The organism is Aeromonas sp. Marseille-Q5825 (assembly GCF_946892685.1).
In the GTDB taxonomy this organism is placed as follows: domain Bacteria; phylum Pseudomonadota; class Gammaproteobacteria; order Enterobacterales; family Aeromonadaceae; genus Aeromonas; species Aeromonas rivipollensis.
In genome coordinates, this window is sequence record NZ_CAMPOU010000002.1 from 1 (window position 1) to 115,343 (window position 115,343).

Consider the following 115,343-nt stretch of genomic DNA (forward strand, 5'->3'; position numbering starts at 1 on the left):
GCCGAGCAATAGCACCTTGCGTCTTCGTCTCACCGCTGCGGTGCAACACCGAGCAATGAGGACAAATAGTTGGTTGCGGGGGCCAGATTTGAACTGACGACCTTCGGGTTATGAGCCCGACGAGCTACCGAGCTGCTCCACCCCGCGTCCGTATTTTTTCCGAAGTGGCCGAGCAGTAGCCAGTTCGAATCCTCTTCATCACTTCTCACCCTGTGGGTGTTGTCGATGTCGACACTCAGATGGTTGCGGGGGCCGGATTTGAACCGACGACCTTCGGGTTATGAGCCCGACGAGCTACCGAGCTGCTCCACCCCGCGTCTGAGGTGGCCAATAATAGGCTCCAACGCTGAGATTGCAAGTAATTATCCTAAAAAAAGTTTACCAGGGGATTAAACCATCAGATGCTGTGTTCTTTTGCAACAAACCGTAGTTTTTTCAGTCAACTAGGTGCTCCCCTTGCCGCTCAGGGCACTCCCCCGCCAGGTTGCGCTGCTGGATCCGGCGTGCCATTCCCCCCTCTCTATGTATGAAAAAGCCCGCGCCTATGGGACGGCGCGGGCTTCTCTATTCTTCATGACGCGTTGCGGCGGGCTCAGACTAGCTGATGCAACACGCTGGTCGCCGCTATCTGGGCGATGATGAGACCGCACAGGGTCACGGACAGCACCACGGGGGCCGTCTCCTGCTGCCGGTAGATCGGGCTGAACCAGAGCAGCAGGGCGGCGATGAGCAAGCCCGCCTGGGTCAGCACCCCGGGGATCAGGGCATCTAGCCCGGCGCCATTGTCCTGCCCGCTCACCAGCACCGCCAGCCAGATCAGGCTCAGCATGGCGGCCAGCAGCCCCGCCAACGGCAGCAGCAGGTTGAAGGCTTGCAGACGGTGGCGGGCACGCAGCAGCATCAGGTGTGCGAAGGCCGAGCCCAGCAGCACCATCTGCAGTGCCCCGTTCAGCCAGCCCTGGATCTGCAGCAGACCCAGACCATAGAGGGCGAACGGCATGGCAGGCAGCCACAGCAGGCTGGCGGGAATGGCGCGCTTGCCCTCGAGGCGGGACTGGGCCAGTGACAGCACTATCCCCAGGATAAGGGCGGCGCCCCCGCACCAAATCAGCCAGCCGGTTACCCCGGCTTCGATCCCCAGCATCAGGGAGAGGCCGGTGATCACCCAGATGGAGAAGAGCTGGTTGGTGATCCGCGAGCGCTGGCCCGGGCAGAGATCCCCGCGCCACAAGACGATCCCGAGCGCGATCAGGGCCCCCAGGGCCATCAGGCCGGTCAGGGAAAAGAGCCAAAAAGGAAGTTGGACGAACATAGGGTCTCCGGCAGCAAACAGAGGACAGGGCCCAAGGACCCCGGCAACAAAAAACGAGGGGCGAGTATACCCAAACCCGCCCCCATCCCCAACGCCTGCGAGACTAGCTCTGGCCTCGGGCCAGGGCGACCACTCGCGCGAACATCTGCTTGAGCATGGGGGGGATGTGTTCGCTGCCCAGGCGCTCCGCCTCCTCCACCACGGCCAGGGCCAGGCCGGGCTTGCTGCGATGGTGAATGGCCTTGGAGATGATGCGCCCGGCGTTGAGGGTGGATCGCCCCCCTACCCCGGCCTCGCGCCGAAACACCGCCTCGAATCCGTTGTGGTAGAGGTAGTGCTCTATGTCCGCCGAGGGCAACTGGGTGATCCTGTCCCGCTCCCGCTCCCCCTTGAGCAGGGAGCGGGCGGAGCTTGCGTACTTGGCACCCGCCTCGTCGCCGTCGGTGAGCAGGTGCCACTCTATGCCAAAGTCGCGGGCCACCTTGATGAGGGGGGCCTGGCCACACTGGGCGAACTCTATGATGCGCACCCCTTCCGCCCGCAGGCTGTAACCGCAGATCTGGGCGAGCTCGGAGAGCAGCCAGATCTCTGTCTCCCCCTCCACCAACAACCAGCAGCGGGCAAACATCGACATGGGCCTGTTGATCCGCACGTGGAAGGCAATTTTGCGCAAGTCGTCGCTGCTGTAGCGCTCCCCCCCCAGCTGATGGCAGAGGATGTCATGCTGGCGGCGCACCAGGCGGCGCACCTGGTTGAGCGGCAGGGAAGAGAGCAGATCCCCCGAGTTGGTGGTGAGCAACTTCTGGCCGGGCAACTGCTCGAGCAGGCCCCAGGCCAGCGCCAGCATGGTGGGGTGCAGGCGGCTCTCGGGATCTTCCAGCATCAGTATGGGCCTGGCCCCCTCCTCCAGCTCCCGGTTGCCGCGAGCATGGAGCAGCATGGCGGCCATGCCTGCCATGGCCAGTTGCAGGGCCCGGTTGTCGGCGCTGCGCAGCAGCACCTGCAAGTTGCCGGGGTTGCGCAGGGTCATGGGGCGATTGACTATCTCCCGCTGGCTCCGGGGCTTGTGCTTGATGGGGGCCAGGGCGCTGAAGTAGTGCTCCATCAACTGCTGCACCGCCTGCAGCGCCTCCTTGAGCTCGGGCTCGCCGATGCGCTGGGGCTCGTCGGTCAGCTTGCCGGCAAGCTCCCCGAGCCGCTGCTCGGAGAGATCGTCCCAGGGCAGCCGCTCTATGCCGTCGCGGGCGGTACGGGCATCCCGCAGCCGGAACACAGGGTTCATGGTGATGAGCAGACGCACCAGCTCCGCGTTGTTGTCGATGGCCAGGCTCTTGCCGATGCCGTCGAGAAAGTCATGGGTGCTCTGCACGCTGCCATCGTCCAGCAGCTCGGCGCTGGCGCGATAGTGGATACGGTGGAACTTGTCCCTGTGGGGGATCCAGGCCGCGCCAAGGCGCGCCAATCGGCGGGAGTGCTGGCACATCTGGGGGCGGTACTCGCTGAAGGTGAGCACCAGTTGCAGGGTGCGCGATGGGCTCAGCTCAGGGTCTTCGGGCTGATGGAAATCATCGCGACTGAATTGATAGGGTTCGGCATCCCCCAGCAGGCACCAGAGGGCACGCAGCAGGCTGGACTTGCCCCAGGCGTTCTCACCGATGAGAACAGTGGTGTGATCCAGCCCGAGCGAGAGCCGATTTATCCCGCGAAAACCTTTGACTTCAATGCGTTCCAGAAACATGCGGCCATATCCAGTCCATCCTGATGGCGCAATAGTGGCAAAGTTGCCGGGAAAATCCTATCGGGTCTTGGGGTTTTCAGCGGGAACTGTGAGGCACTACGGGTTCGGGAGGGGTGGGCAGGCAGGCGCGATCCTGAGGGGCATTCCAGTGGCTGAACCAGAGGTGGCGGGTGCGGGTCTGACGTTTGCGATGATTCAATGGGCATTCCTTTTTATGGGTAAGTGGTAGAGGGTACACCTCTTTCACCCAGAGTCTCAGCGTTATCTGTGACAGGAGAATGACAATTGGGCGCGCCACTGCCCCGGGCTCAGGCCGAAGGCCTCCCGAAAACGATTGCCAAAATGGGCCTGGGAGGAGAAGCCGCACTGGGCGGCGATGCTGGCCAGGGGATCGCTTCCCGCCAGCAACTGTTTGGCCCGCTGGAGCCTGAGCCCCTGCAGGTAGCGATGGGGCGGGCAACCCAGGCTCTGGCCGAACATGCGGGCGAAGTGATATTCGCTCAGGCCCGCCTCCCGGGCGAGTTCGCTCAAGGTGACGGGCTCGGCCAGGTGGGCCAGCAGATACTCCTGCACCCGCCGGATCACCGCGGGGGCCAGGCCCCCTCGCACCTCGGGGAGCCCAGGCGCTTCACGGGTATGGTGGCGATAGGCGTGTAACATCAGCATCCAGGCGCCGTGGGAGAGCGCCATGCGATCGACCCCGTGCTGCCAGTCCAGCTTCATCAGCTGTGCCTGCACCAGGGCTGCGGCCTGGGGATCCTCGATAAAGGTCTTGTCCTGCAACACCAGATGGCGCCCCTCCTTGTCGCACACCTGTTCGGCGATGCGGCAGAGGTGCTCGGGGGTGAAGTAGAGGTGGAAGAAGCGAAACTCCTCGCGCACCAGCCATTCGGATCTGTGGTGATCCGGCATGATGCACACCTTACCGGTGCCGCCGTGGCCGCCGGGACCGTCGAGGCGCTCGGTCTGCTCGCCCCCCTGCAGATAGACGCTGATGGTGTGGTGACCCGGCTTGTGGTAGCGGGTCTGATCGTAGCGGTTGCGCCAGCTGGCCACCCCGAGCCCGGGCTCCAGCCAGCAGGAGTCCTCCAGCCGCGCCCCCGTGCTGACCAGGGCATCGAACACCCCCGCCTGTCGTCTCTGCTGCACCTGTCTGCCTCATCCTTGTTCCCGTGCCGACATCTTATCGCGGCGGCTCGCCAAGCGCTGCTGCCCAGCCACAAAAAACCGCAAGATGGTGCAAGCCAGCTCACGCCATCAGGCCCATGCTGATCCCCATGTCACTCCCCTTTTGCTTGGATCCGCTTATGAACCTCCTGCTGTATGTTTCCACCGTCCTCATCTGGGGTAGTACCTGGATCGCCATCGCCTGGCAGCTCGGTCCCATTCCCATCGAGGTCTCTGTGCTCTACCGCTTCGCCCTGGCGGCGCTGGCGCTCTTTGCCCTGCTCACGTTAAGCGGCAAGTTCCCGCGCCTGCCCTGGGCGGGCCAGCGCTATGCGGCCCTGCTCGGCGCCCTGCTCTTCTCCACCAACTTTCTCTGCTTCTACCACGCCACCCTCTACATCCCGAGCGGCCTGTCGGCGGTGATCTTCGCCAGCGCCAGCATCTTCAACGGCCTCAACCTCTGGCTGTTCGAGGGCAAGCGCCCCGGCATGCGCTGGTTGCAGGGGTCGCTGCTGGGACTCATGGGCACACTGCTGCTGTTCTGGCCCGTGCTGGCGGATGCGCAACTGGGTGCAAACGGCTGGAAGGGGCTGCTGTTTGCCTGTGCGGGGACCCTCTGCTTCTCCCTCGGGAACCTTGTCTCGGCTCGCGGCCAGCGCCAGGGCTATCAGGTGTTGCAGATGGTGCCCTGGGGCATGGTGTACGGGGTAGCGCTGCTGCTGGGCTGGGTCATGGTGCTGGGTCAATCCCTGACCCTGCCGACCGAGCCCCGCTACCTCGCGGCCATGGTCTATCTGGCCATCTTCGGCTCCGTCATCGCCTTCACCGCCTACCTCACCCTGGTGGGGCTCATCGGTGCCAGCAAGGCGGCCTATGCCACAGTGCTGTTTCCCCTGGTGGCGCTGAGCCTCTCCACCCTCTATGAGGGCTTCGTCTGGCAGACGGTCTCCATCCTGGGTGTGGTGGTGAGCCTTATCGGCAACCTGGTGATCTTCGCCCCGCCCGTCAAGACGTGGCGCTGGCCGCTGTCACGGGTGACAGACGGTACTTGCCCCTGATGCCAGCAGCCCCTAAGGTAACCCCTCCCAACAGAGGTTGAACGGAGGAAGCATGTTACTGGAAGGGCTGGAGACACTCTGCCTGCTGGCGAGCGAGGGCACCATGGCCAAGGTCGCGAGCCGCCTCTATATCAGCCAGTCGGCGGTGAGCAAGCGCATCACCCAGCTGGAGCAGCGCCTTGGCAAGCGGCTCATCGAGCCAGATGGCCGCCAGACTCGCCTCACCCCCCAGGCCCGGGAGCTGCTCGCCCGGGTGGCCCCGAGCCTGGCGGAGATGAAGGGGGTGCTGGCGGACAGCCAGACCCTCACCGACCAGACCCCCCTGCCCGTCGCCTGCTCCGAGACCCTGCTGGCGGGCTACCTCGCCCGTTTCATGCACGACTACCTTGAGCAAGATCCTCACCTTGCCCTCTCCACTCACCACACCCCGGTGATCCTGACGCGGGTGCGCGGTGGCGATGCCCTGTTCGGCATCTGCGCCGGCCGGTTGCCCCCCGGCCACGGCCTCTGTGCCGAGCTGCTGCTGGAGGAGCCTTTCTATCTGGTGGGGGACGATCAGGAGACGGCGGCGCAGCCGGATCACAGGGTTGCCTCGCCAGACAGGGCGAGTGGCAAGCCGTTGACACAAAGAGACCTGGGTGAGGAAACCCTGGTGCAGGAGAAGGTGCGCAAGATCCTGACCATGGATCTGGAGAACCCCTCCAACCGCTATCTGCGGGATCCCCTGGCCGCGCTCGGGCTGGTGCCGGCCATGGAGCTCGACTCCTATCTGGCGCTGATCGAGCTGGCCAAGGCGGGCATAGGCCCGGTGCTGCTGCCGGCCGGTCTGCTGGCCCTGGTGGGGGATCAGGGGAAACGGGCGCGCGCCCTGCCTGGGCTGGCACGCCCGCTGCACCTGGTCTATCGCCCGAGCAGCCTCAAGCGGGCGCGGATCCAGCGCCTGGTCGAGGGGATCCGGGCCCACTTCGCCCGGGTGAGCCAAGGCTAGAAATGACTCAGACGAGCCAGCTGAACAGCTCGGGGTACTGACTCCACACCAGCTTGGCGGACATCACCAGGGAGACGGTCACCAGCAGCGGCTTGATGAGCTTCACCCCCTTCTTCAACACCAGTTTGGAACCGAAACGGGCCCCGATGAACTGGCCCAGTGCCATGCAGAAGCCCACGCTCCACACCACCTTGCCGCCGAGGGCAAAGAACAGCAGGGAGGCGATGTTGGAGGTGAAGTTGAGCAGCTTGGTGTGGGCAGTGGCTCTGGCCATGCCAAAGCCTGCCAGGGCCACGAAGCCGATGGCGAAGAAGGAGCCGGTGCCGGGGCCGAAGAAGCCGTCATAGAAACCGACCCCGCCCCCCACCAGCAAAGCGAACAGCATGGGGGTGAGACGGCGCTGGCTCTCCGCATCGCTCACCCTGGGGGAGAAATAGAAGTAGCAGGCGAACGCCATCAGCAGGAAGGGCAGGAGGCGCTCCAGGATGGCGGCGTCTATGGTCTGCACCGCCAGGGTGCCGATGGCCGCACCGATGAAGGTGCAGATGACCGCCGGCCAGATGATGGCCCACTCCAGGAGCCCCTTGCGGGCATAGAACCAGGTGGCGGAGAAGGAGCCGAAACTGCTCTGCAGCTTGTTGGTGCCGAGCACCAGGGCGGGCGGCATGCCGGTGGCAAGCAGGGCCGGCACCGTCAGCAGGCCGCCGCCTCCGGCGATGGCGTCGATAAAGCCGGCGATAAGGGCGACCCCGAACAGGGCAACCAGGGTGAGCAGTTCCAGTTCCATCCATAAACCTCGTGTGATGCGGCCACCCGCGGCAACCCCGGGTGTCCTGTTTGAGCACAATGCAGGTCGCTATCCTAACGGGGGCGGGCTCATGAGGCTAACGAAACGATGGCAGCCAATTGATTCCTGATTTTCATCAGTCTACCCCAGCGGCTCAGGCAGCGTCCGATCCCTGTAGGAGAGGGTCAGCCAGTCGAGCGCCCTCCCCCTTGATCGCCTCCAGGGCCTGCAACAGCGAGGTCTCGTCCTCGCCGGGCGCCCGGCTGACCCGGCCCGCCATGTAGCGACTGCTGAACAGGGTTAAGCCAGCGCTGCCTCGCCCTGCTCAGCGGCAGACTCGGCAACCTCCCCCTTGATCGCCTCCAGGGCCTGCAACAGCGAGGTCTCGTCCTCGCCGGGCGCCCGACTCACTCTGCCCGCCATATAGCGGCTGCTGAACAGATTGAACCAATGTTGCAACGCCTGGCCTGCCTGCAGCTCACCGGCCACCTCCAACACGCAGGCCGCCACCTCGGCGGTGCAGAGGTGTTCGTCACAATTGGCCACCCGCATGCCATAGGTGGAGAGCGCGTCCGGCCGCACCGACAGCACGGGGAAGCCATCCAGATAGGGGCTCATGTTGAACATCTTGCGCGCTTCGGGCCAGGTGCCGTCCAGCAGGATGAAGAGCGGCTTCTTGCCAGGGGCCAGGGCAACCCGCTCGGTCACCCGGGCCGGGTTCTTCTCGCAGGCGGGGAACACCACATAGGGCTGCCAGGCGGGATCCGCCAGCAGGGCCAGCAGCTCGGGATGGGGCTGGGTGCGCTTCCAGAGAAAGGCCCAGGTCGTCTGGGGCAAGACGTCGGCAATGAGACGGCCGGTGTTGGACGGCTTCATGGGTTCGCTGTCATACATCAAGAGGCAAAAGCCCGCCTCGGCCTTGAGCTCGGGGCGCCACTCGCAGGCACACCAGGCATGACGCAGCTGGCAGGCCTCGCAGCGGGGCACGCTGCCACCACGGGCGAGAAAGGGACGGGTAGAGATGCTCTTGCGCCAGATGCGCAGGCGATTGACGGCATGATCGGGAATGGGCTTCATGGGGCGCGGCTCGGCGACAGGGTCTGCGGGAAAAAGGGGGCAGATTGTAGCGGGCGCGCCATGGGGCTGCAAGGCTCCCGAGGGGGAGCACTGGGAGGCCAGGGTACACCCGGGGCAGCTCGCCGGATAAGCGCGGCGACCCCTATGACAGAGGGGCCTGCAGGCCCCTCTTTATCATCTTCTGCATGGGGCCGCGACTCAGGCCTCTTTGCGCAGGATCTGCTCGAGGAAGCGAGCGAAGCTGTGACCGTGATGCTCCAGCAATTTCGGGAACATGGAGATGGAGGTCATGCCCGGGAAGGTGTTGATCTCGTTGAGCAGTATTTCCCCATCCTCGGTCAGGAAGAAGTCGATACGCGACAGATGGGTCAACTTCAGCTGACGGAAGGCCTTGAGGGAGTAGGCATGGATGGCGTCAGACTGGGCCTGGGTCAAGCCTTCTGCCTTGAGCGCCGTCTCGGTGTGGCTGGCACTGCTGTACTTCTCCTCATAGGTGTAGAACTTGTCCTGGGGCACGCAAATCTCCCCGGGATAGGTGGCCACCAGCTCGTCGCCATACTGGTAAACCGCCACTTCCAGCTCGCGGGGCTTGACCGCTTTTTCGATCAGCACCTGCTCGGAGTAACCGAAGGCGTCCTTGATCCCCTGCAGCAGCTCCGCTTCGTTGCTGGCGGAGTAGCAGCCCACGGATGACCCTTGCGAGGCGGCCTTGATAAACACCTTGCCCCACTTGGCCAGCGCGGCTTTCGCCTCGGCGAGTGCCTCGTCGCCCTGCTCGGTCAAAAACAGATAGGGGGTATTGGGAATGCCGATGGCGGAGAGCCACAGCTTGGTGCTGATCTTGTTGAAGCAGATCTTGCTCGCCTCGGCATCGCACCCCAGATAGGGCAGGCCCGCCAGTTCGAGGAAGGATTGCAGATCGCCGGTCTCACCCGGATAGCCGTGGATGCAGGGCACCACGTAGTCCACCGGACGGGCCACGCTGTCAAAGGAGAGCAGCTTGTCCAGCCCCAGCTTGCACTCGCGGCCGTCGGCACTGAGCCAGCGGTCGGCGAACATCTCGACCCGGGTCACTTCGACCCCAGGCAGGAGACCAAGCTGTTGTTCGAGGAAATTGGCACTGCGCAGAGAGACTTCGTGCTCGGCGCCACCGCCGCCGCACAGCAGCAAGACATGCATGTTCTTCATTAGATGTGATCCCTTGGGAGAAGCGGCTTCGTCATGGCCGGGGAAAATCCGGCTGCGCGACCTGCGCACCAAACAACGGGCGAAGCCAGATACGAACATAAGTGCGGCCAGTGTAGCAAGGGAGAGGAAGCCTTGTCAGCCGATGGGGCCGCCATCCCCCCATCCTGGCCCGTAAAAAGAGGCGCCTGTGTCAAAAACGGGACGAAACGGACTCAGCGAGGGGGATCTACCCGCCCGGCGCCATTGCCATTGACCCTAAACCAGCCGGCGATGCTGTAACGCTCCCGATTGGCGGGCAGCACCTCGTGGGGAAACTCCTCCGACAGGAACAATACCAGCCGCCCCCCCTTGGGAGAGACATCCATCAGCAGCTGCTCGTCGTTGTCGTAGACCCTGAGCACGCCGCCCGCCTCCGGTTGCCAGTCGTTGTTGAGATAGAAGACAGAGGTGAGACGGCGGTTGGAGCGCCCGGCAAAGGCGTCGCGGTGAGTCGCATAGAAGTCGCCGCTGCGGTAGCGGGCGAAGTGGGCCTCGTAGTCGAACAGCCCCAGCATCAGGTTGCGATTGGCCGCCAGACGCAGGGACTCCATGCGGGCCAGATAGTCGGCCACGGGGGCGCCCAGGGAGGGATCCAGCCAGTGGATCTGATCACGGCGGATCGCCGGATTACCCTGATGCAACCCCTCCCGCCCTATCCCCGCAGGTTGCCACTCCCCCGGCAGGCAGGCTCGCAAGGCATCCACCTCGGAGGCGGTTAAGAAATCATCCACAATCACCCATCCCCGGGTGTAAATGGCATCCATGACGGCTTGATAGTCCAAGATTGACTCGCAGCGAGTGGAGAGAGTGCGCTTTGTAGCGACTTCCCCCCCTGGGCACAAACCGGATTGCTTCTCTTGAGAAGTCCCGCCATCAATAAGGGCCCGGCCCCGGGCGCCGATTTCCCCTTGCCCCGCAGCCCCTGGCCCGCTAACGTGAAAACAAGGCCCGAATCGGGTCTCCCTCTGCATCCATGACCCAGGAGAGCGCCATGCCCTTGCCCACTATCCCCCTGCAACGACTCGATGGCAGCGAGTTTCCCGGTGACGCCCTGCAAGGGAAGGTCCTGCTGGTGGTCAACGTGGCCAGCCGCTGCGGCTTCACCCCCCAATACACCGGGCTGGAGGCGCTTCATCGCCAGTTTGGTGAGCAGGGACTGGTGATCCTTGGCTTCCCCTGCGATCAGTTCGGCCACCAGGAGCCCGGGGATGCCGAGGAGATAGCCCGCTTCTGCTCGCTGGATTACCCGGTGAGCTTCCCCCTGATGGCCAAGTGCGAGGTCAACGGCGAGCAGGCCCACCCCTTCTATCGCTGGCTCAAGCAGCAAAAACCCGGGCTGCTCGGGAGCGAGGCCATCAAATGGAACTTCACCAAGTTCCTGCTCGATCGGGAGGGCCGGGTGGTGGACCGCTTCGCCCCCCAGACCAAACCCGAGGATCTGGCGGGGGCCATCCAGGGGCTGCTGTGAGCCAGGCACCTTGGGCGACAGACAGCCATGGCCCCTCTCCCATCGGACTCGGCGCACCCCCTTTGTGCCCCGGGTCCTCATTCGTGACGCCGTTACTGCGTGCCTGCGTCACTTCTGCTATATTACGCGCCCATTATCTTTTTCGTGTCGTAGCGCCCGCGGGACGGGCCTGAAGGGATCGGGCCCTGCCCTGACCCGCTACCCACCTTCTTCCATGTCGTGACGGGCCCAGGCTGTCGTCACCCGTTGAGCCCAAGGCTCGGAGTTTCTCTCGAACATGTCATTCAATGAACTGGGTCTGTCACCGCACATCTTGCGGGCCGTCAAGGAGCTGGGTTACGAACAACCCACCCCCATACAGCAGCAAGCCATCCCGGCCATTCTGGCCGGTCAGGACGTGCTGGGCGGCGCCCAGACAGGCACAGGCAAGACCGCCGGTTTCACCCTGCCCATGTTGCACCGTCTGCTGGCCAACCACGGCCGTGGCGGCCGCCGCCAGGTCCGCGCCCTGGTGCTGACCCCGACCCGGGAGCTCGCAGCCCAGGTGGGCGAGAGCATCATCAAATACGCCCACCATCTGCCGTTCCGCACCCTGATCGCCTATGGCGGCGTCAGCATCAAGCCGAACCTGGACGCCATCAAGCTCGGGGTCGACATCCTGGTCGCCACCCCGGGCCGCCTGCTGGATCTGCTGACCCAGGGGGCTCTCACCCTGAGCTCCCTGGAAGTGCTGGTGCTGGATGAAGCGGACAGAATGCTCGACATGGGCTTCATCGTCGACATTCGCCGCATCATGAAGGCGCTGCCGGACGAGCGACAGACCCTGCTCTTCTCCGCCACCTTCTCGAATGACATCAAGGCGCTGGCAGATGATCTGCTCAATGACCCCACCCTGATCGAGGTGGATCCCAGCAACACTGCCGCCGATCAGGTGACCCAACGCGTCATCCAGGTCGACCGGGAACGCCGCCGCGAGATGCTCTCCCACATGATCGGCCGTGGCAACTGGCAGCGGGTGCTGGTGTTCGTGCGTACCAAACAGATCGCCGACCGCCTCGCCCAGCAGATGCAAAAAGATGGCCTCAATACCGTCGCCATTCACGGCGACAAGAGCCAGGGTGCCCGCAACCGGGCGCTGGCCGATTTCCGTGAAGGCAAGGTGCGGGTGCTGGTGGCGACCGACATCGCCGCTCGCGGCCTGGACATCGATCAGCTGCCCCACGTGATCAACTTCGAGCTGCCCCAGATGGCGGAGGATTACATCCACCGCATCGGCCGCACCGGTCGCGCCGGCCGTGGCGGCGAGGCCATCTCCCTGGTGAGCCAGGACGAGCTGGGCCAGCTCAAGGAGATCGAGGCCCTGATCGGCCAATCCCTGACAGTGGAGATCCTGGAAGGCTACGAGCCGAGCGGCAAGCCGAGCCGCCAGACCCTGCCAGGCAGCAAGCCGGTGCAAAACCCGCCCCGTGACCGCGGCCATGCCAACGCCAAGAGCAACAATGCCAAAGGCAAGCCTGACGGGGCCAAAGGCAAGGGCAAGGCCAAAGGGGACGGCTCCAAGAAGCCGGCTCCGGCCCGCAAGCGCGAGGTCGTGGGGGAAGACATCGGCTTCACCCCCATGCGCCGCCTGCCCAAGGCCCAGCGCGATGACTATCAGGACAACTCCAGCGAGGAGTAAGGCCAGCTGTTGCCGACCTGACACAAAAAACCGCCCCCTTCACGAGGGCGGTTTTTTTTATGCTCTGTCGCCCCTACTCGGCGGCCAGGGCCATGTGCAGCAGGGGATAGGGCTTGCCCTGGCCATCCAGGGGAGAGCGCCCCGTCACCCCGAAACCCAGGTGCTGATAGAAGCCGAGGGCCTGGGCATTCTGCTCGTTGACGTCTACTCTTCTCGCCCCTTGCCGCTGGATGGCGTGGGCCACCAGCAGGCGGCCGACCCCGCTTCCTCTCGCCTCGGGGGCGATGAAGAGCATCTCGATGTTGCCATCGTGCACGCCGCAGAAACCGGCTATCTCCTCCTCTCCCCTGGCGCAGACCAGATCCACGGCCGCAAAATAGTGCTCCAGGATCAGGGGTTTGAGGGTGGTGATATCCGCCTCTTGCAGGAAGTGATGGGTGGCGCGCACCGAGGCTTCCCAGAGGGCGATCAGAGCCTGGTAGTCCCCGGCGTCCGCTTGTTCAATCTTCATGGTGCGTTGATTCCATCTGTGGTGAAAGGGCCAATGCCGGGTCCAGGGGCCGGGCGCCGTCAGGGGGTTGCCCTGGCCTCGGCCTGCTTGATGACAAAGCCCTTCTCGATGCCGGCCTTGAAGCCCAGCTTTTCGTACAGGCGATGGGCCCCTTCGCGCCCCTCCCCCGACAGCAGCATCACCTTGTAGCAATCCAGCTCCCAGGCCAGGGTCAGGGCCTGCGCCAATAGCTGCTGGCTCACCCCCTGTCGCCGAAACGCAGAGGCCGTCACCACGTGCTCTATGATGGCAAAGGGCCTGCCGCCGTTGGTCAGGGTCGGGATCACCCCGAGCTGGCAGGTGGCGGCCAGCTGGCCCTCCACCTCGGCCACCAGGAGTCGTACTCCGGGCTCGGCCTGCAGTCGCCTCAGCGCCTCCCTGGCCACCGACGGCGCCAGCACGGGATCATTGGGCCTGAGCTCGGCGTAAAGACTGAGCAGGCCCGCCAGATCCTCTTCCTTGCACTCTCTGATCACCACAATGGCAACCCTCCTGATCTTCTGTGCTCCCCGGCGCCCTATGCGGATCTGGGGGCAAACATGATGATGGCCATGCCCGTCAGGGCGACCCCTGAACCGACCCAGTCCCACACAGTGGGTCTGATGCCATCCACCGCCCAGAGCCAGAGGATGGCCACGAAGATATAGACGCCCCCATAGGCGGCATAGACACGGCCGGCGGCGGTCGGATGCAGGGAGAGCAGCCAGGCAAAGAGGGCGAGACTCAGGCCCGCCGGCAGCAGCAACCAGGCGCTCCGCCCCTGGGTCAGCCACAGGTAGGGCAGATAGCAGCCGACGATCTCGGCCAGCGCGGTGATCAGAAACAGCCCGATCGTTTTGAACTCCAGCATCATGGGTCTCTAGCTAGGGTGTGACAGTGGCTGAATGTTAAAACAACCCATTGGGTTATGTAAGCACGGCGGCGCAGCAGGCCTGGAGGAAGGGAGGGCAAACCTTCCCCCACGGGCGTGGGGGAAGGAAGGGGTCAACGGACCCTGACTGCCTGGAGCAAGGCAGAGACATCCGGGCCAAAGGTTCGGCTGCGGATCGCCTCGCGAATATCCGCTTCGCCGTAACGGCTGGCCGGGTAGACCACCACGCAGGAGGTGTCGCCGGGCGCGAGGAAGTGAGTCTCGCCGAAGGGGGTATAGCGGGTGGCGCCTATGCTGATGAGGGCGTGGGCCGGACGCCCCGCCTGGGCCAGCAGCCCCTGGATATGCTCGGCCGGGCCCTCATCCTGCTGATGGTTGAACTTGCCGATGGCCCAGTCGAGCAGTTGCTGATGGAAGTAGCTGTAATCCACAGCCGCGCTGTCAACCCCATAGGGGTGCAGCTCGCCATCGCGCTCCAGATAGCAGGCGATGCGATAGTCGTCGAGCTCGCAACCCGGGGCAAAATGGCCGAGGGGCAGCAGAGTGGCCGCCAGCCCCTTGCTCTCCTCCCCCCAGTTCTTCTTCTCGCTGATTTTTTTGGCATTGGGACGGCGGATGGAGCAGTCGTTGTAGGCGCCAAACGCCTTGGGATGTATGGCCACCACCTGCTCCCCCGCGTACTCCAGCTCGCACCAGAGCGCCACCTCGGGTTCGATTTGCACCTTCTCGTCGCCGCTCACCGCCGCCTCTGGCAGGAAGATGGCCTCACCGCTCAATGGGAAGACGCCGAGCTGGCCCGGATGGCCTGGCACATAGAAGGGGAACAGCGCCTTGGGGGCAACCTTGTCCGCGACCTTGACGGCGACGAAGTCCGCCGCCTCGCCGGCCTGCTCCAGATGGCCGGCGAAGTTGCCCGCCACCCCCAATCCGATGAAGTTGCTCAATTCAGTGATCTGCATCTGTGGCTCCATTGGCGCGGCCCGGGCCGCCGCCTCGTTGTCTATGTTCAGGGCGGCAGGGCTACCGCCAAAGAGGGAGCTTATTAGAGCACAGCCCCCTGACGGCGCCCAGTCGCCCCGCCGCAAGCTGTGCACCAGGGCGGATTTTCCCTCACCATATGGTCATAAAGAGAGCAGTCAGCGCCAAGCTGTGATCCCGGTGCTTGGGCGAGCCCCACGCTTTTGCTAGTCTGCCCTATTCATTTTCCGTTTGGGTGCCGGTGCCGAGCCATGACCACACATTTTCAGGGTCGCTTCGAGGTGGAGTTCAAATACCGCCTGGCGGATAGCGCGGCCTTCCTGCGTGCCCTCGAGGCACTCGGCCCCGAGCTGATGGTGGCGGACAATCATGAGCAGGACTGCTACTTCGACACGGCGGACCGCGCCCTGGCGAGGGAGCAGAAGAGCCTGGTGATCCGCACCATGGCGCCCTCCGGCATCCGGCTCTGGATAGTCAAGGGACCGGGGCCCGATCGCTGCGAGGCGGTCAACATCACGGATGCGGACAAGGCCATCAGCATGGTGCGCACCCTGGGCTACCAGCCGGTGCTGACCATCGACAAGCGGCGCAGCATCTACTTTCTTGGCCCCTTCCACCTGACCCTGGACAGCCTGGTCGGGATAGGGGATTTTGCCGAGCTCGCCATCATGACCGACGAGGAGGCCGCGCTGCCCGCTTACCGGGAGCAGCTGCTGGCGCTGGCCGCCCGGCTGGGGCTCTGCCCCGAGATGCGGGAGACCCGCTCCTATCGCACCCTGTGCGAGCAGTCAGCTCACCTTCGACTAGAGGAATCAGCCCCATGATCGACAAACTCGCCTGGCTCACCTTCAAGGAGGGGCAACTGCTCTGTGCCCGCTCCCACGGCAAGGCCCTCTACTACATACCCGGCGGCAAGCGTGAGCCTGGCGAGAGCGACGAGGCCGCCCTGGTGCGGGAGATAGCGGAAGAGCTGGCGGTCAGCCTCAAACCCGAGACCCTGCGCCTCGCCTGCGAGTTCAGCGCCCAGGCCGACGGCAAGCCGCAAGGGGTGCAAGTCAGGCTGCGCTGCTACACAGGGGAGGCTGACGGCAGCCCCACCGCCTCGGCGGAGATCGCCGAGCTGCGCTGGCTGGACAGCCGGCATCTGGATGACATCTCTCCGGTCTCCCGCCTGCTGTTCCAGTGGCTGGCTGAGCAGGGGCTGATCCGCTAGAAAGCTGACTCGTGAACAGCCTCCCAGCTCCGCCCCAGGAACACCGGCTGACAGAGATGGCTCGTGGGCAGGCTTCCAGCCCCGCCGCAGTGAGACTGGCTGACAGAGCGAGATTGAACCGTTAATCCCGAATGGATTGGCAATTGGATACAAGAAGAGGAGTTTCAATGGAGATCCTTGAGGTCGATAGCACCAGAGGCATCAAGCCTGCGTTGATCACACTGCTGCAAGATTGCGTGGCCAGCGGCGCCTCGGTGGGCTTCCTGCCTCCCCTGCAGGAAGAGCGGGGATTGGAGTACTGGCAAGGCATAGAAGGGGAGCTGGCCGACGGGGTGCGCAGGCTCTGGGTGGCCTTCGATCAGCACCATCTGGTGGGCGCCCTGCAACTGTCGCTCTGCACCAAGGCCAACGGCGGTCACAGGGCCGAGGTGGAGAAGCTGATGGTACACAGCCAGGCCCGCGGCAAGGGGGTGGGTCGCGCCCTCATGCAGGCCATGGAGCAAGGGGCCCGCGAGGCCGGGCGCACCCTGCTGGTGCTGGACACCCGGGTCGGCGACATCGCCTCCACCCTCTACCGCCAGCTGGGCTACCAGGAGGCCGGCCAGATCCCGGACTTCGCCCGCAACGCGGACGGCACCCTGGCGGCGACCCAGTTCTTCTACAAGCAGCTCTGAGGGGCGAGAGCCCAAAGGTCCAACGCAACAAGGCCAGCCCCCAGGCTGGCCTTGTTTATTGGCGCGTTCACTGCTCAAATGGCCCCTTCATCCAGAGACGGCAAGGAGCCATCATGATATTGGAAGTCGCCCCGCTGCAGATCATCCCGGGCCAGGCTGCCGCCTTCGAGCAGGCATTCGAGCAGGCCCAGCGCATCATCAGCACCCTGCCCGGTTACGCCGGCCACCAGTTGCAACGTTCACTGACCGACCCACACCGCTACCTGCTGCTGGTCAACTGGCAACGGCTAGAGGATCACACCCAGGGCTTTCGCGGCTCCCCCCAGTACCAGGAGTGGAAGGCGCTGCTCCATCACTTCTACGACCCCTTCCCCACTGTGGAGCATTTTCAGGCCGTACAACCTTGATCAGCCCAGGATGAACTTGGCCGATCAGGGTTGAGGCATCACGCCACCTCGCCTGCCAGGCGCTCGGCCCTGTGTGCGATCCGCGGCTCGGCGAAGTCGGCCTGGGCCGCGATCAGCTGCAACTCGTAGGCATCCGCCTGCCAGGTCTGGCGCAGCACTTCATCGACAGCGGCGTTGGTGCGCTCGAAGGCGGCCACCGCATCAAATCCGGCCTGCAGGTTGGCCAGCATCAGGGCGCTGATGAGATCCCCCACCCCCACCGGCTGACGGGCAAACTGGTAGAGCGGCCGGGCGATGAGATAATCCCCCTGCGGGGTGGCCAGCAGCATCTCGAAACGGCCGGGATCACTGGCGGCGCGCCCCAGGTGCTTGACCAGCACCATCTTGACGCCGCTTTCCAGCAGCTGGTGAGCGGCGGCGCGAGTCTGGGCCAGGGTCGTCAGGTGGACGCCGCACAGGGTCTCCAGCTCCAGCAGGTTGGGGGCCATGATGTCCGCCACCGGCAGCGCCTGCTCGGTGAGGAAGCGGGTGACGCCGGGGGCGACTATGCACCCCTTCTCCGGATGGCCCATGACGGGATCGCAAAAGTAGATGGCCGCCGGATTGGCCGCCTTGACGGCCGCGACCACCGCCAGGATCTCGTTCCCCTGCTCCGCCGATCCCAGGTAGCCGCTCAGCACCGCATCGCACCGCCCCAGCACCTCGATATCCATCAGCCCCTGACAGAGGGCACTGATATGACCGGCAGGCATCGCCATCCCCTGCCATCCCGCCGCGTACTGGGTGTGATTGGAAAACTGCACCGTATTGACGGGCCAGACCTCCATGCCGAGACGGCGCATGGGGAAGACGGCGGCGCTGTTGCCGGCACAGCCAAATACCACGTGGGACTGGATAGAGAGAATGCGTTTCATCGACACCACCACTGAAGAAGCATGAGGAAAGCGGGCAATATATCGGATGCAGAGCGGGCTCTGCCAGCGATTCCCGGCAACCCTCGCCATTTATGCGGCAAAAAGCCCATTCAATGGAGTGTTACACCAACTTCCCCCCACGCCTGCTCAACCTGGCGAATCAAGACCGCCTCGGTCCCGTCGGCGTGATATGGGCTCTCCACACTCTTGCTTGATGGCATATGAGAGCATTTTTAATACAAGGTGGCGGATGGCGGGAGAAAGCGTCGAGGCAGAGCAACGAGGCGCGGCGGCAGGTAAGCCGGGGCCGACGCCCCGGGCTTTGTACTTAAGGCTTAAGGCCTGACGAAGTGATAGACCCAGCCTTCGTCCAGGGGAAAATCGGAGGGCGCAGAGACAAGTGCCGGCAGGGCGGCGACGGCCTCCCCGGCGGCGTATTGCAGCGCCATCAGGGCGCAGAGGGCGGCGTCGTAACGATCCGTCCCGGCCACCACATCAGGTGGCAAGGAGGCGGCTATCTCCGCCCTGGCCGGTGAGGCCTTGCCTGCTACCTTGGCAAGAGCCGGATAGACCTCCAGCACGGCGCGATCGGCGTGGGGCTGCTGCCTGGGCACAAGCTGCAGATCCCCGAGGCGCGGCAACATGGAGAGCGCCAGGGTGGCGTTGTTGCCGAGCCTGTCGAAGGTGGCCGACAGCGGCTTCTTGCCGTATTGCTGATGCAGCCAGCGCTCGCAGTCCCGATAGGCATAGGGGTTGTCTATCTCCCGCTGGGGCACGGCGCACTCGACTCCCCTCCCCGCCAGCAGATCGCCGAGGGCTCGGGGAAAGGCCAGGGGGGCATCGATGCCGAGCGCCAGTCGCGGGCAGGCCAGCACCTGCATCAGCGCCATCTCGTCTTGCAGCGCCGGGCGCAGCAAGGCGTCCAGATCCGGCGCCACCCGGGAGCTCAACCTGAACAGGGGGGAGACCCCGAGCCAGTGCAACTGCTGCGTGCGGGCCTGCCAGCCCACCACGGCCACCGCCTGGGCATTGCCCTGCCAGCCCCTTACATCCCAACCGATGCCGATGGCATCCAAGTGTTCCGTTGTCATGCCCCTGTCACCTCTGCGCACTATTGATGGAGCACAGGGTAATGGCTGCGCCCCCTAAAGCAAGGCCGGGCGCCCTTCCTAGAAGGATTTCTTGAAGTTGATCAGCGGCAAGATGGGGAAGATGCCGTTCTCGGCGTAGTTGGCGAGGCCTATCTGCAGGCCATCGAGGTGCTTGGTGGCATTGATGAAGCCAAGCTGGAAGGTGGTGCGCTCGGCATAGTTGACGAAGCCGAGGTTGGCCAGGGCGTTGCCCTGGGCGATGTTGACCGCCCCCCAGTTAAGCCCCTGCACGTTGTTGGTCAGGTTGACGAAACCCAGGTTGACCCCGGTGTCCTGCCCCTCATGCCAGTTGACGGCGTTGATGGCGACCCCGCCGAACTGATGGCGCACCCGGGCGGCGCCGAAGAAGATGCCCAGCTGCAAGCCGGTGAACTGATCCACGTCGGAGAGGGCGAACACCGGCAGATCTATGCCCTTCACCTGACCGGTGCGGCCATACAGGAAGGAGGCGCGCGCCCCTTCCACCTGGTGGGAAGAGGGCAGGTTGATGCCGGGCAGGGAGATCTGGACCGGGGTGCTGGCCTGGGCGGTGCCGGCGAGGGCCAGCACGGAGCAACCGAGCAGCAGGGCGAGAGGTTTCATCGGGATTCCTTGGCAGTCTGAATGACGTGCCAGCCTATCAGCGCGGCGCCGGTGCGGCGAGGGCGCGCCGGACCCAGTGCGTCACCTCTCGTCTGACCCGCTCCCCCGACGGGCGCCGCTGACAAAAAAATTCAAACAGAAATTAACATTTATGTCATTTACACCAAACCGCATTTGGTTGCAGAATGCTCAAACGTGTGTTTGAACAGAGCAAGCAACACGTAAACAGGGATGACATGCAGTACCCGTAAGAAGGGCCAACTGGCCCACAACAACACTGTTCTGCCGAACTGGAGACCGATGATGAATATGGACGTGATCAAGAGCTTTACCGAGCAGATGCAAGGCTTCGCCGCCCCCCTCACCCGCTACAACCAGCTGCTGGCCAGCAACATCGAACAGCTGACCCGGTTGCAGCTGGCCTCCGCCAACGCCTACGCCGAACTGGGCCTCAACCAGTTGCAGGCCGTGAGCAAGGTGCAGGACACCCAGAGCCTGGCGGCCCTAGGCACTGTGCAGCTGGAGACCGCCAGCCAGCTCTCCCGCCAGATGCTGGATGACATCCAGAAGCTGAGCGCCCTCGGCCAGCAGTTCAAGGAAGAGCTGGATGTCCTGACCGCAGACGGCATCAAGAAGAGCACGGGCAAGGCCTGATAACCCCTGGCTGCCCGTTCGGGCAGCCACATCTCCCCACGACTCGACGGTACGGGCTAGTTCCCGCCTCGGGTGTGGGTGAAGGAGAGCACATGAGCCAACCATCTTATGGCCCGCTGTTCGAGGCCCTGGCCCACTACAATGACAAGCTGCTGGCCATGGCCAAGGCCCAGACAGAGCGCACCGCCCAGGCGCTGCTGCAGACCAATCTGGACGATCTGGGCCAGGTGCTGGAGCAAGGCAGCCAGCAACCCTGGCAACTGATCCAGGCCCAGATGAACTGGTGGCAGGATCAGCTCAAGCTGATGCAGCACACCCTGCTCAAAAGCGCAGGCCAGCCGAGCGAGCCGGTGATCACCCCGGAGCGCGGCGATCGCCGCTTCAAGGCCGAGGCCTGGAGCGAACAACCCATCTATGACTACCTCAAGCAGTCCTACCTGCTCACCGCCAGGCACCTGCTGGCCTCAGTGGATGCCCTGGAGGGCGTCCCCCAGAAGAGCCGGGAGCGGCTGCGTTTCTTCACCCGCCAGTACGTCAACGCCATGGCCCCCAGCAACTTCCTGGCGACCAACCCCGAGCTGCTCAAGCTGACCCTGGAGTCCGACGGCCAGAACCTGGTGCGCGGACTGGCCCTCTTGGCCGAGGATCTGGAGCGCAGCGCCGATCAGCTCAACATCCGCCTGACCGACGAGTCCGCCTTCGAGCTCGGCCGGGATCTGGCCCTGACCCCGGGCCGGGTGGTGCAGCGCACCGAGCTCTATGAGCTGATCCAGTACAGCCCGACTACCGAGTCGGTAGGCAAGACACCTGTGCTGATAGTGCCCCCCTTCATCAACAAGTACTACATCATGGACATGCGGCCCCAGAACTCCCTGGTCGCCTGGCTGGTCGCCCAGGGCCAGACGGTGTTCATGATCTCCTGGCGCAACCCGGGCGTGGCCCAGGCGCAAATCGATCTCGACGACTACGTGGTGGATGGCGTCATCGCCGCCCTGGACGGCGTGGAGGCGGCCACCGGCGAGCGGGAGGTGCACGGCATCGGCTACTGCATCGGCGGCACTGCACTGTCACTCGCCATGGGCTGGCTGGCGGCGCGGCGCCAGAAGCAGCGGGTGCGCACTGCCACCCTGTTCACTACACTGCTGGACTTCTCCCAGCCAGGGGAGCTTGGCATCTTCATCCACGAGCCCATCATAGCGGCGCTCGAGGCGCAAAATGAGGCCAAGGGCATCATGGACGGGCGCCAGCTGGCTGTCTCCTTCAGCCTGCTGCGGGAGAACAGCCTCTACTGGAACTACTACATCGACAGCTACCTCAAGGGCCAGAGCCCGGTGGCCTTCGATCTGCTGCACTGGAACAGCGACAGCACCAATGTGGCGGGCAAGACCCACAACAGCCTGCTGCGCCGTCTCTACCTGGAGAACCAGCTGGTGAAGGGGGAGCTCAAGATCCGCAACACCCGCATCGATCTCGGCAAGGTGAAGACCCCTGTGCTGCTGGTGTCGGCGGTGGACGATCACATCGCCCTCTGGCAGGGCACCTGGCAGGGCATGAAGCTGTTTGGCGGGGAGCAGCGCTTCATCCTGGCTGAATCGGGCCACATCGCCGGCATCATCAACCCGCCGGCCGCCAACAAGTACGGCTTCTGGCACAACGGGGCCGAGGCCGAGAGCCCGGAGAGCTGGCTGGCAGGGGCGACGCACCAGGGCGGCTCCTGGTGGCCCGAGATGATGGGCTTTATCCAGAGCCGTGACGAAGGGTCGGATCCCGTCCCCGCGCGGGTGCCCGAGGAGGGGCTGGCCCCCGCCCCCGGCCACTATGTCAAGGTGCGGCTCAACCCCGTGTTTGCCAGCGCCACAGAGGAGGACGCCGCATGAGTGCACTGCCTCTTGAAGTGGGCCACAAGGCCCGTCTCAGCAAGCGGTTCGGGGCGGCGGAGGTGGCCGCCTTCGCCGCGCTCTCGGAGGACTTCAACCCCCTGCACCTGGACCCGGCCTTCGCCGCCACCACGGCGTTTGAGCGGCCCATAGTCCACGGCATGTTGCTCGCCAGCCTCTTCTCCGGGCTGCTGGGCCAGCAGTTGCCGGGCAAGGGGAGCATCTATCTGGGTCAAAGCCTCAGCTTCAAGCTGCCGGTCTTTGTCGGGGATGAGGTGACGGCCGAGGTGGAGGTGACCGCCCTTCGCGAGGACAAACCCATCGCCACCCTGACCACCCGCATCTTCACCCAGGACGGCGCCCTCGCCGTAACCGGGGAAGCCGTGGTCAAGCTGCCTTAAGCACCGGCGGCACGCAGGCACAATCAGCCCGGCCCCTGCCGGGCTGATTGTTCTCCCCCGCTCCGCTTGCCCCCTTTTTCAGGGCAATTCGGCCCAGGCCCTTTCCCTGCCCCGCCTAACTGCCTAAAATGGCCGCCCTGCCGTGTAGGCATTCATCCAGCTAGAGGATTTCCCATGGAGACGTTTCTGCTCGAAGGTCACCCCTTCGTTGCCTTGTGTGACCTGATCAAGCATCAGGGTTGGGCCGATTGTGGCGGTGCCGCCAAGGCGCTGGTCGCCGAGGGCCTGGTGGAAGTGGACGGTCAGGTCGAGACCCGCAAACGCTGCAAGATAGTCGCCGAGCAAGTGGTCAACTTCAACGGCATGAAGGTGGTGGTGAAGGAAGGCGTCAGCCCCGAGATCCTCTAAGCCCGAGGTCTGCCCCCGCAAGCGCTACCCAGCACAGTCGCCGAGCAGGTGGTCAACTTCAACGGCATGAAGGTGGTGGTGAAAGAAGGCGTCAGCCCCGAGATCCTCTGATCCTCTCCCCTGGCAGCCTTTTCGCCGGGCCACCGCGCGACGGCATCAAGGCCGTGGTGAAGGAAGGGGTCAGGGCCAAGATCCGCTGATCCCGGCCCGGCCAGCACGTTGTGGCGGGCTAGCTGGCCTTGATCGACAGGGTCAGCACGAAGCGCGCCATCGCCTCATCTCCGTTGAGCGACGGGCAGGTGGCCACCACCTGGATGGGACGGTTGATGCGCTGCCCGGTCGCCAGGGACTCGTCTATCATGGCGTCGATGGCCTCCCCGGCCGCGCAGTCAAACTGCACGTCCCCCTCGGGGCGCTTCAGAAACTCCCCCTGCACATCCTTGAAGGCGAAGTGCACCTTCTTGCGCCGCGCCCGCCCCTTCTCCATCACCAGCAAGCCCCCCACCAGATCGGCGCCGGTGGCCAGCGCCCCGAAGTACATGCTGCCCAGGTGGTTGCGGGTACGCCAGCCGAGGGGAATGCGGATGCGCAGCGCCTTGGCATTCATCTCTTCGATGACGGGGGCACAGAATCCGATGACGGGAATATAGCGCCAGGCGAACAGGCGCAGTGCCAGATTGGCTTTGAAGCGTTGCAGGTCCATTGCAAACTGATCCGATGAGTGATTGTGACCGAAATGTTGCCAGCCCCCACCCCAATAGACAAGCCTCCATTGCCGTCGTTGTGAGGACGATCGACTCCCGAGTGCATTTGAAAATCAAATGATGGGCGCCGCTGCATTCGATAGATAAATGATGAGCCCAGGTATTCGCCGCCACAGCGACGCCATTTCCTCCTGATGGCGGAGTTTTTTTCAAGAAAGAACTCATATGGCACTTTCATGGCGACCCTAGCCGGCTGAAAGCTAACGATAAACGGAGTTGCCCCGGCGCTAGTCCACTCATCCGCCAGCGCCACTGGGATTAGTCACAGTAACGAAATGCCTCCCCCCTCGCTAGGCTCTGCTGGCTCGTGAATGGCCAGCTGGCACCGAGTCATCCTGTGACACCAATCTCAGCATAAGGATAGAGAGATGAGTAACGTTCAACAGCTGTTCAACGGGGGCGAGAGCGCCGGTACCTTCCTGCTCAACTTCAACAACAACCGTGCCTTTGAGCTGTTTGGCCGGGAGTACCTCAAGTGCTACGCCAACCTGGCGGTCAAGGGCAAGATGAGCAAGCCCCTGCCCACAGGGCCGCTCAGCTACGCCGTCGACTTCGCCATGGATTGCGGCTGCAGCTCTGTGCTGTTCGACTTCAACCTCGCCTACAAGAAGACCTTTGGCAACCAGGCCCAGGCGCCCCTGTGGCGCGAGTCGGACTACGAGGCCGAGATAGTGATCTGCCAGCTGGTGCGTGAGGCCCCCGCCAGCCGCCTGAGCAACCGGGATCAGTTCGCCGAGGCCGAGGCCTTCTTCAATGACGTCAACCTGCCCACCACAGCCAAGAATGTGGGGAGCGATCCCTATGCCGACAAGGACGGCCTGGTGGAGTTCATCGTGGCCAACGAGCTGCTGGACGATCCCGCCGTCATGGCCAAGCTGGCGGAGCAGAAGGCCTACCTCATCGCCATCACCTCTGTGGTCACCGCCTACATCAACCGCTACGCCGAGGCCTATGGCGAGCAGTACAAGACGGACGCGGATCTCTGGGCCCGGGCCCTCTCCAAGATCCCCCTGATGGGGCCGAGCAAGATCGATCAGCAGAGCTACAGCCGCCACATCAAGGGGCTCAGCATCGCCACCGACTTCATCAACTTCATCATGGACGTGGTGGTGAGCCAGGGCACCACGGCGCTGGCGAGCTTCAACAAGTTCCTGCAAAAACAGGGGGATGCCATCCGCTTCGGGGTGGAGAACAACAAGGACTTCTACAAGACCATCACGGTGGGCATCACGGTCGAGGTGTTCAAGGTGGGCAGCGAGCTGGTCTATGTGCCCAAGATCAAGCAGTACCGCGTCAACTTCGACCGCCAGAACAGCAAGTTCACCTCCGCCTGTGCCAGCGCCGAATTCGTCGACATCCACTTCAACTACCTCTATGCCGCCAACGTGTTCGACTACGAGGCCTTGAAGGATCCCGAGATCAAGCGCGACTTCGACAGCTTCATCCAGAAGCAGCGCAAGGCCCAGATCGAGGAAGCCGACACCTTCTTCAACGACGACTTCCCGCCTCTGCAACCCAAGCAGATCGCACGGAGCAAGGCGACGGTCTGATCTTCCCCCATCTTGGAAACAACACAGCCGGCATCTGCCGGCTGTTTTTTATGAAGGGCTTCAGGCCCGTTTCTCTTCGAGCCAGGCGCCCTGGCTCTGCATCTCGAACAGCTGGGCGTAGTGGCCCCCTAGCGCCATCAGTTCCCCATGGGTGCCGCGCTCGCTCACCTGGCCGCGGGAGAGCAGCAGTATCTCGTCCGCATCCACTATGGTGGAGAGCCGGTGGGCGATGGCGATGGTGGTGCGGCCACGGCGCGCCGCCGAGAGCGCCTGGGAGAGCGCGAGCTCGGTCTGGGAGTCCACGCTCGCGGTCGCCTCGTCCAGGATGAGGATGCGCGGATCCCCCACCAGGGCGCGGGCAAATGAGAGCAGCTGGCGCTGGCCGGCGGAGAGGTTCTTGCCCCCCTCCTCCATCAGGGTCTCCAGGCCCTTGGGCAGATGGCGCACGAACGCGGCCAGCTGCACCTCCTCCAGGGCCTGCCAGAGCCGCGCCTCATCGATGCCGTCACGGCCAAGACGCAGGTTTTCTGCCAAGGTCCCGACGAAGATGAAGGGATCCTGCTGCACCAGGCCTATGCTGCGGCGCACCGCCGAGAGCGACAGCGCGCTCATGGGGTGATCATCGAAACGGATGCAGCCCTGATCCAGCGGGTAGAAGCCCATCAGCAGGCTGATGATGGTGGACTTGCCGCTGCCGGTGTGACCCACCAGCGCCAGCATCTGGCCGGGACGGGTGGCGAAGCTCACCTCCTGCAGCACCGGCTGCTGGCCATCGTAGGAGAAGCTCACCCGCTCGAAACGCACCCGTCCCGCCAGGGGCAGCGTCTCGCCTTGCGTGCTCTCGCGGGATTCATCCAGCAGGGCGAACACCCGCTCCCCCGCCACCATGGCCTGCTGCAGCTGGTTGAGCTGGTTGGTCATCTCGATGAGGGGCTCGATCATCCGCCCCAGATAGCTGATGAAGGCGTAGAGCACCCCCACCTGGATGGCGCCACCCGCGCTCAACCCCTCCTTGGCAAACAGGGCCAGCAGGCCGATGAGCACCATCATGTAGAAGAGATCGATGAGGGGGCGCAGCAGTATGCCGTTGATCTTGAGGCTCTTGATCCTGGCCTGCCAGTGCTGCTGGTTCACCTCGGCAAAGGCATTGGCGAAGTGGCGCTCCTGCACCATGGCCTGGATCACCGGCATCCCCTGCAGGGACTCGTTAAGCCGGCTGTTGATGTCGGAGAGCAGGCTGCGGGTCGCCCGCACCACGGGCACGCTCAGGCGCTGGTAGAGCCACATCACGGCCCCCACCGCCGGCAGCAGGGTGGCGCACACCAGCATCAGGCGCAGATCCAGCAGCGCCATGGAGATGAGGATGCCGCACAGCAGCACCACTTTTTGCACCAGCAGCCCTATCACCTGGACGTAGAGGTTCATGATCGCCTCTGTGTCGTTGGTGATGCGGGAGATAAGGGAGCCCGAGCGGTGTTTGTCGAAATAGCGGGCAGGCAGCCGGATGGCGGTGGCAAACACCTGCTCACGCAGGGTCTGCACCACCGCCTGGGCGATGCGGTTGAAGCGCAGGGATTGCAGGTAGAAACCCGCGGCCGAGAGCACCTGCAACCCCAGATAACCGGCGGCCAGGGCGGCGATGTGGAGCCACACCAGCTGGCGCGGCGCCAGGTAGTCGTCGATGAAGAGCTTGATGAGCAGGGGCCCGGCCACTTCGGCGCCTGTGGCCAGCAGCAGGCAGATCCCTGCCTGCACCAGCCAGCGGGGATAGCGGGCGCAGTAGGCGAGCAGGCGTTTGATGGTTGGATTCACAGACTTGCCTCCAGCACAGCGTTCCCAAGGAATTGACCCTCTTTGCTCCCTTCTCCCCTCGCGGGAGAAGGGGTGAGGGGAACCACGCGTCTCATCATCAAACTCACAGGCTCTCCTCCACGTTTTGTTCCAACCGCTGATAGCGCACCATGTCTGCATACCAGCCGTTGTGGGCCATCAGGGCGCCGTGAGCACCGCGCTCGCTGATGGCTCCCTGATCCAGCACCAGGATCTCGTCCGCCTGCTCCACCGCCGTCATGCGGTGGCTGACCAGAATGAGGGTCCGTCTGTGGGCCTTGAGCGCCAGCAGTATCTGCTGCTCTGTGTGGGCATCCACCGCCGACAGGGCGTCATCCAGCACCAGGATAGGCGCCGCCAGCAACAGGGCGCGGGCGATGGCGAGGCGCTGCTTCTGGCCCCCGGAGAGGGTCACCCCCTTCTCCCCCACCTCGGTCTCATACCCCCTGGGGAAGCGAACGATGTCGTCGTGGACGCAGGCGATGCGGGCTACCCGCTCTATCTCCTCCCGGCTCGCCTCCGGCTTGCCGAGGGCGATGTTGGCGGCGATGGTGGTGGAGAAGAGAAACGGCTCCTGGGACACGTAGGCAAACTGGCTGCGCAGGGTGCCCAGGGGCAGCTGGTCGATGGGCACTCCCCCCATGGCAATGGCACCGGCCGTGGGATTGGCCAGCCGCATCAAGAGCTTGAGCAGCGAGCTCTTGCCCGCCCCGGTGCGCCCCACCACCCCCAGCATGGCGCCGTGTTGCAGGGTAAAATCCACGCCATGCAGCAGGCTGCGCTGCTCCAGCCGATAGCCCAGGCCCCTGGCCTCAAGCGGCAGGGCCGAGACAAAGGCCGCGGGCCGGGCCGGCTCTTCGATGTCGCTACGCTCCCCCAGCATGCTCTCGATGCGGGAATAGGCGGCGCTGCCCCGCTCTATGATGTTGAACAGCCAGGCGATGGCGAACATGGGCCAGATGAGCTGCCCCAGGTACATGGTGAAGCTGGTGAGCTCCCCCAGGGTCAGCTTGTCTTGCAGCACCAGGGCGCTGCCGCCGGCCACCGCCAGAAAGTAGGAGCAGCCGATGCACAGATAAATCACGGGATCGAACTTGGCATCGATGCGGGCCACCGCCATGTTGCACTCCCCCGCCTGACGGGTCAGCTCGGCGAAGCCCTTGTCTTCCAGGGACTCCACCGCATAGGACTTGAGCACCCGCACCCCGGAGAGGGCCTCCTGGGTCTTGTTGTTGAGGCGGGAGAAGGCCCCCTGCGCCGCCTTGAACTCCTTGTAGATCTGGGTGCCGAAGCGGTTCATGAAGAAGGCCATCACCGGCAGCGGCAGCAGGGAGAGCAGGGTCAGCTGCCAGGAGTACTGGCTGCACATGATGGAGAGCACCAGGATACCGACGATGAAGGAGTCCACCAGGGTCAGCACTCCTTCGCCTGCGGTCATCTCCACCGCCTGGATGTCGTTGGTAGCGTGGGCCATCAGATCACCGGTGCGGTGGCGCTGGTAAAAGTCCGGGCTCATGCGGGTGAAGTGGCTGAACAGGCGGTTGCGCAGCACATAGGCGAGCCGGTAGGAGGCGCCAAACAGCATGACCCGCCACACGTAGCGCAGCAGGTAGATGAGCAGGCCGAGGCCCAGCAGCCCCGCCAGATAGCCCATCAGGGTGCCCTCATCGAGCTCCCCCCTGGCGATGCCATCCACCACCCAGCCCACCACCTTGGGGGGGATCACGGTCAACAGAGCCACCATCATCAGCAGGGAGATGGCCATCAGATAACGCCGCCACTGATCCTTGAAAAACCAGCCAAGCCGCAAAAATACGCTCACAGTAAAGTCCTTGCTCGCGGCACAGCGGGGGCCGCGTGGTCATAAGAAAAGCTCAATACAATCGCCCCCGAGGTGGGGGCGATGGGAGTGGGTCATCATAGCCTGAAGCGGACGACTTGAGAACGATTGCTATCTCACCGGTTCACAGCCGCTTGTCCGGGGGCGAGAACGGAAAGGCGACCGACTCCTGCTGCTCGCCGGTCAGCAGGAAATGGGAGACCTCTTCCCGGGTCTGGGTGAAGACTTGCTGCAACTGGGTCAGCTCCCCCTCGCTCAGCTCCTCTTGCAACCGCAGCCGCCACTCCAGCTCGCCAGCAAGCAGTTGCAGGCGGGAGGCGGAGATGTTGGCCGACACCCCCTTCAGGGTGTGCAGCAGGCGGCAGGCCACCTCGGGTTGCTGGCGGCGCAGGGCGGAGCGAATGTCCCACAGATCGTCCTTGTGCTCGGAGAGGAACAGCTTGAACAGGATCTGCAGCGCCTCCCTGTCCTGCTCCAGCCGGCGCAGCGCATCCTCCAGATCCAGCACCCCCATCAGATCCGGCGGCTTGACCTCGAGCGGCGCCCGCCGCTCGCCACTGGCGTTCTTCACCCACTGCAGCAGGTTGTTGTAAAGATCCAGCTTGCTGACCGGCTTGGTGACATAGCCGTTCATGCCGACCCCGAGGCAGCGCTCCCTGTCCCCCGGCATGGCGCTGGCGGTGAGCGCTATGATGGGGACGTCGTGCTTGTCCACCATCTTGCGGATCTGGCGGGTCGCATCCAGGCCATCGAGCACCGGCATCTGCAAGTCCATCAGGATCACATCAAAGGGCTGCTCCGCCACCTGCTCCACCGCCTCGCGGCCGTTGTCCACCACAGTGACCACGGCCTCGACCCGGCGCAGGTACTCCATGATGAGCTGCTGGTTGACGCGGTTGTCCTCGGCCAGCAGCACCCGGGTCCCGTGCAGCAGCTCCCTGAAATGCTGCTGATCCCCCTGCGCCTCGGCCTGACGGATCTTGCTGTCGTGGGAGCTGCCGTTTAGCAGCTCATCGACCTTGGCCAGCAGGCCGTTCTCTGTCATGGGCTTGGCCAGGAAGTGGGTCAGCCCCATGCTCTCCATGCGCCCGTGCAGCCCCTCCCTGGACCAGGCGCTGGTCATCAGTATGGGCAGGCGCCGCCACTGGCTGTGCTGATACATCTCGAGGGCGAGATCCAGGCCGTCCTCCTGCCCCATCCGCCAGTCGAGGATGGCGAGCCGGATGTGGTGCCCCTCCTCCCGCAATACCTGGCGGGCACGGGAGAGGCTGTTGACCGCGATCACGGAGGCGCCGGCCCGGCCCAGTATGTCCTTGGCGAGCTCCAGCACCAGTTCGTTGTCATCCATCATCAGGATGAGGGGCTGGTGATCGAAGAAGACCCGGCGCCCGGAGACCCCATAGACGGCCTGGGACAGGGGGATCTCGAAGAGGAAGGTGGAGCCCACCCCGGGCTTGCTCTGCACCCTGATCTCCCCCCCCATCAGACCCACCAGCCGCTGGGAGATGTTGAGCCCGAGCCCCGAGCCGCCATATTTGCGGGTGTTGCCCGCCTCCAGCTGGGTAAAGGGCTGGAACAGCTGTGCCTGCTTCTCCGGCGCTATGCCGATGCCGGTGTCCCGCACGCTGAAGCACACCCGCATCGGGTATTGATTGACTAGAGTGATGGCCACCTCCACCTCACCCCGCTCGGTGAACTTGATGGCGTTGTTGACCAGGTTGACCAGCACCTGGCCGAGCCGCAGCGGATCGCCGCGCAGAAAATCGGGCACCGCAGGCGACTTGTTGATGATGACCTCGATCTGCTTGCGCTCCGCCAGATCCGCAAACATGGCGGCCAGGGAGTCGAGCTGTTCGCTGAGATCGAAGTCGATCTCCTCCAGGGTCAGCTTGCCGGACTCCACCTTGGTGAGATCCAGGATGTCGTTGATGAGCAACAGCAAAGTATCAGACGAGGACTTTATCTTGTTGAGATAGTCCCGCTGCTGCTGATCGAGGTTGGTCTGCAACGCCAGGGCGCTGAAGCCGATGATGGCATTCATGGGGGTGCGGATCTCGTGGCTCATGTTGGCCAGGAAGTCGCTCTTGGCCTGGGCCAGCAAGGCGGCGTGGCGGGACAGCTCGCTCAGCTTCTGGTTGCGGCGCCACAGGGTCGCGGCCACCAGCGAGAAGCAGAGCAGCGCGCCCCCCAGCACCATCAGGTAGAAGCGGCTCTTGAGGGAGGAGGCCAGATCCAGCTTGCTCTGCTTCCAGGCCGGCAACGAGGCCAGCCCCTTCATCTCGACAATCTGGTTGCGCAGGCGATGGTATTCCATCACCTGCTGATTGAGCTCCTGGCTGAGCTGGGTCAGGGCCGTGACTTTGGGCTGCCCGGGGTAGGTTTCCATCAGGTGCAGTTGCAGTTGCCGCAGTTGACGCTGTTCGCTGGTGTCCCAGCTGCGCCTGAGGTAGTGGCTCAACCGGGAGAGCTCGGTGAGATCGCGGGCTTGTTCGGCCCCGGCCGGCAGGGTTGCCAGCAGCGCCTTGAGCTGGCTCTGGAAACGGGGCGCCAGGTATTCGATGGTCATCTCCATGGTATAGAGCTTGGCGAGATCCAGCAGATAACCGTCGATATCCCGTTGCAGCGCCAGGGACTTGGGATCATCCACCGACCCCGGGTCTTCGCGCACCTGGCTCACGAAGCGATCCAGGCTGTTCGACAGCAGGCTGAGGCGCTGCTGCACGCTGCCATCGCTGGCCTTCTCGCGCCCCAGCAGATAGACGGTGTCGGTATTGACCCGGTTGAGCACCAGCTCTGCGGCCACGCTCAGATCGGAGGCGCGTTGTTGCTGGCTCAGCAACTGCCAGCAATAGGCAGAGAACGCCAGCAGCGATACGATGATAAGGCCAAAGACAACACGATGGTCCCGTGCAACACTCTTCATCCCGTCTCGATTCTCATGTCATGGTCGGCCATCCGGTGCCCCAGGGTCAGGGCCGAACAGCCGAGTGTGAAAAACAACTGAGCGCTATGTTACCGTTAGTCTGCTCTGTGAATGCAATAAAGATGTTGCCGGGCCATGAATAAAGGAGCCAATTATGTCACTTGTCACTACCTATTGTAGCCACTGCTTTACCCGCAATCGCCTGCCCGGCGACAAGGTGGACGCCACTGCAAAGTGCGGTCGCTGCCACCAACCCCTGTTTTCCCACTCCCCGGTGTCGGGTCGCCTGGCGCACTTCGATGCCCTGATCCAGTCCGACATACCGGTGGTGGTCGACTTCTGGGCCAGCTGGTGCGGCCCCTGCCTGCAGTTCGCCCCCGTCTTTCAAGAGATAGCCCAGGAGCTCGAACCCCGCATCCGCTTCGTGAAGCTAGACACCGAACAGGAGGCCGCCATCGCCAGCCGCTATGCCATTCGCAGCATCCCGACCCTGATGATCTTCAAAGGGGGAGAGATCCTGGCTCAGCGCAGCGGCTCCCTGCCAAAGAGCCTGTTCAAGGAGTGGCTGCTTTCCGTCACGGCAGCGCCTAAATGAAAACAGAATGTTTAATTTCTGTTTAATAGCAGATCCATTTTCACTTGACTCTGTGAGTCGCCACATGATTTGACCACATCCCCCTGTTTCAAACAGGGGGATAAATGTAACCTCGGCAACACAACAACAACCATAAATTAACCGAGAGAACAACATGCATACCTCTGCAGTCCCTTCCGCCCCTACACGCTGGCTGGACATCAAGGCCGGGATCGTCATCCTGGACGTTCTGCTGCTCTGCGCCATGCTCGCCTGGCTTCCGTTTGATCCCATGATCAACAAAGGCCTCGGCATCCTGATCTTCATCGCCATCCTCTGGCTGACCGAGGCGGTGAACATCACCATCACGGCCTTGTCCATCCCGGTGCTCGCCACCCTGCTCGGGGTGTTTGACATGAGCAAGTCGCTGACCGACTTCGCCAACCCTGTCCTCTTCCTCTTCTTCGGCGGCTTTGCCCTGGCGGCGGCCCTCTCCAAGCAGGGACTGGATACCCAGATCGCCGCCAAGGTGATGCAGCTGGCCAAGGGTCACCTCGGCTGGGCGGCCATAGTGCTGTTCACCATCACGGCCGCGCTCTCCATGTGGATCAGCAACACCGCTACGGCCGCCATGATGATGCCGCTCGCCCTCGGCATGCTCAAGGGGCTCGACATTCACAAGGAGCGTCGCACCCTGGTCTTCGTCCTGCTTGGCGTCGCCTACAGCGCCAGCATCGGCGGGATCGGCACCCTGGTGGGCAGCCCCCCCAATGCCATCGCCGCCGCCCAGATGGGACTGGGCTTCACCGACTGGCTGAAGTTCGGCATCCCGGTGGTGCTCATCTTCATGCCGGTGGGCATAGGCCTGCTCTACTGGGTGACGCGCCCCAACCTGTCGCACCAGGTCAGCACAGAGCAGGTCACCATAGAGTGGACCGGCCAGCGCAAGACCACCTTGCTCATCTTCCTGACCACAGTGCTGCTGTGGATTGGCTCCCAGCCCCTGGCCGCGGCGCTCGGCGGCATTCCCCAGTTCGATACCCTGATCGCCATGGGCGCCATCCTGGCCATCGCCGTCAGCCGGGTCGCCAGCTGGGATGACATCAACCAGAACACCGACTGGGGCGTGCTGCTGCTGTTCGGGGGTGGCCTGACCTTGAGCGCCATCCTCAAGCAAACCGGTGCCAACGCCTTCCTGGCGGAGCACCTCTCCAGTGCGCTCTCCACCATGCCCATCTTCATCATATTGCTCTGCCTTGCCGCCTTCGTGGTGTTCCTGACCGAGCTGGTCTCCAACACCGCCACCGCCGCCCTGCTGGTGCCGCTGTTCGCCGGTGTGGCCGAGGCGCTGGGGGTCTCCCCCATAGTGGTGTCTGTGCTTATCGCCGTCGGCGCCTCCTGCGCCTTCATGCTGCCGGTGGCCACCCCGCCGAACGCCATCGTCTTCGCCAGCGGTCACATCCAGCAGCGGGAGATGATGCGAGCCGGTCTGGTGCTGAACCTGGTGTTCACCGTCATCCTGACCCTGCTGGCCTATTTCTTCGGCGATATACTGCACTGATCCCGGTGCCAGGCTGACGGCCCAACCCCTGAGCCATTGCACCCAGGCCCGTTGACACACCAGAGCCCCGCACCGTCGGGGCTCTGTTTATTCTTCCCCCCTAGAGCTTCCCCCCAGCCTCTCCCCCTCTCCTTGCCACTGGCCCTGCCCCTGTGACGCGCCCCGGGCCATTAACACGGCCTTAAGAAAGTACCTCCATGATGCGGGCAACGGCGCTCCGGCAACAGGCGTATGGAAAGCCGGTATGCATCACAACGAGAGGAAAAAAATCATGGAGAAAGCGATGGAAAGCGGCAAGGCCATCAGGGTGTGGGATCCCCTGATCAGGGTGTTTCACTGGGCAACCGTCCTGCTGTGCGTGCTCAACCTGTTCATCCTGGATGAGGGCAGACGCAATCACCGCTATGTCGGATACGCCCTGGCCGGATTGCTGGTGCTGCGCATCCTGTGGGGATTTGCCGGCTCAGACTACGCCAGGTTTGCCCAGTGGTTTCCGACCCCGGCCCGCCTGGGCCGCTACCTGCAGGCCAGCTGGCAGGGCAAGCACCCCTATCATGCCGGCCACAATCCGCTGGGTGCCTTGATGATACTGCTGCTGTTGACCTGTCTGGTGGGGACAGCCGTCACCGGGATCATGACGGGGTACGAACAGCTGTTTAATGAGGATCTCATGGAGGAGCTGCACGAGTTCTTTGCCAAGGCGCTGCAGATCGCCATCTTCATCCATGTGCTGGCGGTCATCGTCCTCGATCGCCTGACCCAGGGCGATCTCATCAGGGCCATGATCACCGGCAGGAAGCGCGTGCCGGCCGGCACCGAGATCGTCGACAAGCGCTGAAGCCTCCTCGGCCAGAGGAGATAAAAAAACCCCGCGATGCGGGGTTTTTTCATATTGGGTGTGGTCAGCCGACGTTGCAGCTCTTCAATTTCCAGATCCGATCCACGTAGTCCTGGATGGAGCGGTCGGAGTTGAACTTGCCCATGGTGGCCGAGTTGATGATGGCCTTCTTCGCCCACAGCGCCGGATCCCGATACCAGGTATCGATCAGCTTGTGTGCTTCGGAGTAGGAGGCAAAATCGGCCAGGGTCAGGTAAGGGTCTCCCCCTTCCAGCAAGGAGCGCTTGATGGAGGCGAGTTCCCCCGGGCGACCCGGCGTGAAGTAGTCGGTGTCGAACCAGTCCAGCACCGCCTTGAGCTCGGAGTTGGCATAGTAGAAGTCGTACGGGTTGTAACCGCGCGCCTTCAGGGACTTCACCTCGTCCACGTTAAGACCGAAGATGGCGCAGTTCTCGGCCCCCGCCTCTTCCGCGATCTCGATGTTGGCGCCGTCCAGGGTACCTATGGTGATGGCGCCGTTCAGTGCCATCTTCATGTTGCCTGTCCCTGAGGCCTCGTAGCCTGCGGTGGAGATCTGCTCGGAGACATCCGCCGCCGGGATCAGCTTCTCGGCCAGGCTCACGCGGTAGTTCGGCATGAACACCACTTTCAGCTTGCCCTGGATGCGGGCATCGTTGTTGACCCGCTCCGCCAGCTTGTTGATGGCGTAGATGATGTCCTTGGCCAGCTTGTAACCGGGCGCCGCCTTGGAGCCGAAGATGAACACGCGCGGATGCATGTCATAGTCCGGGTTCGCCAGCAGACGACGGTAGAGCGCCATGATGTGGATGAGGTTCAACTGCTGACGCTTGTACTCGTGCAGACGCTTGATCTGGACGTCGAAGATCGCCTCGGCCGAGACATCGATACCGGTTTCCGCCTTGATGACCTTGACCAGCTTCTCCTTGTTGTGACGCTTGATGGTCATGAACTGCTGCTGGAACGCCTTGTCGTCGGCAAACTTGGTCACGCTGCGCAGCTTGTCCAGCTGCAGCGGCCACTCCTTGCCCACCACCTCGTTGTAGAGGGCGGAGAGCTCGGGGTTGCAGGCCAGCAGCCAGCGACGGGGGGTCACGCCGTTGGTGACGTTGCACATTTTCTCTGGCCACAGCTCGGCATACTCGGGGAAAAGATCCTCTTTCACCAGCTTGGAGTGGATCTCGGCCACGCCGTTCACCTTGGAGGAGCCGATGACGCACAGGTTGCCCATGCGCACCTTGCGTACGTCCCCTTCTTCGATGATGGAGAGCTTGGCCTTGATGGCATCGTTGCCCGGCCACTTGGGCTCCACCAGCTCGTTCAGGAAGCGGGCGTTGATCTCGTAGATGATCTCGAGATGACGGGGCAGCACCTTCTCGAACAGGCTGACGGACCACTTCTCCAGCGCTTCCGGCAGCAGGGTGTGGTTGGTGTAGGAGAAGACCTGGTAGCAGATGGCCCAGGCGGCATCCCAATGCAGGTCTTCCTCGTCCACCAGCACTCGCATCAGCTCGGGGATGGCCACTGTCGGGTGGGTATCGTTGAGCTGGATGGCAATTTGCGCGGCAAAGTTGCGGAAGTCCGCACCATGGACCCGCTTGTAGCGGCGCATGATGTCCTTGATGGAGCAGGCACAGAAGAAGTACTGCTGGATCAGGCGCAGCTCTTTGCCTGCATCTGTCTCGTCGTTCGGGTAAAGCACCTTGGAGATGGTCTCGGCCTGGGCTTTTTCAGCCTGGGAGTCGATGTAACCACCGGCGTTGAACACGTCCCAGTCAAAGAACTCGGAGGCGCGGGATTCCCACAGCCGCAGGATGTTGACGGTGTGACCGCCAAAACCCACCACAGGAATGTCCCAAGGCACCCCTTTGATCTTGCGACCGGCGTGCCACACCTTCTTCAGGCCGCCCTTGTCACCGAACACTGTCTCCACGTAACCGTAGAGCGGGATTTCCTGCACCGACTCGGGGCGGCAGATCTCCCAGGGGTTGCCATATTCACGCCAGGAGTCCGGGCGCTCGATTTGGCGGCCATCCTGGATCTCCTGACGAAACAGGCCGTGCTCGTAATGGATACCGTAACCCACCGCCGGGTAGTTCAGGGTGGCCAGGGAGTCGATGAAGCAGGCGGCCAGACGACCCAGGCCGCCGTTGCCAAGGGCCATGTCCGGCTCTTGTTCGCACAGATCGGTCAGTTCCAGACCGAGTTCACCCAGGGCCTCTTCGCAAATCTTGTACAGGGAGAGGTTGTGCAGGTTGTTGGAGGTCAAACGCCCCATAAGGAATTCAGCAGAGAGATAGTGAATCGCACGAGTATCTTTCTTGAAGTGAGTCTGCTGAGTACGGGTCAGGCGCTCGTACACCTGTTCGTTGACGGCGGCAGCGGTCGCTTTCCACCATGCTTCGGGAGAGGCTTTCTGTTCGCTTGTACCCAAGGTAGAACGCAGGTGACGCACGATACTCGCCTTGAGCTGATCTTTATCCAGTTGGAGATCCTGGTCTGTCTTCTTCTTGGTAGCCATAAACCATTTTCCTTCGTTACAAATAAAAAATGTTATCCCCTTGAGGGACCGGCGCTGTTGTTATCTCAGAATATGTTCCGGCGTGGGCATACTAGCTAAAGCCGGGGGTTTAAAAGTTAACGTGAGTCACACTTTAACGTATAAAAATGACAGTTTCACCATGAAAACCCTTTCCTATATCCCGCCTGAACAAAATAAAAATAACCTTAAAAATCAAAACATTGAATGAAATCCAAAAAGATGGATTCATGAATAGGTTTTCAATGATTGCCAGCGGCTGAAAATACGTGAAAATAAGCCGCAATTCGGCCGGCGATGAAATCGCTTTCAATGCTTGATGCATCAGCGCGGCAATAAAAGGAAGCTGCCCCAATTGGGGCAGCTTCCTGAGCTGAATTAACCATGAGCCTTGAACTGGTTACTCATGGGGTCGTAGTGATAACCAATCTGCTGCAGACGGGTGGCCAGCTGATCCTCCGTCATGTCGTAGTAAGCCAGCAACTCTTCCAGACCATCGCACTCCAGCCGCAGCTTCTCGTTGATGATCCCGAGCAGAATATTGGCGTCCAGCCGTTGCAAGGTGCTCACATCCATCTTGGTCCCTCCTCTTGCCATACATACTGTATAACCATGAGCGCCGACCCGCGCTTTGTCTACAGGTTAAAAAACACCCGCCCCACCATCAATATAAATAGTATTTAAATTCAAATAGTTAATAAAAAACCCTGTTAGTCGGCTCACATTTTTAATCACAAACGCCTTGTCACTGGCATGAGATAGAACTACTGTATACACATACAGCATGGTTATTCATACAGGACACACATATGAGCCAGCCCCTGAGTCATCGCCCACTCTCCTCCTCTGCCGGTGTTATCACCACCTGGCCCACCCGCCATCAGGGCAAGGCGGAGCATGAGCATCGACTGGCCATGGATCTCCATGAAGCCCCGCTGCTGGATGCGCTGGGAAGATTGAGCCAGAGCGACAGCGGCTGGATTTTGCTCATAGCCCCGCCAGGGCTGCCCGTGGCCAAGCAACTGCAGGCACAGGGGATCAACCCAGCCCGGGTACTGGTGGTCCACGGCCCCAAGATCAAGAACTGGCAACGTCTGCTGGAGCAGAGCCTGGCCAACGGCCATTGTGCCGCCGTCTTGACCTGGCTGCCGGAACGGGTTGCCCTGGATCGCAGCAGCCTCAGCACCCTGGGGCAGCGTACCGGGGTCCTGACCCGCTTCTTCGAGCCCACCCCCTCCCAGGGTGGCCCCCTTTGTTACGGTGGGCAGGACGTCTACCTGAACCACTAATACACGCCGACCCGCGCCAGCTGGCAGGGCTCCCCGCCCCCGCGCGTCAGTCAGGCGGTAACCAAGACGAGAAAGGCGACCCTGAGGTCGCCTTCTGTCATATGACTGTCATATGGCCTGTGTGATGGGCTGCTATCTGCCCGGCGCCCCGCCAGGGGCTTGCACAGGATCAGGCGAGCCTGGTATCCAGCTCGGCGATTTTGGCAGACCAGTAAGCCGGGCCGGTTTCATGGATATTGTTGCCTTGGGAGTCGACCGCCACTGTCACCGGCATGTCTTCCACCTCGAACTCATAGATGGCTTCCATCCCCAGATCGGCGAAGGCAACCACACGGGCCTTCTTGATGGCCTTGGCCACCAGGTAGGCGGCGCCCCCCACGGCCATCAGATAGACGGCCTGGTGCTGCTTGATGCTCTCGACAGTTTTCGGACCCCGCTCGGATTTGCCTATCATGCCGATGAGGCCGGTTTCACCCAACATCATGTCGGTGAACTTGTCCATCCGGGTGGAGGTGGTGGGGCCAGCCGGGCCGACCACTTCGTCACGCACCGCATCGACCGGGCCGACGTAATAGATGAAGCGGTTGGTGAAGTCGACCCCTTCCGGCATGCCTTCGCCATTTTTCAGCATGTCGGCAATGCGCTTGTGGGCCGCGTCACGGCCGGTGAGGATCTTGCCGGAGAGCAGCACTGTATCGCCGCTCTTCCAGCTGGCGAGTTCGGCCTTGGTGATGCCATCGACGTTGACCCGGCGCACGTTGCCGCCCGCTTCTCGGGTGATCTGTGGCCAGTCTTCCAGCTTCGGCGGGGTCAATTCGGCGGGGCCAGAGCCATCGAGCTCGAAGTGAACATGACGGGTGGCGGCGCAGTTGGGGATCATCACCACCGGCTTGGAGGCGGCATGGGTCGGGGCGGACTTGACCTTCACGTCCAACACTGTGGTAAGGCCGCCCAGACCCTGGGCACCAATCCCCAGCCGGTTGACCTTGTCATAGAGCTCGACCCGCAGCTTCTCTTCTGTGGTCTCAGGACCCCGGGCGATCAGCTCCTGAATGTCGATGTGCTCCATCAGGGCTTCCTTGGCAAGCACGGCCGCCTTCTCGGCGGTGCCGCCGATGCCGATCCCCAGCATGCCAGGCGGGCACCAGCCGGCGCCCATGGTCGGCACGGTTTTGAGCACCCATTCGACCACGTCGTCGGAGGGGTTGAGCATCACCATCTTGGACTTGTTCTCGGAGCCGCCGCCCTTGGCCGCGATGCTCACTTCCACCTTGTCCCCCGGGATCATGTCGATGTGCACCACAGCAGGGGCATTGTCCTTGGTGTTCTTGCGACTGCCGGCCGGATCCGCCAGCACGCTGGCACGCAGCGGGTTGTCCGGGTTGGTGTAGGCACGGCGGGTGCCCTCATCCACCATCTCCTGGACCGTCATGTCGCTGTCCCATTGCACCTGCATGCCGATCTTGACGAAGCAGGTGACGATGCCGGTGTCCTGGCACAGGGGGCGATGCCCTTCGGCAGACATGCGGGAGTTGATCAGGATCTGGGCCAGGGCATCCTTGGCGGCCGGGTTGATCTCGCGGTCATAGGCAGCCTTGGCGGCATGGACAAAATCGAGGGGGTGGTAGAAAGAGATGTACTGCAGGGCGTCAGCAATGGAATCGATAAAGTCCTGTTTTCTAATGATGCTCATATCATCCTCACTGGTCCTTGTCGTCGCTTGCGCGAGCAAGGGCTTCCATATGAGCCGGGCCTTCGGCAGGCGGCGAATGCGCACAGAGCCGGCGACTACGGCGTGTTTTTATAACGGTGTTTTTCTTAAAAATGCCGGCGGCCATGATACGCTTGAGCACCCGAACCGGCTAGGGAGCTGGGTGCAAACTGTTGCCTGTGTAACAAAAAATGAAACCAAGACTGCATATCCACCATTTCGACCCGCAAGCATCGCTTCATGCCCTGTTTGCCCGCTTGCAACACCAGGCCTGGGCCATCTTGCTGGAATCGGCAGGCCCAACGGGCGCCGACAACCGCTTTGACATCATCAGCGCCGATCCGCTCGCCACCCTGGAGACCCGGGGCACCAGCACCTGTCTGCGCCACGCAGGCAGCCAGACCCTGCATGAAGAAGATCCCCTCACCCTGCTCGCCCGCACCCAGCAGGCCCTGCTGGGGGATCAGGTGCAGGATGAACATGACCTGCCCTTCATAGGGGGCGCCCTGGGGCTCTTTGGCTACGATCTGGGGCGGCGATTCGAGCGTCTGCCCGCCCAGGCCAGTGCGGACATCCAGGTACCTGACATGGCGGTGGGGATCTACGACTGGGCACTGCTGCGGGAGGTCGCGACCGGCCGCTGGCAGCTGGTGCACTGGGGAGATGAGGCCGGACTCGCGAGACGCCTGCAGTGGCTGGCGGCGCAAACCCCGCAGGCCGGCGCCCCCTTCGCCTTGCAGGGAGAGTGGCAGAGCAACATGAGTCGGGCCGAGTACGGCGAGAAGTTCGCCCGCATCCAGGCCTATCTGGCGGCGGGGGACTGCTATCAAATCAACCTGACCCAGCGCTTCAGCGCCCCCTATGGCGGGGACGAGTGGTCCGCCTATCTCGCCCTCAGCGTCGCCAACAAGGCCCCCTTCTCGGCCTTTGTCCGGTTGCCCCAGAGCGCCATTTTGAGCCTCTCCCCCGAGCGCTTCCTGCTGCTCGATGGCCGCCACATCGAGACCAAACCCATCAAGGGCACCCGGCCCCGTCATCCGGATCCCGCCATCGACAGGCAAGTGGCCGAGTCGCTCGCCAGTGCCGACAAGGACAGATCGGAAAACCTGATGATCGTGGATCTGCTGCGCAACGACATAGGTCGGGTCAGCCGCCCGGGCTCCGTCAGCGTGCCTAGCCTGTTTGCGGTGGAGTCCTTCCCCGCCGTGCATCACCTTGTCTCCACCATTCACGGTGAGCTGGATGCGCGCTGGCAGGGGGTGGATCTGCTGCGGGCCTGTTTCCCTGGCGGCTCCATCACGGGGGCCCCCAAGATCCGGGCGATGGAGATCATCGAGGAGCTGGAGCCGGTGCGGCGCAACGCCTATTGCGGCAGCATCGGCTACCTGAGCCAGCACGGCCGGATGGACACCAGCATCTGCATTCGCACCCTGATAGCCGAAGCCGGCCGGCTCCATTGCTGGGCGGGAGGGGGCATCATCGCCGACTCAGACCCGGACGCCGAATATCAGGAGACCTACGACAAGGTGGCCCGCATCCTGCCGCTGCTGGATGCCCTGCGCCAATGAACCTGTGACTGCCCTCGCCCGCCCCAAGGAGACCAGGACCGAGATGGATATCGAGATGAACCGCGCCGAGCTGCTGACCCGTTTCCTGTTGCAGCGCCCCGCCCCCGCCCATCGCCTGATGCTGGCGGGGCTCAAACCGGCGGCTGTGCTGATCCCCCTGGTGGAACGCCCCCAGGGGTTGCACCTGTTGCTGACCCGCCGCAGCCCCACCCTGCGCCACCACCCGGGGCAGATAAGCTTCCCCGGCGGGCGCCAGGATCCGGAAGATGAGAACCTGATCCACACGGCCCTGCGAGAGACCCACGAGGAGTTGGGGATCCCCGCCTCCCAGATCCGGGTCATCGGCAGCCTCACCCCCCTCAACACTATCTCCCTGTATGATGTCCTGCCGGTGCTGGCCATGATAGACCCCGACTATCGGCTTGCCCTCAGCCCCGATGAGGTGGAGCAAGCCTTCGAGGTGCCCCTCAGCCATGTGCTGGATCCGGCCCATCACATAGCCCTGACCCTCCCAAGGGCGGGCAAGCGCCACACCATCTACTGGATCCCCTGGCAACACTCCTTCATCTGGGGGGCCACCGCCAGCATGATCCGCCAACTGGCCCAGCACCTGTCAGGACAACATATTGATAACCTGGTGAGGTGAAAGATTATCCATTTAACATTCAACTAACACCGCATATGATAAATAAATTTTGATTATTTATTCTTTTGATCACATTTCTATAAGAAAGTGCGGGTTTCAGCCTCATAAAGGTGAATCTGATCAACATTTTTGATTAAAAAAAAAGTATTCTTGCGCCGACTAATTAAAACCACACATTCGGGGTGAGACACATGTCCAATACTGTCACTGGCGCACAGGACGTTGCAGCCGCACAGGAGCAAGGGATCCGCTCGGTCCAATCACGCGGTTGGAGCAAACAAGACACCACCTGGGTTATCAGCCTGTTCGGCACCGCCGTCGGCGCCGGCATCCTGTTCCTGCCCATCAACGCCGGCATGGGTGGCTTCTGGCCACTGGTGGTCATGGCGCTGCTGGTCGGCCCCATGACTTACCTGGCCCACCGTGGCCTTGCGCGCTTCGTGCTCTCCTCCAAGAAGCCAAATGCGGATATCACCGAAGTGGTGGAAGAGCATTTCGGCGTGGGCGCCGGCAAATTAATCACCCTGCTCTACTTCTTCGCCATCTACCCCATAGTGCTGATCTACGGCGTGGGCATCACCAATACCGTCGAGAGCTTCCTGGTCAACCAGCTGCAGATGACGGCGCCACCGCGCTGGATCCTCTCCATAGTGCTGATCATGGCCATGATGTCGGTCATGCTGGCCGGTGAGAAGCTGATGCTGAAGGTCACCGAGTTCCTGGTGTACCCGCTCATCGCCATCCTGGCGGGCATCTCCCTCTACCTGATCCCGGACTGGACAGGTGCCGCCCTGGCCCAGGTGCCTTCCGCCAAGGATTTCGCCACCACCCTGTGGCTGACCATCCCTGTGCTGGTGTTCTCCTTCAACCACAGCCCGGCCATCTCCAGCTTCGCCCTGGCCCAGCGCCGTGATCACGGTGACAACGCCGTCGCCAAGTCAGACGCCATCTTGAAGCGCACCGCCATCGTACTGCTGGGCTTCGTGATGTTCTTCGTCTTCTCCTGCGTGATGAGCCTGACTCCGGCCCAGCTGGCAGAAGCCAAGTCCCAGAACATTGCCGTGCTCTCCTACCTGGCCAACCAGCATGCGAGCCCCTTCATCTCCTACTTCGGTCCGCTGGTTGCCTTCGTCGCCATCGTCTCCTCCTTCTTCGGTCACTACCTGGGTGCCCGTGAAGGTCTGAAGGGCATGGTGATGCAGCAGATGCGCTCCTCCGGCAAAGAGCCGAACCACAAGAAGATTGAGCTGTTCATCATCGCCTTCTTCATTCTGACCCTGTGGAGTGTGGCCGTGATCAACCCCTCCATCCTCGGCATGATCGAATCCCTGGGTGGCCCCATCATCGCCACAATCCTGTTCCTGATGCCGATGTACGCCATCAAGCGCGTCCCGGCCATGGCGAAATACCAGGGCCAGATCAGCAATGTGTTCGTAGCAACCATGGGCCTCATTGCCATCTCTGCCATCCTCTATCAGCTGGTCGGCTAACCCCGTCCCCGATAGCCAGGGTCACCGGATCGCCGGCTGACCCGACCAGAGACCCACAGCCCGGCAGGCTCAGCGTGCCGGGCTGTTTTCATTGCTCTGCCCCGGGGCCCCTGCAAGGGCTAGGATCAAGACCATCTTCCGTATCAAGCGCCCTCCCCCAATCGTTTCCCCCGCTGCGTTGCCGCCCGTGCAATCTGCCCCTCTCCCCACGCCCCCACACTTGGGCGAAAAGCAGGGATGGCAGCCTGGTAGCCCCCTCGCTGCCGAATGACCCGTATCCCCGCCCAATTTCCCTTCTGACCTTCGCCAGCCCTTTGCCGGGTGCCAGTGCACGGAGATGGATGCGATGCCGCGCCAGCATGGTGCCACCAGGGCCGCCCCTCAGGGGCCTGGGTTTGCACCCGAAACACGGGATGTCGTCGCTCGCCCACGATCCGATGCGGCGACACAGAACGAGAGCCCTGATGCGCCAGCCCGGCGCCCATATGCCCGCTGACGAGCCTTGGTGCTTTGCCGCTATGACGACGCAGCGGCCTGACAACTCATCAACGCCTGAGCCGATAGCTCCCGGCCCTTCTTTCCAGAGGGGGTAGCCGCGGCCGCCCTCTCAAGCAGGCGCCGGGTCCTCCCATGGACGAGAGGCCCACAGCGACAACAGGCAGATTGGATTAAGGAAGGGCAAGCGTCGCTGACACAAGATCGCAGGCAATAAAAAGCGCCCTCCGAAGAGGGCGCCAGCATTTAGGGAAAAGCTAAGGGGATCAGGCTTCGCGGCTGGGCAGCGGGGCCGCCTCCAGCAGGCTCTCATCCTCGGCCATGCAAGCGGCCGCGGTGAACAGTACGTCGGTGGAGCTGTTGAGGGCCGTCTCGGCGGAATCCTGCAGCACCCCTATGATGAAGCCCACGGCGACGACCTGCATGGCGATGTCGTTGCTGATGCCAAACAGGCTGCACGCCAGCGGGATCAGCAGCAGGGAACCGCCGGCCACGCCGGAGGCGCCACAGGCGCTGATGGTGGCGACCACGGAGAGCAGAATGGCGGTAGCCAGATCCACTTCCATCCCCAGGGTGTGCACCGCTGCCATGGAGAGCACAGTGATGGTGATGGCGGCACCGGCCATGTTGATGGTGGCACCCAGCGGAATGGAGACAGCGTAGGTGTCTTCCGGCAGACGCAGCTTCTCGGCCAGCGCCATGTTGACCGGAATGTTGGCGGCGGAGCTGCGGGTGAAGAAGGCGGTCACGCCACTCTCTTTCAGGCAGGTCAGCACCAGCGGATAGGGGTTGCGCTTGATCTTCCAGAACACGATGAGCGGGTTGACCACGAAGGCGATGAACAGCATGCAGCCGATCAGCACCACCAGCAGCTGGGCATAGCCAAACAGGGCATCGAAACCTGTCTCGGCCAGAGTGGATGCCACCAGACCCAGAATGCCGAGCGGCGCACAGCGGATCACAGCTCTGACGATGCTGGAGACCCCGTGGGACAGGTCGGTGATCAGCGCCTTGGTGCTGTCACCCGCGTGACGCATGGCGATGCCAAGGCCGATGGCCCAGGCCAGGATACCTATGTAGTTGGCATCCAGCAGCGCCTTCACCGGGTTGGTCACCACGTTGAACAGCAGGGTCTGCAGTACCTCGGTGATGCCGCCCGGCGGGGTGATCTCGGCACTGCTGGCCACCAGATGCAGGTTGGAGGGGAACAGGAAGCTCGCCATCACGGCCACCACGGCGGCCAGGAAGGTCCCCAGCACATAGAGCAGCAAGATCGGCTTCATGTTGGTCTTCTGACCCTGCTTGTGACCGATGATCGCCGACATCACCAGCACGAAGACCAGCAGCGGGGCGACCGCCTTCAGGGCACCGACGAACAGGCTGCCAAGCAGACCCGCCGCCTTGGCCCATTCAGGCATGAACATGGCAAGGAGGATACCGAATACCAGACCGACCAGGATCTGGCTAACCAGACTGGTGCTGTTGACCAGTTTTATGAGGGGGTGTTGTTGTGTCATCAAATAGTCCCTGTGCACTCATGGTGCGTGAATCATTAGTCCTGTTGGCAACCTGCCGCGCGCATTGACACCGGCCTGTGGACGGTGGTGCCGTTGGCAAACCTTCTTCTGGATCTGTCCAGTACGCGTGGTGTTGCGGACAAGGAATATCCCATCTGCCACCGTTTTTTTCCACATAATCACTGAAAAATATCAGGGTTACCTCACAAAAAATCTACAACAATGTGATAACACAATATCAACCACGGTCGAATTGTCACCAAACCAGTCCGATCATCGGCCGATGTAGGGGCGACAGTGGTATCATGCCGCTCACTTTGCACTGGAGCCTGTTGCCATGATCACCTCTTTATTGACCCGACACTTCGGCTTCGATCGGCTGCGACCCGGCCAGGAAGCGGTGATCAGCCGCCTGCTGGCCGGCAAGAGTGCGGCGGCCATCTTCCCGACCGGCGCAGGCAAGTCCCTCTGCTATCAGTTGCCCGCGCTGGCACTGCCCCATCTGACCCTGGTCATCTCCCCCCTGCTGGCGCTGATGCACGATCAGCTCGCCTTCTTGCAGCGCAAGGGGATTGCCGCCGCGACCCTGGACTCCAGCCAGACCCCCGAGGAGAGCCGCCGGGTGATGCAGCAGGCCAGTGACGGCCAGCTCAAGATCCTGATGATCTCGGTGGAGCGCCTCAAGAACGAGCGCTTTCGCCGCTTCATCGCCCAGGTGCCGCTCTCCCTGCTGGTGGTGGATGAGGCGCACTGCATCTCGGAATGGGGTCACAATTTTCGGCCCGACTATCTGAAGCTGCCGGACCATCGCCGCGATCTGGCCATTCCTCAGGTACTGCTGCTCACCGCCACCGCCACTCCGGCGGTCATGGCAGACATGCAGGCCAAATTTGCCATCGAGGCCGAGGATCTGGTAGTGACAGGCTTCTATCGCCCCAATCTGGATCTCGCCGTCATTCCGCTGGCTGGCAGTGCCCGCGATGGCTGGCTGCGTGACGAGTTGCGCCGCGATCCCGCGGCCCCCACCATCGTCTACGTCACCCTGCAGCACAGCGCGCAGCAGTGTGCCGATCAGTTGCAGGCCATCGGCATCCGCGCCTGTGCCTATCATGCGGGGCTGGATCCTGCCCTGCGCAGCCAGATCCAGCACGACTTCATGGCCGGCCGACTCGACTGCATCGTCGCCACCATCGCCTTTGGCATGGGCATCGACAAGGCCGATATCCGCCGTGTCATTCACTACGATCTGCCCAAATCCATCGAGAACTACAGCCAGGAGATAGGCCGCGCCGGACGTGATGGCCTCCCCTCCCGCTGCATGGTGCTGGCAAGCCGCGCCCAGTTGCCTGTGCTGGAAAACTTCGTCTATGGGGATACCCCGGACAGGGACGCCATCCTGAGCTTGCTCCAGATCCTGCAACAGAGCGGGGCCGAGTGGGAATTTGGTCTGTTGCGCCTCTCCAATGAAATCAACATCCGCCAACTGCCCCTCAAGACCCTGCTGGTCTATCTGGAGATGGCGGGGGTCATTGCCCCGGCCTACAGCTACTTTGCCGAGTACCGCTTCAAGTTTGTGCTGGAAAAACGGGAGATCCTGGCCCGCTTCAACCCCGATCGCCGCCAGTTTCTGGAGCAGCTGTTTGCCTGTGCTCCCCAGGCGCGCAGCTGGTGCACCATGGACTTCGATGCGCTGTGGCAGGGGTATCAGGGGGAACGGCAAAGAGCCGCCGCCGCGCTGGACTATCTGCAGCAGCAGGGCTGGATCGAGCTGGAAAGCAAGCAGATGACTGAGGTATATAGGGTTCTGCGCCAGGATCTCGCCATCGAGTCGCTGGCAGATCAGCTCCATGCCCTGTTCGAGCAAAAGGAGCAGAGTGAACTGGACCGACTTCAGGCCCTGCTGGGGTTCTTTACCTCGAGCCGCTGCCTGAGCCATGAGCTGGCCCGCTATTTTGCCGATGAAGAGGCGCCCGAGCAGTGCGGGCACTGCTCCGTCTGCCGGGGGGAGATAGCCGTGCTGCCGCCGTTGCCGCCTCAGAGCTTGCCCAACGAGCACGGCTTGCGCGCCTGGTGCGATCCTCTGATTGCCCTGTGTCAGCAGCGCCATCCCCGGATCCTGACCCGCTTCCTTTGTGGTATCGCCACCCCCCTGACCACCCGGACCAAGGCGAGAAACCTGGCCGGTTTTGGCCAGTTGGCCTCCCATCCCTTCGCCGAAGTGCTGGCGGCGGTATCGGCGATCTATCCTGCCGAATCTTGATCACCAGCTTGCCGGACGCTGAAAAAATAAGACCCTCGCGGATGCGAGGGTCAAGCCAACGGAAACGTGCTTAAACAGAGCTTAGTATCTGCACAATCACCCACTCTCTTGCTAAAGCGATGACTGCTCGACACAGGGCCAATCTAGAGCAGCCAGAATGTAGCGTCAATGTAAAAATTAGAGCTTTAACACCAAACAACGATCATTACGTTAACGTAAGCGTCACCATATTTCACCTCTTCTCCCCTGCCGCCCTTGCCCCGCCTGCACTTCGATTCCACAAACCGGGGAGCCATCATTTTCTGCCCCTGCCACACAAACATTTATTTTTTATGTCTTTGACATTTGCATCACTGTCGTGGCAAAAATAATTTAACAGTCAGTAACATAGAGATGTCATTGGCTGCCTCTTCCCGCATGAGGATCGGGAAGCTCCCGTACAAACTTAAACCAATGATGGCGATGGATTACTGGGGGCTGTTGACTAGGCTTAAGAGGTAAACAGAACAAAAGTAGTGATCCACTCTTTTTCAGGGTAAGCGACTATAACGAGGGCTAAGTTATGGGCATCTTCGAGCACTATCAACAGCGGTATGAGAAGGCCAGAGAGGAGGAGTACAGCATCCAGGAGTTTCTGGATATGTGCAAACAGGACAAATCCTGCTACGCCTCCGCCGCCGAACGACTGCTGGTTGCCATCGGCGAACCGGAAATGATCGACACCTCCGTCAATCCGCGCCTCAGCCGCCTCTTTTCCAACCGCGTCGTCGCACGCTATCCCGCTTTCAAAGACTTCTATGGCATGGAAGAGGCGATCGAGCAGATCGTCTCCTACCTCAAGCACTCCGCCCAGGGACTGGAAGAGAAGAAACAGATCCTCTACCTGCTGGGTCCCGTTGGCGGCGGCAAATCCTCGCTGGCCGAGAAACTCAAGTCCCTGATGCAAAAAGTGCCCATTTATCGCATCAAGGGATCGCCGGTCAACGACCACCCCTTCTGCCTGTTCGACATCGAAGAGGACGGCGAGATCCTGGAAAAAGAGTACGGCATACCGCGCCGCTACCTGAGGCCCATCATGTCTCCCTGGGCGGCCAAGCGGCTGCACGAGTTTGGCGGTGACATCACCAAGTTCAAGGTGGAGAAGGTCAACCCCTCCATCTTGGATCAGATCGCCATCGCCAAGACAGAACCCGGCGATGACAACAACCAGGACATCTCCTCCCTGGTGGGCAAGGTTGACATCCGCATGCTGGAGCACTATGCCCAGGATGATGCCGATGCCTACTCCTACTCAGGCGCTCTGTGCAAGGCGAACCAGGGGATGATGGAGTTCGTGGAGATGTTCAAGGCGCCCATCAAGGTGTTGCACCCCTTGCTGACCGCGACTCAGGAAGGAAACTACAACGGCACCGAGGGGCTCTCCGCCCTCCCCTTCGACGGCATCCTGCTGGCCCACTCCAACGAATCCGAATGGCAGCAGTTCCGTAACAACAAGAACAACGAGGCCTTCCTCGACCGAGTTTACATCGTCAAGGTGCCCTACTGCCTGCGTGTCTCGGAAGAGGTGAAGATCTACGAGAAACTGTTGTTCAACAGCGAGCTGACCGAGGCCAAGTGCGCCCCGGGCACCCTGGAGCTGCTAGGCCAGTTCTCCGTATTGTCACGGCTGAAAGAGCCGGAAAACTCCAGCCTCTACTCCAAGATGCGAGTCTATGACGGCGAGAGCCTCAAGGACACGGATCCCAAGGCCAAGAGCTATCAGGAGTATCGCGACTACGCTGGCGTCGACGAGGGCATGAACGGCCTCTCCACCCGCTTTGCGTTCAAGATCCTCTCCCGCGTCTTCAACTTCGACCATGCGGAAGTGGCGGCCAACCCGGTGCACCTCTTCTATGTGCTGGAGCAGCAGATAGAGCGCGAGCAGTTCCCGCAGGAGCTGCACGATCGCTACCTTGAGTTCATCAAGGGCTATCTGACCCCACGCTACGTGGAATTTATCGGCAAGGAGATCCAGACCGCCTACCTCGAGTCGTATTCAGAGTACGGGCAGAACATCTTCGATCGCTACGTCACCTACGCCGATTTCTGGATCCAGGATCAGGAGTACCGTGACCCCGAAACCGGCCAGCTGTTTGACCGGGCATCCCTCAACAGCGAGCTGGAGAAGATTGAAAAACCGGCGGGGATCAGCAACCCGAAAGATTTTCGCAACGAGATCGTCAACTTCGTGCTGCGAGCACGGGCCAACAATGCAGGCCGTAACCCCAACTGGACCAGTTACGAGAAGCTGCGCACCGTGATCGAGAAGAAGATGTTCTCCAACACGGAAGAGCTGCTGCCGGTTATCTCCTTCAACAGCAAAACCTCGGCCGAGGAGCAGAAGAAGCACGATAACTTTGTCGAACGGATGATGGAGAAGGGCTACACCCGTAAACAGGTACGCCTGCTCTCCGAATGGTATCTCAGGGTACGCAAGTCATCCTGACCCTGCCGTGTTCAAGGGGGAGTTATGGCGCATTTTATCGACCGCAGGCTCAACGGCAAAAACAAAAGCGCTGTCAATCGGCAGCGCTTCATCCGCCGCTACAAGAAGCAGATCAAACAAGCGGTCTCGGATGCTGTCTCCAAGCGCAGCATTCAGGACGTAGACAAGGGCGAGAGCATCAGCATCCCGACCAAGGACATCGGTGAGCCCCATTTCCATCAAGGCCAAGGCGGCAAACGGGAGATGGTGCACCCGGGCAACGATCAGTTCGTCTCCGGTGACAAGATTGACAGACCCAAGGGAGGGGGCAGCGGTCAGGGCGGGGGCGAAGGACAGGCTTCTGATCAGGGAGAGGGAGCAGACGACTTCGTGTTCCAGATTTCGAAAGACGAGTACCTGGACCTGCTGTTTGAGGATCTGGAGCTGCCACGGCTGCAGAAGACCCAGCTCAACCAGCTGATGGAGATGAAAACCTACCGCGCGGGCTACACCTCCAACGGAGTGCCTGCCAACATCAACGTGGTGCGCTCGCTGCAAAACTCGCTGGCGCGTCGCATGGCGCTGCAGGCGGGCAAGAAGCGCCAGGTGCGTGAGCTGGAGGAGCGGCTGGCCCTGCTGGCTCTCGATCCCAACGAACATTTTGCCGAGATGGCACAGCTCGAAAAAGAGATCAGGGAGCTGAAACGACGGATCGAGGCGGTGCCCTTCATCGACACCTTCGATCTCAAGTTCAATAACTTCGTCAAACGGCCCGTGCCCTCCAGTCAGGCGGTGATGTTCTGCCTGATGGACGTCTCCGGCTCCATGGATCAAGCTACCAAGGAGATGGCCAAGCGTTTCTACATCCTGCTCTATCTGTTCCTGAGCCGGACCTACAAGAACGTCGAGGTGGTTTACATTCGCCACCACACCCAGGCCAAGGAAGTGGACGAACACGAGTTCTTCTACTCCCAGGAGACCGGCGGCACCATAGTCTCCAGCGCCCTCAAGATGATGAACGACATCATCAACGAGCGTTACCCTGCCAACCAGTGGAACATCTATGCAGCGCAGGCGTCCGATGGGGACAACTGGGCGGATGACTCACCTCAGTGCCGGGAGATACTGATGCGCGACATCATGCCGCGGGTGCGCTACTACTCCTACATCGAGATCACCACCCGCGCTCACCAGACCCTGTGGCACGAATACGAGTCGGTAGCCGACCACTACCCCCACTTCGCGATGGAGCACATTCGCAAGGTAGAGGACATCTATCCGGTGTTCCGGGAGTTGTTCAAGAAGCAAGCGGCTTGAGGGATCACATATGGTAGAAACCGCGAGAAAAATAGCGCCGCTGGACGATGGGCCTGACTGGAACTTCGATCTGCTGGAGACCTATCACCACGAGATAGCCCGGGTTGCCAAGTTTTATCGGCTGGATACCTATCCCAACCAGATCGAGGTGATCACCGCCGAGCAGATGATGGATGCCTACTCCAGTGTGGGCATGCCCATCGGCTACCAGCACTGGTCATTCGGCAAGCGTTTCATCCACACCGAACGCAACTACAAGCGCGGCCAGATGGGCTTGGCCTATGAGATCGTTATCAACTCGGATCCCTGCATCGCCTACCTGATGGAAGAGAACACCATGCCGATGCAGGCTCTGGTGATGGCCCACGCCTGCTATGGTCACAACTCCTTTTTCAAGAATAACTACCTGTTCAAGGCCTGGACCGATGCCTCCTCCATCATCGACTACCTGCTGTTTGCCAAGAACTACATCACCGAATGCGAGGAGAAACACGGTATAGATGCCGTGGAGCGGCTGCTCGACTCCTGCCATGCCCTGATGAACTACGGGGTGGATCGCTACAAGCGGCCCCAGAAGATCTCCCTGGCGGAGGAGAAGCGGCGCCAGAAGGCGCGGGAAGATTACCTGCAGACCCAGGTCAACGAGCTCTGGCGCACCCTGCCCAAGCAGCATAAGGCAGCCGGTATCGAGGACAGGCGCTATCCGCCCGAGCCGCAGGAGAACATCCTCTACTTCATCGAGAAGAACGCCCCATTGCTGGAGCCTTGGCAGCGGGAGGTGGTGCGCATAGTGCGCAAGATCAGCCAGTACTTCTATCCGCAGAAACAGACCCAGGTGATGAACGAAGGCTGGGCAACCTTCTGGCACTACACCATCCTCAATCACCTGTATGACGAGGGGAAGATCAGCGATCGCTTCATGATAGAGGTGCTGCACAGCCACACCAATGTGGTGTACCAGCCCCCCTACAACAGCCGCTACTACTCGGGCATCAACCCCTATGCCCTCGGTTTTGCCATGTTCACCGACCTGCGCCGCATCTGCGAGCACCCCACAGAGGAGGACAGATACTGGTTCCCCGATTACGCCGGCACCAACTGGGTCGATACCCTGCACTTCGCCATGCAGAACTTCAAGGACGAGAGCTTCATCAGCCAGTTCCTCAGCCCCAAGGTGATGCGCGACATGAAGCTGTTTGCCATCGATGACGACGATCTGAAGAACTACCTCAAGGTCTCCGCCATCCACAACGAGGAGGGTTACCGGCTGGTGCGCAACACCCTGTCTGCCCAATACAACTTGAGCAATCTGGAGCCCAATATTCAGGTCTACAACGTGGCGGTGAAGGGGGATCGCTCCCTCACCCTGCGTTATGTCCCCCACAACCGGATCCCCCTCGGCGAGTCGCGCCATGAGGTGCTCAAGCATCTGCACCAGCTGTGGGGATTCGATGTGGTGCTGGAGCAAGATAACGGCGAGCTCACCGCGGACATCATAGGGCGTTGCCCGGATCGCAAGAGCCTGACCTGATGGGCAGGCGAGGAGCATAAAAAAACGCGCCATTTGGCGCGTTTTTTCTTGGAAGCAAAGGATCAGTTATCGCACAGGTTGCTCGGCATGTCCTGGCGAAGACGAGTCCACAGCTTGCCGGACTCTATGCCGTACTGACGTACCGTCATGAACACGGCCTCGTGATTCTTGGTCTCGGCCAAGCCCAGCAGCGTCTTGTAGTAGGCATCTGCCGTCTCGCGCGCCTGCTTGTCGGAGAAGTAATAACGCCCGACACGGCTGTACAACCCTTTGAAGCCATTGAGGATCAAGGCATAGATAGGGTTGCCGGAAGCAAATGAAAGCTGATGGTGCAGGCGGTAGTCGAACTCGGCGTACGCCTCCGGGGAATTATCAACCTCATCGGCGCCACGCAAGATCTCGGCAGCTTGCTCCGGGTTGTTGCGAATGGCGCCACGGATGAAGATGGTGCAGATGTTGGTGCGCGCCGACAGCAGCTGAGCCACCAGATCCGGCACCTTGTCCTGATCGAGCCGTGCCAGGGTCTCCAGGATGTTGAGACCCGAGGTCTCCCAGAAGTTGTTGACCTTGGTCGGTTTGCCATGCTGGATGGTGAGCCAGCCATCGCGGGCAAGGCGCTGCAGCACTTCGCGCAAGGTAGTGCGAGTCACGCCAATCAGCTCGGACAGTTCGCGCTCCGCCGGCAGAATGGATCCTGGAGGAAAGCGATTGTTCCAGATGGACTCGATGATGTATTCCTCGGCAAACCCGGCAGGGCTTTGCGCTTTTATGACCATGTGGTGACTCTGTTGTAGTGCGTAAAAAGGCTCACGAATAATAGCAAAGCCGGTCATGCTGGCAAGCAGAAGGTCAGTCCTCTGCTCACATTAACCCGAACTTTTTGTTAAAAATATGTATACAACGACATGGCCGGAGCCAAGCAACACCAAATGATGGTGATATCGACGCCTCGCCGCTGGGCAAGCACAGCGGCGTTATTTATAGTTAGCGCTCACTTGATTAAAATCATGTGCAATCAATTTGATAAAGGTGAATATCCGGATGTTCGGGTCGAGTCGGGCTCGACTGCATAGACGCAGATACCAACAACAGAACAGAGAACCATCATTATGCCAATCAGCCTAGGGCGCGCTTTTGCAAAGAATTTTTTGGGTAATGCCCCTCGGTGGTACAAAATTGCCATCGTCATATTCCTGCTGATCAATCCGATCATCTTCCATATTGATCCCTTCCTGGCTGGCTGGTTGCTGGTGGTCGAGTTCATCTTCACCCTGGCCATGGCGCTCAAGTGCTACCCGCTGCAACCCGGCGGCCTGCTGGCCATCGAAGCCGTGCTCATCGGCATGACCTCGGCGAACCAGATCAAGCATGAGCTGGTGGCCAACATCGAAGTGCTGCTGTTGCTGGTCTTCATGGTGGCCGGCATCTATTTCATGAAACAGCTGCTGCTCTACGTCTTCACCAAGATGCTGGTCCGCATCCATTCCAAGACCCTGCTCTCCCTCGCCTTCTGCCTGGTGTCGGCCTTCCTGTCCGCCTTCCTCGACGCCCTGACGGTGATCGCCGTGGTCATCAGCGTCGCCACCGGTTTCTACGCCATCTATCACAAGGTGGCCTCCCGCGACGAGTTTGAGGGTCAGCATCAGGATGACGAGGACATTGACGAGCTGTCTCGCCAGCACCTGAACGAGTTCCGCGCCTTTTTGCGCAGCCTGATGATGCATGCCGCCATCGGCACTGCCCTAGGGGGGGTTTGCACCCTGGTCGGCGAGCCCCAGAACCTCATCATTGGTGAGCAGGCGGGCTGGCATTTCGGTGAATTTGCCATTCGCATGGCCCCGGTCACTATTCCCGTCTTCCTCTGCGGTCTGCTCACCTGCATCCTGGTGGAGAAGTGCCGCTGGTTCGGATATGGCACCAAGTTGCCCGAGCCCGTGCGTCACATCATGGAAGCCTACGAGCGCGACGAAGATGCCCAGCGCAGCCCGCAAGAGAAGGCCAAGCTGCTGGTCCAGGCGGCCATCGCCATCTGGCTCATCACAGGTCTGGCACTGCATCTGGCGGCGGTGGGCCTGATCGGCCTGACCGTCATAGTGCTCGCGACGTCCTTCACCGGCGTCACCGAGGAGCATGCCCTCGGCAAGGCCTTCCATGAGGCGCTGCCCTTCACCGCCCTGCTCACCGTCTTCTTCAGCGTGGTCGCGGTGATCATCGATCAACAGCTGTTCAAGCCGGTGATCCAGTGGGTGCTGGCCGCCAAACCCGAGGATCAGCTCGCCCTCTTCTATCTGGCCAACGGCTTGCTCTCCATGGTGAGCGACAACGTCTTCGTCGGCACCGTCTACATCAACGAAGTGAAGACCGCCCTGCTCAATGGCGCCATCAGCCGTGAGCATTTCGATCTGCTGGCGGTGGCCATCAACACCGGGACCAACCTGCCGTCGGTGGCCACCCCCAATGGCCAGGCAGCCTTCCTGTTCATGCTCACCTCGGCGCTGGCGCCGCTGCTGCGCCTCTCCTATGGCCGCATGGTGTGGATGGCCCTGCCCTACACTCTGGTGCTGGGGCTGGTGGGTTTCTTTGCGGTGGAGCAACTGCTCGCCCCTGCCACCGAATGGTTCTACCAGGCTGGCTGGCTGACGCAGGGTGGCGCCGTGCCGACCCTGGCACCGGCGGCACACTGATGACGCTAGGGGCCATTAGGCCCCTTTCTTTTTAAGTGGGGCTCTGCTCTAATTCAGCCACTATTTTTCTCTGTGAGATCAATCAGATGATCGAGTTTCTTCGCCGTATTGCCAGCCACCGTCTGGCCTGGGGCTTGCTGGCCGCGTCCGCGCTCTGCTTCGAGCTGTGCGCCCTCTTCTTCCAGCATGTGCTGGGTCTGCACCCTTGCGTGATGTGCATCTATGAGCGGATCGCCATCCTGGGGGTGTTCGCTGCCGGCCTGCTCGGCATGGTGGCGCCAGAGAAATGGTATCTCCGCTGGAGCGCCATGCTACTGTGGGGCTACAGCGCCTTCTGGGGCCTGAAACTGGCACTCAAACATGTGGATTACCAGGTGAACCCCTCCCCCTTCAATGTGTGCGAAGGCTTCGTCGATTTCCCAAGCTGGGCTCCCCTCGATCAGTGGGTGCCCTGGCTCTTCTTCCCGGACGGCGATTGCAGCGAGATCAGCTGGCAATTCCTGAGTTTCTCCATGCCGCAGTGGCTGGTGGTCATCTTCGCCGCCTACCTGCTGGTGTTTGCTGTGGTCGCCATCGGCAACCTGGTCAAGGGTCGTTGCTGTAACTGAAGCTGACGCCACCATATATGACGCATACAAAGAGGGAGCCATCGGCTCCCTTTTCAATCAGCGGTGTCAGCCACCCAAGCCGATCCCGTTTCTCCATGCCCCTTTCATCTGGCTGGTGGCCAGCTTCGCCGACTGCCGCTGTTTGTAGTGGTCACTGCCCAAGTACTGTTTACCGTTGTTGCAGTCAAACCAGCCATGCCGGGCACAGACAGAGACAAGCTCGGATGACAAAAAGGGGAGCCACAGTGGCTCCCCTTTCTTGTGATCTGTCCCGTCCTGAATATGGTTTACACCTTTCCCCCCAATAAATGGAGAACCCGATGGGACAAGGTGTGAAACGGACACAGCGCGATTACTCGCTGACTTTTAAATTGGCACTGGTCGAGCAGATTGAAAAAGGCGAGCTCACCTGCCAGCAGGCACAAGCCCGATACGGCATTCAGGGCAACTCCACCGTTCTGGTATGGTTGCGTAAACATGGTCGGCAAGATTGGAGCCAGGGGGCTTCTGTGCGCGCCGGCAGGAGCATCACTATGCCTGACCCCAACAACCAGACGCCCGAACAGCGCATCAAGGAGCTCGAGCAGCAGCTGGCGCTGATGAGCCAGAAGGCCCAGTTCTTTGAGGCCGTCGTCGATGTATTGAAGAACGACTACGGCGTCTCCATCGTAAAAAAGCGACCCGGCAAGTCCTCTCGCAGCGGCAAGTCCAGAGGCTGACCATCGTCAGGGCTTGTCGGTTTCTGGGGATAAGCCGTCAGGCTTACTACAAGCGCAATCGGGTTGCCGACCTGCGCCATGCACAGGGGCTGCAGGTGGTGCGCTTCGTGCGTCAGGTACGGCTGCGACAACCACGGGTGGGCACCCGCAAGCTGCATTATCTGCTTCAGGGTCAGGATGATGGCGGGCTCAAGGTCGGGCGGGACAGGCTGTTTCAGATATTGGCCGAGCACCGCCTGCTGGTGCAGCCAAAGCGGGCGTATCACAAGACCACCCACAGTTTTCACCGTATCTACCGTCATCCCAACTTGCTCAAGGCCGGGCCGGAGCAGGTCACGCCGGTGGCACCGGAGCAAGTCTGGGTCGCCGACATCACCTATCTGCCAGCCAGGAGCGGGCCGCTGTACCTGAGCCTGGTGACGGATGCTTACTCACGCAAGATAGTGGGCCATCACGTGCACGAAGGGATGCACGCCGAGTCGGTGGCGATGGCGTTCAGACAAGCGCTGAAGCAACGGCGTGGCGGCGGGGAGCTTATCCATCACTCGGACCGCGGCGTGCAGTATTGCTCGGGCCTGTATCAGTCATTGCATGCCCGGCACGGGGTGAAATGCTCAATGACGGATGGTTATGACTGTTACCAGAATGCGTTGGCGGAGCGGGTGAACGGGATTTTGAAAGGGGAGTTGTTGTTGCAAAGCCCGCAGGACCTGGCGCAAGCGCGGGAGATGGTGCGTGAGGCAGTGGATATTTACAACCTGGAGCGACCGCATCATGCCTTGAAATACAGAACCCCCGATGCAGTGCATCGGGGGTTCTGAGTCACGTGAAGCTAGACGAAAATGTGTAAACCTATTTCAGGACTAGACAATCGCAGGCTCTGCAGCACGCGGCCTTCTTTAGCACATCCTCAACTTGCCCTGGCGGTGTTCATCCTGGCCTTCACCATGCCGACGACCATGGGCAGCAGCGAGATGCCGATGATGCCGAAGATGAGCAGAGTGAAATTGTGACGCACCACCGGCAGGTTGCCGAAGAAGTGGCCCGCATAGACAAACGACAACACCCACAGCAAGCCGCCAATCAGGTTGAACGCCAGAAAACGCGGGTAGGTCATGGCTCCCATGCCGGCCACGAAGGGGGCAAAAGTGCGCACTATGGGCAGGAAACGGGTGATGATGATGGTCTTGCCGCCATGCTTGGCATAGAAGGCGTGGGTCTTGACCAGATAGTCGCGGCGGAAGATCTTCGAATCGGGATTGCGAAACAGCTGATCCCCGAAGAAGTGGCCTATGGTGTAGTTCACCACGTTGCCGAGCACGGCGGCGATGATCAGCACCCCCGCCAGGGTGTGCACGTCCAGCACGCTGCCCACTGTGAGGGCGCCTGCGGCAAACAGCAGGGAGTCGCCGGGCAGGAAGGGGGTCACCACCAGGCCGGTCTCACAGAAGATGATGAGGAACAGGATGGCGTAAACCCAGATGCCATAGTGCTCGAACAGCTCTTTCAGGTGCACGTCAACGTGCAGAATAAAGTCGATTGCAAACAGGATCAGATCCATTTTTTCATACTCATAAAGTGAACGGCGTGGAGTCTACGCCAATGCCTTGCGCCCGACAATCTGCGGCATCGCCTCTCCCCTCATTCCAGGGTATCCAGCCCCTTCCTGACCGTTGCGGGCAGGCAGGACTCCCACCCCCAGAGCAGCAACAGCAGCAGGCTGACGTCGTCGAGCCAGCCAACGAAGGGCACCAGATCCGGGATGAGATCCACCGGACTGATGCCATAGACGAGGATGAGGATCACCAGCCCCTTGGCCCACCAGGGGGTATCCGGGTGGCGAAAACCGGCATAGAGGCGGCGCAAGCGCCGCCAGATCAGCCAGCGCTTGCCGCTCATGACTCGATCAACTCGCCGCGCAGCCGCTGGATCTGATCCCGCATGGCGGCGGCCTGCTCGAACTCCAGATCCCGGGCATGCTGGAACATCTGCTCCTCCATCCGCTTGATCTCCTTGGCGATTTCGCTGGCGGAGCGGGCATGGTACTCCCCTTGCGGCTCGGCCGCCTTGCGACTGCCTCTGCCCGGTTTGCCGGCGGTGCGGCTCCCCCCCATGTCCATCACATCCCCCACCGACTTGTTGAGGCCTGTTGGCGTGATGCCGTGCTCCAGGTTGTGGGCGTGCTGCAGGGCACGGCGCCGTTCGGTCTCTTCTATGGCCACCTTCATGGAGTTGGTGATGGTGTCGCCGTAGAGAATGACCTTGCCGTTGAGGTTGCGGGCGGCGCGGCCTATGGTCTGGATGAGGGAGCGGGTGGAGCGCAGGAAGCCCTCCTTGTCCGCATCCAGGATGGCCACCAGAGAGACCTCCGGCATGTCGAGCCCTTCCCGCAGCAGGTTGATGCCCACCAGCACGTCGAACTTGCCGAGGCGCAGATCGCGGATGATCTCCACCCGCTCCACGGTATCTATGTCCGAATGCAGGTAGCGCACCCGCACGTCGTGATCCGCCAGATATTCGGTCAAATCCTCCGCCATCCGCTTGGTGAGGGTGGTGACCAGCACCCGCTCCTCCACCGCCACCCGCAGCCTGATCTCGGAGAGCAAGTCGTCCACCTGGGTGGTGACGGGGCGCACCTCGATGACAGGATCGAGCAGGCCGGTGGGACGCACCACCTGCTGCACAACATCGCCGCCGGACTTCTCCAGCTCGTAGGGGCCAGGGGTCGCCGAGACGAACACAGTCTGGGGCATCAGGGCCTCGAACTCGTCAAACTTCAGCGGCCTGTTGTCGAGCGCCGAGGGAAGCCGGAAGCCGTACTCCACCAGGGTCTCCTTGCGGGATCTGTCCCCTTTGAACATGGCGCCGATCTGCGGCACAGTGACATGGGACTCGTCGATGATGAGCAAACCATCCCCCGGCAGGTAGTCGAACAGGGTGGGCGGCGGCTCGCCGGGGGCACGCCCCGACAGATAGCGGCTGTAGTTCTCGATGCCGGAGCAGTACCCCAGCTCCTGCATCATCTCGATGTCGAACTGGGTACGCTGGCTGATGCGCTGCTCTTCCACCAGCTTGTTCAGGGACAACAGCTGCTCGCGGCGTCCCTTGAGCTCTTCCTTGATGTGATCGATGGCCCCGAGGATGGTCTCCCGCGGCGTGGCGTAGTGGGTCTTGGGGTAGATGGTGTAGCGCACCACAGTCTGCTCTATGGCACCGGTCAGGGGATCGAACTGGGAGAGGCGCTCCACCTCCTCATCAAACAGCTCCACCCGCAGGGCCAGCTTGTCCGATTCGGCAGGGTAGATGTCGATCACCTCCCCTCGCACCCGGAAGGTGCCGCGGCTAAACGCCACGTCGTTGCGGGTGTATTGCAGCTCAGCGAGGCGGCGCAATATGTCCCGCTGGTTGATCACATCCCCCACCTTGAGATGCAGCATCATGCTGAGGTAGGCCTGAGGGTCCCCCAGACCATAGATGGCCGATACCGAGGCAACGATCACCACGTCGCGCCGCTCCAGCAGCGCCTTGGTGGCCGACAATCGCATCTGCTCGATGTGATCGTTGATGGAGGCATCCTTCTCTATGAAGGTGTCCGTGGTCGGCACATAGGCTTCCGGCTGGTAATAGTCGTAATAGGAGACGAAGTATTCCACCGAGTTCTCGGGGAAGAACTCCTTCATCTCCCCATAGAGCTGGGCGGCCAGGGTCTTGTTGGGAGCCAGTATCATGGTCGGGCGGTTCAGGGTGGCGATGACGTTGGCCATGGTGAAGGTCTTGCCCGACCCAGTCACCCCGAGCAGGGTCTGATGAGCGAGGCCGGACTCTATGCCATCGAGCAGGCGGGCGATGGCTGCAGGCTGATCCCCCGCGGGTTGAAACTGGCTGGCCAGCTTGAAAGGCTTATTCATGACGACTCCCGACAAAAACGGCAAGAGAGCAGTGTACCCCGAGTTGACGGACCTGGGTATCCGCTCTCGGCCCCTGACGGCTATTGACCCCGAAATGCGACCTCTGTATGATGCTCCTCCTTGCCTGATGTTCCCCCGTAGTTCAGTCGGTAGAACGGCGGACTGTTAATCCGTATGTCACTGGTTCAAGTCCAGTCGGGGGAGCCAATTCCTCACCATCTCGGTGCAAGTTATCCACTTTAGTGCTTTCCTCTGCCAATTTTAATGCACAAGCCGTCCCTCGCGGCGCACTCCCCATTTGATCCCCGGTTCCTGGCCAGCAGCGTTTTGTTCTGCTGCGTATAACTATTTGATTTTTATAGAAACATTTTTTTGCCGGTATTTTTTGAACAGCGCTTGCACCCCAGTATTGGCGCGGCTTGCAGGCTGATCACCAAGTTTCATGAACAGGGTTATCCACAGTTTCTGTGGGTAAGTGTGCCAAACCCAATGCAGGCCTAGGTTGGCAGCGATTGTCTCCGCTTTGGCGAGGCGAAACACCTCGCCCCCCATTTTCTCCTGTTTTTGCCCTCCCCCCTAAATGGGTCGGTCGGGGGCGAGACATCCTCTTTCTCCCGCTTTTTTTTCGCCATGCCCCGTGCCATGGGTCAGCCTCCCCCTGACGGCAAAAAGGGTTCCTTTGCATCCCTCTATCACCACCAGTCAAAAATGCTGAAAACCATGCTCAATCGCCCCCTGCGCAGCAGGTAATAAATTGTCCACAGGGCTGTCACGCCTTCCCCCGCCGACAGCATAAATCACTCATTGACAGCAAGAACGGCAGCGGAAAATAGAGGTATTTTCTCCAAGTCGCCCGCGCAACCCTCCCCTCCCCGGGGAGACCAGCACTTAACTGGCTGTTAATCCGCTTTCGCGCTTCTTTCTTGATGAGGGATCCGGCACAATATCGGCCCCACTTTTTTCCTCGGTTTTTCCGGGCATGACCATAGATTTCGTGACACTGCTACATCAAAGCGACTCCCTGCTGCTGTTCGTGGTGCTGGCCTTCGGCCTGCTGCTGGGCAAGGTGCGCATCGGCAACTTCCAGATTGGCAACACCATAGGGGTGCTGTTCACCGCCCTGCTGTTTGGCCAGATGGGGTTCCAGTTCTCCACCTCGACCGAGAACGTCGGCTTCATGCTGTTCATTTTCTGTGTGGGGATCGAGGCTGGCCCTCACTTCTTCAGCGTCTTCCTGCGCGACGGCATCCACTACATCACCCTGACCCTGGTGATCCTGCTGACCGCCTTGCTGCTGACGGTGGGACTGGCCAAGTTCTTCAACCTGGGGCCCGGCATGGCGGCGGGGATACTGGCGGGCTCGCTCACCTCGACCCCGGCGCTGGTGGGGGCCCAGGATGCCCTGCGCAGCGGCCTGCTCAACCTGCCCCACGGCACCGACATGCAACCCGTGCTCGACAACATGGGGATAGGCTACGCCCTGACCTACCTGGTGGGCCTGGTGGGGCTGATGCTGGTGGTGCGCTACCTCCCCTCCCTGGCACGACTCGACCTCAATACAGAGGCGCAAAAAATAGCCCGCGAGCGGGGACTCTCCGACAGCGAGAGCCGCAAGACCTATCTGCCCATCATTCGCGCCTACAGGGTCGGCCCCGAGCTCGCCGCCTGGATAGGTGGCCGCACCCTGCGCGAAACCGGCATCTACCCCCACACCGGCTGCTATGTGGAGCGGATCCGCCGCAACGGCATTCTGGCAAGCCCGGATGGTGACGCCGTCATTCAGGAGGGGGACGAGATCGCCCTGGTGGGCTATCCCGAGAGCCACGAGAAGCTGGACGTCAACTACCGCAACGGCAAGGAGGTGTTTGATCGCAACCTGCTTGACCTGCAGATAGTCACCGAAGAGATAGTGGTGAAGAACGATTCAGTGGTGGGCCGCCATCTGGTGGAGCTCAACCTCACCGAGAAGGGCTGCTTCCTCAACCGGGTGGTGCGCTCCCAGATCGAGATGCCGTTCGATCGCAACATCATGCTGCAAAAGGGCGACGTGCTGCAGATCAGCGGCGAGAAGCAGCGGGTAAAACTGCTGGCCAACAAGATAGGCTTCATCAGCATCCACAGCCAGACCACGGATCTGGTGGCCTTCACCACTTTCTTCGTGCTGGGCCTGCTCATCGGCTCCGTCTCCCTGGTGTTCGGCCAGATAGAGTTCGGCCTCGGCAACGCCGTCGGCCTGCTGCTCGCGGGCATCCTGATGGGTTACCTGAGGGCCAACCACCCGACGGTCGGCTATGTGCCGCCGGGGGCGCTGCGCCTGGCCAAGGATCTCGGCCTCGCGGTCTTTATGGTGAGCACTGGCCTGAAGGCCGGTGGCGGCATCCTGGATCACCTCAGCGAGGTGGGGGTGGTGGTGCTCTTCTCCGGCATGCTGGTGACCACCTTGCCGGTGCTGGTGGGCTACCTGTTCGGGGTCTGGGTGCTGAAGATGAACCCGGCCCTGCTGCTCGGGGCCATCACGGGGGCCCGTACCTGCGCCCCGGCCATGGATGTGGTCAACGAGGCCGCCAACAGCTCGATTCCGGCGCTCGGCTACGCCGGCACCTATGCGGTGGCCAACGTGATGCTGACCCTGGCGGGCTCCTTCATCATCGGCTTCTGGTTCTAGCCCGGGTCGCCTTGACAGGATGTAAACCGCGAAAAGGGAGCCCAAGGGCTCCCTCTTTTGTTGGCGGGGCTGAGGGCTTTTCAATGGCCAATGGGGGCTCTGCGCTGGATAGCAATAATCGTGCTATCAGATGGCGTCGATGAAACTCAAAGAGCTAAAGCCCCCCCTGCGCGGCACTTACACTCAGTAAAACGAGTGAGGTGATCTTTATGAAACGCTTATGGATTTTCCTTTTTTGGGTACTGGGCTCCCTGCCACTGGCCTGGAGTGCCGAAGCGGACAAGGCGGCAACCGAAGCAGAGGAGCGCAGCGCCCTCACCTTCGCCAGCGAGGAGCTCGCCAAGCCCATGTTGGGGGATCTCGACGCCATGATGGAGCGGCGCACCATCAGGGTGCTGACCACCTACAACAAGACCGGCTACTTCATCCACAAGGGGGTGCAACGGGGGGTCACCTACGACGCCTTCATGCAGGTTGAAAAGCGGCTCAACGAGCAACTGCGCAAGGACAAGGCCATCAAGCGCCACCTCAAGCTGAACTTCGTCTTCATCCCGGTCGCCCGGGAAAACCTGCTGAAGGCCCTCATCGACGGCAAGGGGGACATCGCCGCCGCCAACCTCACCATCACGGACAAGCGCAAGCAGCAGGGCGTGGAGTTCAGCGCCCCCCTCATCGAGAACGTGCGCGAGCTGCTCATCTCGGGGCCGGACTCCCCCAAGGTGGAGAGCGCCGCCGATCTGGGGGGCAAGAGCATCTATGTCAGGCCCTCCTCCAGCTACTTCGAGAGCCTCATTGCCTACAACCAGGCGCGCAAGGAGGCGGGAGAGCCCCTCATCGACATCCAGCCCGCTTCCGAGGTGCTGGAGGATGAAGATCTGGTGGAGATGGTCAATGCGGGCCTGCTCCCCTTCATCGTCATGGATGAGCACAAGGCCCGCTTCTGGCAGAAGATCTTCCCGGCTATCCAGATCCACGAAGAGCCCGTGTTCCGCGACGGCGGCATCATCGCCTGGGCGGTACGCAAGGAGAGCCCCCAACTGCTCACCATGCTCAACGAGCAGATCAAGGCGCTGCGGGGCAAGGCCACCGGCGAGGCCATCCTGGCCCGTTACCTCAAGCAGAACAAGTTCATCAAGAGCGCGGCCGCCGAGGCAGAGCGCAAGAAATTCCTGCAGGTGGTGGAGCTGTTTCGTGAATACGGCGGCAAATACGATGTGGACTGGCTGTTGATCGCGGCCCAGGGCTATCAGGAGTCGGCCCTCAACCAGAAGGCGCGCAGCCACGTCGGCGCCATCGGCATCATGCAGATCATGCCCGCTACCGGGAAGGGGCTCAAGGTGGGGGACATCCGCCAGCTCGAGCCCAACATCCACGGCGGCGTCAAATACATGCGCTGGATGATAGATCACTACTACGCCGACGAGCCCATGACGGCCCTCGACAAGGCGCTGTTCTCGTTTGCCTCCTACAACGCCGGTCCCGCCCGGGTGGCGCGGCTGCGGGCCGAGGCCAAGAAGCGGGGGCTGGATCCCAATGTGTGGTTCCACAACGTCGAGTACGTGGCGGCGGAGAAAATAGGCCCGGAGACAGTGACCTATGTGGGCAACATCTACAAGTACTACATCGCCTACAAGCTGGTGATGGAGCAGTTGCAGCTCAAGGAGCAGGCCACAGAGACTCTCAAGCAGCAGGAGAAGATGGTCGAGAAAGTCTCGGCGGCAGAGAAATCATAGGCAGCTCAAACCAAGGCCAGTTGCAGGCGGGGCTCCCTCTTCACCAGAGGCGAGCCCCGCCTCTTTTTAGGCGAAAAGACCCCTTCTCCCCATGACCAGAATGAACAGAATGGGCACAACAGCCTTAATAGCCATTACGGCCAGATTGTTTTCCAATCAGACACGATTAATTAACCTCCAGGCAACAATCACAAGGAGAACACCATGTTGCAAGGAACCTTCAAGCGCACCCTGCTCTGCTGCCTGCTGGGCGCCAGCCTCGGCGTCCAGGCCAAGATAGACGAAGTCCACTTCCTGATCCCGGGCGGCGCCGGCGGCGGCTGGGACAACACGGCCCGTGGCACCGGCGAGGCCCTCACCAAGTCCGGCCTCATCACCACAGCCTCCTACCAGAACATCTCGGCCGGCGGCGGCGCCAAGGCGATCGCCCACCTGATCGAGACCTCGGCCCAGTCCGACAAGACGCTGCTGGTCAACTCCACCCCCATCATCGTCAAGTCCCTCTCCAAGGAGCTGCCGCAATCCTTCCGGGATCTCACCCCGGTCGCCGCCATCATCGCCGACTATCAGGCGCTGGCGGTACCCCTGGACTCCCCCTATCAGAACTGGGCCCAGTTGCTGGCCGCCTATGAAGCCAATCCCGCCAAGGTGAAGATTGCCGGCGGCTCAGCCCGTGGCAGCCTGGATCACCTGGTGGCCGCCATGACCTTCAAGAATGCGGGGGCCGATGCCGGCAAGCTGCGCTACGTGGCCTATGACGCCGGTGGCAGCGCCATGGCAGCTGTGCTGGCGGGGGAAACCCAGGTGCTCTCCACCGGCTTTGGCGAGGCGATGGAGGCGGTCAAGTCCGGCCAGATGCGGATCCTCGGCGTCACCGCCCCCGAGCGGATGCCGGACGCCAGCCAGGTGCCTACCTTCTCCGAGCAGGGCAACCCCACCGTCTTTGCCAACTGGCGTGGCTACTTCGCCTCCCCCGACGTCAGCCCCGAGCAATCCGCCGAGTTCGCCGCCCTGCTCAAGCAGATGTACGACAAGCCGGAATGGGAAGTGGTGCGCGCGCGCAACAGCTGGATCAACCAGTATCAGGCCGGTCCCGAGTTCACTGCCTTCCTCAACAGTCAGGAGCAGCAAATTGGCGGCCTGATGCGCGAGCTCGGCTTCATCAAGTAACCCTCAGCCCGTGGCGGGCCAGGCCCGCCCATCGGAGTCATCATGCGACTGACCAAGGAAAGGTTCGGGGGGCTGCTGTTTTTGCTGCTCTCCCTCGCCTACGGCTATCACGCCACCCAGATCCCCGGTTACCCGGGGGACGAATATGAACCCTTTACCGCCAGCACCCTGCCCTATGCCCTGGCGGGTGTCGGGGTCCTGCTCTCCCTGATCCTGATCTGCTCCCCGGGAGGAGAGCGACTGGGCAAGGAGTCCGGCAACTGGCGACTGGTGTTCGCCCTGCTGGGGCTGATGCTGGTCTATGGCCTGGCCCTCGGCTGGCTCGGCTTCCTCATCGCCACCATCTTGTTCCTCATCGGCGGCATACTGCTGATGGGCGAGCGCAGCCTCGCCTTCGCCTGCAAGGTGAGCATACCTTTCACCCTCATCTTCTGGGCCCTGCTGACCAAGGGGCTCAATGTCTATCTCGAGCCGGGTCGGCTGTTCACCCAGCTGCTGGGATAAGGAGAACCCATGTTAGACGGAATCCTGCAAGGGCTCGGCACCGCCATGATGCCCATCAACCTCTTCATGGTGGTGGTCGGCTGCTTCGTCGGCACCTTCATCGGCATGCTGCCGGGGCTGGGCCCGGTCACCGCCATCGCCCTGATGATCCCCATCACCTACGGGCTGGATCCGGCCTCCGGCATCATCTTGATGGCCGGGGTCTATTACGGCTCCATGTTCGGCGGCTCCACCGCCTCCATCCTGATCAACACCCCGGGCTGCTCCGCCAGCATGATCACCGCCATCGACGGCTATCCGCTGGCCTGCAAGGGGCAGGCGGGCAAGGCGCTGGCCATCGCTGCCTACGCCTCCTTCGTCGGCGGCACCCTGTCTGCCATCTTCCTGATGGTGGCAGCCCCCCTGCTCGCCAAGGTCTCCCTCTCCTTCCAGTCGGCGGACTACTTCGCCCTCATGGTGCTCGGGCTCTCCGCGGTGGCGGCCTTCGCCGGCAAGGGCCAGGTGCTCAAGGCGCTGATCATGGCGCTGTTTGGCATCATGATCTCCACCGTCGGTATCGACCGCAGCGTCGGGGTGGACAGATTCACCTTCGGCCTGCCGGACTTGCGCGATGGCTTCTCCTTCCTGCTGCTGGCCATGGCTACCTTCGCCCTGGCGGAGATCCTGATGACGGTGCTGCGCCCGGGCAAGGACACCAGCCAGGAGGAGGCGAGCAAGATGCAGCAGCTCGGCTCCCTCAAGCTGAGCCGGGACGAAGTGAAGGAGATAGCGCCCCCCATAGCCCGCTCCTCTGTGCTGGGGTTCCTCATCGGCGTACTGCCGGGGGCCGGTGCCACCATCGCCTCCTTCATGGCCTATGGGGCCGAGCGCAACTTCGCCCGCAAGGACAAACGGGACGAGTTTGGCAAGGGCAGCCTGACCGGCATAGCCGCGCCGGAAGCGGCCAACAACGCCGCCTCCAGCGGGGCCTTCGTGCCGCTGCTGACCCTGGGGATCCCGGGTTCCGGCACCACGGCCCTGATGCTGGGGGCCCTCATCGCCTACGGCATCCAGCCTGGCCCGCGCCTCTTCATGGAGCACCCGGATGTGTTCTGGTCGGTGATCATCTCCATGTATCTGGGCAACGTGGTGCTGCTGATCCTCAACCTGCCGCTCATTCCCTACCTGGCCAAGATACTGCAAGTGCCGCGCCCCGTGCTCATCCCCATGGTGCTGCTGTTCTCGCTGATCGGGGTCTATCTGGTCTCCTTCAACACCATGGACATCTATGTGATGGTGCTGGTGGCCCTGGTGGCCATAGGGCTGCGCCTGCTGGACTTCCCCATGGCCCCCATGCTGCTCGGCTTCATCCTGGGGGGCATGCTGGAGGACAACCTGCGCCGGGCCCTGGTGATCAACGACGGCTCCCTGAGTTTCCTGTGGGAGCGCCCCATCACCCTGGGCTTCACCCTGGTCACCCTGGTGATGCTGTTGCTGCCGCTCTGGCAGTGGTGGCAGGCTCGTCGCACGCCGGTGGCGACCCTGCAATCCGACCCGACCTGATCCCAGCCATCACAAAAAGAGCGCCAACAGGCGCTCTTTTTTTGGGATGTGAACCTGCCACTCAACGCTGGCGGTAGCGCCGCTCCGGCCGCCCGACGGTGCCGTATTCGAGCTCGGGACTCGCGAGCTGCTGACCCACCAGAAACTCCAGGTAGCGGCGCGCCGTGGTGCGGCTCACCCCGACCCTATTGCCTATCTCCTCGGCACTGGCCCCCTGCTGATTGAGGGCCGCCAGCACCCGTTGCAGGGTGAGGGCGTCTATCCCCTTGGGCAGGCCGCCCGCCGCCACCTGTTGCAGCGGGGTGCCAAAGAGCGCATCCACCGCCTGCTGATCGATGTCCGCCAGGGCCGCCAGCGCGGCGCGGCTCTCGGCATAGTTACCCAGGGTATCGCGCAGTCGCTCGAACACCACGGGTTTCAAGATGAAATCCACCACCCCGAGGCGCATCGCCTCCTGCAGTGCCGCGGCCTCACGGGCGGCGGTGAGCAGGATGACGTCGAGGTGGGCCCCGCTCTGGCGCAGCTCCCGCAACAGGGAGAAGCCCTCCCCGTCCGGCAGCCACACGTCCAGCAGCACCAGATCGGGCTTGAGTATGGTTATCTGCTCTCTGGCATCGAACAGGGTGAGCGCCACCCCCAGCACCTCGAACCCCGCCAGCCGCTGCACGAAGCGACGGTGGATCTCGGCAATGGCCGGATCATCCTCGACGATCAAGATCTTGATCACTCACACCTCCTTGGGAATGTAACAGACGACGCAACTTCCCTGCGCCGTGGCTTCGATGGTGATGGTCCCCTGCAGGGCATCCAGGGTCTTGCGCACCAGGGCCAGCCCAATGCCGTGGCCGTGCTCCGCCTTGCTGCTGACCCCGCGCTCGAACAGGCTGTCCGCCAAAGCGGGATCCACCCCACCGGCCCCGTCCTCCACCTCCAGGATGAGATCCTGGCCGAGATCGCTCAACGAGACCCGGATCGGCTGGTAGGGGGCGCCGTGGCGGCGGGTCGCCTCGAAGGCGTTGTCGATGAGGTTGCCAAGCAGGGTCACCAGCTGGGAGCCGCTGACCCGGGCGGGAATGTCGTGCAGGCGGGAATCCGGATCCACCTCCAGCACCAGTCCCAGCTCGTGGGCCCTGTGGTACTTGCCAAGCAGCAGGCCCGCCACCTTGGGCTTGGCGATGGCCCCCATCAAAAAGCTCAGCAGAGTCTGCTCGGTGGCCGCCTCCCGGCCGATGAAGGCGAGCGCCTCCCGGGTGGCCCCCAGCTCGATGAGACCGGCTATGGTGCCGAGCTGGTTGTTGTGTTCGTGGGTCTGTACCCGCAGCAGATCGCTGTAGGCCTGCACCTGGGAGAGCTGGGCACTGAGTTCGGCCAGCTCGTCCTTGCGCCGAAAGCTCGAGACGGCGCCAATCAGCCGGCCTTCCTGCACCAGGGGCAGCCGGTTGACGATGAGGGACTGGCCGTTGAGCACTATCTCCTCGTCATACTGGGGCCGGGGATCCTGAATGAGGGAGAGCATGCGGCTGCCGGGCAGCAAGCGGGTGACGGGCTGGCCTATGGCGGCCTGCGCGGCCCGCTCATCGAGGCGCAGCAGCCGGATGCCGTTGGGGTTGAGGGAGGTGAGCCTGCCTTGCTCGTCTATGGTGAGTATCCCCTCGCGCACTGTGCGCAGGGTGCAGTCGAGCTCCGCATAGAGGCGCCCTATCTGCTCGGGCTCAAACCCCAGCAGGGCCCGCTTGTAGCGCTTGGCCAGCCAGGCCGCGGCGGCGCTGTTGAGCAGCACTATGAGCAGTGTCATGGCGAGGCCAAAACGCAGGAAGCCCTGCAGGTCCGCCTCTATGTCCCGCACCAGATAACCGACCGAGACCACGCCTATGACCCTGCCCATCTCATCCCGGATGGGCCCCTTGCCGCGCACCGAGACCCCGAGGGAGCCTTGCGCGCGGGAGATGTAGAACTCCCCCTGCAGGGCGCGGGCAGGATCGTCCCCCATCATGGGTTTGCCTATCCGGTCCGCATTGGGGTGCACCAGGCGGCGCGCCTCCTCATCGCCGATGACGATATAGCTGGCGCCGACCTCGGCCCGCATCCGCTCCACCAGCACGTTGAGCCGCGCGCTATCGGCCCGCTTCACCCCGGCGATGACGCCGGGCTCACGGGCCACCAGCCGCGCCACGTCCAGGGCCTGATCCCCCACCTCCCGGTAGCGCTGCTCGGCGACGTAGTAGTAGCTGGCCCCGCTCAGCAGCACCAGTTGCAGCAGGCTGACCAGGCAGAGCATGAGCAGGATGCGTCCTTGCAACCCGAGCCTCATGCCTCCCTGTCACCTCGCAACAGGTCGAGCAGCAGGCTGCCATCCCGCAGGGCCTTGTGCACCTGCACCGAGGTGGGCTTGGTGGGATCTTCGTAAAAATGGGTGGACTCGATCTGCAGGCGCACCAGGTATTCCGCAGGCAGCTGGCTCGCCAGGGACTGGTGCAGCATGGGGAACAGCAGCCGATCGGCCCGGGTGATCTCCCCCCCCAGCAGCAGCTTGCCCGGGTTGAGCAGGCAGATGAGATTGGCAAGCACTCGGGAGAGCCGGCCCGCCGCCTGGTGCAGTATGTCCTGGCACAGGCTGTTGCCCGCCAACGCCAGTTCGCACAGCTCGCGGATGTTGACGCTCGCCGGCAGATCATGCTCCTGCATCCGCTCGCGCAGGTCCCGGTACTGGGCCTCCAGGGCCTGGTTGGTGACCAGGGTGCAGGCGCAGCCGAAGCCGCCGCAGTAGCAGCGCTGGCCATAGGGTTCGAGCTGCAGGTGGCTGAGATCCCCGAGCAGGGCCGACTCGCTCTCAATGAGCTGGCCGTTGACCACCATGCCCACCCCTATGTCGTTGTGGACGAACACCAGCACCGCATCGGCGCAGTTCCTGGCGGCGCCCCACTCCCGCTCGGCCTGGATCCAGGTGCGCACGTCACCGCTCACCAGCACAGGCACCTCGAAGGCCTCTTGCAGGGTCGGACCAAGGGGCCAGTTGCGCAGATCGTAGAAGGGGAAGTGTTTCACCATGCCGGAGTGACGCTCCACCTGCCCGGGCAGGCAGAGGGCGATGCAGGCCAGCCGCAGGGCCTTCTTCGGCAAGAAGCCCTCGATGGCCCGCACCAGGCTGGCCAGCAGGTCTTCGCGTTCCGACTCGCTGAACAGGTGGCGATGGCGCGCCAGGGAGTGACCGGCGAGATCGAACAGGGCCATGTCCACGTAGCCGCGGCCAAGACGCATGGAGAGAAACTGGAAGCGGCGCTCGTTGATGCGCAGCAGGGTCTGACGACGGCCACGGCCCACCGAGCTCTCGCCACAGGTGACCACCAGACCACCATCGAGCAGTTCGCGGGTGATCTTGGTGATGCTGGCCGGTGAGAGGCCGGTCAAACGGGACAGATCGGTACGGGACAGTTCCTTGTGCTCTTCCAGGCTGGCGTAGACCAGGCCGTAGTTGAGCTGACGGATCAAATCGATACTGCCTTTCACGATCTCATTCATAGGGTAGGGGCTAACGAAAGGAACGAATGGCGCGATTTTCCCACATTCTGCGCCGATCCCCAAATTTGCCGTCTGGAAATGACGTCCAGACGGCAAAAATGTGACTAGTAACGGAAGCGGGAGACGAGTTGACGCAATTTGTCACCCGTGCCGGCCAGGGCGCGGGTGGTGGTGTTGGACTCCCCGGCGGCCTCGGTCAGCTCGCTGACAATCTGCTGTATGGCCACCAGGTTCTTGTTGATCTCCTCGGAGACCGCATGCTGCTCCTCGGCGGCGGTCGCTATCTGGATGTTCATGTCGTTGATGGTGCTGACCGCCGTCACCATGCTGTCGAGGGAGCTGGCAATGTGGCTCGCCTCCTGCACCGTCTCCTGGCTGCGCGCCTCGCTCGCCTGCATCACCTCCACCGCCTGGCGCACGCCCCCCTGCAGCCGTTGCAGCATCTCGTTGATCTCCTTGGTGCTCTGCTGGGTGCGACCGGCAAGCGAACGAACCTCGTCCGCCACCACCGCAAAACCGCGTCCCTGCTCACCGGCCCGGGCCGCCTCTATGGCCGCATTCAGGGCCAGCAGGTTGGTCTGGTCGGCGATGCCGCGGATCACCTCCACCACGGATCCTATCTTGCCGGTCTCCTGGGCCAGCTGCTCGATGACCCCGGAGGCGGTGTGCACCTCCTCCACCAGGCGGTTGATGCTGCCGATGGCGCTACCCACCACCTCACGGGCCGCATCGGATTCCCGCGCCGCGTCGCTGGTGGCCGTGGCTGCATTGGAGGCGCTGGCCGCCACTTCCTGGGCGGTGGAGCTCATCTCGGTCACCGCGGTGACCACCTGATCCGTCTCACGGCCATGGCCGTGCATCTGCCGGTCGGCGTGCTCGCTCAAGCTGTGCAGCCTGTCCACGGCCCCCAGCAGCTGATGGCTGGTCTCCCCGACCTGGCTCACCACCGACTGGATCCGCTCCACGAAGCGGTTGAAGGCACTGGCCAGCTGGCCCACCTCGTCCTCGCTCTGCACCTTGAGGCGTCGGGTCAGATCCCCCTCACCATCGGCGATGTCATTGAGGGCCGCGACCGCATCCGCCAGCGGCCGGGTGACTCTGTTGCCAAGCACCACTGTCACCGCCAGGGTCACCCCTAGGATCACCAGAATGAGCAGCACGCTGCTCTGCAGGGAGCCGTGCATGTTCTCCTCGCGCTCGCTGCGCAGGGCCGCCAGCTCGGTGTCGATGTCATCTATGTAGAAGCCGGTCCCCACCACCCACTGATACTTGTCGAGCACCAGGTTGAAGGAGAGCTTGGGCGCATCCCGCCCTATGGAAGGCTTGTTGGTCCAGTACTCCGAGTAGCCATCCCCCTCACGGGCCGCCTTGACTATCTCCTGAATGAGGAAGGTGCCCTTGGTATCCTTGTCCTGCCAGCGGTTCTTGCCCTCCACCTCGGGGCGGGTGGGCAGCAGCAGAGTATTGCCCTGGAAGTCGTAGACGAAGAAGTAACCGTCACTGCCATAACGCAAGGGGCGCAGGATCTCCTTCACCCGGGCACGGGCCTCCGGGCTGTCCGGCTCGGCATAGACCTTGTCGATGGCCGTCTTGGCAAGCATCAGGTAGCTGCTGAGCAGGGCCTTGCGCTCCTTGACCGCCTTGTCCCTCGCCACCACCAGCTCGGACTCCAGGTCGCTCCTGGCCACCAGGTAGTTGCTGAGGTTGACCACCAGGGCCATCAGCAGCACAGGGATGGCCCCCAGTAACAGGATCTTCTGCTTAAGTGTCATGGTGTAATCCTTTCTGCTGTTTATTCTTGATGTTCAGTTCCTACTGCATCGGCATGGGATGCTGGCCGAGGGGGGGCCGCTTTCGCTACAATCCCGCCATCTTCTATATCGACCCGATGAACCGACCCATGAGCCAATGTCCTTGCGGATCCTCTCTTTCTCTCCCCCAATGCTGCGGCGCGCTTCACGCAGGCCAAGCCGCCACCACCACCGAGCAGTTGATGCGCTCGCGCTACAGCGCCTTCGTGCTGGGGCTCGGCGACTATCTGGTCCACAGCTGGCACCCGGACTATCTGGGCCCTCTGACCGTGGAGGAGCTCTCCCGCACCGACACCCGCTGGGATGGGCTGGAGATCCTGGCCGCCCAGGGCGGCCCCGCCGATGAGAGCGGCATGGTGGAGTTCAAGGCCTGGTTCTTGGAGGGTGATGAGCGCCCCTTCCTGCGCCATTGCCTACATGAACGCTCCCGCTTCGTGCGTTACCAGGGGCGCTGGGTCTACACCGAGGGCGAGCAGGATCCCGTCCCCCTGCGGGTCGGTCGCAACGACCCCTGCCCCTGTGGCAGCGGCAAGAAGTTCAAGAAGTGCTGCGGCTGAGGACCTGGCCCGCGCGGCTGCGGGGCGGCCATCGCCTCCCCGCCGTCCATCAGGGGCGAGCCGCCATCTGCCCCTTCCTCTCTCTGCTCGGTTCTCTGCTCTCGACTTTCTGCTCTCGACTCTCTGCTCTATCCCGTATTCCCCTTCCCGCTTTTCACTTTTTTGAGGTGCCGGCCCAGCCCCCGCCCTGATCGGGATGTGACTATGGTCACAGTTCGCTCATCAACCTCACCATTTATGAGCGTTTGCGAACATTAATTTGGCCCATATCAAACATTTTCAGCCAGACAGGCGCCACACTGACCCCATCTGGACGAGATGAGACGGGCAAGAATGAAAAGAATAACCACAGAAGTCGTCATCATAGGCGGCGGCGCCACCGGGGCCGGCATCATGCGCGATTGCGCGCTGCGCGGCATCGACTGCATCCTGCTGGAGCGGGATGACATAGCCGCAGGCACCACGGGGCGCAACCACGGCCTGCTCCATTCGGGGGCTCGCTACGCGGTGACGGATCCGGAGTCCGCCCGCGAGTGCATTCAGGAGAACCGCATTCTCAAGCGGATCGCCAGCCACTGCGTGGAAGCGACCGGCGGCCTCTTTGTCACCCTGCCGGAAGATGACATCCATTTCCAAAGTACCTTTATGGATGCCTGCGCCCTGGCCGGTATCGACACCCGCCAGCTGGATCCCCGCGAGGCGCTGCGGCTCGAACCCAACGCCAACCCGGCGATGATAGGCGCCATTCATGTGCCGGATGGCACCGTCGATCCCTTCCGCCTGGCCGCCGCAAACGTCTTGGATGCCAAGGAACATGGCGCCCGCATCTTCACCCACAGCAAGGTGCTGGGGCTGCTGCGCACGCAAGATCGGGTCCATGGGGTCAAGGCCATCAACACCCGCACCGGCGAAGCGTTCGAGGTGGAGTGCCAGGAGGTGATCAACGCCGCCGGCATCTGGGGCCAGCAAATCTGCGAATACGCCGATCTCGGCATCCGCATGTTCCCGGCCAAGGGCTCCCTGCTCATCATGGATTACCGCATCAACCAGCTGGTGCTCAACCGCGCCCGCAAGCCGGCGGACGCGGACATTCTGGTGCCGGGCGATACCATCTCCCTCATCGGCACCACGTCCAGCCGCATCGATTACAACAAGATTGATCAGCTCACCGTCGAACCCGAAGAGGTCGAAGTGTTGCTGCGCGAGGGGATCAAGCTCGCCCCCATCATGGCGCGCACCCGCTTGCTGCGCGCCTACGCCGGGGTACGCCCCCTGGTGGCGGTGGACGGTGACGAGAGCGGCCGCAACATCAGCCGCGGCATAGTGCTGCTGGATCACAGCGATCGCGACGGTCTCAAGGGCTTCAACACCATCACCGGCGGCAAGCTGATGACCTACCGCCTGATGGCGGAGTGGGCCACCGATCTCGTCGCCAACAAGCTCGGCAACTCCCGGCCCTGCCGCACCGCCGAACTCAATCTGCCCGGCTCGCGGGATCCGGAGAAGGTCTCGGCCCCCGGTCTCTCGGTGCCCGCCGAAGGCTCGGCCCAGTACCGCCACGGCGAGCGGGTCATCGCCTTCTTCCGTGACAACCCCAAGGCCAACGCCCTCATCTGCGAGTGCGAGATGGTGACCGCAGGCGAAATCGAATACGCCCTGCGCGAGCTCGACGTGGACAACCTGGTGGATCTGCGCCGCCGCACCCGTCTGGGCATGGGTCCCTGTCAGGGAGAGCTGTGCGCCTATCGCGCCGCCGGTCTGATGCAGGAGTACGGCAAGGCCGATGGCCGTGAGGCCTGCGTCATGCTGCGCCAGTTCCTGGAGGAGCGTTACAAGGGGACCCGCCCCGTGCTCTGGGGGGATGCCCTGCGCGAAGCCGAGTTTACCTACTGGATCTACGAAGGGCTCTTTGGTCTGGGGGAGTGGACGGCGCCCCATCTGGTGAGCGATCCCCCCTTTCCCCTCGCCCGGACCTCGTCCCGCCCATCCAGCCAAGGAGTGCAGCCATGAAATTTGACACTATCGTGATAGGCGGCGGCATGGCAGGCCTGTCGGCGGCCCTGCGTCTGGCCGAGGCGGGCCAGAAGACCCTGCTGATGGCCTCTGGCCAGAGCGCCCTGCACTTCTCCTCCGGCTCGGTGGATCTGCTGGAGAGCGAAGGTGACCCTCGCGCCGCCCTGCCCGCCTTTATGGCCGCCCATCCGGATCACCCCTACAGCAAGGTGGGGTTGACCAATATAGAGGCTAGCCTCGCGGATCTGCAGCGCCACTGCCACGAGCAGGGGTTGCCCCTGTTTCGCCAGGAGCGCAACCATCAGCGGCTGACCCCCATCGGCACCCTGAAATCCACCTGGCTCTCCCCCGAGACCTGCGCCTGTGTCACGGAGGCGCCCGCCCCGGACGCCCTGCTGCTGGCGACGCTCGAGGGCTTTCGCGACTTCCACCCGGCGCTGGCGGCCGCCAATCTGGCCACCCACGCGCGCTTCGCCCACTGCCGCATCCTGACCGGTGAAATTCGCCTGCCCCAGCTCGCCGCGTTCAGCCGCAATCCCCACGAGTTTCGCTCCGCCGACATCGCCCGCCTGTTTGACAAACAGCAACACGACAGGCAGGACCTGCTGACGGATCTGGCCCGCGAGATAGGCCGCATGGTGAAGGAGTGCGGCGAGCCTGGCTGCCGCCATATAGTGCTGCCCGCCTGCCTGTCGCTCGGACTGGTCGGTCCCCGCCTGTCTGAGCTGGAGGCGCGCACCGGCTGCACCATCAAGGAGGTGGCCACCATGCCGCCGTCCCTCATCGGGATGCGGATGCAGGAGGCCCTCAAGCGCCGCTTCCTGACCCTCGGCGGCACCTTCCTCACCAGCGAGCGGGTGCTGGGCGCCCGCTACGACGGCGATCGGGTGATCGGCGTTCACAGCCAGAACGGCGACGATCAGCTGTTCGAGGCGGACCACTTCGTGCTCGCCTCCGGCAGCTTCTTCAGCCGCGGCCTGGAGTCCCGCCTTGGGGGCATTCGCGAGCCCATCTTCGACGCCGACGTCTTGAGCCTCCCCGAGCGCGACGCCTGGGCCGGTCGCCGCCTGTTCGACCACCACCCCTTCATGGGCTTCGGGGTCAAGACGGACGACCAGCTGCGAGTGCTGCGCGGCGGCAAGCCCCTTGCCAACCTCTATGGCGCCGGCAGCGTGCTGGCCCACTACGATCCCGTTCGAGAAGGTTCAGGCTCCGGGGTCGCCGTCGCCACCGGCTGGCAGGCCGCCGGTCATATTCTGGCAGGGGTGTGAGATGCCCACCCTGCATTTCCTGACTGCGGGCAGAGCGCTGCCCGCTCGACAATCCCATTGCCGCGTCCCTTGCGCTTTCAATCCGGCCCGGGAGGAGTAAATCATGCTACTGGATCACGCCAATCAAACCTTCGATCAGTGCATCAAATGCACCGTTTGCACCGCCTACTGCCCGGTGGCCAAGGCCAACCCGGCCTACCCGGGCCCCAAGCAGGCGGGCCCGGATGGGGAGCGGCTGCGGATCAAGAGCCCTGAGCTCTTTGACAGCGCCCTCAAGCACTGCACCAACTGCAAGCGCTGTGAAGTGGCCTGCCCGAGCGGGGTGCGCATCGGCGACATCATCGCCAAGGCCAAGCACCAGTACAGCGGCTTCAAACCGGGGATCCGCGAGTTCGTGCTCTCCCACACCGATCTGATGGGCAGCATGTCCACCCTGATGGCGCCCGTGGTCAACTTCACCACGGGGCTCAAGCCGATGAAGCTGGCGCTGGACAAGGCGCTGGGGGTCTCCTCCCACCGCGACCTGCCCAAATATTCGCAGGGCACCTTCCGCGGCTGGTACAAGAAGCAAAAAGAGTCTCAGGCCCGCTTTGCGCGCCAGATCGCCTACTTCCACGGTTGCTACGTCAACTACAACCACCCGCAGCTCGGCAAGGAGCTGGTGCAGGTGCTCAACGCCATGAACATTGGTGTCCAGCTGCTGGAGCGGGAGAAGTGCTGCGGCGTGCCGCTGATTGCCAACGGCTTCATGGACAAGGCCAAGCAGCAGGCGGCCTTCAACATCAAGCAGATGGAGAACTGCCTGCTGGGCAACGAGATGCCGCTCCTGGCCACCTCCTCCACCTGCGGCTTCACCCTGAGGGACGAATACCCCCACCTGCTGGAACAGGACAACCGCAAGGTGCGGGATCGCATCTCCCTGGTGACCCGCTTCCTGTGGAACGAGTTCTACCGGGGCAACAAACCGGCGATGAAGCCGCTCAATCTGCACATCGCCTACCACACCCCCTGCCACATGGAGAAGATGGGGGGCGTCATCTACACCCTCGAATTGCTGCGCGCCATTCCCGGGGTCAAGGTGACCGTGCTCGACTCCCAGTGCTGCGGCATCGCCGGTACCTACGGCTTCAAGTCGGAGAACTACGAGACCAGCCAGACCATAGGTGAGGGGTTGTTCGATCAGATCAATCGCCTCTCCCCCGATCTGGTGATCACCGATTGCGAGACCTGTAAATGGCAGATCGAGATGAGCACGGCGTTCCGCTGCGAGCATCCGATCCACCTGCTGGCCCAGGCGCTGGCCTGACCGACCGGCACTCAGGTTTCAGCGGCCTGATTCAGGCCTGACCGACCCGGGTGCCCGACTGATAACAAAAAACAATCCACGCAGAGATCCGGTTACGCTGTGATCAACCCGCAGTAACAAACAGGCAGTGATAAAACAAGAGCCGGCAATTGCCGGCTCTTTTCCATGGTGCTGTCTCCCTTAGTTTCAGGGGTGCTGGATGATCAGGCTGTGCTGATCCAGCATGGACTGCAGTATGTCGTGAGAGGAGGAGCCGCTCAGGTTCCAGCCGCTCAGATCCACGTCCTTCAGGGTGATCTGCTGGGTTACCTGACCATCCCCCGCCGGGGAGACCGACAGGCTGACATCGCTCAGCCCGCCGCTGCCCGTGGTCACAGACGCAGAGAGGTGACCCAGCAAGCCATCCACACTGTTGTCGGTCACCCCCTTGAGCAGGTCCGCCAGATCTATCTTGTCCCCCTCCTCCGGGTGGAAGTCGGTGACGGTGTCGATGGCCGGCAAGGCCGCAGTCCCTTCATCGCCACTGCCCCACACGAAGAGATCGCTGCCCGCGCCACCGGTCAGGATGTCGTTGCCCTGACCGCCCCGGAGCATGTCATCCCCCAGGCCGCCCAGTATGCGATCGTCGCCGGTGGAGCCGAACAGCCAGTCACTCTGATCCGAGCCCAGCAGGTCATGGCCGCTCTGGCTGTGGATGTTGAGGGTCTCCTCGGCCGATCTCAGGGTGCTGCCACCCGCGCTGGATTCCGCACTCAGGGTCAGGGCATGATCCCCCGCCGTCAGACCGCTGAGGTAGAGGGGCACGGACTGATCCCCCGGCAGCAGCCAGTCGCCGTTGCTGTCCGCATGACCCACGCTCTGGCCGTGCTCGTCCACCACCTGGGCGCTCCCCAGATTCTGGATGCGGATGGAGAGTTCGCCGGTTGCCGGGTTGACCACGCTGGCGCTCAGGTTGAGCGGCACCCAGGCCCCTTGCAGGGCATGGATGTCGTGGGTGCCCAGGCTGAGCTGGGGATCGTCTGCCTCTGCGGTCACCTGGATGCCAATCTGGGCACTGTCGGTCAGGACGCCGCCCGACCCGGTATTGCCCTGATCCGAGGTGGTGATGGTCAGGTTGTCCTGTCCCCAGAAGTCCTTGGCCGGCTCGTAATGCAGGTTGCCATTGATGAGGTTGTTAAGATCATCAAGGGAGCCCACCAGGGTGATCTCGCTGCTGCCCGCCCCCTGCACCGAGACGGCGCCCGCCGCCCCGAGCAGGGTCAGCACGCCGTGCTCGACCCGCAGCACCATGGAGATGGGGCCAGTGCCCGCATCCACATCCTTCACGCTGATCCCGGCGAGGGACAGTGAACCATCTTCCTTCACCTGCATGGCGGCCGGCACCTGGGTCACAGGGGCATCGTTGACCGCCTGCACCTCGATGGGCAGCACGTCGGTGTCAACCAGGGCACCACCGCTGCCGGTGTTGCCCTTGTCGTTGGTCACCATGGTCAGGGCATCCTGGCCATTGAAGTCCTGCTCGCCCTGATAGGTCACGCCGCCAGCCAGCAGGGCATTGATGGCATCTTGCGATCCGCTCAGCACCAGGGTATCGCTGCCGCTGCCAGTCACCGTCACCCCGCTGCCGTCCGCCAGCACCAGGGTGCCGTGCAGCACCGACAGACGCACCTCCATGGGACTGCTGCCCGCATCCACGTCCTGTACCTGCAGGCCCTTGATGACGAAGGGGGTATCCTCCTGTGCCACCTGAGGGGTGCCCGGCAGCAGGTTGACGGGGGCATCATTGACCGCTTGCACCTCAATGGGCAGCACGTCTGTGTCGCCGAGCGCCCCACCGCTGCCGGTGTTGCCCAGATCATTGGTGACCATGGTCAGGGCGTCATTGCCATTGAAGTTGCTATTGCCCAGATAGTCGATGCCACCACTGAGCAAGGCATTGATCTGCGCCAGGGTGCCGCTGAGCAACAGGGAACCGCTGCCATCGCCGGTCACCGTCACTCCAGCGGCATTGAGCACCGTCAGGGAGCCGTGAGTCACCGACAGACGCACCTCTATGTTGCCACTGCCCGCATCCACATCCTTGACCTGTAAACCCTGGATGGTGAAGGGCTTGTCCTCTTGGGCCACCTGGGGATCCGTTGGCAGCACGTTGATGGGGGCGTCGTTGACCGGGCTCACCTCCACCTGGATGGTGCCACTGACCTCGGGGCCGAGGGCGCCGTTGTCCAGGCTCTGGGCCGTCACCTTGAGATCCAGGGTGCCATTGGCGTCGTTGGTCACCAGCTCCACGGCAGCCAGCTTGCCGCCCGTCGTGGTCACTTGCCAGACGCCGCCGCCCAAATCCACCACAGTGCCGGTCACCCCGCTCGGCAGACGGATCTCTGCCCCATCGGGAACCCCTTCTATGGTGACTAGCACCTGCTCCGGGCCGTTCTCGTGAACGTTGGTGGCGCTGCCGCCGGTGGCCTGGGTGTCCTTGGTCTCCAGTCCCAGGTTGAGAGTGACCACGTCCCCCTCGGTGCCGCTCGCCTTGTCCTGCATGTCGGCGATGATGGCATCCCCCACCGGCTTGACGGTGACGGTGAAACTGTCGCTGGTCTCGAGGGGCATGGTCAGCCCCTTGTCAAGGGTGAAGGCGCTCAGGGTGAGCTCCACGTTGCCACTAAAATCTGCGGGCGGGATCAGGGTCAGCTTGGAGAAGTCGGTGCCCACAGGCACCTGCCAGACGCCACCGCCGTTGTTGACCGCCGGTGCCGACAGGGTGAAGCCGTCCGGCACGCCCTTGATCTGCAGCGCCACTATCTGCTCGGAGCCATCATTGTCGACCAGGGTCGCGCCTAGCCCGCCGAGGCTGACGCTGCCATCCTCGTTGCCGCTCACATCCTTCACCGTGAGCTGGGCCGGATCATTGACCGGCAGCACCTCGAAGCTCGCATTGCCGCTCCAGCTGCCGCGATCCGTCCCCGTGGTGGCACTGTCCAGAATGTCGACCTTGATGCCCAGGGGTACCTGACCGCTGAAGTGCTCCCTGGGTACGAACACCAGATCCTTGAGATCATCGGGATCCGTCACCACCAGGGTATTGACCGGCTGGCCGTTGCCATCGAGGAAGTGGCCGTATCTGGCATCGACTGTCAGGGTTACCCGCTCCACCGTCTCCAGGCCGCCGTTGGCCACCGAGGGGCTGATGTCCGCGAGTTTGACCGAGAGATCGAGGTGGATCTCGGTGTCTTCCAGGTTGCTCGGCTGACCGTTCACCTCCTTCACCTGCAGGTGCAGCTCGGGCTGGCCATCCGCGCCGCCTTTTATGTCCACCTCGGGGGTGATGGAGAGGGAAACAACCTTCTCCACCGTATTGGTGTTGCCGCTCACTGTGTCGGTATTGACCAGACGCACGTTGAAGCTCAGGCCGCTGCCAGCGTAATCCTCCGGCAGGGTCAGGGTCAGCTTGTCGAGGTCACTGAGGCCACCCGGCAGCTTGATGAGGTACTCGCCGTTGACGAAGTCGAAGGTGAGCCCCTGCACGCTCACGCCGGGGGGCAGACCGGTGAGGACTATGCTGAGCTCGTCATCACCGATGTTTGCCGTCCCCAGGGTCACCATGCTCTTGAGCTGGGTGCCGAAGTTGACGCCGTGATCCTCTACCCCTGTGATGGGCTGGCTGTTGTCGAGATCGACGCCGGCCGCAAGCTGGCCAGAGTTGGTTGCACCTTTGAACTCGGCGCTGGTGGTGATCTCCCGATAAGCCGGTGCGCTGACATCCCCTTCGTTGTTGTCGCCAAGATCGATCACCTTGGCGCTAACCTTGAAGGTGGCAGTGCCGGTGAAACCATCCGGTGAACGCAGGGAGAAGCTCCCGAGGGCGCTGTTAGGCACAGTCCAGTTGCCCTGGCCGTCGTTGATCCCCCCCACCACCACGAAGCCGGGGGGCAGATCGCTGATGACCAGGTAGTCGATGACCTCATCGCTGGTCGGATCCCTGTCATCGAACACGAAGACATCTTTGAGCGGGATGTCATGACCATCCGGGCTGACCAGATCCCCACCCTGCTGCACCAGGTTGCCATCCGGTTCGACCACGGCCTGGATATCCACGTGCAGCTGACCATTGACCTCTTTGCTGACTACAACATTGGAATCCACATCCTTCTGAGTCACGGTGACATGGCTTTTGATGGTGGTGTCCCTGTCGCTGTCTTGTGGCGCCTTCACCAGCAGCTGACCGCCGCCGAGCAGGCTCTTCAGATCCGCGTCACTCAACTCCACCTTGCCGCCCGTCACGTTAAGCTGGGTCTCGGCCCCGCCCACCCGGATCCAGATCTCGTAACCCGGCTCTATGCCGGAGAGGCTGAGGTGAGTCACCTTTTCGGCGCTGTCGGTCAGGTCCGGGTGCCAGTCGAGCACGGCGAACTGATCCTCCAGACCATGGCTGGTCTTGGCATAGTCACCGGCATCGATCGCGGGCTCCACCTTGATGGTGAGCGGCACGTCGAAACTCTGGTGATCCCCGTCGTTCTCGGTCACCACCACGTGGCCGATGAGGTGGATGTCGGCGGTACTGTTGGGGGGGGGCTGGATCTGCAGGTTGCCCAGACTCGAGACGTCGACCTGATAGGTCGGCTTGCCCTGGGCGTCGAGCCCGGCGAAGGTGAGGGTGAGCTCCTTGCCGTTGCCATCGAACACCTTGGCCCCTTCCGGCAAGCCTTCCAGCACCAGGTTGAGGGTTTCGGAACCATCGCCCGTCGTCTCCCCCGACGTCAGTTTGAAGTCCAGCGGCGCCTTGCCATCTTCCCCTATGGTGGTGGTGTAGCCCTTGCCATCCTGGCTCCAGCCGCTGCTGTCCAGATTAAAATGAGGCTCATCCACCACCCCCACCAGATCCACATGCAGGCCCTGGCTGCCGGTCACCTTCTCGTTGACCACTGTCTGGGTCTGACCATTGGCATCGGTCAGGGTGGCGGTATCCTTTACCACCCCCTGGATGTTGAGATCGAAGTCGACGTTGCTGTCCTTCGGCGGCTCCAGCTTGAGCTCGCCGATGCGATCATAGGGCACCTCGTAATAACCGTTCGCATCCAGGGTGACCGCCACGCCGCCGAGCCAGAGGGTGGCGCCGGCGGGCAGGCCGCTGATGCGCACGAACATCTGCTCGGAGCCATCAGCAGTATCCCCCAGATGGGCGAGCGCTATCTTGCTGCCCAGATCCAGCAGGCTGTCTTCCTTGCCCTGGATGTCGCGCACCGTCAGCTTGGCGTCATCCGCCAGCGGGTTGACGTTGATGATGAGATCGATGGGATCCCCAAGGGCCGTCTCCTTCCCGGTGACTACGGGGGTTTTCTCCGTGCTCACCGGGGTCACGACCAGCTTGATGTCACCGCTGTAGTCCTTGCCGGGCACGACTGTGATCTTGTTGATGTCCCCCGCAGAGACGGTATAGAGGCCGTTCGCGTCGGGCGTGAGCACCTTGCCGTTCAGGGTCAGGCTGCCCTCGCCGGACGCCCACTTGATCTGGTAGCTCAGGGTCTCGGAGCCGTCGGTGTCGGTGAGCCTGGCCTGCACGTTGAGGGCTATGCCGGAGCCGTCTTCGTTGATGCTGTAATGCTGATCGGTACTGCCAGAGACCCAGACTGGCTTGTCGGCAATGCCCTGTACAGTAATATCCAGGTTGCCGGTCAGCACGGGGGGCTTGTTCCCCTCGGTGACGCCGACCTGCAACTGCACCGGGAAGCGAAGCGGGTTGCCGCCATCGCTCTGGCTCGAATAGTCGTGATCGGGCACAAAGGTCACGCCCTTGAGCTCGAACTTGTCGTTGGTACCGGCAACGGCTTGCATCGCCGCTGGCGGCACCTGATACCAGGTCTTGCCACCCTGGGTGAGGGTGGTGAGCGCAACACCGTTGAAGTAGAAGGTGCCATGGGCATTGGCCGGGGCCTGGATCAGCAATTTCTCAACGAACTCGCCCCGATCGAAGTCGCCTATGTCCAGGTTCATGGCGATGGGAATGCCCTGGCTTGGATCCAGCGCCCCCTCATCTTCCTGCCCGGTCGCAGCAGTCACGTTAAGGAGACCCGCCTCATCCCTGATGGTCAGGGTCAGCACCCCATCATCGGTATCCCCATCCCCGTCCACCAGGTGGAAGTCGACCTTCTGCACCAGGGTGTTGTTGCTGTGATCTATATCCGGCCGGGCGGTGAAGCTGTAATTCCCCTCGGCGTTGATCACCAGGGTGCCTATGGTCTGTCCAGTGCTGTCTGTGACCGCAATGGTGGTGTTGCCGCTGGCGGAAATGGAGTGTTCGACCCCATTGATGGTGACCGATCTCACCACCGCATCGTCGGCCCCCTCGCTGGCGGTAGCCAGCAGATCGCCGCTCACTTTCGCCCCCTGGTTCAGGGTCTTGCTGTAATCGTCCGCGACGGGCACATCGTCCCGCACGCTGACGTGACCTATCACCTCGCCGCTGAGATCCCCATCGCTGTCCAGGGCCTGCAACGGCAGCTGAATATCCAGCAGATCATCGCCCTGGGCACTGTGATCCAGGTTGCCGGTCAGCTCGAAGGTATAATGGCCGGAGACATCCAGGGTCAGCTTGAAGATGAGCTTGCCCCCGCTGTCCTTGCCCAGATAGACACCCGGCTGGCTGTCGGCGCTGATGCTGACGGCCTTGCCCCCGGAGCTGAGTTGGTTGAGGGCGTTGAAGCGGGCCACATCCAGTTGCAGGGCCACCACCTTGTCGCTACCCGCATCGATGACCACCTGCCCGGTGGCTTTCTCCCCTGCACCCGCAGGGTTGGTGCCACCGTGCTGACCAGTGCCGCCATTGAGATCCGACTCATTGACGGTGACACTCCCGATGGAGCTGATCACGGGATTGGCGGCATCTTTGATCACGGCCGTTGTATTGCCGGTGATCACAGAGCCATCGCTGTCGGTCACTTGTACCGGCAGGGTCAGGTTGAGCTTGTCGTCGGCGCCGTGATCCAGGTTGGTGTGGACTGTGACCTGGTAATCCAGGGTCGCCGAGCTGTGGGCCGCTATGCTGCCCGGCACGCTCGGCAGGGTGACGCTCAGCACCAGGGTGCCGCTCGCGGTCACTCCCTGGAAGCTGTGGCCATTGCTGCCCGGCACCTCCTGCCAGGTCAGGGTCTCACCGTTGTGGGTGATGGCCTTGCCGCTGGCATCCACGACCTGACCGGAGAGAGTCAGGCGCACGCCCACCACGGGATCGGAGTCGGCGGTGATGGTCAGGGTGCCGGTGGCCTGTTGGTCGTCACCTGTCTGGTTGCTCGCGGCCCCATCGAAGCGCCCTTCATTCAGGGTCACCCCGATGAGGCTGAGGGTCGGTTTGTCCCCTTCCGCAACGCTGATGTTGAGGGTGCCCGAGGTGGTGTCGTTGTTGCCTGATCCCTTGTCGCTGTCGACGACGTTGACCTTGAACGGCAGCTCGGTGCTGTTGCCATTGCTCTGGTGTACCCCCTCGAACAGGGTCACCTTGTAGTCAAAACCGTTGCTGGCGGCGTTGTCGAGCTTGCCGCTGATTTCGACCTGCAGCACCTCGACCCGCACCCCGTTCACTTCCACATAGCCCTTGAGGATCTGGTTGCCCGGGATGCCGGCATCGCCGTCCACCAGTTCGTATTTCACGCTCTGGCCCAGGGCGGTCAGGGCCGGCTGCTCGGCAGGATCGGCGAACGACACCTCGCTCACCCGATCCGAGCCTGCGTCCACTGTGAAGTGGCCTGTGCCGGTAAGGGGGTTGCTGCCATCGAGGTTGCCCTCGTCCAGGCTCACCCCGCTGCCCGCCACGAAGCCAGGCGCATTGCCGTCCTTGATGGTCAGCGGCAACTGGGTGGAGACTCTGTCCCCATCCTTGTCCGTGAGGGTGATGGCAAGAGGCAGGTCGAGGGACTCGCTGCCCTGGTGATCCAGCTCACCACTCAGGGTCACCTTGGTGGTGACGCTCCAGTTGCCGTTGTTGTCCACCAGATCCAGCTCGGCGCGCAGCACCTCGCGGCCGTCCGCGCTGGTGCCCACCAGATCCCCATTGGCATCCAGGGTAAAGGTAACCGGGCTGCCATGGCTGTTGTATTTGCCGTCCAGGCTGCCTTGAATGGCCGCAATATCGAACTTGAGACTATCGTGCGCCAAGGCATCAGCACCGTGGCTCACGGTGAAGCTCATATTGCCCACCACGGCGGCGTCGCCCTGGTTGGCCTCGGTCAGGCTGGTGCCGGTCACGGCGCTGATCACCGGATTTGCCCCATCGCCGATGGCGACGCTCAAGGTGGAGGAGACTTTGTCCCCATCACTGTCTGTGAGGGTGAAGCCCGCCTTGATCAGGCTGTCCGCACTGCCCTGATCCAGCGGCTGGTTCAGGGTGAAGACGTAGTGACCTTTCTGATCAAGCGTGAGGGTGAACACATTCTGGCCGTTGACGGCGCCGCTGATGCTGTTGCCGCTGATGCTGATGACAACTGGCTGACCGCCGCTGGTGAGCCCCTGCAGGCCCGGCTGGCTGGCATCGAAACTGATGTTGGCAAGGGGGTCGCTGCCGGCGGTGATATTGAGATCCCCGGAGAGGGTCTGGGCCGCGCTCCAGTTGCTGTCCTCTACCAGAGTCAGGGAGACGGGGTCGACCTGGGGCAAGGCGCCATCGGTGATCTGGATATTGAGGGTGCCGAGGTTGCTCTGGTCGCCGTCAAAGTCGGTGCCCTGCACCTGCAGCCCCAGATTGACGCTGTTGGTGCCCACAGGTTGATCCAGCACGCCGTCGAGCGTCACATGATACTTGCCATCCAGATCCAGGGTCACGGTCAGCACCGTCTTGCCGCCCGCATCCAGCAGGGTGATCTGGTTGCCATTGACCTGATAGCTGGTCGGCTTGCCGCCGCTGGTGAGACCATCCAGGGCGGGCTGGTTCCCCTCGAAGTTCAGGGACACCAGGCGGTCACTGCCCACATTGACCGGCAGTTGGCCATCCAGGGTCTGGCCAGAGGCCCCTTCCTGCAGGCTGATGCCGCCGTCGATGCCGAGGCTGGGATCCATGCCGTCATTGATGGCGACCTGGAGATCGGCGCGGGTCTCGTCACCGTCTATCTCCTTGGCAGAGATGGAGAGGCCGAGGGAGAGCTGGTCGCTGCCCTGGTGATCCAGGGGGCCATTGAGGGAGACGGTGACCTTCCCCTTGACGTCGCTGCCCGATTGGCTGGCGTCGAGTTCCGCTTTCAGCACCTCGACCCGGTTGCCGTTGGCATCCTGGTAATAGCCGGTCAGCAGGCGATCGCCGGTGAATTCGAAGCTGAGCACATGGCCGTCGCTGCTGAGCCCGCTGCCGTTCAGACGAGTGAGCGTCGCGGCCTGATCGGCAAAGGCAAGGGAGTCCGCCAGCAGGGGATCGGCCTGGTGGCCGACCACGAACTCGCTCTGACCCACCACGGCGCCCTGCTGGCTGAAGCCGTCTTCCGTGAGCGAGATGGGAGCTATGGTGAAGTCCGGCGGCGTGCTGTCCACCAGCTTGACGGTGAGATTGGCGCTCACCAGATCCCCGTCGCTGTCGCGGTATTCGAGGGAGAACGGCAGGCTCTGGCTGTCCTGGCCGTGATCCAGGCTCTGCTGCCAGAGGATGCGATAGCTGCCGTCATTGGCCAGGGTCAGGGTGAAGACGGTGACGCCCCCCGCGCTCGCGGTCAGGGTCTGGCCGTTTATCTGGTAGCTGAGGGCAGCGCCCTGGCTGGTGAGGCCGAGCTGCTCGAGGGCGCTCTGATCGGCGCCGAAGCTCACCTGCAGGTTGCCATCCAGGCCCGCCCCCGTGTGCAGGGAGCCGGTGGCGCTCACCGGGCCCTTGGCCAGATCCGCCTCGGACAGGGTCAGGGTATCGCTCTGGCCGATGAGGGGGGAGCCATCGATCACCCGGTTTCCCGCGAGATCCGTCACCTCGGCGCGCACCTCGAAGGGACCTTGAATGCCGGAGAGATCCAGGCCATTGAGCTGCCAGCGGCCGTCGCTCCCCACCAGGGCGGCGCCGCTGTAGAGGGTCTGGCCGTTCTGGCCGATGAGGCTGATGGTGACGCGCTGGCCCGCTTCCACCTCTGTGGTGCTGCCGCTCAGGGTGACGTTGCCCTGGCCCAGCAGGCTCTGGGTGTCAAGATCGTCGATGTCGATACCGGCCCGGGTATCGACGGTGACGGTCAGGGTGTCGCTGGCTCTGTTGCCGGCGATGTCCACCGAATCGACGCGAAAATCATAGGCGCCGTCGGCCATGACACTGGGGATCTGGTATTGCCAGTTGCCGTTGCCATCCACGGTGAGCACGGTCAGAACGTTTCCACCGAGGTTCAGGGTGACGGTGGCTCCGGGCTCTCCCTTGCCTTGCAGCAGCGGCGTGGTGTCGCGGGTCAGATCGTCCACCTGGCTGGCGCCGGTGTCGCTCTCGTCACTGAGATCCAGCGTGATGGTGGTGATGGTGTCGAGCAGGGTCTGACCGGTGTCGCTGGCCCGGTTGCCGGCGGCATCCTGGGTATCGGCCACTATGGTGAGCGGGCCGTCCACCAGCTTGCCGGTGACATCACCGAAGTTGGCCTCCCAGACGAAGCCCGGCAGCACCACTGTGGTGGTGGTGAGTCGGTTACCATCCTGGTCTATCAGGGTAACGGTGACGGTCTGGCCGACCTCCACATCCTCGACAAAGCCGCGAATGATGACGCCGGTCGCCTCGTCGGCGTTGATGATGTTGTCGGTGGTCTGGGGCTCGGTGATGGTGATGCCCGCCAGGAGATCCTGATCTTCCGAATAGAGCAGCTCGTCCCCTGGCTGGGCGCCCTGATGATCGGTGTCAAAGCCAGACTCCGCCAGGGTATATTCGCTGTTGAGATCCACCACCACGAAGCCGCCGGCGCTGGAGCCGACCACACCGCCACCCGTGGCGGCGGCCGCGTTACCGGCCGCGGTCTCCTCAAACAGCTCGGTCGGGTCGGCCCCCTGACGGATGGCCTCCTGCAAGCTGGCCAGCTCGGGATCCATGGCCAGGTTCGGTTCTGTCTGCGCCAGCTCGGGCTGGTCAGCGTTTGGGGTCTTCGCAGGATCGGCCAGCTCAAAACGCCCGTCCCCTTCGGTGAACAGGCGCATTCCCGGCAGCAGCTGCATCCCCAGGGTGGCAGGGTGCAAGGAGCCATCGGCATCCATTACAAACACGGCACCCTCCACCTGGGTAACAAGAGTCAGTTTCTCTATTCGCAGCTCAGCCATACATCCTCCAACGGGTAAACACAGACAGCCCAGACCCACAAGGGTACAGGACGTCACCGTGACAGGCGGCTATTTTACCGCCTCTACGGACACAGATCCCTTCGTCATTTTCGAAAATATCGAAAGTAAATGCCGCAAACCTTCCTATTAAATTCAAAAAAGAGCTGCAATTCACGGAATAGCTCAGGATATAAGTCCGATTTTCTGCCTGAAATTAAGAATATAACCCTATTGGCACCCATTCATGCGACAGCTTCTGACCTGAACGCGCCCGACAGGCTTCTCCACTATTTCACCAAGGGAAGACAAGGCACCCACCCCAGCAGAAATAAAGAATAAGTATTCATTTTCGCTTGGCGACACCCCAGGTCACAGAGGCCATTGCCCTGCTCTCCCGCCCTTTGGCACGCTCCCGCATCCCCGAGGCGATGGCCAGCCGCAGCGCATCATCATGGAGAGGTGATGGGGGTAACCACCCGATTGGGCTCAATAATTCAACCTGGATCTCACTTTTTGCATTAGCCCCCCATGCCAATTGATCTAGCGCAACTCCCACAGGGATAAATGATTATCCATTTTACCCATTTGGTATTATCTCCACGAGCAAATGCATAAAAATCATTTTCTATGCAGTCATAACAATTAATCGGCCTGCCATGCCCATCGACCATGGGCACAGATGTCCACGCACCAAGATGGAACGGTCAGGCTCGGCATGGACATTTTATCTGGGAGTGATGACCGTGGGTTCACATAACAAGCCATTTCGGCCGGGTCTGGCCGCCCTGCTGCTGACTGCCCTGCTGGGCACCAGCGTGCTGGCACAGGCAGACGAGGCCGCCCCCGAGGGCAAGATAGAGGCGCGCAGCGAGCTGTTCGCCAAGGATCACGCCGATCAGTTCAGCAGCTGGAAAAACACCAGCGAGAGCCGGGAGCGCACCGACGCCCTGGCGGAAGATCCGCAGATGGTGGTGCTCTGGGCCGGCTACCCCTTCTCCAAGGATTACAACAAGCCGCGCGGCCACTTCTATGCCCTGACGGACGTGCGGGAAACATTGCGCACCGGCGCCCCCAAGACAGCCGAAGACGGCCCCCTGCCCATGGCCTGCTGGAGCTGCAAGGGCCCGGACGTGGCCCGCGTCATCGATGAAAAAGGTGAAGATGGCTACTTCAAGGGGATGTGGGCAAAAGGCGGGCCGGAAATCGTCAACACCATAGGCTGCGCCGACTGCCACGACACCGCCTCGAAGGAGTTCAAGGAGGGCAAACCCGCCCTGCACCTCTCCCGCCCCTATGCAGACCGCGCCATGACAGCCATCGGCAAGCCGTTCAAGGAGCAGGGCCGCTTCGATCAACAGTCCCAGGTGTGCGGCCAGTGCCACGTGGAGTACTACTTCAATGGCCCCACCAAGGCGGTGAAATTCCCCTGGGACAAAGGCACCACTGTCGAGCAGATGGAAGAGTACTACGACGAGATCGGCTTCGCCGACTGGACCCATGCCCTCTCCAAGACCCCCATGCTCAAAGCCCAGCACCCCGAGTACGAGACCTGGCGCGCCGGCATCCACGGTCAGAACAACGTCGCCTGCGTCGACTGCCACATGCCCAAGGTGCAGAACGAGCAGGGCAAGGTCTACACGGATCACAAGGTGGGTAACCCCTTCGATCGCTTCGAGCAGACCTGTCGCAACTGCCACACCCAGAGCAAGGAGATGCTGCAAGGGGTGGTCAAGCAGCGCAAGGATGCGGTCACCGAGATCAAGCTCAAGGTCGAGAAGCAGCTGGTGCACGCCCACTTCGAGGCCAAGGCGGCCTGGGATGCCGGCGCCACCGAAGCCGAGATGAAGGACATTCTGCAAGACATCCGTCACGCCCAGTGGCGCTGGGACTTCTCCATCGCCTCCCACGGGGTGCAGATGCACGCCCCTGAAGTGGCGCTGCGCATGCTGGGCACCGCCCTGGACAAGGCCGCCGACGCCCGCACCAAGCTGGCTCGCCTGCTGGCGGCCAAGGGGATCAGCCACGAGATCGCCATTCCTGACATCTCCAGCAAGGAGAAGGCCCAGGCCGCCCTTGGCATGGACATGAAGCAGATGAATGCCGACAAGGCCATGTTCCTCAAGACCACAATCCCCGCCTGGGATGCCGAGGCCAAAGCGGCCGAACGGCTCGCACAGTAACGAGATTTGCGGGCCCACCGAGTCGGGCCCGCAATCGGATGGAGGCTTCCTATGGGTGATTTAACGATGGATTTCTTACGACTGATGCTGATGGCAGTTATGCTGCTGACCAGCCTGCAGGGCCAGGCTGCCGAGGCGACGAGCGCACCTGCGGCCTTGCCCCAAACGCATGACGTGGCGTTCTTGCGCAGCCCCGACAAGGCCTGCACCGACTGCCACAAGGAGCAGACCGAGGGGATGCATGGCAAGCATGGTCAGGCGACCAATCCCAACAACCTGGCACCTGTCACCTGCACCAACTGCCACGGCCTGCCCTCCCCCCAGCACAGGGAAGGGGTCAAGGACGTGATGCGCTTTAGCGACAGCTTCAATGAGAAGCAAGGTGACGATGGCTATCCCATCGCCGAGCAGAACGGGGTCTGCATGAGCTGCCACGAGCCCAAAGTGCTTCGCGAGGCGCTCTGGGCCCACGACGTGCACGCCACCAAGCTCAGCTGCACCAGCTGTCACGCGCTGCACCCGGCCAAGGAACCCATGGTGGGGATAGCCGAAAAATCCCGCATCAAGATCTGCGTCGATTGCCACAGCAAGCAGCATCAAGCCAAGGCGGCCGGTCTGCAGGTCAATGCGGGCAAGGAGGCACCATGAGCTGCTCTCGTCGTGACTTTATGGCGGGGATGAGCGCGGGGGCCCTCATCATGATGACGGGGCCGGTGCGCGCCAGCACGGCCATTCTGGCCCACAGCCAGACCATAGACGGGGTCCGCTTTGGCATGATCCATGACGAAATGGCCTGCATCGGCTGCACCGCCTGCATGGATGCTTGCCGGGAAGTGAATCAGGTGCCACAGGGGGTCTCGCGCCTCGAGATCATCCGCTCCGGCCCCATAGGCACCTTCCCCGACGCCGACTACCACTTCTTTCGCAAGTCCTGCCAGCACTGCGACAACGCCCCCTGCGTCCACGTCTGCCCGACCGGCGCCTCCCATATCCGCAAGGAGGATGGCATCGTCGACGTGGATCCGGACTTGTGCGTCGGCTGCATGTACTGTCTGGCCGCCTGCCCCTATCAGGTGCGCTTCATCAACCCGGTCACCCGGGTGGCGGACAAGTGCGATTTTTGCCGCAAGACCAACCTGGCACAGGGCAAGGAGCCGGCCTGCGTGGCCTCCTGCCCCACCAGAGCGCTGGTGTTCGGCAATCTGGATGACCCGGACAGCCCCATAGCCCAACGGCTGGTGAAGGAGACCACTTATCGCTACAAGCAGGCGCTCGGCACCTCGCCCAAGATGTACCGCGTGCCCAAAGGGGAGATAACGTCATGACCATGCAAGCGGCATTTCATTTTTCTTCCCTTGTCTGGGGATTTGTCCGATCGCCATCATCTACCGCAGTAACAGAGGGAGGAATGAACCATGTGGCATGACGCATTTCACTTCCCTTCCCTCGTCTGGGACTGGCCCATCGCCATCTACCTGTTCCTGCTCGGCATCTCCGCCGGGGCCACCAGCCTCTCGGTGCTATTGCGCCGCAAGGGGGCCGGCAGCGAGAGCGGCATCATCAAGGCGACCGCCCTGCTGGCGCCACTCTCGGTGATCCTGGGGCTCTTGATCCTCATCTTCCACTTGGCCCGCCCCTGGACCTTCTGGAAGCTGATGTTCCACTACCAGTTCGACTCCGTGATGTCCATGGGGGTCATGCTGTTCCAGCTCTATATGGCTGTGCTGTTCGCCTGGCTGGCGGTGGTGTTTCGGGCCGAAATTGAGACCCTGCGCCGTCACCTGCTGAAAGAGAAGTTCGCCTTCGTGGATGGGCTGATCGCCCTGTTGGCCCGCGTCGAGCGGCTGTTGGCGCCGCTCTTGTTGCTGCTGGCGGTGCTGCTGGGGGCCTACACCGGCTTTCTGCTCTCGGCGCTCAAGACCTATCCGCTCTTGAACAACCCAGTGCTGCCTGTGCTCTTCCTGGTCTCCGGCATCAGCTCAGGGATCGCCTCCACCATCTTGCTGGCGGTGACCCTGTTCAAGGAGCACCACCACAGCCCGGGCGTGAGCTTTGTGCATAGCTTCGAGCGCCCCGTGTTGGCGGTAGAGGTGCTGCTGCTGATTTGCTTCTTTACCGGTCTCTACTTCGGTGGCGGTCAGAAGGAGGTGGCCATGTGGGCCGCTATCGGCAGCGGCTTCTGGGCTCAGGTGTTCTGGCTCGGCGTGGTGGGGATCGGCATGCTGTTGCCCCAGCTGCTCTCCCTGTTGGCTCCGGCCGCGCTGCGGGAGCGAAACGGCCACCTAGTGCTGGTGTGCAGCCTGACCCTGGTGGGCATACTGCTGCTGCGATACTTCGTGCTCTATGCCGGTCAGATGACGGTTGTATGAGAAATTGATCGCAAGCGCCAGCCGCCTTGGGCGACTGGCGCTTGTTTTGGCCTGTTGATTTCTGGTGATGCCACACCCGCTGCCTGCCGACTCTCCCCGCCAAACGGGAGACGACGCGGCGTGTGTGCCATGACATGAATGACATCGAAAATTGAACCTGGAGGTTGTGTGCTGGCGGAGTTCGGCTATCTCTCACTGCTGCTGGCAGCGGCGCTCTCCCTGCTGCAAGGCACCCTGCCCTGGCTGGGCTTGCGGCTCGCCTCCCCGACCCTGCTGCGCTGCGCCAAGCCGCTGGCGCTGAGCAATGCCATACTGCTGGGCGCTGCCCTGCTGCTGCTCGCCAGCTGCTTTGCCCGGGATGACTTCACCCTCACCTATGTGGCCCAGCATGCCAACAGCGCCCTGCCCATGGGCTTCAAGCTGGCGGCCGTCTGGGGCGGCCACGAGGGCTCCATGCTCTTTTTCGTGTTTGCGCTGGCGCTCTGGGGGGCGCTGGTCGGACTCTGCTCGAAACGGGTCGATCCATTGATCACCACTCGAGTGCTGGCCATCATGGGGCTTATCGTAGGGCTATTTGCCCTCTATACCCTGATCTTCTCCAGCCCCTTTGATCGCCAGTTCCCCGGGCCGCTTGAGGGGCGCGATCTCAACCCCATGCTGCAGGATATCGGCCTCATCATACACCCACCCCTGCTCTACCTCGGCTATGTGGGCTTTGCGGTCAACTTCGCCTTCGCCATGGCGGCGCTGCACTCGGGCCGGCTGGACGGCGCCCTGGCCCACTGGAGCCGCCCCTGGGCGCTCGGCTCCTGGGTGTTTCTCACCGCCGGTATCCTGCTCGGCTCCTGGTGGGCCTATTACGAGCTCGGCTGGGGCGGTTGGTGGTTCTGGGATCCGGTGGAGAATGCCTCCCTGCTGCCCTGGCTGCTGGGCACAGCCCTGCTGCACGCCCTCGTCGTCTGCGAGAAGCGCGGCGCCTACGGCCACGGCGTGCTGCTGCTCTCCATCTTCACTTTCTCGCTCAGCCTGCTCGGCACCTTTGTGGTGCGCTCCGGGGTGCTCACCTCGGTACACGCCTTCGCGGTGGACCCCAATCGCGGCCTCACCCTCTTGCTGCTGCTCGGCCTGTTATTGACCACGGCACTCACCCTGTTTGCCCTGCGGGCCGATACCCGCGCCCCCTACGCCCACTTCGGCTTACTGTCAAAGGAGGGGCTGCTGGGCGCCGCCATACTGCTGCTGTCGGTGGCCTGCGCCTGCGTGCTGCTCGGCACCTTCTACCCCATGGTGTTCCAGTCCCTGCATCTGGGGTCGCTCTCGGTGGGCGCCCCCTATTTCAACGCTGTTTTCGTGCCGCTGGCGCTGGTGTTGATGGCACTCATGACCCAGATCCCGCGCCTGCGCTGGCAGGGGATGATGGCATCCTCCCGCCTCAAGATACTGCTGCCGCCCCTGCTCGGCCTGCTGGGGGGCGGCCTGCTCAGCCTAGGTTATCGCGAACAGGGAACCCTGGGCTGGAGCGGCATCCTCGCCAATATGATAAGCCTCTGGCTCATCGCGAGCCTGCTGCTCAATGTCTCATTCAAGACTAGCGACCTGAGTGCCAGCCGGCTCGGCAGCCTGCTCGGCAGCCTGCTCGGCAGCCTGCTGGCCCACCTCGGGGTGGCGGTGTGCGCCCTCGGCATCGCCCAGGTGAGCCACCACAGCCAGGAGGGAGGCACAGTGCTCTCTGCAGAGCGCCCATATCGCCTCGGCGCCCATGAATTTCGCTATGAGGGGAGCGAGCCGCTGATCGGCCCCAACTACACGGCCGAGCGCATCACTGTCAGCGTGCACAAGGATGGCCGGGAGGTGGCCAGGCTCACTCCGGAGCGGCGCCACTACAGCGTGCGCACCATGAACATGAACGAACCCGGCATCAAGTGGGGACTGTTTGGGGATCTCTACGTGGTGCTCGGCGAGAAGATGGGGCCCGGGGCCTATGCCATGCGGCTGCATCATAAGCCGCTGGTACGCTGGATCTGGCTGGGTGGCCTGCTGATGATGGCGGGCGGCGCCCTGCGTCTGCTGGGGCGCAAGCCGTTGCTGGCAGCCCAACCGCAGACCTCTGCACACCAAGTCGCGGGCTTGCTCCCCAAGGAGGCGCCATGAGCCCGCGCCTGCGTCTCTTCCTCCCCCTGATAGTCACTCTGGGCCTAGGCGCCCTGCTCTGGCTCGGCCTTGGCAAGGATCCTTACCGCCAGGACGAGGCGACCCTGGGGCGCCCCCTGCCGACTTGGCAGAGCGAAAACCTGCTGGATGGGGGGATTATTGATACCGCTGAGCTAAAAGGTGAGCCCTTTGTGCTCAACGTCTGGGCCAGCTGGTGCCCCAACTGCCGCGCCGAGCATCCGCTGCTGGCCGAGCTGGCCAAGACAGTGCCCCTCTACGGTCTCAACTATCGGGACAAGGGGGATGCCGCCCGCGCCTGGCTTATCCAGGCGGGCAACCCCTATAAGGCCGTGCTGGCGGACCCAAACGGCAAGCTGACGCTGGAGCTCGGCGTCTACGGCACGCCGGAGACCTATCTGTTTGCCGCCGATGGCATCCTGCTCAGCCGCCACACAGGCGAGCTCACCAAGGAGGTCTGGCAGCGCCAGTTTGTGCCCCTGCTTGCCAAGGCCCGGGCCCTGCCCACCCCACAGGCGGAGGGGCAACCATGAAGATCCGCCCCCTCATCAACCCGTTGCTGATGGCCATCACGCTGATCATCGCACTGAGCCCGGCGGCCACGGCCAGCGGGGTCGATACCTACCAGTTCCAGCACCCCGAGTTGCAAGCCAGGGCTCAGGATCTCGCCCGTGCCCTGCGTTGCCCCCAGTGCCAGAACCAGAACCTGGTGGAGTCCAACTCCCCCATAGCCCGGGATCTGCGCCTCGAGGTCTACCGCTGGGTAGACGAGGGGCAGAGCGATGAACAGGTGATCGCCCGCATGACGGAGCGCTTTGGTGATTTCGTGCGCTACGATCCCCCCTTCAAGGGCAGCACAGCGCTGCTGTGGGGAGGGCCCATCCTGCTGCTGGGGCTGGCGCTTGCTCGCCTGCGCGCCAGCCTGCAGCGCAAACAACAGATTCGCATGCCGCTGATTGGCGATAAGGAGCAAGGGAACCTGGCCCAGGATCCCAGGGCCGAGCTGAACCGGCGCATCATGGCAAGGGAGCAGGCAGGCCTCTCCCCCCATGATCCCCTCTATCGGGAGCTGACCGCCGCCCACCTTGCCAATGCCACGCCTGTCGCCGAGCTGGCCCTGCGCGAGCGGCTGACCCAGGCCCCCGGCCGCAACGGGCAGCATGCGCGCGCCCTGCTGCTGCTCGGGATAGTGGCGATAGGCACCGTTGCCGCCGGTTATGCCGCCAGCGGCCGCTATCAGGCCTGGCAGGCGTATCAATCCCGCCCCGATCCCCTGGCAGGGTTGAGCCCGCGGGATCTGCAGGACAAGGCGCTCGGCGCCCTGCACCAGCGGCTGCAGCGCAACCCCGCCGACCTCGAAGCCTGGGCCGAGCTCGGCCAGTTGTATCTGTATCGGGACGAGTACGATAACGCCCTGCTCGCCTACCAGCGCCTGGCCCTGCAGGAGGGGGGCGCCAGCGCCGCGACCCAGGCCGCTCAGGCAACAGTGCTCTACTACCAGGCGGGCCAACAACTTACTCCCGAGGCAGCACGTTTGCTGGAGAGCGCCCTCAGGCAAGATGCCGGGGAAGTGAGCGCCCTGATGCTGCTCGCCTCCGATCATTTCCTGCACGGTCGCTACCGCCAGGCCATCACCCTGTGGCAGCAGCTGCTCGACAGCGAGCGCCCCCGCATCAACCGCGCCGCCCTTATCCAGGCCATTCAGACAGCACGCATCATGGGGGGCTAACCGGGGGGCCGCAGAAAATGGGGCAAGGGGCGCCGAACAACCCCATAATGCAAACCGTGATTTCACGACGACAAGGTACAGGCATGATCCCCATTCGCTGCAACGCCGTTGCCGGAGTGGCACTATCTGAAATCGATGGCCAGATAAAGATGCTGCTGATGAACAGGGTCAAGGGTGGCTTCTGGTGCCATGTGGCGGGCACGGTCGAGGCGGGTGAAACCGGCTGGCAGACCATAGTGCGCGAATTTGGCGAGGAGACGGGCATCAAAGTGACCGAGCTCTATAACGGCCAATATCTGGAGCAGTTTTACGACGCGGCCACCAATTCCGTGATGGTGGTGCCGGTCTTTGTTGTCTATTGCCCACCCCATCAGGCTGTGACCCTCAACGACGAGCACACCGAGTACCGCTGGTGTTCGCTCGCCGAGGCCAAGGCGCTGGTGAGCTTTCCCGGGCAGCAGGCGCTCTATGACCATGTCTGGCACCATTTTGTGGCGCGTAGCCCCTCGCCGTTGATGAGGGTGGTGCTGCGCTGATCCGGGTCGGCTGGCATCCCCCTCGCAGCCCCTGCCGGCGCCTATCTTCCCGACACAAAGAGGATTAATGGTGCCTTCGGCCCAATGCCGTCCCGGAAGGCGCAAAAAGAGTAGCAATGATTGGTCAGAAAGGGCATATAGTGCGCCCCATGACGGGCTGAACCAGGCCAATGTGTGCGCCATGAATGGCTCATTATGAATCCCGTGAGAGGGCGCTATAGCCGTTAAATCGGTTATTTCAAGGTGAGCCATCCCATAAAATGGAAATATCGGGCCGTCAGACGTTGTGAAGCGTCAATTACCGTCATATAACTTAGCCAAATGTCCCTGTCAGTCGTAGTAGAGCCAAACCATGAACCTTCGTCCTTTTCTTCCCCTGCTGCTCGGCGCCTTCCTCCTTCCCGCCAGCATGGAAAGCGCCCATGCCAACCCCTTTTCTGCGACCTCCTCCTCCACCAACAGCCTGATAGCACCACGCACCAATCTCGCCCTGGGATCCGATGCCTTCGTGGTCGCCAACCCCAGAACCGGGGAGATCCTGGCTGAACGCAACGCCAACCGGGTGATGGCAATCGCCTCCATCACCAAGCTGATGACGGCGCTGGTGGTGCTGGATGGCAACCAGCGCCTCAACGAGATGCTCACCGTCACCATGGACGATGTGGACAGGATCAAGGGCACAGGTTCCCGCCTGGCCATAGGCTCCCGTCTCAGCCGCGCCGACATGTTGCACATCGCCCTGATGTCGTCGGAAAACCGGGCCGCCTCGGCCTTGGCGAGACACTACCCCGGCGGTCGCCGCGCCTTTATCGAGGCGATGAACGCCAAGGCCCGCATGCTCGGCATGTGGAGCACCCATTTCGCCGACAGCACAGGGCTCAACCCGCGCAACGTCTCCAGCGCCCACGATCTCGCCAAGCTGGTGGCCAGCGCCTCCAGCTACCCGCTGATCCGCCAATACTCCACCACAGAGCACAGGCTGGTGCGCAACGGCAAACGCCAGATGCAGTACCACAACTCCAACCGCCTGGTGCGGGAGGGAAGCTGGCCCATCATGGTCTCCAAGACCGGCTACATCCGCGAGGCGGGTCGCTGCCTGGTGATGGACACCCGGGTCAACAATGAACCCGTGGTCATGGTGCTGCTTCACGCCAATACCACGGATGAGCGGGTGGCCGACGCCAAGAAGATCAGAACCTGGCTGGAAACCTCGGGCCGCATGACCCTGACCGCCCAGTCCACGCCCCGCGCCAAGCTGTTCAGCAACCAGTAACGGGCACAGAAGGCCCCCGCACCGACAGGTGCGGGGGCCTTCTGATTGCGCCTCTCCCCTCGCAAGCCGGCACGACCTCTTTCCCGTCCCACTGTGATCCCGTCCTGGTTGCGCTTCGTTATGCAGGCAGAGATCGGTCAACCCAGTAAACGAGGCGGAACATGCACCTCAAACCCCATCTACCCGAGAAAGTCTGCCCCGTCTGCCAGCGTCCCTTCACCTGGCGGCGCAAGTGGGCCCGCTGCTGGCAGGAGGTGCGCTACTGCAGCGAACGCTGCCGCCGTCAGAAGGAGCACGCCTGATGGAGCTGCGCCTCATCCTCGGGGATCAACTGAACGCCGGTCACAGCTGGTTTCGCACGCCGGATCCCGCCGTCTGCTACCTGATGGCGGAGCTGCGCCAGGAGACGGACTACTGCCGCCATCATCGCCAGAAGGTGCTGGCCTTCTTTGCCGCCATGCGCGCCTTCGCCGCCGCCCTCACCAAGGCGGGCCACCGGGTCTGCTACCTGACTCTCGATGAGAGCGCCCCCTGGCCCGATTTGCCCAGCTTGCTGGCGGCCCAGATCGCCCACCATCAAGCCGAGTGCTTTGCCTGGCAGAGCCCGGACGAGTGGCGCCTTGCCAACCAGTTGAAAACCTGGGCAGCGGGCCTGCCCATCCCGACCGCCGAAGTGGACAGCGAACATTTTCTCACCCCCCGGGATGGCTGGCGGCACTACCCCCACAGCCGGATGGAGTTTTTCTACCGCGCTCTGCGCAAGCAATATGGTGTGTTGCTCGATGAAGGGGGCAATCCCCTTGGCGGGCGCTGGAACTTTGACAGCGAAAACCGGGCCAAACTGCCGGATCGCCAGCCCATACCGGCAACCCTCACCTTTGCCAACGAGGTGAGCGACATCGATGCCATGCTGACCCGCCACGGCGTCGCCACCATTGGCACTGCGGATGCCAGCGCCCTGCCCTGGCCCGTCTCCCGGCGCCAGAGCCGCGCGCTGCTTGAGCACTTTCTGGTGCACTGCCTGCCCCACTTCGGCCGCTATCAGGACGCCCTGAGCGAGCGGGGCTGGAGCCTGTTCCACAGCCGCCTGTCGTTTTCGATGAACAGCAAGATGCTCCATCCCCTCGAGGTGATCCGCGCCGCCGAATCCCACTGGCAGGCCAATCAGGCCACCATCACCCTGGCACAGGTGGAGGGCTTCATCCGCCAGATCCTCGGCTGGCGCGAGTTTGTCCGCGCCCTCTACTGGGAAAAGATGCCGGACTATGGTCGCGTCAATGCCCTGGGGGCCGAGCGCCCCCTGCCCGGTTTCTTCTGGAGCGGGCAGACCCGGATGGCCTGCGTGCGCCACGCGATCCAGCAGTCCCTTGATCACGCCTATGCCCACCATATCCAGCGGCTGATGGTGACCGGCAACTTTGCCCTGTTGGCGGGGATCCATCCGGATGAGGTGGATGCCTGGTATCTCGGCATCTATGTGGATGCCATCGAGTGGGTGGAGCTGCCCAACACCCGCGGCATGAGCCAGTTTGCCGATGGCGGCCTGATGGGCAGCAAGCCCTACGCCAGCAGCGGCGCCTACCTGGAGCGGATGGGTCACTACTGCAAGGGGTGTCATTACAAGGTGAAGGAGCGCAGCGGGCCGGACAGCTGCCCGTTCAACAGCCTCTACTGGCACTTTCTATGGCGCCATCGGGAGAGGCTCGGCAGCCACCCCCGCCTCGCCCTGCCCTATGCCAACTGGGATGGTCAGCCAACCTCCCGGCAACAGGCAATCCTGGCGACGGCGGAGCACCATCTGCTCCACCTGGAGCGGCTCTGAATCGACCGGATTTCATGCCAAAAAGTGAGAATATGACAACATTGAGAACCAGTTAACAAAATGTGAATGGTGATAATCACCAATGATAACGACACCAGTTGAATATCCTGTGGCGGCTGATTAAGGTGGAGGCCCCAGTCAAGGAGAGACAAGATGGACATAGTGGTACTCGGTGGTGGCGTGGTCGGTGTGACCAGCGCCTGGTATCTGGCCAAAGCCGGTCACAAGGTGACCCTGCTGGAGCGGCGCGGCGGGGTGGCCCTTGAAACCAGCCATGCCAATGCGGGTCAGATCTCCCCGGGTTATGCCTCCCCCTGGGCTGCCCCCGGCATTCCCCTCAAGGCGGCCAAATGGCTGCTGCAAAAACACGCACCCTTCACTGTGCGCCCCACCTCGGATCCCTTCCAGCTGCGCTGGATGCTGAAGATGTTCGCCAACTGCACCCCGGCAGCCTATGCGGTCAACAAGGGGCGCATGGTGCGCCTGGCCGAATACAGCCGCGACTGCATGAAGCTTTTGCGCGATGAGCTGGCGCTGGACTACGAGGGGCGCCAGCTCGGCACCCTGCAACTGTTCCGAAGCCAGGCCCAGCGCGATGCCAGCCAGCGCGACATCGAAGTGCTGGAAGAGTACGGCGTCCCCTACCAGTCCCTCGATGCCGACGGCTGCGAGGAGGTCGAGCCCGCCCTGGCGCGGGTGCGCGGCAAGATAGTGGGCGGCCTGCGCCTGCCGGGGGACGAGACGGGGGACTGCTTCCGCTTCACCCAGGCCCTGGCTGACGAGGCACGGCGGCTCGGGGTGGAGTTCGTCTTCAACTGCGCCATCGACGAGGTTGAACTCGCCCAGGGGCGCGCCGTGGCGGTGCGTGCCGGCGAGCAGCGCTTCAAGGCCGACGCCATCGTCTGCGCTCTGGGCAGCTATGGCACCGGCTTCTTGCGCCCCCTCGGGATTGAACTCCCCGTCTACCCGGTCAAGGGCTACTCCCTCACCCTGCCGATGACGGACGCCGATGGCGCCCCGCGCAGCACAGTGCTGGACGAAACCTACAAGGTCGCCATCACCCGCTTCGATGAGCGGATCCGGGTGGGCGGCATGGCAGAGCTCAGCGGCTTCAATCTGGCGCTCAACCCCAGACGCCACGACACCCTGGCCATGGTGGTGAGGGATCTCTTCCCCGAGGGGGGGGATCTGGAGCAGGCCGAGTTCTGGACCGGGCTGCGCCCCATGACCCCGGATGGCACGCCCCTGGTGGGCCCCAGCCCCATACCGGGCCTCTGGCTCAATACCGGCCACGGCACCCTGGGCTGGACCATGGCGGCAGGGTCGGGCCAACTACTCAGCGACCTCATCTCGGGCAGCGCCCCCGCCATCAGCGACGAGGGGCTCACCCTGGCCCGCTACGGCTAGCCCGCGGGGCGCAATGCCAGATGCAAGAGAGGGAGTGCCTGGCACTCCCTCTCTTTATTCATCCCTCTTCTATTCGCCCCCCTTCTCGGCGGCTTGGCAACCCGGCGCCAGCCCCGGCATCGACTGCCAGACCCGGGCGGGATCCGGCTCCTCGATGGCCGCCATCATCAGCCGCTCGCTCCAGCGTCTATGCAGTTGCCACAGCTGCGCCCCCGCCTCCCCCTGCCCCTTGGTGCACTGCTTGGCCACGTCCGCGGTGCGGTAGAAATAGCGCACCAGGGTGATGAGCTCTGGCTCGGGCCAGCGGCAGCCAAAGTGGCGCAGCCGCTCGGACCAGAAGGCTACCTGTCGCCCCTCGTGCTCCTGCTCGACCCCGTGCAGGGCGGGAATGAGATCCATCGCCTGCCACAGTGCCCCATAGCCGACGAAGCGCTCATCCAGCGCCTCCAGCGCCTCGTCCAGCATCAGCAGGGTCTGCGGCCAGCTGTCGGCCTGCTCGCGGATGCTCTCCTGCGCCTCGCACACCGCTGCCAGCCAGTCCAGGGCCAGCCGGCAGATGATGGCCTCCTTGTTGGGAAACAGGTGGTAGAGCGACTTGATGCCCACCCCGGCGCGAGCGGCGATGGCGTTGGTGTTGAGGGCCGCAAACCCCTGCTCCTGCAACAGGGCCAGGGTGGCCTGCTCGATGCGGCTCGCCACCTCCTGGCTGCGCAGTTGCCTGGGTTGGCGCCGCATGCACAGTTCGGCCGGCAGCACATGTTGTGACATTCTCTTCCCCCGATGCGGTCTCCGCCCCCAAGGGGCGACTGGTTGTCATAACTACATGATGAGACAAGGTAAACACAAGTCAAAAAAAGTGCAGCAATCACTGGCATTTTTCAGAATAGCTGCAATAACCATAAGTGCTCATATCTGCAGTAAAAACTGTAATTAACCCAAGGAGAGCGCGCTATGGATAGCAAACACCCCCGTCTCAGGCTGGGCGCCATCGCCCTGCTGGTGAGCGGCCTGCTCGGCTGCCAGCAAGACAGCAGTGAGCCGCCGCCCGGCAACACCCTCTATCTCAACGGCAAGATCCACACCCAGGATGGGCAACGCAGCCAGGCCGAGGCCATGGTGGTGCAAGGGGGCAAGTTCACTTACGTGGGCTCCCGCGCGGGGGCCGAGGCCTTGAAGAACAGTGCGACCCAGGTGGTGGATCTGCAAGGGAGGATGGTGCTGCCCGGCCTGCACGACAACCACATCCACCTGCTCGGCACTGTTGCGCTCGACATGTGCGATCTGGACGGCCAGAGCGTCAACCTGGATCAGCTCGCGGCCAAGGTCAGCGAGTGCCTGCCCCGCTACGCCCCGGCCCCCGGGGACTGGCTGGTGGTCAACCAGTGGTCGCCCTATGACGGCAACACCCCCACCGCCACCCATGCCACCCTGCTGGCGGCCCTGGATGCGGCGGCGCCGAACAACCCCGTGATGCTGGCCGGGGTCGACGGCCATGCCGGCGGCTACAACTCACAGGCGCTGGCGCTGGCACAGGACGAGGACGGCAATGTGGTCGGCTTCAATGCCACCACCCTGGCCCCGGGCGGCGTGTTCGAGGCCTTCATCCCCTATGTGGATCTGGCAACCGGCGTGATCCGGGACGCGGCCCGCAGCGCCATTGCAGTCCCCGACACCGGGGTGCTGAGCGCGGAGGGGGAACAGGCGGAGGCCCAGTATGACAAGATACTCCCCGCCATCTCCGAGCTGATGGCGTCCCGCGGCATCACTGGGGTGCAGGATGCCTGCGCCAACGACTTCATCCGGGAGCGGATGCTCAAGATGCAGGACCAGGATCTGCTGCACATGCGCGTCACCGCCGCCACCTGCTTCAACCAGGATGACTACAGCGGCAAGCTGGACATCGACGGGCACCTGGCCAAGGCGAACCAGGTGCGTGACGCCTTCGCAGGCAACCCCCTGATCAAGGCCGATGCGGTCAAGATCTTCCTCGACGGCGTGCTGGAGGGGGATCCCTTCACCAGCCCCCCCTTCCTGCCCAATGCCGGCATGCTGGAGAACTACCACAGTCCCCATCTGGCCCTGGATCCCGACAGCGGCGAGGTGAGCATCACAGCGGACAGCGAGGATGCGGGCAGCAACGGCATAGTCAACTACAAGGAGGCGGATCTGACGCGCTACGTCACCGCGCTGGATGGGGCCGGATTTGGCATCCACATGCACAGCATCGGCGATCGCAGCACCCGGGTAGCCCTCGATGCCCTGGAGGCGGCCCGCGCCAGCAACGGGGAGAGCGGCATCCCCCACACCCTGGCCCACTTGCAGGTGGTGCACCCGGACGATCAGAAACGCCTCGGCGAACTTGGCCTCTACCTCACCTTCACCTATGCCTGGACCACGCCCCAGCTTGCCTACGACATGCTGGTCAGCCCCTTCATCCAGCCAACCAGGGTGGGACAGTCCCTGAGCGAGGCCATCTACGACCCCATGGGCTATCTCCATGACGCCCTCTACCCGGTCGAGAGTTCGCGCCAGGCTGGCGCCGTGCTGGTGGCGGGCAGCGACGCCCCGGTGGACAGCCGGGACCCGCGCCCGTTCGAGAACATGGCCGCCGGCATAGTGAAGGCGGCCGGCAGCGGCGACGACTTCAGGGCAAGTCAGCGCACCTCCCTTGCCGAGATGCTGGCCGCCTACACCATCAACGGCGCCAGGGCGGTACGTCAGGAGGCGATCACCGGCTCCATCGAGGCGGGCAAGTCGGCGGACTTCATCGTGCTGGACCGGGACCTGTTCGCCCTGGTCAAGGCCGGCACGCCGGAGCAGATCGCACAGACCCGGGTCGAGCAGACGGTCTTCATGGGGGAGACCGTCTACCCCAAACCCTGAACAAAACGGGCCCCGCAAGGGGCCCGCTTCTTATGGCTCGCAGGCGGGCGCCTCCTCCGCCTGCCCGGGTTGCAGGGCCAGGGTGAAGAGGGCCGCCACCATGTCGGACTGGGTGATGATGCCCACCAGCCGCTCCCCTTCCACCACAGGCATGTGGTGCAAGCCTCCGTCGGAGAAGGCTTCTACCAGATCGTAGAGGGGTTGGTAGCGCCGCGCCGCCCGTACCTCCCGGGTCATCAGATCCGCCACCCGCAATTGCTCGAGCGCCTCCCGCCCCCTGGGCTGGCGGCTCTCCCTGTCGATCATCAGATCATGCAGGGTGATGATGCCCGCCAATCGGCCCTCTTCGTCCGCCACCGGCAACGCCTTGATCTGATGGTGAGAGAGCAGATCCCAGGCCGCCATGGCTGACGCCTCTGGGGAGCTGACCACCAGATCCCGCGACATCACATCCTGACAGCGCACCGTGCCCACTCGCCCCCGCAGGGCGTGCAACTGGGCCTCCTGCAGCAACTCCTGCAGATCCTGGCGGCTGATGTCGAGCAGTTCCCCGTGCTTGTCCAGGGCAAAGTCAATGTCCTGGGTGGCGAGCCGGGCACTCGGCTGGGGATCCGCCGTCTGGTGGCGATTGGGCGCCACCTTGCCGCCATTGGGATAACGGCGCCCCAGGGCGCGGTTGTAGAGCAGCCCCAGGCTCAGCAACAGCAGGGAGTTGAGCAGCACCGGCAGCAGCACATAGCCCACCCCCAGCGCCCGGATCCCCTCACCGCCGATGACGGCGGTCAGGGCCACGGCCCCGCCGGGGGGGTGCAGACTGCGGGTGAGGAACATGGCGGCGATGGCCAGCATCACCGCCAGGGCCGAGGCGAGGGCCATGTCCGGCACCAGGCTGGCACTCAGTACCCCCATCAGCGCCGAGACCCCGTTGCCCACCAGGATGGACCAGGGCTGAGCCAGGGGGCTCGCCGGGGCGGCAAACAGCAGCACGGCGGAGGCCCCCATGGGGGCGATCAGCCAGTGCACCTCCAGCCCCAGCCCCCACTGGCAGAGCCAGGCGGTGCCCAGCAATCCGACGAAGGCGCCGAGGGCGCCGTAACAACTCTCTTTGAGGCTGGTATTGGTCGATACCGGCAAAAAATCCCTGAACTGCATCCTGCTCCCGAAGACGATAACATTTATTTCAAATGCGCAATTCTAGCCAGTAACCCCGGTCCAATACCAGCCCGCCAGGGGTTGACCACCCGGCTTATCGCCCGCTGATCCTGCCGCCACCGGCTCCACGGCACTTTTTTCACCCTCTTAACGCTGGCTTAAGGGTCGGCTGTCACCTTGCTGCCATCCTCATGAACGGAGCCAAACGCTATGAAGACTCTCAGAGATGTCCTGCGCCGCTTCGATGGCCAGCGCCGCAGCTGGACCGCCGGGCTGGAGCGGGCCACCCTCGCCTGGCTGGCCAGACGGGGCCGCCTGCCCCCCTCACTTCAGGCGCCCCGGCGGATCCTGGTCATTCGCAGCACCAACCGCATCGGCAACAACCTCTTCCTGCTGCCCTTCCTGCAGCGGCTGAGACGGGATCACCCCAACGCCGAGATCGAGCTGGTGTGCAGCGGCGGCCCCTTGCTCCCCTTTCTCGCCGATCTGCAACTGGGGGCCATCCATCGGGTCCGCTTGCAGGGCAAGCAGCTGATCGGCGCCCTGGCGGTGCTGTGGCGCCTGCGCCAGCGGCACTATGACAGCGTCTATGTGCCCTTCGCCTCCAGCACGGATCACCTGATCGCCGCCTGGGCGCGGGCCGGCGAGAAGATCGGCTTTGACGATGCCAAGGGGGATGCCCTGTTCGATCAGCCCCTCAGCCCCGACAGTGGCTGCCACTACGCCCACCAGCCCCTGCAACTGCTCGGTCGCCATGGCAACCCGGCGGAGCAGATTGAGCTTGGCAGCGCGATCCAGGCACCCTGCCCGCCGCTGGCCGCGTTGCGGCGGGCTCACCCGGGCCGCCCCCTCATCGGCTTCTTCACCGGCGCCCGCAAGGGCAAGGGGCTCTCCGCCACCCAGTGGCGGCGACTGCTCGGGGATCTGCGCCGCCACAGTCCCGATGCCCTGCTGATCCAGCTCGAAGATCCGGCTTCCCCCCAACCCCTGCTGGGGGATCTGCACCTATCCCTGGCCAACATGAGCGAGCTGGCCCGCTTCACCCGCGGCCTCGCCCTCTTCGTCAGTTGCGACACAGGTCCCCTGCATCTGGCTGCCGCGAGCGGCGTGCCCTGCCTCGGCCTCTTCACCCAGACAGACCCGGCGCGCTACGGCTGCCTCGGCGCCCAGCACCGCAATCTGGTGATCGAGGATCGCAATGCCATCCCCCTCGACGGGCACTGGCTGGCCGAGGCGCTGGCGCGGGAGGCGCCATCGCAGGGGTGGCACAGGCCGCAAAGCCCAGCACCATACCCGCAAACCGGCGCCCCCCTGCTGCTCACCCCCTGAGGGGGCCTCAAGGCCCTCATGCAAAAAAGAGGGAAGGCGTGCGCCTTCCCTCTGTCGTTATCTCAGTGCTCTTGCGTTGTCTGCCGAGCAGTAAGAGGCTGCTCAGGCCAGTTCGGCTCGCAGCGCCCGGGTCGCATCGACCATCACCTTGAGGGCAGCCGTGGTCTCTTCCCAGCCGCGGGTCTTGAGGCCGCAGTCCGGGTTGACCCAGAGCCGATCGGCCGGGATCTGTCTGGCCGCCTTGCGGATAAGGTCTTCAATCCAGCCCTGGCTCGGCACGTTCGGCGAGTGGATGTCGTAGACGCCCGGCCCGATCTCGTTGGGGTAGTTGAAGCGCTCGAACGCCTCGAGCAACTGCATCTGGCTGCGGCTCGTCTCTATGGTGATCACGTCCGCGTCCAGCGCTGCCACCGCCTCTATGATGAGGTTGAAGTCGCTGTAACACATGTGGGTGTGGATCTGGGTGCTGTCCACCACTGGGCTTGCGCTCAGGCGGAAGGCGCGCACCGCCCAGTCCAGGTAAGCCTGGTGATCCTGCTTGCGCAGGGGCAGGCCCTCGCGGATCGCAGGCTCGTCGATCTGGATGATCTTGATGCCGGCGGCTTCGAGATCTGCCACCTCGTCGCGAATGGCCAGGCCAATTTGCAGGGCGGACTGCTCGCGGCTCACGTCTTCCCGGGGGAAGGACCAGCAGAGGATGGTCACGGGCCCGGTCAGCATGCCCTTCACCGGCTTGTCGGTCAGGCTCTGGGCGAACTTGGTCCACGCCAGCGTCATGGGGGTCGGGCGGTCGATGTCACGGGTGATCACCGGCGGCTTGACGCAGCGGGAGCCATAGCTCTGCACCCAGCCGAAGCGGGTGATGGCAAAGCCGTCCAGCAGCTCGCCGAAATACTCCACCATGTCGTTGCGCTCGGCCTCGCCGTGCACCAGCACGTCCAGCCCTATGGCCTCCTGGCGCTCAATCGCGTCCTTGATCTGGGCCTGAATGCCCACCTCGTAAGCACTGTCGTCGATGCGACCGGCCCGCCACTCCTGGCGCAGCAACCGGATGTCGGAGGTCTGCGGGAAGGAGCCTATGGTGGTGGTGGGCAAGAGCGGCAGCTTGAGATCATTGCGCTGGGCCTCGGCGCGTACCGGATAGGGGCTCTGGCGGTCGAAATCGCTGTTGGTGAGGCTGGCGAGCCGCGACTGCACCGCACGCTTGTGGACCCGGCTGTCGGACTCCCGATCGACGATGGGCTGGCTGTAGGCGCTGATCTTGTCCAGATCCCCTCCGTCCAGGTAGTCAGAGAGCAGCCCCAGCTCGTAGCACTTTTGCAGGGCGAAGGCGAACCAGCTGCGGGTCTGGGGATCCAGCTCGTGCTCCAGGGTCAAGTCCACCGGGCTGTGCAGCAGGGAGCAGGAAGAGGCAACCCAGAGGCGCTCGCCGAGCTTATCCTTCAGCGCTTTGAGCGTCGGCGCCAGCTTGCCCAGGTTGGCACGCCAGACGTTGCGGCCGTTGATGACGCCAGCGGAAAGCACCCACTGGGCCGGCAGATGCGGCACCAGGGTCTCCAGCTGCTCGGGGGCGGCCACCAGATCCAGGTGCAGGCCATCCACCTTGAGGCTGGTGATGATGTCGCGCTGATGGGCCACCGAACCGAAATAGGTGGTGAGCAGCAGCTTGCAGGGACCGGCCAGGCGCTCGTAAGCGTTGAGGTAAGCCAGGCGCCACTCGTCCGGCAGGTCCAGCGCCAGGGCCGGCTCATCTATTTGCACCCACTCCACCCCTTGGGTGGCGAGCTTGGCCAGGATCTCCTGATAGACGATCAGCAGGCGGTCGAGCAGCTCGAGGCGGGAGAAGCCGCTCTCTTTCTCCTTGCCTAGCCAGAGGTAGGAGACCGGGCCCAGCAGCACCGCCTTGACCGGCAGCCCCAGCGCCTTGGCCTCTTCGACCTCTTCAAAGAGTTGGCTCCAGCCCAGCTTGAAGCGCTGATCCCGGCTGAACTCGGGCACCAGGTAGTGATAGTTGGTGTTGAACCACTTGGTCATCTCGGCGGCGGCAGCTGCGGGGCCGGTGGGCGCACGGCCACGGGCCACCCGGAACAGGGTATCGAGATCGGTGTCGCTCTTACCATCGACAACATGGCGGTGACGGGCAGGCACGGCGTCCACCAGCAGGCTGGTGCCGAGCACCTGATCGTACCAGGCGAAGTCGCCCACCGGCAGCAGGTTGACCCCGGCGGTGCGCTGGGCCTGCCAGTGGCGTTCCCGCAGGCTCTTGCCCACGGCGACCAGCTCGGCCTGGGTGGTCTCGCCACGCCAGTAGGATTCCAGGGCAAATTTCAACTCGCGCTTGGCGCCGATACGGGGGAAGCCCAGGGTGTGTGCTCGTGTCATAGGTCCAATTCCTTATGCTCATTCATCTGATGGGAAACTGGATGATTTAGCCATCCAGATGTTTACACATCTAGATTGACGAGATAAGGTGGCCTTGGCTATTGAATCCTCTTCAACTGGCTCTCAAGAAATCCTCAACGACGCACAAAGGAGCAGTGCCATGGGTGTGCCCAACCAGTCGACCAGCCATCAGAACACCAACGCGGGCATAGATCTCAAGCACCTGAAGACCATCAGCGCCCTGGCCGAGCAGGGTTCACTGGCGGGGGCGGCCCTCTGTCTCAACCTCACCCAGTCCGCCCTCTCCCACCAGTTGAAAGAGCTGGAGACCCGCCTCAACCTGGAGCTTTATCTGCGCAAGAGCCGCCCCCTGGTGCTGACGGCGGCCGGCCAGCATCTGCTGGCCCTGGCCCGTCAGGTGCTGCCCGCTCTGGCCCAGACCGAGCGCCAGCTGCTGGCCCTGCACAGCGGCGATGCGGGCAGGCTGCACCTGGCGCTGGATTGCCACAGCTGCATCCAGTGGCTGCTGCCGCTGTTGCCGGGCTTTCGCCGCCAGTGGCCCGGGGTGGCGCTCGAGGTGGAGTCGGTGCCCGGCTTCGATGCCATCAGCGCCCTGCTCGGCGGCCAGCTCGACTTGCTGCTCACCTCGGACGTGCAGGCGCGCGGGGATCTGCACTTCGAGCCCCTGTTCGCCTTCGATCTCACCCTGGTGATGGCGCCCGATCACCCCCTCTGTCACCAGGCCCGGATAGTTCCGGAGGATCTCAAGCAGGAGGTGCTGCTGGTCTACCCGGTGGAACGGGCCCGCATGGACGTGTTCAGCCGCTTCCTGCAACCCGCCGGGGTGGAGCCCGCCCGCTGCAAGCCGGTGGACAACACCTCCGTCATGTTGCAGATGGCCGCCGCCGGGCTCGGTGTCGCCGCCCTGCCGCGCTGGGCCAGCGAGGAGTTCGTGCGCCAGGGCTTGCTCGAGGCGCGCCCCCTGGGCAGCGGGATCCGCCGCCATATGTACGGGGCCGTGCGGGCCGCCGATCGGGATCAGCCCTGCCTGCAGAGCCTGTTCGAGCGCATTCGCACCCAGATGGCCGAGCAATAAAAGGGTATGAAAAAGCCGCCCCAGGGGCGGCGCTCACGCTTTCTTTTCCATGTGCCTGCTCTCTGGCACCTCAGGATCCCTAGTCGCAGCTGGCGGCCCCCTGCCGTCTCGGGCAGTTGCCACAAAGCTCCCCATCCCCTCGCCTGTAGTGCAGGCAGCAGCGCTGGCGCACATAGCCAGGGAAGGCCTCATCCCGGGGGAGCGAGGCCGGACGCCAGCCCGCCAGATGCCCGGCGGGCAGGCCGCAGGCGGCGAGCCAGAGCGGCGCATGGGCTTGGACCACCTCTGGGCTTATCTCCCCGAAGAAATCCGGCACCCGCACCAGGGCCGCCAGCAGATCGTCCGCCAGGAGCGGGCGCACGAAGCCGGGGCGTAGCCGCTGCACCTCTCCAAGCAGTGCGAACAATTCCTGCCAGTGGGCCTGCAACCGCTCACCCGCCGCCTTGATCAGGGTCTTCACCTCCCCCTTGATCATGGGCTCCGCCGGCAGGCTGAAGCCGGACACCAGCCCCTCCTGATAGCCCTGTCCCATCCGATCCAGGGCGGGCACCGCCCCCACCCGATAGACGGCAACCATGGCGAGATAGATGGACTGCCAGCAGAGCATGCCCCAGCTGCGGGTCAACCAGTAGGCCGCCCCCGCCTCCGGGTGCGTCTGCTGCCAGTGGCCATGCAGGGCAGCCGCGACCTCGTTCGGGGCGCCATGAGAGGGGGCCGTCAGCAGAGCGGAGGACTCCCCCACCAACTGCCCCTTGAGGGAGGGGATGAGCCCGGCCGCCGCCGCAAACAGGGCGTCGTGATCCGCCAGCAGGGTATGCTGGCTGTGCACCGCCAGGGTGCCGAGGCCGCGAGGCAGGGCGTGCTGGTGGCCATCGGGACCCGCAGAGGGGGCATGCCCCGGCGCAGGTCCGGGGCGCAAGGTCAGAATACGTATTTGAGTCGAGCCTCCACATTGCGCTCAGCCCCGAACCAGCAGTTGTTCTGGTCGTAGCAGGAGTAGTAGGTCTTGTTAAGCAGGTTGCTGGCGCTAAGGGATGCCCCCACCCCCTTCAGGCTCGCGCTGAGGGCGGCCAGATCATAGGAGGCGGACATGTCCATCAGCAGATAATCCGGCACTGTGTCGGTGTTGGCGGCATCGAGCTGGGCCTCCCCCACGTAGCGCAGGCCGGCGCCGACCCGCATCCCCTCCAGGCTGCCGCCCGCCTGGTAGTTGCTCCACAAGGAGGCCATCTGCCTGGGCACCCAGACCGGGGTCTTGCCCTGCAAGTCTGTGGTGTCGCGGGTGATCTCCATGTCCTGGCGGGTATAGCTCAGCGCCAGATCCAGCCGGCTGGTGAGATCGGCGCGCCCTTCCAGCTCTATCCCCTTGGAGACGATTTCGCCGGTCTGCAGCTTGGGCCCGTAGACGTTGTCCGGATCCGTCACCAGGGCGTTCTCCTTGGTGATATGGAACGCCGAGATCGTGGCTGTCTTGCTCATGTCCTCGGAGAGGAACTTGAGCCCCCCCTCCCACTGGTGGCCGGTAGAGGGATCGAACGCCTTGCCGCTCTTGTCCGCCCCCGGTACCGGTTCGAAGCTCTCGGCATAGCTCACATAGGGTGACAAGCCGTAGTCCAGCTCGTAGAGGGCGCCGAGGCGGAAGGAGAGGTTGTCCTGATCGACTTGGGCCAGGGACTGGCTGGCGGCCCCCAGGTAGAGACCGCGGCTGTCGGTGTCCATCCGGTAGCTGTCGTAGCGGGCGCCGCCTATGGCCACCAGCCGGTCGAGGCGTACCTGATCCTGCAGATAGACGCCGGTCTGGGACTGACGGATGGTCTTGCGATCCTCATAGGAGAAGGCCAGGGCATCGGGCCGGAT

General features: G+C 62.9%; 88 protein-coding genes and 3 tRNA genes (1 of these 91 running past the window's edge). 52 read left to right on the forward strand and 39 right to left on the reverse strand.

Annotation, left to right across the window (positions count from 1 at the left end; genetic code table 11):
* Nucleotides 1-70: 70 nt before the first annotated feature.
* The 6 genes from OC537_RS06805 to OC537_RS06830 form a co-directional block, all read right to left on the reverse strand.
* Nucleotides 71-147: transfer RNA gene (locus OC537_RS06805), tRNA-Met, on the reverse strand.
* 93 nt (nucleotides 148-240) lie between these two features.
* Nucleotides 241-317 (reverse strand) — tRNA-Met (locus OC537_RS06810).
* A gap of 275 nt (nucleotides 318-592) precedes the next feature.
* A complete protein-coding gene (locus OC537_RS06815; protein WP_262110569.1) occupies nucleotides 593-1,312 on the reverse strand; it encodes a hypothetical protein in 720 nt (239 codons plus the stop codon).
* 103 nt (nucleotides 1,313-1,415) lie between these two features.
* Nucleotides 1,416-3,050 (reverse strand): ATP-dependent endonuclease, encoded by a 1,635-nt coding sequence (locus OC537_RS06820; protein ID WP_262110570.1) that lies wholly within the window; start codon nucleotides 3,048-3,050, stop codon nucleotides 1,416-1,418.
* Nucleotides 3,051-3,126: 76 nt separating this feature from the next.
* On the reverse strand, nucleotides 3,127-3,249 hold the full coding sequence (locus tag OC537_RS06825) for a hypothetical protein (protein ID WP_262110571.1): 123 nt from the start codon (nucleotides 3,247-3,249) through the stop codon (nucleotides 3,127-3,129).
* A 62-nt stretch (nucleotides 3,250-3,311) separates the two neighbouring features.
* A complete protein-coding gene (locus OC537_RS06830) occupies nucleotides 3,312-4,199 on the reverse strand; it encodes a helix-turn-helix domain-containing protein (protein WP_139434330.1) in 888 nt (295 codons plus the stop codon).
* 158 nt (nucleotides 4,200-4,357) lie between these two features.
* Between OC537_RS06830 and OC537_RS06835 the strand changes: the two genes are divergently transcribed.
* Nucleotides 4,358-5,275: a DMT family transporter gene (locus OC537_RS06835; protein WP_262110572.1), complete on the forward strand. Its 918-nt coding sequence runs from the start codon at nucleotides 4,358-4,360 to the stop codon at nucleotides 5,273-5,275.
* Between the two features lie 52 nt (nucleotides 5,276-5,327).
* The gene (locus tag OC537_RS06840; protein ID WP_262110574.1) at nucleotides 5,328-6,263 is read left to right on the forward strand and encodes a LysR family transcriptional regulator; all 936 of its coding nucleotides are present in this window, start codon (nucleotides 5,328-5,330) and stop codon (nucleotides 6,261-6,263) included.
* 7 nt (nucleotides 6,264-6,270) lie between these two features.
* Here the strand turns inward: OC537_RS06840 and OC537_RS06845 are convergent, their stop codons facing one another.
* The 4 genes from OC537_RS06845 to OC537_RS06860 all read right to left on the reverse strand — a co-directional run bounded on the left by OC537_RS06845 (nucleotide 6,271) and on the right by OC537_RS06860 (nucleotide 10,136).
* On the reverse strand, nucleotides 6,271-7,050 hold the full coding sequence (locus OC537_RS06845) for a TSUP family transporter (RefSeq protein WP_025327090.1): 780 nt from the start codon (nucleotides 7,048-7,050) through the stop codon (nucleotides 6,271-6,273).
* Nucleotides 7,051-7,350: 300 nt separating this feature from the next.
* The gene (locus OC537_RS06850; RefSeq protein WP_262110575.1) at nucleotides 7,351-8,127 is read right to left on the reverse strand and encodes a tRNA-uridine aminocarboxypropyltransferase; all 777 of its coding nucleotides are present in this window, start codon (nucleotides 8,125-8,127) and stop codon (nucleotides 7,351-7,353) included.
* A gap of 198 nt (nucleotides 8,128-8,325) precedes the next feature.
* Nucleotides 8,326-9,315, reverse strand: coding sequence for a D-alanine--D-alanine ligase (locus OC537_RS06855; RefSeq protein WP_262110576.1), 990 nt, complete (start codon nucleotides 9,313-9,315; stop codon nucleotides 8,326-8,328).
* Between the two features lie 212 nt (nucleotides 9,316-9,527).
* A complete protein-coding gene (locus OC537_RS06860) occupies nucleotides 9,528-10,136 on the reverse strand; it encodes a 2OG-Fe(II) oxygenase (RefSeq protein WP_262110577.1) in 609 nt (202 codons plus the stop codon).
* A 209-nt stretch (nucleotides 10,137-10,345) separates the two neighbouring features.
* Here OC537_RS06860 and OC537_RS06865 point away from each other — a divergent pair, with 209 nt between their 5' ends.
* Together OC537_RS06865 and OC537_RS06870 are read left to right on the forward strand one after the other, a co-directional pair.
* Nucleotides 10,346-10,822 (forward strand): glutathione peroxidase, encoded by a 477-nt coding sequence (locus OC537_RS06865; RefSeq protein ID WP_163157386.1) that lies wholly within the window; start codon nucleotides 10,346-10,348, stop codon nucleotides 10,820-10,822.
* Nucleotides 10,823-11,099: 277 nt separating this feature from the next.
* Nucleotides 11,100-12,500 carry a DEAD/DEAH box helicase gene (locus tag OC537_RS06870; protein ID WP_262110578.1) on the forward strand — a complete coding sequence of 467 codons (1,401 nt, stop codon included), beginning with the start codon at nucleotides 11,100-11,102 and terminating at the stop codon, nucleotides 12,498-12,500.
* A gap of 73 nt (nucleotides 12,501-12,573) precedes the next feature.
* Here the strand turns inward: OC537_RS06870 and OC537_RS06875 are convergent, their stop codons facing one another.
* From OC537_RS06875 to OC537_RS06890, 4 genes are all read right to left on the reverse strand, one after another.
* Entirely contained in the window at nucleotides 12,574-13,011 is a 438-nt protein-coding gene (locus tag OC537_RS06875; RefSeq protein ID WP_163147616.1) for an acetyltransferase, read from the reverse strand.
* Between the two features lie 59 nt (nucleotides 13,012-13,070).
* On the reverse strand, nucleotides 13,071-13,532 hold the full coding sequence (locus OC537_RS06880; RefSeq protein WP_262110763.1) for a GNAT family N-acetyltransferase: 462 nt from the start codon (nucleotides 13,530-13,532) through the stop codon (nucleotides 13,071-13,073).
* A gap of 35 nt (nucleotides 13,533-13,567) precedes the next feature.
* Entirely contained in the window at nucleotides 13,568-13,900 is a 333-nt protein-coding gene (locus tag OC537_RS06885) for a YnfA family protein (RefSeq protein ID WP_139745331.1), read from the reverse strand.
* Nucleotides 13,901-14,034: 134 nt separating this feature from the next.
* A complete protein-coding gene (locus OC537_RS06890; protein ID WP_262110579.1) occupies nucleotides 14,035-14,880 on the reverse strand; it encodes a DUF5718 family protein in 846 nt (281 codons plus the stop codon).
* A gap of 270 nt (nucleotides 14,881-15,150) precedes the next feature.
* Here OC537_RS06890 and OC537_RS06895 point away from each other — a divergent pair, with 270 nt between their 5' ends.
* From OC537_RS06895 to OC537_RS06910, 4 genes are all read left to right on the forward strand, one after another.
* Entirely contained in the window at nucleotides 15,151-15,723 is a 573-nt protein-coding gene (locus OC537_RS06895) for a class IV adenylate cyclase (RefSeq protein WP_262110580.1), read from the forward strand.
* Entirely contained in the window at nucleotides 15,720-16,112 is a 393-nt protein-coding gene (locus OC537_RS06900; RefSeq protein ID WP_163157375.1) for an NUDIX hydrolase, read from the forward strand. The genes OC537_RS06895 and OC537_RS06900 overlap by 4 nt, the downstream gene beginning before the upstream one ends.
* A 167-nt stretch (nucleotides 16,113-16,279) precedes the next feature.
* A complete protein-coding gene (locus OC537_RS06905) occupies nucleotides 16,280-16,786 on the forward strand; it encodes a GNAT family N-acetyltransferase (RefSeq protein WP_139745335.1) in 507 nt (168 codons plus the stop codon).
* Between the two features lie 113 nt (nucleotides 16,787-16,899).
* Entirely contained in the window at nucleotides 16,900-17,193 is a 294-nt protein-coding gene (locus OC537_RS06910) for an antibiotic biosynthesis monooxygenase family protein (protein ID WP_262110581.1), read from the forward strand.
* A gap of 38 nt (nucleotides 17,194-17,231) precedes the next feature.
* Here OC537_RS06910 and pdxY read toward each other — a convergent pair whose 3' ends face one another.
* The 3 genes from pdxY to OC537_RS06925 form a co-directional block, all read right to left on the reverse strand.
* On the reverse strand, nucleotides 17,232-18,107 hold the full coding sequence (gene pdxY / locus OC537_RS06915) for a pyridoxal kinase PdxY (protein WP_168235185.1): 876 nt from the start codon (nucleotides 18,105-18,107) through the stop codon (nucleotides 17,232-17,234).
* A 335-nt stretch (nucleotides 18,108-18,442) separates the two neighbouring features.
* A complete protein-coding gene (locus OC537_RS06920) occupies nucleotides 18,443-19,198 on the reverse strand; it encodes a DUF429 domain-containing protein (protein ID WP_262110582.1) in 756 nt (251 codons plus the stop codon).
* A 78-nt stretch (nucleotides 19,199-19,276) separates the two neighbouring features.
* Complete coding sequence (locus OC537_RS06925; RefSeq protein ID WP_262110583.1) at nucleotides 19,277-19,840, reverse strand: VC2662 family protein; 564 nt, start codon at nucleotides 19,838-19,840, stop codon at nucleotides 19,277-19,279.
* Between the two features lie 303 nt (nucleotides 19,841-20,143).
* Between OC537_RS06925 and OC537_RS06930 the strand changes: the two genes are divergently transcribed.
* The 4 genes from OC537_RS06930 to ybcJ all read left to right on the forward strand — a co-directional run bounded on the left by OC537_RS06930 (nucleotide 20,144) and on the right by ybcJ (nucleotide 23,180).
* The gene (locus tag OC537_RS06930; RefSeq protein ID WP_025327108.1) at nucleotides 20,144-20,494 is read left to right on the forward strand and encodes a phasin family protein; all 351 of its coding nucleotides are present in this window, start codon (nucleotides 20,144-20,146) and stop codon (nucleotides 20,492-20,494) included.
* Between the two features lie 92 nt (nucleotides 20,495-20,586).
* Nucleotides 20,587-22,371, forward strand: a complete 1,785-nt coding sequence (locus OC537_RS06935) for a class I poly(R)-hydroxyalkanoic acid synthase (RefSeq protein ID WP_262110584.1) — start codon at nucleotides 20,587-20,589, stop codon at nucleotides 22,369-22,371.
* On the forward strand, nucleotides 22,368-22,772 hold the full coding sequence (locus tag OC537_RS06940; protein ID WP_262110585.1) for a MaoC family dehydratase: 405 nt from the start codon (nucleotides 22,368-22,370) through the stop codon (nucleotides 22,770-22,772). The genes OC537_RS06935 and OC537_RS06940 overlap by 4 nt, the downstream gene beginning before the upstream one ends.
* Before the next feature lie 174 nt (nucleotides 22,773-22,946).
* Nucleotides 22,947-23,180, forward strand: a complete 234-nt coding sequence (gene ybcJ / locus OC537_RS06945) for a ribosome-associated protein YbcJ (RefSeq protein ID WP_010674882.1) — start codon at nucleotides 22,947-22,949, stop codon at nucleotides 23,178-23,180.
* A 229-nt stretch (nucleotides 23,181-23,409) separates the two neighbouring features.
* On the opposite strand, the gene OC537_RS06955 is transcribed toward ybcJ, so the two are convergent.
* On the reverse strand, nucleotides 23,410-23,883 hold the full coding sequence (locus OC537_RS06955; RefSeq protein WP_025327111.1) for a DUF4442 domain-containing protein: 474 nt from the start codon (nucleotides 23,881-23,883) through the stop codon (nucleotides 23,410-23,412).
* A 429-nt stretch (nucleotides 23,884-24,312) separates the two neighbouring features.
* Between OC537_RS06955 and OC537_RS06960 the strand changes: the two genes are divergently transcribed.
* Complete coding sequence (locus tag OC537_RS06960; protein WP_262110586.1) at nucleotides 24,313-25,494, forward strand: hypothetical protein; 1,182 nt, start codon at nucleotides 24,313-24,315, stop codon at nucleotides 25,492-25,494.
* 60 nt (nucleotides 25,495-25,554) lie between these two features.
* Here the strand turns inward: OC537_RS06960 and OC537_RS06965 are convergent, their stop codons facing one another.
* The 3 genes from OC537_RS06965 to OC537_RS06975 form a co-directional block, all read right to left on the reverse strand.
* Nucleotides 25,555-27,306: an ABC transporter transmembrane domain-containing protein gene (locus tag OC537_RS06965; RefSeq protein WP_262110587.1), complete on the reverse strand. Its 1,752-nt coding sequence runs from the start codon at nucleotides 27,304-27,306 to the stop codon at nucleotides 25,555-25,557.
* A 103-nt stretch (nucleotides 27,307-27,409) separates the two neighbouring features.
* A complete protein-coding gene (locus OC537_RS06970; RefSeq protein WP_262110588.1) occupies nucleotides 27,410-29,146 on the reverse strand; it encodes an ABC transporter transmembrane domain-containing protein in 1,737 nt (578 codons plus the stop codon).
* 142 nt (nucleotides 29,147-29,288) lie between these two features.
* Complete coding sequence (locus tag OC537_RS06975; RefSeq protein ID WP_262110589.1) at nucleotides 29,289-32,087, reverse strand: response regulator; 2,799 nt, start codon at nucleotides 32,085-32,087, stop codon at nucleotides 29,289-29,291.
* A 154-nt stretch (nucleotides 32,088-32,241) separates the two neighbouring features.
* Here OC537_RS06975 and trxC point away from each other — a divergent pair, with 154 nt between their 5' ends.
* The 3 genes from trxC to OC537_RS06990 all read left to right on the forward strand — a co-directional run bounded on the left by trxC (nucleotide 32,242) and on the right by OC537_RS06990 (nucleotide 35,060).
* Nucleotides 32,242-32,682 (forward strand): thioredoxin TrxC, encoded by a 441-nt coding sequence (gene trxC, locus OC537_RS06980; protein ID WP_163147603.1) that lies wholly within the window; start codon nucleotides 32,242-32,244, stop codon nucleotides 32,680-32,682.
* A 154-nt stretch (nucleotides 32,683-32,836) separates the two neighbouring features.
* Nucleotides 32,837-34,222, forward strand: a complete 1,386-nt coding sequence (locus OC537_RS06985) for an SLC13 family permease (protein ID WP_111911840.1) — start codon at nucleotides 32,837-32,839, stop codon at nucleotides 34,220-34,222.
* A gap of 283 nt (nucleotides 34,223-34,505) precedes the next feature.
* On the forward strand, nucleotides 34,506-35,060 hold the full coding sequence (locus OC537_RS06990; RefSeq protein ID WP_139744313.1) for a cytochrome b/b6 domain-containing protein: 555 nt from the start codon (nucleotides 34,506-34,508) through the stop codon (nucleotides 35,058-35,060).
* A 64-nt stretch (nucleotides 35,061-35,124) separates the two neighbouring features.
* Here the strand turns inward: OC537_RS06990 and OC537_RS06995 are convergent, their stop codons facing one another.
* Nucleotides 35,125-37,599 carry a glycogen/starch/alpha-glucan phosphorylase gene (locus OC537_RS06995; protein ID WP_163147602.1) on the reverse strand — a complete coding sequence of 825 codons (2,475 nt, stop codon included), beginning with the start codon at nucleotides 37,597-37,599 and terminating at the stop codon, nucleotides 35,125-35,127.
* Nucleotides 37,600-37,995: 396 nt separating this feature from the next.
* The gene (locus tag OC537_RS07000) at nucleotides 37,996-38,193 is read right to left on the reverse strand and encodes a DUF4250 domain-containing protein (protein WP_005323525.1); all 198 of its coding nucleotides are present in this window, start codon (nucleotides 38,191-38,193) and stop codon (nucleotides 37,996-37,998) included.
* A 233-nt stretch (nucleotides 38,194-38,426) separates the two neighbouring features.
* Between OC537_RS07000 and OC537_RS07005 the strand changes: the two genes are divergently transcribed.
* On the forward strand, nucleotides 38,427-38,906 hold the full coding sequence (locus OC537_RS07005; RefSeq protein ID WP_262110590.1) for a cell division inhibitor: 480 nt from the start codon (nucleotides 38,427-38,429) through the stop codon (nucleotides 38,904-38,906).
* A 169-nt stretch (nucleotides 38,907-39,075) separates the two neighbouring features.
* Here OC537_RS07005 and OC537_RS07010 read toward each other — a convergent pair whose 3' ends face one another.
* The gene (locus OC537_RS07010; protein WP_163137885.1) at nucleotides 39,076-40,599 is read right to left on the reverse strand and encodes a fumarate hydratase; all 1,524 of its coding nucleotides are present in this window, start codon (nucleotides 40,597-40,599) and stop codon (nucleotides 39,076-39,078) included.
* A gap of 209 nt (nucleotides 40,600-40,808) precedes the next feature.
* On the opposite strand from OC537_RS07010, the gene pabB reads away from it, so the two are divergent.
* From pabB to OC537_RS07025, 3 genes are all read left to right on the forward strand, one after another.
* Nucleotides 40,809-42,185 (forward strand): aminodeoxychorismate synthase component I, encoded by a 1,377-nt coding sequence (pabB, locus tag OC537_RS07015; RefSeq protein ID WP_262110591.1) that lies wholly within the window; start codon nucleotides 40,809-40,811, stop codon nucleotides 42,183-42,185.
* Nucleotides 42,186-42,240: 55 nt separating this feature from the next.
* The gene (locus OC537_RS07020) at nucleotides 42,241-42,831 is read left to right on the forward strand and encodes a CoA pyrophosphatase (RefSeq protein WP_262110764.1); all 591 of its coding nucleotides are present in this window, start codon (nucleotides 42,241-42,243) and stop codon (nucleotides 42,829-42,831) included.
* 191 nt (nucleotides 42,832-43,022) lie between these two features.
* Nucleotides 43,023-44,321, forward strand: a complete 1,299-nt coding sequence (locus OC537_RS07025) for an HAAAP family serine/threonine permease (protein WP_106886661.1) — start codon at nucleotides 43,023-43,025, stop codon at nucleotides 44,319-44,321.
* 761 nt (nucleotides 44,322-45,082) lie between these two features.
* Here the strand turns inward: OC537_RS07025 and sstT are convergent.
* Nucleotides 45,083-46,333: a serine/threonine transporter SstT gene (gene sstT / locus OC537_RS07030; RefSeq protein ID WP_262110593.1), complete on the reverse strand. Its 1,251-nt coding sequence runs from the start codon at nucleotides 46,331-46,333 to the stop codon at nucleotides 45,083-45,085.
* A gap of 337 nt (nucleotides 46,334-46,670) precedes the next feature.
* Here sstT and OC537_RS07035 point away from each other — a divergent pair, with 337 nt between their 5' ends.
* The 4 genes from OC537_RS07035 (at nucleotide 46,671) to OC537_RS07050 (ending at nucleotide 53,905) form a co-directional block, all read left to right on the forward strand.
* The gene (locus OC537_RS07035; RefSeq protein WP_262110594.1) at nucleotides 46,671-48,593 is read left to right on the forward strand and encodes an ATP-dependent DNA helicase RecQ; all 1,923 of its coding nucleotides are present in this window, start codon (nucleotides 46,671-46,673) and stop codon (nucleotides 48,591-48,593) included.
* Between the two features lie 562 nt (nucleotides 48,594-49,155).
* Nucleotides 49,156-51,078, forward strand: coding sequence for a PrkA family serine protein kinase (locus OC537_RS07040; protein WP_005327853.1), 1,923 nt, complete (start codon nucleotides 49,156-49,158; stop codon nucleotides 51,076-51,078).
* 24 nt (nucleotides 51,079-51,102) lie between these two features.
* Nucleotides 51,103-52,374 carry a YeaH/YhbH family protein gene (locus OC537_RS07045; protein ID WP_106886658.1) on the forward strand — a complete coding sequence of 424 codons (1,272 nt, stop codon included), beginning with the start codon at nucleotides 51,103-51,105 and terminating at the stop codon, nucleotides 52,372-52,374.
* Between the two features lie 10 nt (nucleotides 52,375-52,384).
* Nucleotides 52,385-53,905, forward strand: a complete 1,521-nt coding sequence (locus tag OC537_RS07050; RefSeq protein ID WP_262110595.1) for a SpoVR family protein — start codon at nucleotides 52,385-52,387, stop codon at nucleotides 53,903-53,905.
* Nucleotides 53,906-53,967: 62 nt separating this feature from the next.
* Here the strand turns inward: OC537_RS07050 and fadR are convergent, their stop codons facing one another.
* Nucleotides 53,968-54,681, reverse strand: coding sequence for a fatty acid metabolism transcriptional regulator FadR (gene fadR, locus OC537_RS07055; RefSeq protein ID WP_106886656.1), 714 nt, complete (start codon nucleotides 54,679-54,681; stop codon nucleotides 53,968-53,970).
* Between the two features lie 333 nt (nucleotides 54,682-55,014).
* On the opposite strand from fadR, the gene nhaB reads away from it, so the two are divergent.
* From nhaB to OC537_RS07070, 3 genes are all read left to right on the forward strand, one after another.
* Complete coding sequence (gene nhaB, locus OC537_RS07060) at nucleotides 55,015-56,589, forward strand: sodium/proton antiporter NhaB (protein ID WP_262110596.1); 1,575 nt, start codon at nucleotides 55,015-55,017, stop codon at nucleotides 56,587-56,589.
* 86 nt (nucleotides 56,590-56,675) lie between these two features.
* Complete coding sequence (dsbB, locus tag OC537_RS07065) at nucleotides 56,676-57,197, forward strand: disulfide bond formation protein DsbB (RefSeq protein WP_262110597.1); 522 nt, start codon at nucleotides 56,676-56,678, stop codon at nucleotides 57,195-57,197.
* Between the two features lie 320 nt (nucleotides 57,198-57,517).
* Nucleotides 57,518-58,737 (forward strand): IS3 family transposase gene (locus OC537_RS07070; protein ID WP_262110598.1). Its coding sequence is split into 2 segments (ribosomal slippage): nucleotides 57,518-57,866 and nucleotides 57,866-58,737, totalling 1,221 coding nucleotides; the frame shifts between segments, so codons are not numbered across the junction.
* Nucleotides 58,738-58,826: 89 nt separating this feature from the next.
* Here OC537_RS07070 and OC537_RS07075 read toward each other — a convergent pair.
* The 3 genes from OC537_RS07075 to uvrB all read right to left on the reverse strand — a co-directional run bounded on the left by OC537_RS07075 (nucleotide 58,827) and on the right by uvrB (nucleotide 61,824).
* Entirely contained in the window at nucleotides 58,827-59,477 is a 651-nt protein-coding gene (locus OC537_RS07075; protein WP_106886652.1) for a DedA family protein, read from the reverse strand.
* Nucleotides 59,478-59,557: 80 nt separating this feature from the next.
* On the reverse strand, nucleotides 59,558-59,815 hold the full coding sequence (locus OC537_RS07080; protein ID WP_025327135.1) for a YkvA family protein: 258 nt from the start codon (nucleotides 59,813-59,815) through the stop codon (nucleotides 59,558-59,560).
* A complete protein-coding gene (uvrB, locus tag OC537_RS07085) occupies nucleotides 59,812-61,824 on the reverse strand; it encodes an excinuclease ABC subunit UvrB (RefSeq protein ID WP_139744300.1) in 2,013 nt (670 codons plus the stop codon). The genes OC537_RS07080 and uvrB overlap by 4 nt, the downstream gene beginning before the upstream one ends.
* Nucleotides 61,825-61,955: 131 nt before the next feature.
* On the opposite strand from uvrB, the gene OC537_RS07090 reads away from it, so the two are divergent.
* The 6 genes from OC537_RS07090 to OC537_RS07115 all read left to right on the forward strand — a co-directional run bounded on the left by OC537_RS07090 (nucleotide 61,956) and on the right by OC537_RS07115 (nucleotide 69,438).
* Nucleotides 61,956-62,031, forward strand: a tRNA-Asn gene (locus OC537_RS07090).
* Between the two features lie 772 nt (nucleotides 62,032-62,803).
* Nucleotides 62,804-64,489 (forward strand): aspartate:alanine antiporter, encoded by a 1,686-nt coding sequence (locus OC537_RS07095; protein ID WP_025327138.1) that lies wholly within the window; start codon nucleotides 62,804-62,806, stop codon nucleotides 64,487-64,489.
* Nucleotides 64,490-64,698: 209 nt separating this feature from the next.
* The gene (locus OC537_RS07100) at nucleotides 64,699-66,222 is read left to right on the forward strand and encodes a lytic transglycosylase F (RefSeq protein WP_262110599.1); all 1,524 of its coding nucleotides are present in this window, start codon (nucleotides 64,699-64,701) and stop codon (nucleotides 66,220-66,222) included.
* Nucleotides 66,223-66,426: 204 nt separating this feature from the next.
* Nucleotides 66,427-67,392, forward strand: coding sequence for a tripartite tricarboxylate transporter substrate binding protein (locus OC537_RS07105; protein WP_005327879.1), 966 nt, complete (start codon nucleotides 66,427-66,429; stop codon nucleotides 67,390-67,392).
* A gap of 42 nt (nucleotides 67,393-67,434) precedes the next feature.
* Entirely contained in the window at nucleotides 67,435-67,896 is a 462-nt protein-coding gene (locus tag OC537_RS07110; protein WP_025327141.1) for a tripartite tricarboxylate transporter TctB family protein, read from the forward strand.
* Nucleotides 67,897-67,905: 9 nt separating this feature from the next.
* Nucleotides 67,906-69,438 (forward strand): tripartite tricarboxylate transporter permease, encoded by a 1,533-nt coding sequence (locus tag OC537_RS07115; protein ID WP_262110600.1) that lies wholly within the window; start codon nucleotides 67,906-67,908, stop codon nucleotides 69,436-69,438.
* A gap of 61 nt (nucleotides 69,439-69,499) precedes the next feature.
* Here OC537_RS07115 and OC537_RS07120 read toward each other — a convergent pair whose 3' ends face one another.
* From OC537_RS07120 to OC537_RS07135, 4 genes are all read right to left on the reverse strand, one after another.
* Nucleotides 69,500-70,165: a response regulator gene (locus OC537_RS07120; protein WP_171276254.1), complete on the reverse strand. Its 666-nt coding sequence runs from the start codon at nucleotides 70,163-70,165 to the stop codon at nucleotides 69,500-69,502.
* Nucleotides 70,166-71,749, reverse strand: coding sequence for a sensor histidine kinase (locus OC537_RS07125; RefSeq protein ID WP_262110601.1), 1,584 nt, complete (start codon nucleotides 71,747-71,749; stop codon nucleotides 70,166-70,168). It lies immediately after the preceding gene.
* Complete coding sequence (locus tag OC537_RS07130; protein WP_106886644.1) at nucleotides 71,746-72,957, reverse strand: ROK family protein; 1,212 nt, start codon at nucleotides 72,955-72,957, stop codon at nucleotides 71,746-71,748. Before OC537_RS07130 ends, OC537_RS07125 begins: the two co-directional genes overlap by 4 nt.
* A gap of 104 nt (nucleotides 72,958-73,061) precedes the next feature.
* On the reverse strand, nucleotides 73,062-74,729 hold the full coding sequence (locus OC537_RS07135; RefSeq protein WP_041205651.1) for a methyl-accepting chemotaxis protein: 1,668 nt from the start codon (nucleotides 74,727-74,729) through the stop codon (nucleotides 73,062-73,064).
* A 128-nt stretch (nucleotides 74,730-74,857) separates the two neighbouring features.
* On the opposite strand from OC537_RS07135, the gene OC537_RS07140 reads away from it, so the two are divergent.
* The 4 genes from OC537_RS07140 (at nucleotide 74,858) to glpC (ending at nucleotide 79,915) form a co-directional block, all read left to right on the forward strand.
* Nucleotides 74,858-75,325, forward strand: a complete 468-nt coding sequence (locus tag OC537_RS07140; RefSeq protein WP_262110602.1) for a YchJ family protein — start codon at nucleotides 74,858-74,860, stop codon at nucleotides 75,323-75,325.
* A gap of 333 nt (nucleotides 75,326-75,658) precedes the next feature.
* Nucleotides 75,659-77,335, forward strand: a complete 1,677-nt coding sequence (gene glpA / locus OC537_RS07145; RefSeq protein WP_410050462.1) for an anaerobic glycerol-3-phosphate dehydrogenase subunit A — start codon at nucleotides 75,659-75,661, stop codon at nucleotides 77,333-77,335.
* Nucleotides 77,332-78,609, forward strand: coding sequence for a glycerol-3-phosphate dehydrogenase subunit GlpB (gene glpB, locus OC537_RS07150; RefSeq protein WP_262110603.1), 1,278 nt, complete (start codon nucleotides 77,332-77,334; stop codon nucleotides 78,607-78,609). The genes glpA and glpB overlap by 4 nt, the downstream gene beginning before the upstream one ends.
* Before the next feature lie 103 nt (nucleotides 78,610-78,712).
* Nucleotides 78,713-79,915 carry an anaerobic glycerol-3-phosphate dehydrogenase subunit GlpC gene (glpC, locus tag OC537_RS07155; RefSeq protein WP_262110604.1) on the forward strand — a complete coding sequence of 401 codons (1,203 nt, stop codon included), beginning with the start codon at nucleotides 78,713-78,715 and terminating at the stop codon, nucleotides 79,913-79,915.
* Nucleotides 79,916-80,101: 186 nt separating this feature from the next.
* Here the strand turns inward: glpC and OC537_RS07160 are convergent, their stop codons facing one another.
* Nucleotides 80,102-91,159, reverse strand: coding sequence for a retention module-containing protein (locus OC537_RS07160; protein ID WP_262110605.1), 11,058 nt, complete (start codon nucleotides 91,157-91,159; stop codon nucleotides 80,102-80,104).
* Between the two features lie 737 nt (nucleotides 91,160-91,896).
* On the opposite strand from OC537_RS07160, the gene nrfA reads away from it, so the two are divergent.
* The 12 genes from nrfA to OC537_RS07220 all read left to right on the forward strand — a co-directional run bounded on the left by nrfA (nucleotide 91,897) and on the right by OC537_RS07220 (nucleotide 104,644).
* Nucleotides 91,897-93,339, forward strand: coding sequence for an ammonia-forming nitrite reductase cytochrome c552 subunit (gene nrfA, locus OC537_RS07165; protein WP_262110606.1), 1,443 nt, complete (start codon nucleotides 91,897-91,899; stop codon nucleotides 93,337-93,339).
* 51 nt (nucleotides 93,340-93,390) lie between these two features.
* Nucleotides 93,391-93,987 (forward strand): cytochrome c nitrite reductase pentaheme subunit, encoded by a 597-nt coding sequence (nrfB, locus tag OC537_RS07170; protein ID WP_262110607.1) that lies wholly within the window; start codon nucleotides 93,391-93,393, stop codon nucleotides 93,985-93,987.
* The gene (locus OC537_RS07175) at nucleotides 93,984-94,664 is read left to right on the forward strand and encodes a 4Fe-4S dicluster domain-containing protein (RefSeq protein ID WP_262110608.1); all 681 of its coding nucleotides are present in this window, start codon (nucleotides 93,984-93,986) and stop codon (nucleotides 94,662-94,664) included. The genes nrfB and OC537_RS07175 overlap by 4 nt, the downstream gene beginning before the upstream one ends.
* Nucleotides 94,665-94,754: 90 nt before the next feature.
* Nucleotides 94,755-95,708 (forward strand): cytochrome c nitrite reductase subunit NrfD, encoded by a 954-nt coding sequence (nrfD, locus tag OC537_RS07180; protein WP_262110609.1) that lies wholly within the window; start codon nucleotides 94,755-94,757, stop codon nucleotides 95,706-95,708.
* A 168-nt stretch (nucleotides 95,709-95,876) separates the two neighbouring features.
* On the forward strand, nucleotides 95,877-97,859 hold the full coding sequence (nrfE, locus tag OC537_RS07185) for a heme lyase NrfEFG subunit NrfE (RefSeq protein WP_262110610.1): 1,983 nt from the start codon (nucleotides 95,877-95,879) through the stop codon (nucleotides 97,857-97,859).
* The gene (locus tag OC537_RS07190; RefSeq protein ID WP_262110611.1) at nucleotides 97,856-98,410 is read left to right on the forward strand and encodes a DsbE family thiol:disulfide interchange protein; all 555 of its coding nucleotides are present in this window, start codon (nucleotides 97,856-97,858) and stop codon (nucleotides 98,408-98,410) included. The genes nrfE and OC537_RS07190 overlap by 4 nt, the downstream gene beginning before the upstream one ends.
* Nucleotides 98,407-99,606, forward strand: a complete 1,200-nt coding sequence (gene nrfF, locus OC537_RS07195; RefSeq protein WP_262110612.1) for a heme lyase NrfEFG subunit NrfF — start codon at nucleotides 98,407-98,409, stop codon at nucleotides 99,604-99,606. The genes OC537_RS07190 and nrfF overlap by 4 nt, the downstream gene beginning before the upstream one ends.
* Nucleotides 99,607-99,689: 83 nt before the next feature.
* Nucleotides 99,690-100,142: an NUDIX hydrolase gene (locus OC537_RS07200; protein WP_262110613.1), complete on the forward strand. Its 453-nt coding sequence runs from the start codon at nucleotides 99,690-99,692 to the stop codon at nucleotides 100,140-100,142.
* A gap of 352 nt (nucleotides 100,143-100,494) precedes the next feature.
* Nucleotides 100,495-101,415 carry a D-alanyl-D-alanine endopeptidase gene (pbpG, locus tag OC537_RS07205; protein WP_262110614.1) on the forward strand — a complete coding sequence of 307 codons (921 nt, stop codon included), beginning with the start codon at nucleotides 100,495-100,497 and terminating at the stop codon, nucleotides 101,413-101,415.
* Between the two features lie 161 nt (nucleotides 101,416-101,576).
* Entirely contained in the window at nucleotides 101,577-101,717 is a 141-nt protein-coding gene (locus OC537_RS07210) for a DUF2256 domain-containing protein (RefSeq protein ID WP_163137860.1), read from the forward strand.
* Nucleotides 101,717-103,237 carry a cryptochrome/photolyase family protein gene (locus tag OC537_RS07215; protein WP_262110615.1) on the forward strand — a complete coding sequence of 507 codons (1,521 nt, stop codon included), beginning with the start codon at nucleotides 101,717-101,719 and terminating at the stop codon, nucleotides 103,235-103,237. Before OC537_RS07210 ends, OC537_RS07215 begins: the two co-directional genes overlap by 1 nt.
* Nucleotides 103,238-103,390: 153 nt before the next feature.
* Nucleotides 103,391-104,644, forward strand: a complete 1,254-nt coding sequence (locus OC537_RS07220) for a D-amino acid dehydrogenase (protein WP_262110616.1) — start codon at nucleotides 103,391-103,393, stop codon at nucleotides 104,642-104,644.
* A gap of 69 nt (nucleotides 104,645-104,713) precedes the next feature.
* On the opposite strand, the gene OC537_RS07225 is transcribed toward OC537_RS07220, so the two are convergent.
* A complete protein-coding gene (locus OC537_RS07225) occupies nucleotides 104,714-105,412 on the reverse strand; it encodes a TetR/AcrR family transcriptional regulator (protein ID WP_262110617.1) in 699 nt (232 codons plus the stop codon).
* 183 nt (nucleotides 105,413-105,595) lie between these two features.
* Between OC537_RS07225 and OC537_RS07230 the strand changes: the two genes are divergently transcribed.
* On the forward strand, nucleotides 105,596-107,527 hold the full coding sequence (locus OC537_RS07230) for an amidohydrolase (RefSeq protein WP_262110618.1): 1,932 nt from the start codon (nucleotides 105,596-105,598) through the stop codon (nucleotides 107,525-107,527).
* Between the two features lie 30 nt (nucleotides 107,528-107,557).
* Here the strand turns inward: OC537_RS07230 and OC537_RS07235 are convergent, their stop codons facing one another.
* Nucleotides 107,558-108,679, reverse strand: coding sequence for an HPP family protein (locus tag OC537_RS07235; protein WP_139744278.1), 1,122 nt, complete (start codon nucleotides 108,677-108,679; stop codon nucleotides 107,558-107,560).
* A 210-nt stretch (nucleotides 108,680-108,889) separates the two neighbouring features.
* Here OC537_RS07235 and OC537_RS07240 point away from each other — a divergent pair, with 210 nt between their 5' ends.
* Nucleotides 108,890-110,008 (forward strand): glycosyltransferase family 9 protein, encoded by a 1,119-nt coding sequence (locus OC537_RS07240; RefSeq protein ID WP_262110620.1) that lies wholly within the window; start codon nucleotides 108,890-108,892, stop codon nucleotides 110,006-110,008.
* 102 nt (nucleotides 110,009-110,110) lie between these two features.
* Here OC537_RS07240 and metE read toward each other — a convergent pair whose 3' ends face one another.
* Nucleotides 110,111-112,390, reverse strand: a complete 2,280-nt coding sequence (metE, locus tag OC537_RS07245; RefSeq protein ID WP_262110621.1) for a 5-methyltetrahydropteroyltriglutamate--homocysteine S-methyltransferase — start codon at nucleotides 112,388-112,390, stop codon at nucleotides 110,111-110,113.
* A 160-nt stretch (nucleotides 112,391-112,550) separates the two neighbouring features.
* Here metE and OC537_RS07250 point away from each other — a divergent pair, with 160 nt between their 5' ends.
* On the forward strand, nucleotides 112,551-113,486 hold the full coding sequence (locus OC537_RS07250; RefSeq protein ID WP_234690918.1) for a LysR substrate-binding domain-containing protein: 936 nt from the start codon (nucleotides 112,551-112,553) through the stop codon (nucleotides 113,484-113,486).
* 79 nt (nucleotides 113,487-113,565) lie between these two features.
* Here OC537_RS07250 and OC537_RS07255 read toward each other — a convergent pair whose 3' ends face one another.
* Both OC537_RS07255 and OC537_RS07260 read right to left on the reverse strand, forming a co-directional pair.
* Complete coding sequence (locus tag OC537_RS07255) at nucleotides 113,566-114,342, reverse strand: siderophore ferric iron reductase (RefSeq protein WP_410050463.1); 777 nt, start codon at nucleotides 114,340-114,342, stop codon at nucleotides 113,566-113,568.
* Nucleotides 114,343-114,407: 65 nt separating this feature from the next.
* On the reverse strand, nucleotides 114,408-115,343 hold the 3' portion of the coding sequence (locus OC537_RS07260) for a TonB-dependent siderophore receptor (RefSeq protein WP_262110622.1). The gene runs 1,209 nt beyond the window's last position; 936 of the gene's 2,145 nt are visible here — the last part of the coding sequence; the start codon falls outside the window, past its right edge — the gene reads right to left on this strand; its stop codon occupies nucleotides 114,408-114,410.

What these genes read in the sequence shown, in the direction of transcription:
- OC537_RS06815 (WP_262110569.1), bottom strand. Translation starts at nt 1,312, where the DNA reads ATGTTCGTCCAACTTCCTTTTTGGCTCTTTTCCCTGACCGGCCTGATG.
- OC537_RS06820 (WP_262110570.1), bottom strand. Translation starts at nt 3,050, where the DNA reads ATGTTTCTGGAACGCATTGAAGTCAAAGGTTTTCGCGGGATAAATCGG.
- OC537_RS06835 (WP_262110572.1), top strand. Translation starts at nt 4,358, where the DNA reads ATGAACCTCCTGCTGTATGTTTCCACCGTCCTCATCTGGGGTAGTACC.
- OC537_RS06840 (WP_262110574.1), top strand. Translation starts at nt 5,328, where the DNA reads ATGTTACTGGAAGGGCTGGAGACACTCTGCCTGCTGGCGAGCGAGGGC.
- OC537_RS06845 (WP_025327090.1), bottom strand. Translation starts at nt 7,050, where the DNA reads ATGGAACTGGAACTGCTCACCCTGGTTGCCCTGTTCGGGGTCGCCCTT.
- OC537_RS06850 (WP_262110575.1), bottom strand. Translation starts at nt 8,127, where the DNA reads ATGAAGCCCATTCCCGATCATGCCGTCAATCGCCTGCGCATCTGGCGC.
- OC537_RS06855 (WP_262110576.1), bottom strand. Translation starts at nt 9,315, where the DNA reads ATGAAGAACATGCATGTCTTGCTGCTGTGCGGCGGCGGTGGCGCCGAG.
- OC537_RS06865 (WP_163157386.1), top strand. Translation starts at nt 10,346, where the DNA reads ATGCCCTTGCCCACTATCCCCCTGCAACGACTCGATGGCAGCGAGTTT.
- OC537_RS06870 (WP_262110578.1), top strand. Translation starts at nt 11,100, where the DNA reads ATGTCATTCAATGAACTGGGTCTGTCACCGCACATCTTGCGGGCCGTC.
- OC537_RS06875 (WP_163147616.1), bottom strand. Translation starts at nt 13,011, where the DNA reads ATGAAGATTGAACAAGCGGACGCCGGGGACTACCAGGCTCTGATCGCC.
- OC537_RS06885 (WP_139745331.1), bottom strand. Translation starts at nt 13,900, where the DNA reads ATGCTGGAGTTCAAAACGATCGGGCTGTTTCTGATCACCGCGCTGGCC.
- OC537_RS06890 (WP_262110579.1), bottom strand. Translation starts at nt 14,880, where the DNA reads ATGCAGATCACTGAATTGAGCAACTTCATCGGATTGGGGGTGGCGGGC.
- OC537_RS06895 (WP_262110580.1), top strand. Translation starts at nt 15,151, where the DNA reads ATGACCACACATTTTCAGGGTCGCTTCGAGGTGGAGTTCAAATACCGC.
- OC537_RS06900 (WP_163157375.1), top strand. Translation starts at nt 15,720, where the DNA reads ATGATCGACAAACTCGCCTGGCTCACCTTCAAGGAGGGGCAACTGCTC.
- OC537_RS06905 (WP_139745335.1), top strand. Translation starts at nt 16,280, where the DNA reads ATGGAGATCCTTGAGGTCGATAGCACCAGAGGCATCAAGCCTGCGTTG.
- OC537_RS06910 (WP_262110581.1), top strand. Translation starts at nt 16,900, where the DNA reads ATGATATTGGAAGTCGCCCCGCTGCAGATCATCCCGGGCCAGGCTGCC.
- pdxY (WP_168235185.1), bottom strand. Translation starts at nt 18,107, where the DNA reads ATGAAACGCATTCTCTCTATCCAGTCCCACGTGGTATTTGGCTGTGCC.
- OC537_RS06920 (WP_262110582.1), bottom strand. Translation starts at nt 19,198, where the DNA reads ATGACAACGGAACACTTGGATGCCATCGGCATCGGTTGGGATGTAAGG.
- OC537_RS06925 (WP_262110583.1), bottom strand. Translation starts at nt 19,840, where the DNA reads ATGAAACCTCTCGCCCTGCTGCTCGGTTGCTCCGTGCTGGCCCTCGCC.
- OC537_RS06930 (WP_025327108.1), top strand. Translation starts at nt 20,144, where the DNA reads ATGAATATGGACGTGATCAAGAGCTTTACCGAGCAGATGCAAGGCTTC.
- OC537_RS06935 (WP_262110584.1), top strand. Translation starts at nt 20,587, where the DNA reads ATGAGCCAACCATCTTATGGCCCGCTGTTCGAGGCCCTGGCCCACTAC.
- OC537_RS06940 (WP_262110585.1), top strand. Translation starts at nt 22,368, where the DNA reads ATGAGTGCACTGCCTCTTGAAGTGGGCCACAAGGCCCGTCTCAGCAAG.
- ybcJ (WP_010674882.1), top strand. Translation starts at nt 22,947, where the DNA reads ATGGAGACGTTTCTGCTCGAAGGTCACCCCTTCGTTGCCTTGTGTGAC.
- OC537_RS06955 (WP_025327111.1), bottom strand. Translation starts at nt 23,883, where the DNA reads ATGGACCTGCAACGCTTCAAAGCCAATCTGGCACTGCGCCTGTTCGCC.
- OC537_RS06960 (WP_262110586.1), top strand. Translation starts at nt 24,313, where the DNA reads ATGAGTAACGTTCAACAGCTGTTCAACGGGGGCGAGAGCGCCGGTACC.
- OC537_RS06975 (WP_262110589.1), bottom strand. Translation starts at nt 32,087, where the DNA reads ATGAAGAGTGTTGCACGGGACCATCGTGTTGTCTTTGGCCTTATCATC.
- trxC (WP_163147603.1), top strand. Translation starts at nt 32,242, where the DNA reads ATGTCACTTGTCACTACCTATTGTAGCCACTGCTTTACCCGCAATCGC.
- OC537_RS06985 (WP_111911840.1), top strand. Translation starts at nt 32,837, where the DNA reads ATGCATACCTCTGCAGTCCCTTCCGCCCCTACACGCTGGCTGGACATC.
- OC537_RS06990 (WP_139744313.1), top strand. Translation starts at nt 34,506, where the DNA reads ATGGAAAGCGGCAAGGCCATCAGGGTGTGGGATCCCCTGATCAGGGTG.
- OC537_RS06995 (WP_163147602.1), bottom strand. Translation starts at nt 37,599, where the DNA reads ATGGCTACCAAGAAGAAGACAGACCAGGATCTCCAACTGGATAAAGAT.
- OC537_RS07000 (WP_005323525.1), bottom strand. Translation starts at nt 38,193, where the DNA reads ATGGATGTGAGCACCTTGCAACGGCTGGACGCCAATATTCTGCTCGGG.
- OC537_RS07005 (WP_262110590.1), top strand. Translation starts at nt 38,427, where the DNA reads ATGAGCCAGCCCCTGAGTCATCGCCCACTCTCCTCCTCTGCCGGTGTT.
- OC537_RS07010 (WP_163137885.1), bottom strand. Translation starts at nt 40,599, where the DNA reads ATGAGCATCATTAGAAAACAGGACTTTATCGATTCCATTGCTGACGCC.
- pabB (WP_262110591.1), top strand. Translation starts at nt 40,809, where the DNA reads ATGAAACCAAGACTGCATATCCACCATTTCGACCCGCAAGCATCGCTT.
- OC537_RS07020 (WP_262110764.1), top strand. Translation starts at nt 42,241, where the DNA reads ATGAACCGCGCCGAGCTGCTGACCCGTTTCCTGTTGCAGCGCCCCGCC.
- OC537_RS07025 (WP_106886661.1), top strand. Translation starts at nt 43,023, where the DNA reads ATGTCCAATACTGTCACTGGCGCACAGGACGTTGCAGCCGCACAGGAG.
- sstT (WP_262110593.1), bottom strand. Translation starts at nt 46,333, where the DNA reads ATGACACAACAACACCCCCTCATAAAACTGGTCAACAGCACCAGTCTG.
- OC537_RS07035 (WP_262110594.1), top strand. Translation starts at nt 46,671, where the DNA reads ATGATCACCTCTTTATTGACCCGACACTTCGGCTTCGATCGGCTGCGA.
- OC537_RS07040 (WP_005327853.1), top strand. Translation starts at nt 49,156, where the DNA reads ATGGGCATCTTCGAGCACTATCAACAGCGGTATGAGAAGGCCAGAGAG.
- OC537_RS07045 (WP_106886658.1), top strand. Translation starts at nt 51,103, where the DNA reads ATGGCGCATTTTATCGACCGCAGGCTCAACGGCAAAAACAAAAGCGCT.
- OC537_RS07050 (WP_262110595.1), top strand. Translation starts at nt 52,385, where the DNA reads ATGGTAGAAACCGCGAGAAAAATAGCGCCGCTGGACGATGGGCCTGAC.
- fadR (WP_106886656.1), bottom strand. Translation starts at nt 54,681, where the DNA reads ATGGTCATAAAAGCGCAAAGCCCTGCCGGGTTTGCCGAGGAATACATC.
- nhaB (WP_262110596.1), top strand. Translation starts at nt 55,015, where the DNA reads ATGCCAATCAGCCTAGGGCGCGCTTTTGCAAAGAATTTTTTGGGTAAT.
- dsbB (WP_262110597.1), top strand. Translation starts at nt 56,676, where the DNA reads ATGATCGAGTTTCTTCGCCGTATTGCCAGCCACCGTCTGGCCTGGGGC.
- OC537_RS07075 (WP_106886652.1), bottom strand. Translation starts at nt 59,477, where the DNA reads ATGGATCTGATCCTGTTTGCAATCGACTTTATTCTGCACGTTGACGTG.
- OC537_RS07080 (WP_025327135.1), bottom strand. Translation starts at nt 59,815, where the DNA reads ATGAGCGGCAAGCGCTGGCTGATCTGGCGGCGCTTGCGCCGCCTCTAT.
- uvrB (WP_139744300.1), bottom strand. Translation starts at nt 61,824, where the DNA reads ATGAATAAGCCTTTCAAGCTGGCCAGCCAGTTTCAACCCGCGGGGGAT.
- OC537_RS07095 (WP_025327138.1), top strand. Translation starts at nt 62,804, where the DNA reads ATGACCATAGATTTCGTGACACTGCTACATCAAAGCGACTCCCTGCTG.
- OC537_RS07100 (WP_262110599.1), top strand. Translation starts at nt 64,699, where the DNA reads ATGAAACGCTTATGGATTTTCCTTTTTTGGGTACTGGGCTCCCTGCCA.
- OC537_RS07105 (WP_005327879.1), top strand. Translation starts at nt 66,427, where the DNA reads ATGTTGCAAGGAACCTTCAAGCGCACCCTGCTCTGCTGCCTGCTGGGC.
- OC537_RS07110 (WP_025327141.1), top strand. Translation starts at nt 67,435, where the DNA reads ATGCGACTGACCAAGGAAAGGTTCGGGGGGCTGCTGTTTTTGCTGCTC.
- OC537_RS07115 (WP_262110600.1), top strand. Translation starts at nt 67,906, where the DNA reads ATGTTAGACGGAATCCTGCAAGGGCTCGGCACCGCCATGATGCCCATC.
- OC537_RS07125 (WP_262110601.1), bottom strand. Translation starts at nt 71,749, where the DNA reads ATGAGGCTCGGGTTGCAAGGACGCATCCTGCTCATGCTCTGCCTGGTC.
- OC537_RS07130 (WP_106886644.1), bottom strand. Translation starts at nt 72,957, where the DNA reads ATGAATGAGATCGTGAAAGGCAGTATCGATTTGATCCGTCAGCTCAAC.
- OC537_RS07135 (WP_041205651.1), bottom strand. Translation starts at nt 74,729, where the DNA reads ATGACACTTAAGCAGAAGATCCTGTTACTGGGGGCCATCCCTGTGCTG.
- OC537_RS07140 (WP_262110602.1), top strand. Translation starts at nt 74,858, where the DNA reads ATGAGCCAATGTCCTTGCGGATCCTCTCTTTCTCTCCCCCAATGCTGC.
- glpA (WP_410050462.1), top strand. Translation starts at nt 75,659, where the DNA reads ATGAAAAGAATAACCACAGAAGTCGTCATCATAGGCGGCGGCGCCACC.
- glpB (WP_262110603.1), top strand. Translation starts at nt 77,332, where the DNA reads ATGAAATTTGACACTATCGTGATAGGCGGCGGCATGGCAGGCCTGTCG.
- glpC (WP_262110604.1), top strand. Translation starts at nt 78,713, where the DNA reads ATGCTACTGGATCACGCCAATCAAACCTTCGATCAGTGCATCAAATGC.
- OC537_RS07160 (WP_262110605.1), bottom strand. Translation starts at nt 91,159, where the DNA reads ATGGCTGAGCTGCGAATAGAGAAACTGACTCTTGTTACCCAGGTGGAG.
- nrfA (WP_262110606.1), top strand. Translation starts at nt 91,897, where the DNA reads ATGACCGTGGGTTCACATAACAAGCCATTTCGGCCGGGTCTGGCCGCC.
- nrfB (WP_262110607.1), top strand. Translation starts at nt 93,391, where the DNA reads ATGGGTGATTTAACGATGGATTTCTTACGACTGATGCTGATGGCAGTT.
- OC537_RS07175 (WP_262110608.1), top strand. Translation starts at nt 93,984, where the DNA reads ATGAGCTGCTCTCGTCGTGACTTTATGGCGGGGATGAGCGCGGGGGCC.
- nrfD (WP_262110609.1), top strand. Translation starts at nt 94,755, where the DNA reads ATGTGGCATGACGCATTTCACTTCCCTTCCCTCGTCTGGGACTGGCCC.
- OC537_RS07190 (WP_262110611.1), top strand. Translation starts at nt 97,856, where the DNA reads ATGAGCCCGCGCCTGCGTCTCTTCCTCCCCCTGATAGTCACTCTGGGC.
- nrfF (WP_262110612.1), top strand. Translation starts at nt 98,407, where the DNA reads ATGAAGATCCGCCCCCTCATCAACCCGTTGCTGATGGCCATCACGCTG.
- OC537_RS07200 (WP_262110613.1), top strand. Translation starts at nt 99,690, where the DNA reads ATGATCCCCATTCGCTGCAACGCCGTTGCCGGAGTGGCACTATCTGAA.
- pbpG (WP_262110614.1), top strand. Translation starts at nt 100,495, where the DNA reads ATGAACCTTCGTCCTTTTCTTCCCCTGCTGCTCGGCGCCTTCCTCCTT.
- OC537_RS07210 (WP_163137860.1), top strand. Translation starts at nt 101,577, where the DNA reads ATGCACCTCAAACCCCATCTACCCGAGAAAGTCTGCCCCGTCTGCCAG.
- OC537_RS07215 (WP_262110615.1), top strand. Translation starts at nt 101,717, where the DNA reads ATGGAGCTGCGCCTCATCCTCGGGGATCAACTGAACGCCGGTCACAGC.
- OC537_RS07220 (WP_262110616.1), top strand. Translation starts at nt 103,391, where the DNA reads ATGGACATAGTGGTACTCGGTGGTGGCGTGGTCGGTGTGACCAGCGCC.
- OC537_RS07225 (WP_262110617.1), bottom strand. Translation starts at nt 105,412, where the DNA reads ATGTCACAACATGTGCTGCCGGCCGAACTGTGCATGCGGCGCCAACCC.
- OC537_RS07230 (WP_262110618.1), top strand. Translation starts at nt 105,596, where the DNA reads ATGGATAGCAAACACCCCCGTCTCAGGCTGGGCGCCATCGCCCTGCTG.
- OC537_RS07235 (WP_139744278.1), bottom strand. Translation starts at nt 108,679, where the DNA reads ATGCAGTTCAGGGATTTTTTGCCGGTATCGACCAATACCAGCCTCAAA.
- OC537_RS07240 (WP_262110620.1), top strand. Translation starts at nt 108,890, where the DNA reads ATGAAGACTCTCAGAGATGTCCTGCGCCGCTTCGATGGCCAGCGCCGC.
- metE (WP_262110621.1), bottom strand. Translation starts at nt 112,390, where the DNA reads ATGACACGAGCACACACCCTGGGCTTCCCCCGTATCGGCGCCAAGCGC.
- OC537_RS07250 (WP_234690918.1), top strand. Translation starts at nt 112,551, where the DNA reads ATGGGTGTGCCCAACCAGTCGACCAGCCATCAGAACACCAACGCGGGC.